The organism is Brachybacterium sp. JB7 (genome assembly GCF_003335205.1).
In the GTDB taxonomy this organism is placed as follows: Bacteria; Actinomycetota; Actinomycetes; order Actinomycetales; family Dermabacteraceae; genus Brachybacterium; species Brachybacterium alimentarium.
The window spans coordinates 1-113,555 of the sequence record NZ_QPGN01000004.1; the positions used below are offsets into that span (position 1 = coordinate 1).

98 protein-coding genes, 2 pseudogenes and 1 riboswitch (1 of these 101 running past the window's edge) are annotated in these 113,555 nt (G+C 70.2%); of the genes and pseudogenes, 41 read left to right on the top strand and 59 right to left on the bottom strand.

Features of this window, described 5'->3' with window-relative positions:
• Positions 1-2,113 (top strand): ATP-dependent DNA helicase (locus CIK81_RS06550; RefSeq protein ID WP_199586311.1); only part of this gene is annotated, 2,113 nt, incomplete at its 5' end.
• 52 nt (positions 2,114-2,165) lie between these two features.
• On the opposite strand, the gene CIK81_RS06555 is transcribed toward CIK81_RS06550, so the two are convergent.
• The gene (locus CIK81_RS06555) at positions 2,166-3,137 is read right to left on the bottom strand and encodes a phosphotransferase (protein WP_096164143.1); all 972 of its coding nucleotides are present in this window, start codon (positions 3,135-3,137) and stop codon (positions 2,166-2,168) included.
• Positions 3,138-3,186: 49 nt separating this feature from the next.
• On the opposite strand from CIK81_RS06555, the gene nudC reads away from it, so the two are divergent.
• The 3 genes from nudC to CIK81_RS06570 all read left to right on the top strand — a co-directional run bounded on the left by nudC (position 3,187) and on the right by CIK81_RS06570 (position 6,941).
• Positions 3,187-4,104 (top strand): NAD(+) diphosphatase, encoded by a 918-nt coding sequence (nudC, locus tag CIK81_RS06560; protein WP_114328334.1) that lies wholly within the window; start codon positions 3,187-3,189, stop codon positions 4,102-4,104.
• A 59-nt stretch (positions 4,105-4,163) separates the two neighbouring features.
• Positions 4,164-6,296, top strand: a complete 2,133-nt coding sequence (locus CIK81_RS06565) for an ATP-dependent DNA helicase UvrD2 (RefSeq protein WP_114311597.1) — start codon at positions 4,164-4,166, stop codon at positions 6,294-6,296.
• A 318-nt stretch (positions 6,297-6,614) separates the two neighbouring features.
• Positions 6,615-6,941, top strand: coding sequence for a WhiB family transcriptional regulator (locus tag CIK81_RS06570; protein WP_096164146.1), 327 nt, complete (start codon positions 6,615-6,617; stop codon positions 6,939-6,941).
• 85 nt (positions 6,942-7,026) lie between these two features.
• On the opposite strand, the gene CIK81_RS18330 is transcribed toward CIK81_RS06570, so the two are convergent.
• A complete protein-coding gene (locus CIK81_RS18330; protein ID WP_010551122.1) occupies positions 7,027-7,185 on the bottom strand; it encodes a DUF5679 domain-containing protein in 159 nt (52 codons plus the stop codon).
• A 522-nt stretch (positions 7,186-7,707) separates the two neighbouring features.
• Between CIK81_RS18330 and CIK81_RS06580 the strand changes: the two genes are divergently transcribed.
• Positions 7,708-8,355 carry a M48 family metallopeptidase gene (locus CIK81_RS06580; RefSeq protein ID WP_096164147.1) on the top strand — a complete coding sequence of 216 codons (648 nt, stop codon included), beginning with the start codon at positions 7,708-7,710 and terminating at the stop codon, positions 8,353-8,355.
• Here the strand turns inward: CIK81_RS06580 and CIK81_RS06585 are convergent.
• Together CIK81_RS06585 and CIK81_RS06590 are read right to left on the bottom strand one after the other, a co-directional pair.
• A complete protein-coding gene (locus CIK81_RS06585; protein WP_114305422.1) occupies positions 8,343-8,933 on the bottom strand; it encodes an NUDIX hydrolase in 591 nt (196 codons plus the stop codon). The genes CIK81_RS06580 and CIK81_RS06585 overlap by 13 nt on opposite strands.
• The gene (locus tag CIK81_RS06590) at positions 8,923-10,599 is read right to left on the bottom strand and encodes a zinc-dependent metalloprotease (RefSeq protein ID WP_114305420.1); all 1,677 of its coding nucleotides are present in this window, start codon (positions 10,597-10,599) and stop codon (positions 8,923-8,925) included. The genes CIK81_RS06585 and CIK81_RS06590 overlap by 11 nt, the downstream gene beginning before the upstream one ends.
• A gap of 88 nt (positions 10,600-10,687) precedes the next feature.
• On the opposite strand from CIK81_RS06590, the gene CIK81_RS06595 reads away from it, so the two are divergent.
• The 4 genes from CIK81_RS06595 (at position 10,688) to CIK81_RS06615 (ending at position 16,109) form a co-directional block, all read left to right on the top strand.
• Complete coding sequence (locus tag CIK81_RS06595) at positions 10,688-11,836, top strand: PDZ domain-containing protein (RefSeq protein WP_241964048.1); 1,149 nt, start codon at positions 10,688-10,690, stop codon at positions 11,834-11,836.
• Complete coding sequence (locus CIK81_RS06600; protein ID WP_096164151.1) at positions 11,836-12,528, top strand: HAD-IA family hydrolase; 693 nt, start codon at positions 11,836-11,838, stop codon at positions 12,526-12,528. The genes CIK81_RS06595 and CIK81_RS06600 overlap by 1 nt, the downstream gene beginning before the upstream one ends.
• A gap of 154 nt (positions 12,529-12,682) precedes the next feature.
• The gene (ettA, locus tag CIK81_RS06605) at positions 12,683-14,365 is read left to right on the top strand and encodes an energy-dependent translational throttle protein EttA (RefSeq protein ID WP_096164152.1); all 1,683 of its coding nucleotides are present in this window, start codon (positions 12,683-12,685) and stop codon (positions 14,363-14,365) included.
• A gap of 421 nt (positions 14,366-14,786) precedes the next feature.
• A complete protein-coding gene (locus CIK81_RS06615) occupies positions 14,787-16,109 on the top strand; it encodes an ABC transporter substrate-binding protein (RefSeq protein WP_158541952.1) in 1,323 nt (440 codons plus the stop codon).
• A gap of 55 nt (positions 16,110-16,164) precedes the next feature.
• On the opposite strand, the gene CIK81_RS06620 is transcribed toward CIK81_RS06615, so the two are convergent.
• A complete protein-coding gene (locus CIK81_RS06620; protein ID WP_096164154.1) occupies positions 16,165-17,100 on the bottom strand; it encodes an acyl-CoA thioesterase II in 936 nt (311 codons plus the stop codon).
• A 42-nt stretch (positions 17,101-17,142) separates the two neighbouring features.
• Between CIK81_RS06620 and CIK81_RS06625 the strand changes: the two genes are divergently transcribed.
• The gene (locus CIK81_RS06625; RefSeq protein ID WP_176485552.1) at positions 17,143-17,652 is read left to right on the top strand and encodes a thioesterase family protein; all 510 of its coding nucleotides are present in this window, start codon (positions 17,143-17,145) and stop codon (positions 17,650-17,652) included.
• Positions 17,653-17,680: 28 nt separating this feature from the next.
• On the opposite strand, the gene CIK81_RS06630 is transcribed toward CIK81_RS06625, so the two are convergent.
• The 4 genes from CIK81_RS06630 to CIK81_RS06645 are packed head-to-tail and all read right to left on the bottom strand — an operon-like array spanning position 17,681 to position 21,308.
• Positions 17,681-18,121: a globin gene (locus tag CIK81_RS06630; protein ID WP_096164156.1), complete on the bottom strand. Its 441-nt coding sequence runs from the start codon at positions 18,119-18,121 to the stop codon at positions 17,681-17,683.
• Positions 18,122-18,152: 31 nt separating this feature from the next.
• Positions 18,153-19,103: a mechanosensitive ion channel family protein gene (locus tag CIK81_RS06635; RefSeq protein ID WP_096164157.1), complete on the bottom strand. Its 951-nt coding sequence runs from the start codon at positions 19,101-19,103 to the stop codon at positions 18,153-18,155.
• On the bottom strand, positions 19,096-20,208 hold the full coding sequence (locus CIK81_RS06640) for an iron chelate uptake ABC transporter family permease subunit (protein ID WP_114305410.1): 1,113 nt from the start codon (positions 20,206-20,208) through the stop codon (positions 19,096-19,098). The genes CIK81_RS06635 and CIK81_RS06640 overlap by 8 nt, the downstream gene beginning before the upstream one ends.
• On the bottom strand, positions 20,205-21,308 hold the full coding sequence (locus CIK81_RS06645; protein WP_241964049.1) for an iron ABC transporter permease: 1,104 nt from the start codon (positions 21,306-21,308) through the stop codon (positions 20,205-20,207). The genes CIK81_RS06640 and CIK81_RS06645 overlap by 4 nt, the downstream gene beginning before the upstream one ends.
• 106 nt (positions 21,309-21,414) lie before the next feature.
• On the opposite strand from CIK81_RS06645, the gene CIK81_RS06650 reads away from it, so the two are divergent.
• Positions 21,415-22,416, top strand: coding sequence for an iron-siderophore ABC transporter substrate-binding protein (locus tag CIK81_RS06650; protein WP_096164160.1), 1,002 nt, complete (start codon positions 21,415-21,417; stop codon positions 22,414-22,416).
• A gap of 69 nt (positions 22,417-22,485) precedes the next feature.
• Here CIK81_RS06650 and pepN read toward each other — a convergent pair whose 3' ends face one another.
• Positions 22,486-25,035 carry an aminopeptidase N gene (gene pepN, locus CIK81_RS06655; protein WP_114305407.1) on the bottom strand — a complete coding sequence of 850 codons (2,550 nt, stop codon included), beginning with the start codon at positions 25,033-25,035 and terminating at the stop codon, positions 22,486-22,488.
• Positions 25,036-25,147: 112 nt separating this feature from the next.
• Between pepN and CIK81_RS06660 the strand changes: the two genes are divergently transcribed.
• Positions 25,148-26,911, top strand: coding sequence for an ABC transporter ATP-binding protein/permease (locus CIK81_RS06660; RefSeq protein WP_114305405.1), 1,764 nt, complete (start codon positions 25,148-25,150; stop codon positions 26,909-26,911).
• 37 nt (positions 26,912-26,948) lie between these two features.
• On the opposite strand, the gene CIK81_RS06665 is transcribed toward CIK81_RS06660, so the two are convergent.
• The 3 genes from CIK81_RS06665 to CIK81_RS06675 all read right to left on the bottom strand — a co-directional run bounded on the left by CIK81_RS06665 (position 26,949) and on the right by CIK81_RS06675 (position 30,785).
• Positions 26,949-27,602, bottom strand: a complete 654-nt coding sequence (locus CIK81_RS06665) for a DUF402 domain-containing protein (RefSeq protein ID WP_158541953.1) — start codon at positions 27,600-27,602, stop codon at positions 26,949-26,951.
• Between the two features lie 213 nt (positions 27,603-27,815).
• Positions 27,816-28,907, bottom strand: a complete 1,092-nt coding sequence (locus tag CIK81_RS06670) for an acyl-CoA desaturase (protein WP_114305523.1) — start codon at positions 28,905-28,907, stop codon at positions 27,816-27,818.
• Positions 28,908-28,970: 63 nt separating this feature from the next.
• A complete protein-coding gene (locus CIK81_RS06675) occupies positions 28,971-30,785 on the bottom strand; it encodes a histidine kinase (protein WP_114312379.1) in 1,815 nt (604 codons plus the stop codon).
• Between the two features lie 38 nt (positions 30,786-30,823).
• Between CIK81_RS06675 and CIK81_RS06680 the strand changes: the two genes are divergently transcribed.
• On the top strand, positions 30,824-31,504 hold the full coding sequence (locus tag CIK81_RS06680; protein ID WP_096164165.1) for a response regulator transcription factor: 681 nt from the start codon (positions 30,824-30,826) through the stop codon (positions 31,502-31,504).
• A 10-nt stretch (positions 31,505-31,514) separates the two neighbouring features.
• Here the strand turns inward: CIK81_RS06680 and CIK81_RS06685 are convergent, their stop codons facing one another.
• Complete coding sequence (locus tag CIK81_RS06685) at positions 31,515-33,359, bottom strand: ABC transporter ATP-binding protein (RefSeq protein ID WP_096164166.1); 1,845 nt, start codon at positions 33,357-33,359, stop codon at positions 31,515-31,517.
• On the bottom strand, positions 33,356-35,155 hold the full coding sequence (locus CIK81_RS06690) for an ABC transporter ATP-binding protein (RefSeq protein ID WP_241964050.1): 1,800 nt from the start codon (positions 35,153-35,155) through the stop codon (positions 33,356-33,358). The genes CIK81_RS06685 and CIK81_RS06690 overlap by 4 nt, the downstream gene beginning before the upstream one ends.
• A gap of 100 nt (positions 35,156-35,255) precedes the next feature.
• Here CIK81_RS06690 and CIK81_RS06695 point away from each other — a divergent pair, with 100 nt between their 5' ends.
• The 4 genes from CIK81_RS06695 (at position 35,256) to CIK81_RS06710 (ending at position 38,073) form a co-directional block, all read left to right on the top strand.
• Positions 35,256-35,885, top strand: coding sequence for a disulfide bond formation protein DsbA (locus CIK81_RS06695; RefSeq protein WP_114305402.1), 630 nt, complete (start codon positions 35,256-35,258; stop codon positions 35,883-35,885).
• Between the two features lie 52 nt (positions 35,886-35,937).
• A complete protein-coding gene (locus CIK81_RS06700; RefSeq protein WP_114305401.1) occupies positions 35,938-36,423 on the top strand; it encodes a ribose-5-phosphate isomerase in 486 nt (161 codons plus the stop codon).
• A complete protein-coding gene (locus CIK81_RS06705; RefSeq protein WP_114305399.1) occupies positions 36,423-37,466 on the top strand; it encodes an Fpg/Nei family DNA glycosylase in 1,044 nt (347 codons plus the stop codon). Before CIK81_RS06700 ends, CIK81_RS06705 begins: the two co-directional genes overlap by 1 nt.
• Before the next feature lie 121 nt (positions 37,467-37,587).
• Positions 37,588-38,073 carry a GNAT family N-acetyltransferase gene (locus tag CIK81_RS06710; protein WP_114305397.1) on the top strand — a complete coding sequence of 162 codons (486 nt, stop codon included), beginning with the start codon at positions 37,588-37,590 and terminating at the stop codon, positions 38,071-38,073.
• 33 nt (positions 38,074-38,106) lie between these two features.
• Here the strand turns inward: CIK81_RS06710 and CIK81_RS06715 are convergent, their stop codons facing one another.
• The 6 genes from CIK81_RS06715 to CIK81_RS06740 all read right to left on the bottom strand — a co-directional run bounded on the left by CIK81_RS06715 (position 38,107) and on the right by CIK81_RS06740 (position 44,851).
• Positions 38,107-38,541 carry an ankyrin repeat domain-containing protein gene (locus CIK81_RS06715; protein ID WP_096164266.1) on the bottom strand — a complete coding sequence of 145 codons (435 nt, stop codon included), beginning with the start codon at positions 38,539-38,541 and terminating at the stop codon, positions 38,107-38,109.
• A 44-nt stretch (positions 38,542-38,585) separates the two neighbouring features.
• Entirely contained in the window at positions 38,586-40,688 is a 2,103-nt protein-coding gene (locus CIK81_RS06720; RefSeq protein ID WP_114312377.1) for an ABC transporter ATP-binding protein, read from the bottom strand.
• Positions 40,666-41,247 carry an ECF transporter S component gene (locus CIK81_RS06725; protein WP_096164172.1) on the bottom strand — a complete coding sequence of 194 codons (582 nt, stop codon included), beginning with the start codon at positions 41,245-41,247 and terminating at the stop codon, positions 40,666-40,668. Before CIK81_RS06725 ends, CIK81_RS06720 begins: the two co-directional genes overlap by 23 nt.
• Before the next feature lie 47 nt (positions 41,248-41,294).
• A riboswitch (TPP riboswitch) is annotated at positions 41,295-41,402 on the bottom strand.
• A 30-nt stretch (positions 41,403-41,432) separates the two neighbouring features.
• The gene (locus tag CIK81_RS06730) at positions 41,433-41,987 is read right to left on the bottom strand and encodes a hypothetical protein (protein ID WP_114305394.1); all 555 of its coding nucleotides are present in this window, start codon (positions 41,985-41,987) and stop codon (positions 41,433-41,435) included.
• A gap of 5 nt (positions 41,988-41,992) precedes the next feature.
• On the bottom strand, positions 41,993-44,008 hold the full coding sequence (locus CIK81_RS06735; RefSeq protein WP_096164174.1) for a M13 family metallopeptidase: 2,016 nt from the start codon (positions 44,006-44,008) through the stop codon (positions 41,993-41,995).
• 39 nt (positions 44,009-44,047) lie between these two features.
• The gene (locus CIK81_RS06740; RefSeq protein WP_096164175.1) at positions 44,048-44,851 is read right to left on the bottom strand and encodes a hypothetical protein; all 804 of its coding nucleotides are present in this window, start codon (positions 44,849-44,851) and stop codon (positions 44,048-44,050) included.
• A gap of 75 nt (positions 44,852-44,926) precedes the next feature.
• Between CIK81_RS06740 and CIK81_RS06745 the strand changes: the two genes are divergently transcribed.
• Positions 44,927-45,982 (top strand): ADP-ribosylglycohydrolase family protein, encoded by a 1,056-nt coding sequence (locus CIK81_RS06745; protein WP_114305521.1) that lies wholly within the window; start codon positions 44,927-44,929, stop codon positions 45,980-45,982.
• 2 nt (positions 45,983-45,984) lie between these two features.
• On the top strand, positions 45,985-46,737 hold the full coding sequence (locus tag CIK81_RS06750) for an endonuclease/exonuclease/phosphatase family protein (protein WP_114305392.1): 753 nt from the start codon (positions 45,985-45,987) through the stop codon (positions 46,735-46,737).
• A 49-nt stretch (positions 46,738-46,786) separates the two neighbouring features.
• Here the strand turns inward: CIK81_RS06750 and CIK81_RS06755 are convergent, their stop codons facing one another.
• A complete protein-coding gene (locus CIK81_RS06755) occupies positions 46,787-47,617 on the bottom strand; it encodes a PIG-L family deacetylase (RefSeq protein WP_096164177.1) in 831 nt (276 codons plus the stop codon).
• Positions 47,614-48,843, bottom strand: coding sequence for a glycosyltransferase (locus CIK81_RS06760; protein WP_096164178.1), 1,230 nt, complete (start codon positions 48,841-48,843; stop codon positions 47,614-47,616). Before CIK81_RS06760 ends, CIK81_RS06755 begins: the two co-directional genes overlap by 4 nt.
• 139 nt (positions 48,844-48,982) lie before the next feature.
• Here CIK81_RS06760 and CIK81_RS06765 point away from each other — a divergent pair, with 139 nt between their 5' ends.
• On the top strand, positions 48,983-49,582 hold the full coding sequence (locus CIK81_RS06765; RefSeq protein WP_096164179.1) for a trans-aconitate 2-methyltransferase: 600 nt from the start codon (positions 48,983-48,985) through the stop codon (positions 49,580-49,582).
• A gap of 408 nt (positions 49,583-49,990) precedes the next feature.
• Here the strand turns inward: CIK81_RS06765 and CIK81_RS18710 are convergent.
• From CIK81_RS18710 to CIK81_RS06790, 5 genes and pseudogenes are all read right to left on the bottom strand, one after another.
• Positions 49,991-51,388, bottom strand: a pseudogene (locus tag CIK81_RS18710) (DUF222 domain-containing protein); the annotation flags it as partial.
• Between the two features lie 506 nt (positions 51,389-51,894).
• Positions 51,895-52,536: a response regulator transcription factor gene (locus tag CIK81_RS06775; RefSeq protein ID WP_096164180.1), complete on the bottom strand. Its 642-nt coding sequence runs from the start codon at positions 52,534-52,536 to the stop codon at positions 51,895-51,897.
• Positions 52,524-53,843, bottom strand: a complete 1,320-nt coding sequence (locus tag CIK81_RS06780) for a sensor histidine kinase (RefSeq protein WP_114355556.1) — start codon at positions 53,841-53,843, stop codon at positions 52,524-52,526. The genes CIK81_RS06775 and CIK81_RS06780 overlap by 13 nt, the downstream gene beginning before the upstream one ends.
• Before the next feature lie 74 nt (positions 53,844-53,917).
• Positions 53,918-54,346 carry an SRPBCC family protein gene (locus CIK81_RS06785; RefSeq protein ID WP_176485553.1) on the bottom strand — a complete coding sequence of 143 codons (429 nt, stop codon included), beginning with the start codon at positions 54,344-54,346 and terminating at the stop codon, positions 53,918-53,920.
• Between the two features lie 82 nt (positions 54,347-54,428).
• Positions 54,429-55,415, bottom strand: coding sequence for an NAD-dependent epimerase/dehydratase family protein (locus CIK81_RS06790; protein WP_096197393.1), 987 nt, complete (start codon positions 55,413-55,415; stop codon positions 54,429-54,431).
• A gap of 107 nt (positions 55,416-55,522) precedes the next feature.
• On the opposite strand from CIK81_RS06790, the gene CIK81_RS06795 reads away from it, so the two are divergent.
• Positions 55,523-56,284: a TetR/AcrR family transcriptional regulator gene (locus CIK81_RS06795; RefSeq protein WP_096197394.1), complete on the top strand. Its 762-nt coding sequence runs from the start codon at positions 55,523-55,525 to the stop codon at positions 56,282-56,284.
• Here the strand turns inward: CIK81_RS06795 and CIK81_RS06800 are convergent.
• Positions 56,271-56,624: a hypothetical protein gene (locus CIK81_RS06800; RefSeq protein WP_096164183.1), complete on the bottom strand. Its 354-nt coding sequence runs from the start codon at positions 56,622-56,624 to the stop codon at positions 56,271-56,273. The genes CIK81_RS06795 and CIK81_RS06800 overlap by 14 nt on opposite strands.
• 186 nt (positions 56,625-56,810) lie before the next feature.
• Here CIK81_RS06800 and CIK81_RS06805 point away from each other — a divergent pair, with 186 nt between their 5' ends.
• Together CIK81_RS06805 and fmdA are read left to right on the top strand one after the other, a co-directional pair.
• Positions 56,811-57,092: an FmdB family zinc ribbon protein gene (locus CIK81_RS06805; RefSeq protein ID WP_114355557.1), complete on the top strand. Its 282-nt coding sequence runs from the start codon at positions 56,811-56,813 to the stop codon at positions 57,090-57,092.
• Positions 57,093-57,150: 58 nt separating this feature from the next.
• Complete coding sequence (gene fmdA / locus CIK81_RS06810) at positions 57,151-58,407, top strand: formamidase (protein ID WP_096164185.1); 1,257 nt, start codon at positions 57,151-57,153, stop codon at positions 58,405-58,407.
• 57 nt (positions 58,408-58,464) lie between these two features.
• Here fmdA and CIK81_RS06815 read toward each other — a convergent pair whose 3' ends face one another.
• Positions 58,465-59,238: a phosphotransferase gene (locus tag CIK81_RS06815; RefSeq protein WP_096197396.1), complete on the bottom strand. Its 774-nt coding sequence runs from the start codon at positions 59,236-59,238 to the stop codon at positions 58,465-58,467.
• 103 nt (positions 59,239-59,341) lie between these two features.
• Between CIK81_RS06815 and CIK81_RS06820 the strand changes: the two genes are divergently transcribed.
• The gene (locus CIK81_RS06820; RefSeq protein ID WP_096197397.1) at positions 59,342-60,118 is read left to right on the top strand and encodes a class I SAM-dependent methyltransferase; all 777 of its coding nucleotides are present in this window, start codon (positions 59,342-59,344) and stop codon (positions 60,116-60,118) included.
• A 2-nt stretch (positions 60,119-60,120) separates the two neighbouring features.
• A complete protein-coding gene (locus CIK81_RS06825; RefSeq protein WP_096164188.1) occupies positions 60,121-60,684 on the top strand; it encodes an AAA family ATPase in 564 nt (187 codons plus the stop codon).
• A 68-nt stretch (positions 60,685-60,752) separates the two neighbouring features.
• On the opposite strand, the gene ilvD is transcribed toward CIK81_RS06825, so the two are convergent.
• Genes ilvD through CIK81_RS06840 form a run of 3 tightly spaced genes read right to left on the bottom strand, consistent with a single transcriptional unit; the run spans position 60,753 to position 65,565 of the window.
• On the bottom strand, positions 60,753-62,471 hold the full coding sequence (gene ilvD / locus CIK81_RS06830; protein WP_096164270.1) for a dihydroxy-acid dehydratase: 1,719 nt from the start codon (positions 62,469-62,471) through the stop codon (positions 60,753-60,755).
• A gap of 42 nt (positions 62,472-62,513) precedes the next feature.
• Positions 62,514-63,770 carry an alpha-hydroxy acid oxidase gene (locus CIK81_RS06835; protein WP_114355558.1) on the bottom strand — a complete coding sequence of 419 codons (1,257 nt, stop codon included), beginning with the start codon at positions 63,768-63,770 and terminating at the stop codon, positions 62,514-62,516.
• 58 nt (positions 63,771-63,828) lie between these two features.
• The gene (locus CIK81_RS06840; protein ID WP_114311819.1) at positions 63,829-65,565 is read right to left on the bottom strand and encodes an L-lactate permease; all 1,737 of its coding nucleotides are present in this window, start codon (positions 65,563-65,565) and stop codon (positions 63,829-63,831) included.
• A 301-nt stretch (positions 65,566-65,866) separates the two neighbouring features.
• On the opposite strand from CIK81_RS06840, the gene CIK81_RS06845 reads away from it, so the two are divergent.
• Entirely contained in the window at positions 65,867-66,574 is a 708-nt protein-coding gene (locus tag CIK81_RS06845) for a FadR/GntR family transcriptional regulator (RefSeq protein WP_241964051.1), read from the top strand.
• Between the two features lie 25 nt (positions 66,575-66,599).
• Here CIK81_RS06845 and CIK81_RS06850 read toward each other — a convergent pair whose 3' ends face one another.
• From CIK81_RS06850 to CIK81_RS06870, 5 genes are all read right to left on the bottom strand, one after another.
• A complete protein-coding gene (locus CIK81_RS06850; RefSeq protein WP_114355559.1) occupies positions 66,600-67,757 on the bottom strand; it encodes a bifunctional 2-methylcitrate synthase/citrate synthase in 1,158 nt (385 codons plus the stop codon).
• 58 nt (positions 67,758-67,815) lie between these two features.
• Positions 67,816-68,724: a methylisocitrate lyase gene (gene prpB / locus CIK81_RS06855; protein ID WP_096164193.1), complete on the bottom strand. Its 909-nt coding sequence runs from the start codon at positions 68,722-68,724 to the stop codon at positions 67,816-67,818.
• A complete protein-coding gene (locus CIK81_RS06860; protein ID WP_114355560.1) occupies positions 68,724-70,241 on the bottom strand; it encodes an MmgE/PrpD family protein in 1,518 nt (505 codons plus the stop codon). Before CIK81_RS06860 ends, prpB begins: the two co-directional genes overlap by 1 nt.
• Complete coding sequence (locus CIK81_RS06865) at positions 70,238-70,981, bottom strand: GntR family transcriptional regulator (RefSeq protein WP_114355561.1); 744 nt, start codon at positions 70,979-70,981, stop codon at positions 70,238-70,240. Before CIK81_RS06865 ends, CIK81_RS06860 begins: the two co-directional genes overlap by 4 nt.
• 162 nt (positions 70,982-71,143) lie before the next feature.
• On the bottom strand, positions 71,144-71,977 hold the full coding sequence (locus tag CIK81_RS06870; RefSeq protein WP_114355562.1) for a spermidine synthase: 834 nt from the start codon (positions 71,975-71,977) through the stop codon (positions 71,144-71,146).
• A gap of 58 nt (positions 71,978-72,035) precedes the next feature.
• On the opposite strand from CIK81_RS06870, the gene CIK81_RS06875 reads away from it, so the two are divergent.
• Positions 72,036-72,518 (top strand): GNAT family N-acetyltransferase, encoded by a 483-nt coding sequence (locus CIK81_RS06875; RefSeq protein WP_114355594.1) that lies wholly within the window; start codon positions 72,036-72,038, stop codon positions 72,516-72,518.
• Positions 72,519-72,569: 51 nt separating this feature from the next.
• On the opposite strand, the gene CIK81_RS06880 is transcribed toward CIK81_RS06875, so the two are convergent.
• Positions 72,570-72,926, bottom strand: a complete 357-nt coding sequence (locus CIK81_RS06880) for an HIT family protein (RefSeq protein WP_114355563.1) — start codon at positions 72,924-72,926, stop codon at positions 72,570-72,572.
• A gap of 37 nt (positions 72,927-72,963) precedes the next feature.
• Between CIK81_RS06880 and CIK81_RS06885 the strand changes: the two are divergent.
• Positions 72,964-73,149: pseudogene (locus CIK81_RS06885) on the top strand (DNA alkylation repair protein); the annotation flags it as partial.
• A 41-nt stretch (positions 73,150-73,190) separates the two neighbouring features.
• Here CIK81_RS06885 and CIK81_RS06890 read toward each other — a convergent pair.
• The 4 genes from CIK81_RS06890 to CIK81_RS06905 form a co-directional block, all read right to left on the bottom strand.
• Positions 73,191-74,600: a GNAT family N-acetyltransferase gene (locus tag CIK81_RS06890; RefSeq protein WP_114355564.1), complete on the bottom strand. Its 1,410-nt coding sequence runs from the start codon at positions 74,598-74,600 to the stop codon at positions 73,191-73,193.
• Between the two features lie 78 nt (positions 74,601-74,678).
• Positions 74,679-76,865, bottom strand: a complete 2,187-nt coding sequence (locus tag CIK81_RS06895) for a heavy metal translocating P-type ATPase (RefSeq protein ID WP_114355565.1) — start codon at positions 76,863-76,865, stop codon at positions 74,679-74,681.
• 298 nt (positions 76,866-77,163) lie between these two features.
• Positions 77,164-77,766 (bottom strand): DNA-binding response regulator, encoded by a 603-nt coding sequence (locus CIK81_RS06900; RefSeq protein WP_096166279.1) that lies wholly within the window; start codon positions 77,764-77,766, stop codon positions 77,164-77,166.
• Complete coding sequence (locus CIK81_RS06905) at positions 77,763-78,896, bottom strand: sensor histidine kinase (RefSeq protein WP_096166280.1); 1,134 nt, start codon at positions 78,894-78,896, stop codon at positions 77,763-77,765. The genes CIK81_RS06900 and CIK81_RS06905 overlap by 4 nt, the downstream gene beginning before the upstream one ends.
• 252 nt (positions 78,897-79,148) lie before the next feature.
• Here CIK81_RS06905 and CIK81_RS06910 point away from each other — a divergent pair, with 252 nt between their 5' ends.
• The 3 genes from CIK81_RS06910 to CIK81_RS06920 are packed head-to-tail and all read left to right on the top strand — an operon-like array spanning position 79,149 to position 81,093.
• Positions 79,149-79,457 (top strand): hypothetical protein, encoded by a 309-nt coding sequence (locus tag CIK81_RS06910; protein WP_143277967.1) that lies wholly within the window; start codon positions 79,149-79,151, stop codon positions 79,455-79,457.
• A 17-nt stretch (positions 79,458-79,474) separates the two neighbouring features.
• Positions 79,475-80,389 carry an ABC transporter ATP-binding protein gene (locus tag CIK81_RS06915; protein ID WP_096166282.1) on the top strand — a complete coding sequence of 305 codons (915 nt, stop codon included), beginning with the start codon at positions 79,475-79,477 and terminating at the stop codon, positions 80,387-80,389.
• Positions 80,386-81,093 carry an ABC transporter permease gene (locus tag CIK81_RS06920; RefSeq protein WP_096166283.1) on the top strand — a complete coding sequence of 236 codons (708 nt, stop codon included), beginning with the start codon at positions 80,386-80,388 and terminating at the stop codon, positions 81,091-81,093. The genes CIK81_RS06915 and CIK81_RS06920 overlap by 4 nt, the downstream gene beginning before the upstream one ends.
• Positions 81,094-81,686: 593 nt before the next feature.
• Here the strand turns inward: CIK81_RS06920 and CIK81_RS06930 are convergent.
• From CIK81_RS06930 to CIK81_RS06945, 4 genes are read right to left on the bottom strand one after another with little or no spacing between them, the layout of a single operon-like run.
• Positions 81,687-83,366 carry a TniQ family protein gene (locus CIK81_RS06930; RefSeq protein WP_158541954.1) on the bottom strand — a complete coding sequence of 560 codons (1,680 nt, stop codon included), beginning with the start codon at positions 83,364-83,366 and terminating at the stop codon, positions 81,687-81,689.
• A gap of 34 nt (positions 83,367-83,400) precedes the next feature.
• Positions 83,401-84,474, bottom strand: a complete 1,074-nt coding sequence (locus CIK81_RS06935) for a TniB family NTP-binding protein (RefSeq protein ID WP_096166286.1) — start codon at positions 84,472-84,474, stop codon at positions 83,401-83,403.
• The gene (locus tag CIK81_RS06940) at positions 84,471-86,525 is read right to left on the bottom strand and encodes a helix-turn-helix domain-containing protein (protein ID WP_096166287.1); all 2,055 of its coding nucleotides are present in this window, start codon (positions 86,523-86,525) and stop codon (positions 84,471-84,473) included. The genes CIK81_RS06935 and CIK81_RS06940 overlap by 4 nt, the downstream gene beginning before the upstream one ends.
• Positions 86,522-87,250, bottom strand: a complete 729-nt coding sequence (locus CIK81_RS06945; RefSeq protein WP_096166288.1) for a TnsA-like heteromeric transposase endonuclease subunit — start codon at positions 87,248-87,250, stop codon at positions 86,522-86,524. Before CIK81_RS06945 ends, CIK81_RS06940 begins: the two co-directional genes overlap by 4 nt.
• Before the next feature lie 306 nt (positions 87,251-87,556).
• Between CIK81_RS06945 and dnaK the strand changes: the two genes are divergently transcribed.
• From dnaK to CIK81_RS06965, 4 genes are all read left to right on the top strand, one after another.
• Complete coding sequence (gene dnaK / locus CIK81_RS06950) at positions 87,557-89,422, top strand: molecular chaperone DnaK (protein ID WP_096166289.1); 1,866 nt, start codon at positions 87,557-87,559, stop codon at positions 89,420-89,422.
• Complete coding sequence (locus CIK81_RS06955; RefSeq protein ID WP_096166290.1) at positions 89,422-90,096, top strand: nucleotide exchange factor GrpE; 675 nt, start codon at positions 89,422-89,424, stop codon at positions 90,094-90,096. Before dnaK ends, CIK81_RS06955 begins: the two co-directional genes overlap by 1 nt.
• 118 nt (positions 90,097-90,214) lie before the next feature.
• Positions 90,215-91,228, top strand: coding sequence for a DnaJ C-terminal domain-containing protein (locus CIK81_RS06960; RefSeq protein WP_096166291.1), 1,014 nt, complete (start codon positions 90,215-90,217; stop codon positions 91,226-91,228).
• A 142-nt stretch (positions 91,229-91,370) separates the two neighbouring features.
• Positions 91,371-91,808, top strand: a complete 438-nt coding sequence (locus tag CIK81_RS06965; RefSeq protein ID WP_096166292.1) for a heat shock protein transcriptional repressor HspR — start codon at positions 91,371-91,373, stop codon at positions 91,806-91,808.
• A 115-nt stretch (positions 91,809-91,923) separates the two neighbouring features.
• Here CIK81_RS06965 and CIK81_RS06970 read toward each other — a convergent pair whose 3' ends face one another.
• The 4 genes from CIK81_RS06970 to CIK81_RS06985 form a co-directional block, all read right to left on the bottom strand.
• On the bottom strand, positions 91,924-93,126 hold the full coding sequence (locus CIK81_RS06970; protein ID WP_158541955.1) for a glycosyltransferase: 1,203 nt from the start codon (positions 93,124-93,126) through the stop codon (positions 91,924-91,926).
• Between the two features lie 11 nt (positions 93,127-93,137).
• The gene (locus tag CIK81_RS06975) at positions 93,138-93,914 is read right to left on the bottom strand and encodes a TVP38/TMEM64 family protein (RefSeq protein ID WP_241964052.1); all 777 of its coding nucleotides are present in this window, start codon (positions 93,912-93,914) and stop codon (positions 93,138-93,140) included.
• Positions 93,911-95,197, bottom strand: a complete 1,287-nt coding sequence (locus tag CIK81_RS06980; RefSeq protein ID WP_241964053.1) for a glycosyltransferase family 4 protein — start codon at positions 95,195-95,197, stop codon at positions 93,911-93,913. Before CIK81_RS06980 ends, CIK81_RS06975 begins: the two co-directional genes overlap by 4 nt.
• Positions 95,198-95,389: 192 nt before the next feature.
• Positions 95,390-95,896: a YbhB/YbcL family Raf kinase inhibitor-like protein gene (locus CIK81_RS06985; protein WP_096166293.1), complete on the bottom strand. Its 507-nt coding sequence runs from the start codon at positions 95,894-95,896 to the stop codon at positions 95,390-95,392.
• Between the two features lie 72 nt (positions 95,897-95,968).
• On the opposite strand from CIK81_RS06985, the gene CIK81_RS06990 reads away from it, so the two are divergent.
• Both CIK81_RS06990 and CIK81_RS06995 read left to right on the top strand, forming a co-directional pair.
• The gene (locus CIK81_RS06990; protein WP_096166294.1) at positions 95,969-97,312 is read left to right on the top strand and encodes a hypothetical protein; all 1,344 of its coding nucleotides are present in this window, start codon (positions 95,969-95,971) and stop codon (positions 97,310-97,312) included.
• Positions 97,309-98,127: an aspartate/glutamate racemase family protein gene (locus tag CIK81_RS06995; RefSeq protein WP_241964054.1), complete on the top strand. Its 819-nt coding sequence runs from the start codon at positions 97,309-97,311 to the stop codon at positions 98,125-98,127. The genes CIK81_RS06990 and CIK81_RS06995 overlap by 4 nt, the downstream gene beginning before the upstream one ends.
• A 152-nt stretch (positions 98,128-98,279) precedes the next feature.
• Here CIK81_RS06995 and CIK81_RS07000 read toward each other — a convergent pair whose 3' ends face one another.
• The 6 genes from CIK81_RS07000 to CIK81_RS07025 form a co-directional block, all read right to left on the bottom strand.
• Positions 98,280-99,575: a carboxylate--amine ligase gene (locus CIK81_RS07000; RefSeq protein ID WP_241964055.1), complete on the bottom strand. Its 1,296-nt coding sequence runs from the start codon at positions 99,573-99,575 to the stop codon at positions 98,280-98,282.
• Positions 99,576-99,657: 82 nt separating this feature from the next.
• Complete coding sequence (locus CIK81_RS07005) at positions 99,658-101,352, bottom strand: glycoside hydrolase family 13 protein (RefSeq protein WP_114328469.1); 1,695 nt, start codon at positions 101,350-101,352, stop codon at positions 99,658-99,660.
• Between the two features lie 100 nt (positions 101,353-101,452).
• Positions 101,453-103,462 (bottom strand): alpha-amylase family glycosyl hydrolase, encoded by a 2,010-nt coding sequence (locus CIK81_RS07010; protein WP_096196921.1) that lies wholly within the window; start codon positions 103,460-103,462, stop codon positions 101,453-101,455.
• Between the two features lie 10 nt (positions 103,463-103,472).
• A complete protein-coding gene (locus CIK81_RS07015; protein WP_241964056.1) occupies positions 103,473-104,405 on the bottom strand; it encodes a sugar ABC transporter permease in 933 nt (310 codons plus the stop codon).
• 14 nt (positions 104,406-104,419) lie between these two features.
• Positions 104,420-106,000, bottom strand: a complete 1,581-nt coding sequence (locus CIK81_RS07020) for an ABC transporter permease subunit (protein ID WP_114355566.1) — start codon at positions 105,998-106,000, stop codon at positions 104,420-104,422.
• 216 nt (positions 106,001-106,216) lie between these two features.
• Positions 106,217-107,500: an extracellular solute-binding protein gene (locus CIK81_RS07025; RefSeq protein ID WP_096196923.1), complete on the bottom strand. Its 1,284-nt coding sequence runs from the start codon at positions 107,498-107,500 to the stop codon at positions 106,217-106,219.
• A gap of 158 nt (positions 107,501-107,658) precedes the next feature.
• Here CIK81_RS07025 and CIK81_RS07030 point away from each other — a divergent pair, with 158 nt between their 5' ends.
• Positions 107,659-108,669 carry a LacI family DNA-binding transcriptional regulator gene (locus CIK81_RS07030; protein ID WP_096166299.1) on the top strand — a complete coding sequence of 337 codons (1,011 nt, stop codon included), beginning with the start codon at positions 107,659-107,661 and terminating at the stop codon, positions 108,667-108,669.
• A gap of 28 nt (positions 108,670-108,697) precedes the next feature.
• Positions 108,698-109,774, top strand: a complete 1,077-nt coding sequence (gene trpS, locus CIK81_RS07035; RefSeq protein WP_096196925.1) for a tryptophan--tRNA ligase — start codon at positions 108,698-108,700, stop codon at positions 109,772-109,774.
• A 66-nt stretch (positions 109,775-109,840) separates the two neighbouring features.
• Here the strand turns inward: trpS and CIK81_RS07040 are convergent, their stop codons facing one another.
• The gene (locus CIK81_RS07040; protein ID WP_096196926.1) at positions 109,841-111,445 is read right to left on the bottom strand and encodes a DUF5129 domain-containing protein; all 1,605 of its coding nucleotides are present in this window, start codon (positions 111,443-111,445) and stop codon (positions 109,841-109,843) included.
• 203 nt (positions 111,446-111,648) lie between these two features.
• On the opposite strand from CIK81_RS07040, the gene cysK reads away from it, so the two are divergent.
• Positions 111,649-112,578: a cysteine synthase A gene (gene cysK / locus CIK81_RS07045; protein WP_096166302.1), complete on the top strand. Its 930-nt coding sequence runs from the start codon at positions 111,649-111,651 to the stop codon at positions 112,576-112,578.
• Between the two features lie 8 nt (positions 112,579-112,586).
• The gene (gene epsC / locus CIK81_RS07050) at positions 112,587-113,174 is read left to right on the top strand and encodes a serine O-acetyltransferase EpsC (protein WP_096166416.1); all 588 of its coding nucleotides are present in this window, start codon (positions 112,587-112,589) and stop codon (positions 113,172-113,174) included.
• Between the two features lie 59 nt (positions 113,175-113,233).
• Here the strand turns inward: epsC and CIK81_RS07055 are convergent, their stop codons facing one another.
• Positions 113,234-113,555, bottom strand: partial view of a Sir2 family NAD-dependent protein deacetylase gene (locus CIK81_RS07055; protein WP_241964057.1) — the end only. 455 nt of this gene lie beyond the right edge of the window; 322 of the gene's 777 nt are visible here — the last part of the coding sequence; the start codon falls outside the window, past its right edge; it ends in the stop codon at positions 113,234-113,236.

The following is a 113,555-nucleotide window of genomic DNA, read 5'->3' on the forward strand; positions in this document are numbered from 1 at the left end:
GGAGGGGGCCGCCGAGACGGTCGAGGCCTCCGACGAGCGCGCCGAGGCCCGGGCGATCGGCGACTGGATCCTCGCGCGGCGCGCCGAGGACGACCCCCAGGAGGTCCCGGCGTCGGCCGCCGTGCTGGTGCGCGCGCGCCGCCAGATCCCCGCGCTCGTCGAAGGACTTCAGGAGCGGGGCCTGGCCACCCACGTGGTGGGTCTGGGCGGCCTCCTCCACCGCCCCGAGGTCGCCGATGTGCGTGCCGTGCTGCAGTGCGCCCACGATCCCGGACGAGGGGACGCGCTCATGCGACTGCTCACCGGCCCCCGGTTCCGTCTCGGCGCTCGCGACCTCGCAGTGCTCGGACGCTGGCGGGACCGGATGGGATCACGACTGCGCCGAGCCACGAGCGCACCCGGCGGTGAGGACGAGGCGGAGACCGTCTCCCTGGTCGACGCGGTCGACGACCTGCCGCCGGCGGACTGGACCGACCCCTCCGGCCGCTCGCTGTCCCCGACCGGCCTCGATCGTCTCCGGCAGGTCCAGCAGCTGCTCCGCGAGATGCGGCGGCTGCTCCCGCTCCCGTTGCCCGATCTGGTCACCGCCGCCGTGCGCGTGCTGGACGTGGACCTCACGCTGCTCGCGGACGATCCGGGATCGCGGGTCCTCGCCGACCTCGAGGCGCTGCGCGATCACGCCGCCTCCTTCGAGCGCACCGCCCAGCGCGGGGGCCTGGGGGCCTACCTCGACCTGCTGGAGATCAGCGAGGACGAGGAAGCGGGGCTCGCCGTCTCCGCGGCCCCCGAGCAGAACGTCGAGGAGGGAGCCGATCCCGGTGTCGTGACGATCGTGACCATGCACTCCGCGAAGGGTCTCGAGTGGGATCTGGTGGCGGTCGCCGGGCTCACCGAGGGCACGGTGCCGTCCTACGACCTGCGCCGGGCGAAGACCGATGAGAGCGGTCGGGTGCGGGTGCCGGCCGGGGGCTGGCTCGGCAATCTGGCCTCCGCCTCGGTGCCCACGGCGCTGCGCGGCGACGCCGACACCCTGCCCGACCTCGCCTGGGCCGAGGCCGACACCCAGGTCGATGCCGAGGGCCTGATCCAGGAGTACCACTTCGACCAGGGCGAGGAGTCGCTGCGTGAGGACCGACGGCTGATGTACGTCGCCGTCACCCGCGCCCGCCGCCGGCTGCTGCTGACCTCCGCCGCCTGGCGCCTGGGCGTCACGAGGTCGCGCCCTCGCTCCCGCTATCTGGTCGAGGTCGGCGATCTCGTCCCCGAGCAGTTCCGCATCGTCCAGGAGGTCCCGGAGACGAACCCTCTGGAGAAGGAGCTGCCGCAGGCCCAGTGGCCGCCCGCGCCGGGAGAGGCCGAGCAGTCGCGCCGTCGTGCCGCCGACCTGCTCGCCGAGGCGGGGGAGACGCCCGGGCAGATCGAGGACCCGGTGCTCGCCGAGATCGTGCGCCGCGCGATCGACGATCTCGCGCAGCAGGCTGCACCGCCCCTCGTGCACTCCCCACCGCGCCTGTCGGCCTCCCAGGTCGTGCACCAGGCCCGTGACCCGCACGGGGCGGCGATCGATCTGCTGCGGCCGCTCCCGCGCCGTCCTTCCCCGGCGGCGGCGCGCGGCACCGCGTTCCACGCCTGGCTCGAATCCCGCTACGACAGCTCGACGCTGCTGGACCTCGAGGACCTCCTGGACCTCGGGGACGACGAAGGACCCGTGGCCGACGACCTCGCCCTGCGTGAGGCGTTCGCTGCGTCCGCATGGGCGGACCGCACCCCGATCGCCGTCGAGCACCCGGTGCAGACGCGCGTGGGGACCATCGCCGTGCGCGGTGTGATCGACGCCGTCTTCGTCGACCCGGACGCCCCCGCGGAGCCCGGCGATCCCGCCGGGGGAGGGGTGATCATCGTGGACTGGAAGACCGGTCGCGTCCCTCGGCCCGCGCAGCTGCGCGAACGTGCGCTGCAGCTGTCCCTGTACCGGCTGGCCTGGCATGAGCGCACCGGTCTGCCGCTGTCCCGCATCCGGACGGCCTTCCATTTCGTGGCCGACGGCGTCACCCACGAGGTCACCCGTCACCCCTCCCGGGAGCGGATCGCCGAGATGCTCACCGCGGAATGAGGCTCAGGGCGGAATGACGCACAGGGGAGCGTGATGCTGCGAGGAGGGGGCCTCAGGCCCTGTCCTCGTGCGCCTCGCGTGCGGCCATCTCGTCGTAGGCACGCTCGGCCTCGTCGCGGGCGAGCTGGGCCAGGTCGGCATCGAGGTCGGCGATCATCCCGCGCGCATCGGAGATGATCGTCTCGTCCTGGGTCTCCACGCCGTGGGCGAGCCATTCCGCGACGGCGAACTCGCCGAGCGCCTGCGCGCGCTCCACCAGGCGCGGGTGCGTTGAGGTGGGCAGCTCGTCGCGATAGGCGGAGTAGAGGTCGTCGAACCTCTCGGGGTCCAGCGAGGAGATCAGCCAGGCCAGATCGGACGCCGCATCGGCGACCTTGGAGGAGGACCAGTCGCGGACCGCGCTGATGCTCTCACCGGAGACGAACAGACTCTCCTCGGAGAGGTCGCCATGGATGAACTGGGGGGCGATGTCCCACAGCTCCTCGTCCTCCAGGAGCGTCTCCCAGCGTTGGGAGACGGCGGCCGGCAGGTAGCCGTCCGCCTTCGCGGCGAGGATCCGGGCACGATGCTCGGCATGGAGGACCTCCGGGGTGAAGGACTCCACCCCGGCGGACTCCGCCGCGTAGCGCGGAACGGTGTGGATCCGGGCGAGGACCTGGCCCAGCGAGCGGGCGAGCTCGGAGGAGCCCTGGAGGTCCTCGAGCATCAGCGGGCGCCCGACGGGAGCCTCGGTGACCGTGGCGCGACCGCCCTCGGAGAGCTTCACGAAGCCCAGAACCGGCGGGATCACGCCCTGCAACGGGGTCCCGGAGAGCGCATCGGCCACTTTCAGGTCACGTTCAAGGCGTACACCGGAGGCCGTCGTGGACGGGGACTGGACCAGGACCCGGCGGCCCTGCTCGCCGATGATCCCCGCGACGTCGAGATCCTCGTCGGGGGTCGCGATCGGCGTGGTGCGCGCCGGGACCAGCCCGGGGACCGCCGCCGCCGCGAGGGCAGCCAGGGAGTACGAGTTGCGATGCACCCGTCCACCGTACCCGGAGGTCCCCTCCGATCCGCGTAGGCTTTCGGGCATGGCGAACCTCCGTGGCCCCCACCTGCACACCCCGCTGACCCTCCTCAGCACCGACCGGGACGCGCTCAGCCGCGTCGATCCGGCGATGACCGCGCCGGGCGACGACGCCCGCTACCTGGTCACCCGAGCCGGTTCGGCGGCTCTGCGCGAGGACGACGAGGGCACCCTCCACGTCTCCCTGGAGCGCTCGGACCCCCGCGGGGGCGGCACCCAGCCGCTCGTCCTGCTCGGGGTGCACGAGGGCCTCCGGGTGCTCGCCGTGGAGATCCCCGAGCCGAGCCCGGAGCTCGATGATCCCGGGCGTGACCTGCGCGATCTGCGGCGCGTGGCCGAGCGGCTCACGCCCCGGGACGCCGACCTCGCGCTGACCGCGGTTGCGATGGGGTCCTGGCACCGTTCGATGCGTCACTGCCCGATGTGCGGAGCACTGCTGGAGCCCGAGGTGGGCGGCTGGGTGCTGCGCTGCCGCGAGGACGGCTCCGAGCACTTCCCGCGGACCGATGCCGCCGTGATCATGGCCGTGCGCGACAGCCGCGACCGCCTGCTGCTGGCCCGCAACGCGAACTTCCGCGGCCGGTTCCACTCCGTGCTCGCCGGCTTCGTGGAGCCGGGGGAGAGCCTTGAGAACGCCGTCGCCCGCGAGGTCGCCGAGGAGGTCGGTCTCGTGGTCGAGGAGGTCGAGTACGTGGGCAGCCAGCCCTGGCCCTTCCCGCGCTCGCTGATGGTCGGCTACCGCGCCTGGGTCCCCGGCGCCGTGGAGATGACGCTCCAGGAGGACGAGATCGCCGAAGCCACCTGGTTCTCCCGGGAGGAGCTCGCCGCCGCGCTCGCTGCCGAGGAGATCGAGCTGCCGGGCAACGCCTCCCTGGGCCGCGCGCTGATCGACGACTGGTACGGCGGTCCTGCCGAGGTGTGAGGCACGCGCCGTCCACAGCGGCCCGCGAGATGTCAGGGGCCGCTGGCAGGATGGGAGCGATGACGGATCCAGCCCTGCCCCTCGACTCTGCACCGCCGACCGATGCCGAGAGCATCCTCGCCGCTCTCGACCCCGAGCAGCGGGAGGTCGCGCACACCTTCGGGGCACCGGTCTGCGTGCTCGCGGGCGCCGGCACCGGCAAGACCCGCGCGATCACCCACCGCATCGCCTACGGCGTCGCCACGGGGCAGCTGAACCCGCGCCACGTGCTCGCCGTGACGTTCACCGCCAAGGCCGCCGCGGAGATGCGCTCGCGTCTGCGCGACCTCGGCGTGCCCGCGGTCCAGGCCCGCACCTTCCACTCCGCCGCGCTGCGGCAGCTGCGCCACTTCTGGCCGCGCGTGGTGGGCGGGGCGATGCCGGACATCATGCCCAACAAGTTCGCGGGCGTGGGCGAGGCCTGCCAGCGGCTGCACATGAGCGTGGACCGGGCCGCGCTGCGGGACATCGTCGCCGAGGTCGAATGGTCCCGGGTCTCGATGCTCACCCCCGAGTCCTATCCCGAGGCCGCGGAGTCGACGAAGCGCCCGGGCGTGGCCGGCTTCGACTCCCGCTCGATCTCCCGCATCCTCACCCAGTACGAGGAGGTCAAGAAGGAGCGCAACGTCATCGACTTCGAGGACGTGCTGCTGCACCTGGTCGGGTTCCTCACCGAACGGGCGGACGTCGCCCGGGAGGTCCGCGGCCAGTACAAGCACTTCGTGGTCGACGAGTACCAGGACGTCTCCACCCTCCAGCATTCCCTGTTGCGGCTGTGGCTGGGCACCTCCGACGACATCTGCGTGGTCGGTGACGCCGCGCAGACGATCTACACCTTCGCCGGCGCGCGCGCCTCCTACCTGCTGGACTTCCGCACGGAGTTCAAGCGCGCCCGCACCATCCGTCTGGAGCGCAACTACCGCTCGACGCCGCAGATCGTGCGGATGGCCAACACCGTGCTCGACGGTGCCCAGGGCCGCACCCGCGACAGCCGCCTCACCCTGGTCTCGCAGCGGCAGGACGGCCCGCCGCCGCTGGTGGAGTCCTTCCCGGACGACCCCGCCGAGGCCGACGGCGTCGCCGATCGCATCGCCGCCCTGATCTCCGAGGGGCGTTCCGCCTCGGAGATCGCCATCCTCTTCCGCACCAACAGCCAGTCCGAGGCCTTCGAGGAGGCGCTGACCGCCCGCGACATCGGCTACCTGGTGCGCGGCGGCGACCGCTTCTTCGAGCGTCAGGAGGTGCGGCGGGCGATGGTCTCGCTGCGGGCCGCCACCCGCGTCGAGCAGCTGGATCCGGCCCGCGCGGTGCGCGACATCCTCTCCCAGCAGGGATGGTCCGAGACGGCCCCGGAGACCACCGGCGCGGTGCGCGAACGTTGGGACTCCCTCAATGCGCTGGTGGGCCTCGCGGACACCGTCACCGCTCGCCCGGGCTCGACCATGATGGACCTCGTGCGCGAGCTCGAGGAGCGCGCCGAGGCGCAGTCCGCCCCCGTGGTCGAGGGCGTCACGCTCGCCTCGGTCCATGCCGCGAAGGGTCTGGAATGGCCCGTGGTCCACATGGTGGGAGCCAGCGACGGGCTGATGCCGATCTCGATGGCCTCCACGGCCGCCGAGGTGGAGGAGGAGCGACGCCTGTTCTACGTGGCCCTCACCCGCGCCCGGGATCTGCTCACGGTGAGCTGGTCCGCTGCGCGGTCCCCCGGCGCACGCGGGAGCCGGAAGGCGTCGAGGTTCCTGGACGGGGTGCTCGACCATCCCGATGCCGGCGGCTCCCGGCCCGGAGCCGATGCACGGCGCACCGGCCGCCGCAGTGCGACCGTCTACTCCGAGTGCCGGGTCTGCGCACAGGGACTGGTCTCTCCCCGCGAGCAGCGTCTGGGCCGCCACGAGGGCTGCCCGCCGCTGGCCGATGCCGCCCTGCTGACGGCCCTGAAGGAGTGGCGGGCGCAGCGGGCACGGGAGAGCGGGGCCCCGGCCTTCTCGGTGCTCACCGACGCGGCCCTCGAGGCGCTCGCCGAACGCGATCCGCGTGACGAGAGGCAGCTGCTGGCGGTGCCCGGCATCGGTCCGGGCAAGGCCGAGCGCTTCGGTCCGGGACTGCTCGAGATCCTCTCCCGGCACCGCGCCGAGAACCCCGCAGAGGGGTGAAACCGCAGGTCAAAAAATAGATGTGGGTTCTGCGCAAGGTGTGTAGACTCATCGTCGTCAATCGTCCACGTCGTGGTCCGGGACACCGGGACGCGCGCATTCGAAAGGGGGTGGCCTCAGTGATCATCATCAGGAATCTCGCAGGAGCAGGTCTGCGCCCCGTCGGCGCGCCCTCCCTTCTGCAGCGCGAACGGGGCTACGCCCCTGCGGTGCCCAGCCTGAGCTGACGAGGCCTCCCCTCGCTGCCGGTGCGGCACCGCCGCCGCACCCCCGCCCGTAAGGGCTCGTCCCCCCGACGATCTTCGAAGCAGCGAGACGATGACTTCTCTACTCACCACTTTCTTCAGCCCCGCAGACACTGCGGCACACATGCTGCCGTGCCATGACACCGACGCTGCGGACCTCTTCTTCTCCGAACGCCCTGCCGATCTCGAGCAGGCCAAGAGTCTGTGCACCGGCTGCCCGCTCCTCGAGGAGTGCCGTCAGGGCGCCCTCGACCGGGAGGAGCCCTGGGGCGTCTGGGGCGGTGCCATCTTCGACGCGGGCCGCATCATCGCCGTCAAGCGCGGCCGAGGACGCCCACGGAAGAACCCGCAGCAGGCTCCGGACCAGAACCCGCAGGAGAAGCCGGCGGACGCGGCATGAGCCGTGCGCCGGTCCGGCGGCAGACGCACGAGGGGCGAGGCACCGTCACGGTGCCTCGCCCCTCGTGCGTTCTGGGAAGGCCGGATCAGGCCTTGCCGAGGATGCGGTTCAGCTTGGTGCCGCACTCGGGGCACACGGCCTTGGCCATGCGACGACCGTTGGAGACGACGACGTTGCCCTCGGCCTCCCGCTTCTCGCGGCACTTGACGCAGTAGAACTCTCCGGCATAGGTCTCGTCAGCCATATCCGCTCCTTGGGATCGAAAGTGATGTTCGGTCATCCGGACATGCGGCATGCGCCGCGAGGCCGGGACCGACCCACTGTAACGGGGAGCGCCTGAGGCGCACGAATCGAGGAGTGTCCGAACGGGGCGGCCCATCGCACGCTTCGGGAGAGAAGAGCTCAGCGAGCGGAGGAAGTGCGTGCGACGGGCCGACATCGGAGGCCCCGTAGGCGACGAAGGCCTAAGGGCCGTGGGCCCCCGGGGGCGCTCAGCACCACGCGCACCTTCCCCGTGTGCGTCCTGCTAGTTATCCCGGGGTCCCACGTGCTGGGAAACTTAGCCCCTGCGCACCGGGCAGGTCAAAGGGCGGCGGGGGACCGACTGTGGACAAGTGGCCCCGGGGTGTGGACAACCTCGGGATGAGTTCCCGACACCTGTGGAGGAACGATCGTCCGCGCAGGTCAGGGGCCTGGGGTGAGGGTCTGTGGGGGAGGGGGTTGTGGAAGAACTTTTTTCGCCCCGAAACGTGCCAGGCTTCTCCTCATGACAGATCTCGTCCTCCACGAGCACGTGACCGGACCGCGCGGGGAGCGGGTCCTGGTGCGCCGCTCCTCCCGTCGGCGCCGCACCGTGTCGATCACTCGACGCGACGGCGATCTGGTGGTCGCGGTCCCGGCGACGTTCAGTGCGCGGCAGGAGCGGGACTGGGTCACGAAGATGGTCGACCAGCTGGTCCGGAAGGAGTCCCGCAAGACGCCGCGCCGACGCAGCGACGCCGGCCTGGAGAAGATGGCGAGAGAGGTCAGTGAGGCTTATCTCGGCGGTCGTGCACGGCCCAGTTCGGTGACCTGGTCCACACGGCAGAACCAGCGGTGGGGATCCTGCACCCCCACGGACGGCACGATCCGGCTCTCGCATCAGCTGCAGGACATGCCCGACTACGTGGTGCGCTCGGTGATGATGCACGAGCTGGTCCATCTGCTGGTCCTCGACCACGGCAAGGAGTTCCGCGAGCTGATGGCCCTCTATCCCCAGGCGCAGAAGGCGCAGGGGTTCCTGGACGGCGTCTCGTGGGCGAAGAATCTGCTCCCCGGCGAGCTCGAGGGGGATCTGGAGGGTCCTCCAGAGCAGGCTGCGCCCGACGGCCCCTCTCAGCCCACTCTGCCCTCTCAGTCCTCTCAGCCTGAGTAGCGCGCGAGATATGGGGCGAGCTGCTCGAGCTTGCCCGGCATGTCCTCGACGGTGCCCTCGGGCAGCGCGGCGCAGGAGCGCGCCGGACCGTCGGCCTCCAGCGGCCACGGCACCCAGCGCACTTCGGGGGACTCGTCGCTCGCGGTGAGGGGGAGCGAGGCCGCGTCCTCCGAGGCGCGCAGGAGGTACTGCACGTCCCAGTGCTCGCAGCAGGCCCCGAACGCCGCGTCGAGCTGATGGCGATGGAGCACAGCGGGGCCCGGCCCCACCCGCTCGAGAGCCGACAGCCCGATCTCCTCGGCGACCTCCCGGCGGGCGGCGCGCTCGAAGCTCGTCTCGCCCGGCTCGAGGTGGCCGCCGGGCTGCACCCAGAAGCGCCCCTTGCGATGCCACACGAGCGCCACGTGCTCCCCCGGCGCATCGATCACGACGGCGCTCGCGGTGAGGTGCCGCGGCCCGCCCTCACGGTGCAGAGCTGCGGGTGAGCCCTCCAGCAGGTGGAGGTACTGCCGGGCGAGACCCTGGTCCGGAGCGGAGGCGAGCTCCGCCCGGGCCTCATCGAGACGGTCAGCGGTCATCGGAAGGACCAGGACCGCCGCCCTCGTCCCCGCGCGAGCCGTCGCCGTCGGCACCGCCGGCGCTGTCGCCGTCGGTGCCGCCGCTGCCGCCGCTGCCGTCGTCGTTCCCGCTCTCGCTGCGGCTGTCGTCCGTGCTGCCGGTGGTGGTCCCGTCCTCGTGCGGACGCACCGCGCCCGCGCCGTCCTCGCGCGGGACGGAGGAGGAGACCTCGCCGCTGAGCAGACGCTCCAGCTCGGCGTCGAAGTCCGTGGGGATCTCCACGTCGGCCAGCCCGTCAGCAGCGTCCTCCGCGACGTCCTGCGGGGACTGCGGAGCCTGCGGGCGCCCGGAGAGGACCTCCGCCGTCGGCAGCAGGTCCGGGTGGTCCCACTTCGCTTCGCGGCCCTCCTCGCCCTCCGTGGCCAGCACGCTCTCCCACCAGGAGAGCGCCTCGCGCACGCGGCGGGGCCGCAGCTCGATGCCGATGGTCCGAGCCAGCATCTCCTCGGCAGGACCGCCCGAGGCGCGACGCCGGCGCAGCACCTCGCGCATCGCGTCGAGCTCGGGAAGCTTCCCCTCCAGCGCCTGGGTGGTCACATGGTCCACCCACGCCTCGATCAGGGCCAGCGTGGTCGCGAGCTCCTGGAGAGCCCGCTCCTGCGAAGCCCGCCGGGTGAAGACGAACATGTCCTCGGGACGGCGCGCCTGCATCGCCTGCGGATCGGAGAGGTCCAGATCCCGCACCATCTCGTCGAGGGCGTCGAGGTCCAGCGTGATGCCGCGCGCGTAGTCCTCGATCGCCGAGAACAGGGCCTTGCCGAGCCACGGCGCCGCGGAGAACAGAGCGGCATGGGCGATCTCGCGGGAGGCGAGGAAGATGCGGGCCGCGCCCGGATCCAGCGAGTGCGCGGAGATCAGGTCGTCGACGTTGGACGCGACCAGAGCGGGCTCGCCGTCGCGGCCCAGCGGCAGGGACAGGTCCGTGGTGCCGGCGACCTCGCGAGCGAGCGACCCGATCGCGTGGCCGAACTGGACGCCGAACATGGTGCCGCCGATGCGCTCCATCATCCCGGCCGGGTCCCCGGGCATGCCCGTGCCTGCGAGCCCCGCCATGTCCTCCATGCCTTCCATGCCGCCCAGCTGACCCATCTGAGAGGCGATGGCCTCGCCGATGGCGCCGGCCATGTAGCGGGCCACCGGCTCCACGATGCTCTTCCAATGAGGGAGCGTGCGGTGCAGCCAGGTGCCGCGGCTGAAGACGCCGAGCTCGGTGGACGGCACGTCGATCGAGAGCGCCGGGTCCAGCCACAGCCGGGCGACCTGCGCGGCCTGGCGCAGGTCGGAGATCTGCGCGGGGGTGGGGTCGGGGTCCCCGGGAGTTCCGGTGGGCTCCGGAGCGCCGGGGATGCCCGTCATCCCGGCGGCCGTGCGTCGAGCGATGTCCTCGGCCATCTGCCAGTTCACGGGATTGTCTCCCTGAGCGGCGAACATGCTCTGCATCTGCGCGGCGGCGGCTCGCAGCTGCGCCGGGTCCTGCGGAAGGTTCGCCTGCTCGGCCAGTGCCGAAAGGTCCAGTCCGTCCAGAGCGCCCTCGGGCAGGGCGTCCCCGAAGGTCTCCTTGAGGAAGCGCTTGAGCGCTTCCTCGTCCATATCGCCGGGTCCGCCCGGGATCGGATCAGTGTTCATGGCCACCTCCAGGAGTCTGTGGAGCGTACAGCGTACCGAGCGCGGCTGGGGGAAGGTCGAACACGTCGGTGTGGGGCACAATGTCGGGGTGATAGACGACCAGCCCCGGCCGACCCGTGCACGCCGGGCCCGTGCGGCGATCTCCCGTTCCGTCGGGGACACGCAGCTCGCGCACCCCTGGGTCGCCCTGCCCGCGATGGTGCTGCTGTGCCTGATGATCCTCGGCGCCTCGCTGATGCCCGTGCCCTATGTCATCGAGCGGCCCGGCCCCGCGATCGACGTGCTCGGCGAGTACGACGAGGAGCAGATCCTCACGATCGACGGCGCCGAGACCTACGCGACCGACGGATCGCTCATGATGACCACCGTCTCCGTGGACGGCGGGCCCGGATACCGGGTCACCCCGGTCGAGGTCGTCGCCTCCTGGTTCGACCGTTCCTCGTCCGTTCTGCCCCGTGAGGCGCTCTTCCCCGAGGGGCAGACCCGCGAGCAGACCGCCCTGACCAACACTGTCGCGATGACCACCTCCCAGCAGGGCGCGGTCGCCGTGGCGCTCGGCGAGCTGGGCATCGACTACGACCCGGTCATGATGATCGCGGGCGTCGAGCAGGGCGCCCCGGCCGAGGGCACCTTGGAGGCCGGGGACGTGGTCCTGTCCGTGGACGGCGAGACGGCCTCGGACGTCACGGGCTTCCAGGAGCTGGTGCGCGCCACGCCCGAGGGCGAGGGGATCCCGATGCGCGTGCGCCGCGGGGACGAGGAGCTGGACCTGGAGGTGCCCGCCGAGACCGTGGACGGCGCCCCGCGCATGGGCGTCGCGCTCGACATCGGCTACGACTTCCCGCTCGACGTGGACATCGCCGTGGGCGACATCGGCGGACCGAGCGCCGGGACGATGTTCTCGCTGTCGGTCTACGACGAGCTGACTCCCGGAGCGCTCACCGGCGGGCACCGCATCGCCGGCACCGGAACCCTCTCCGAGGACGGCACCGTCGGCGCGATCGGCGGGATCCGGCAGAAGATGGTCGGCGCCGACGAGCAGGACGCCGAGTTCTTCTTCGCCCCCTCCACCAACTGCGATGAGGTGGTCGGGTACGAGCCCGACGGCCTGGACGTGGTCGCCGTCTCGGACTTCGACGGCGCCCTGGAGGCGGTCGAGACGATCGCCGAGTCCGGCAGCACCGCCGGACTCCCCACCTGTGATGACGTCGTCGAGACGTCGGATGACGAGAACTGATGAGCAAGCGCAACCGCCGCCGTACACCGCCCAAGCCCACCGTCGTGCTCGATTTCGGGGGAGTGCTCAGCGCCGGGCACGATCCCGTGCCGAGCATCCACGAGCTGCTCGGCGGCGACATCGACGCCCTGCGGGATCAGCTGTGGGCCGAGCGCGCCGCCTACGACCAGGGCGCCAGCTCAAGAGAGGAATACTGGAGCGCGGTGGCCGCGGCCAGCGGCGTGGAGCAGCTCTCGGAGGCCGAGATCGACGAGCTGCAGGCGGCCGACAACCGCTACTTCCTGCGCCTGGATCCCGCCGCACGTGAACTGATCCACGACCTCGCCCGCAACGGCGTGCGCCTGGCTCTGCTGTCCAACGCCTCCGAGAGCTTCGGCGAGGCCGTGCGCCGCGCGGACTGGTTCGAGGCGTTCACGATCGCGGTGATCTCCGGGGAGGAGCGCGCGGTGAAACCCGACCGGGAGCTCTACGAGGTGCTGCTGGACGTGCTCTCGCACGAGACCGGGGGAGTGTCCATCCCGTCGGCCGTGATCTTCTTCGACGACCGCCAGGAGAACGTCGACGCGGCGCGCGCTCTCGGGATCGATGCGCACCTGTGGCCGCGCAACGGCGAGGAGCGCGCCGAGGGCGCCGAGCACGGCGCCCAGATCGCCCGTCGGGTGCTGGCCGAGCGGGGCGTCCCGCTGGACTGAGCGCCCAGCCGGCACGGAGAGCGGCGCCCCTCACCCTGCTGAGGGTGCGGGCGTGATCGGCGGGGTAGAGTCGGACACCGAGATACCGCCCGTGCGGCGCCGAGACGGCGCGCCGGTGAGAATCCCCAGACCCCTCTCCGAACAGGAACACGAGTTGGCTGAATTCATCTACTCCATGTACAAGGCCCGGAAGGCCGTGGGAGACAAGCTCATCCTCGATGACGTCTCCATGAGCTTCTACCCGGGTGCCAAGATCGGCATGGTCGGCCCCAACGGCGCCGGCAAGTCGACGATCCTGAAGATCATGGCCGGGCTCGATCAGCCCAGCAACGGCGAGGCACGCCTCTCGCCCGGATACAGCGTCGGGATCCTCCTGCAGGAGCCCCCGCTGGACGAGTCCAAGACCGTCCTGGAGAACGTCCAGGAGGGCATGGGCGAGCTGTTCAAGAAGGTCCAGCGCTTCAACGCCATCGGCGAGGAGATGGGCGAGCCCGACGCCGACTTCGACGCGCTGATGGCCGAGATGGGCACGCTCCAGACCGACATCGACGCCGCGAACGGCTGGGACCTCGACTCCCAGCTCGAGCAGGCGATGGATGCGCTGCGCTGCCCGCCCGGCGACGAGCCGGTCACCCACCTCTCCGGTGGTGAGCGTCGCCGCGTGGCGCTGTGCAAGCTGCTCCTGGAGAAGCCCGACCTGCTGCTGCTGGACGAGCCCACCAACCACCTCGACGCCGAGAGCGTGCTGTGGCTGGAGCAGCACCTCACGCAGTACGAGGGCGCCGTCATCGCCATCACCCACGACCGGTACTTCCTGGACCACGTGGCTCAGTGGATCGCCGAGGTCGACCGCGGCCACCTGTACCCCTACGAGGGCAACTACTCCACCTATCTCGAGAAGAAGGAGGAGCGCCTCAACGTCCAGGGCAAGAAGGACCAAAAGCTCGCCAAGCGCCTCAAGGAGGAGCTGGAGTGGGTGCGGTCCAACGCCAAGGGCCGCCAGGCGAAGTCCAAGTCGCGTCTGGCGCGCTACGAGGAGATGGCCGCGGAGGCCGAGCGCACCCGCAAGCTCGACTTCGAGGAGATCACCATCCCGCCGGGCCCGCGGCTGGGCAACCAGGTGATCGATGCCAAGGACCTCAAGAAGGGCTTCGGCGAGCGGGTGCTCATCGACGGGCTCTCCTTCACCCTGCCGCCCAACGGCATCGTCGGTGTGATCGGCCCCAACGGCGTCGGCAAGACGACGCTGTTCAAGACCATGGTGGGCCTGGAGCCGCTGGACGACGGCGAGCTGAAGATCGGCAAGTCCGTGCAGATCAGCTACGTCGACCAGAACCGGGAGAACATCGACCCGGACAAGAACCTCTGGGAGGTCGTCTCCGACGGACTGGACTTCATCCAGGTCGGCAAGGTCGAGATCCCCTCGCGCGCCTATGTCAGCCAGTTCGGGTTCAAGGGCCCGGACCAGCAGAAGAAGGCCGGGGTCCTCTCCGGTGGTGAGCGCAACCGCCTGAACCTGGCGCTGACCCTCAAGCAGGGCGGCAACGTGCTGCTGCTCGATGAGCCCACGAACGACCTGGACGTGCAGACCCTCGGCTCGCTGGAGAACGCCCTGCTGGAGTTCCCCGGCTGCGCCGTGGTCGTCTCGCACGACCGCTGGTTCCTGGACCGGGTCGCGACCCACATCCTGGCCTACGAGGGCACCGAGGAGAACCCCGCGAACTGGTACTGGTTCGAGGGCAACTTCGAGGCCTACCAGGAGAACAAGGTGGCCCGCCTGGGTGAGGACGCGGCGCGTCCGCACCGCGTCACCTACCGTCGCCTCACCCGCGACTGAGGTTCTCCCTGAGCACCCGAGCACCTGAGTGCTCGAGTGCCCCAGCACCCCGCGATCCGTCCGTGCAGGACGGGCCGCGGGGTGCTCCGCGTCCGGGTGATCAGCGTCCGGGTGGGCACGCGGCTGGACAGCGTCCCGGATCGCGCACCATCGGCCGTGGAGCCGCGCTCCACGGCCGCTATGAGCGCTGCTCGTGCCGGCACAGTGAGCGGGACGGGGAGAACGAGGTCCCCTCGCCGGTCCCGCTGCTGCGTGGGGATGGCGACCGCTGGGCTGCACGGTTCGCGCTCACGGGGTCCGGTGTGGTGGGGTGCTCGGTGCGGGTCACTCCGCAGCACGCGGTGCTCGCCCGCCGCGCAGAGCTCGGGCCGGTCGCCACCGCCTGAACCGCCAGACATCCCGATCGGAAGGTCCTGCCCTCGTGCCGACCCGTCGTCAGCTCCTCGTCTCCGCCGCCGCGCTCGGCCTGGCAGGCTCCGGCACCCTCGCCGCCTGTTCGAGGGGCGAGCCGGTCGAGATCGACGATGCCGAGGCGCTGCGCATGCGGGTGTGGGACGACGCTGCGGCCTCCGCCTACGAGGACTCCCTGGAGGCGTTCACCGAAGAGACCGGCATCGCGGTGCACGTCGAGGTGATGGTCTGGGACGACTACTGGAAGCAGCTGCCGCTGGACATCGCCGGCGAGTCCCTGCCGGACGTGCTGTGGATGAACACCGCCAACCTTGCGGAGGCGCAGGAGAGCGGCCAGCTGCTCGAGGTCGGGGAGCCGCTGGGGAGGCTGGTCTCCCAGTGGGAGGACGTCGCCACCGACCTCTACCGCCTCGAGGACGGGATCTGGGGCGTGCCCCAGTTCTGGGACCAGAGCATCCTGATCGCCCAGGACGAGCTGGTCGCCGACGCCGGCGGAGACCCTTCGGCGCTGGCCTTCGACCCCGGCGCCTCGAGCGATCCGCTGCGGGACCTCGCCCGCGAGATCACGACCGACGGCGAGGGCCTGCACCCGGGGGACGAGGACTTCGACGCCGCGTCCCGAACCGCCTTCGGCTTCGGGGCGCACGTGGACCGCTCGGCCGTGCTGGGCCCCTTCGTGGCCGGGCACGGCGGCACCTGGCAGGACGAGGACGGGAAGTTCGTCTTCGCTTCCGAGGAGGGCATCGGCGCCGTGCAGTACCTCGCGGATCTCGCGTCGGAGCATCTCGCCCCCGCGGGGAAGGAGACCGTCGAGGACGCGGGTCTGTGCCAGAGCCTGTTCCTCGAGGGGAAGCTCGGCCTGCTGCAGACGGGCACCTACGACCTGCATGCCCTCGCAGGCGGCATCGAGGACGCCTTCGAGTGGAGCGTCCACCCGGTGGTCGCCGGCCCCGATGGCTCCCGGCCTCTGGTGCACGCCGTCGCTGCCGTGGGCGTGGATCCGGACGACGACGACCGTCGGACGGCGATCGAGAAGCTGCTCACCTGGCTCGGCGGCATCGACGGCCAGCGGCCGCTGGTCGAGAACCGGGTCGGGATCCCGGCGCACCGCGAACTGCACGGAGCCTGGCAGGAGGCCTGGACCGACGAGGGCGTCGATGTCTCGGCGCTGGAGTCGGTGCCCGACGAGGTCGCGCTCCCGGAGCACGGCATCCGCTCCGCCGAGGGCACGGGGGCTGCTCTGCCGCTCATCGCGGAGATCTTCACCGGGTCCTCGAGCGCCGAGGACGCCCTTCCGAAGGCTCAGGACGAGGCACGCGCCGCGATGGGGTGAGCCGGTCAGCGCCGCTTCTCAGCACTGCCCCCGCGCAGGCACCCGCGCTGAGGGATCAGGTGCGGTCCTTCACCCGGATCATGCCCTCCTGGGTGACCGTCGCGACCAGATCCCCGGCGCGGTCGAACACCTGGCCGTGGGTGAGGCCGCGACCGCCGGCGGCCGACGGGGAACGCTGCACGTACAGCAGCCATTCGTTGGCGTCGACGTGGCGGTGCCACCAGATCGCGTGATCGATCGTGGCCATGCGCAGCCCCGGCGTCATCCAGCTCAGGCCCTGCCGGCGCAGGATCGGCTCGAACGGCGTGTAGTCGCTCGCGAAGGCGAGGATCGCGTCATGCAGCAGCGGATCGGCCTCGACCGGCGCGAGGGTGCGCATCCACACCATCTGGGTGTCCGCGGCGTCGGACGCGGGATCCGGGCGCAGGTAGATCGGATCGGTGACATGGCGGATGTCGATCGGGCGCTGCGTGGCCCAGTAGCGGGCCACGGGATGGTCGATGCCGTCGAGCACCTGCGCGGTGGTGGGGAGCCCTTCGGGATCGGGAGCGTCGGGAGCGCGCTCCTGGTGCTCGAGCCCGTCCTGCTGCTCCTGGAACGATGCGGTCATCGCGAGGATGGTCCGCTCAGCCTCCTCGGGCGTGCGCCCGGGCTGCGTCGCCAGCACCCGGCGCACGGAGAAGGAGTTGCCGTCGCGGAGCGCGTCGACCTGGAAACGGATCGGGTGCCCCGGGTCTCCGGGGGCGAGGAAGTAGGAGTACATCGAGTGGATGCGTCGGCCCTCGGGCACCGTGCGGCCCACCGCGGCCACCGCCTGCCCCATCACCTGCCCGCCGAACACGTGCCCGCCCGGCTGCGGCGAGGAGTCCGCTTCGTAGGCCGCGACCGTCGCGGGGGTCGCGAAGGCGGGGTCGACCACGATCTCGCGCACGTCCAGCAGATCGATCAGGCCCGCGGCGACGGCGGCGGGGTCACAGGGGGTTCCGGTCATGGCATCGATCGTACTGGGCCGGAACGCCCTACGATGCTGACCATGGCAGATACCGCTCACACCCCGCATGCCCGTCATCTCGACATCGACGTCCCCGTCCGCTGGACGGATCTGGACGCCTACGGGCACGTGAACAACGCCGCCATCGTGAGGCTGCTCGAGGAGGCCCGCATCGGCGCCTTCTGGCCCGCGCCCGAGGACCAGGTCGCGCTCGGCGCCCCGGCCCCCGCAGCGGCCCTTCCGGGAGGCGGCGCCGGGTCATCGATCAGCACGGTGATCGCCTCGCAGCGCATCGAGTACGTGCGTTCGCTGAGTCACCGTCGTGATGGCGCGGTGGTGCGGCTGTGGCTGTCCCGGCTGGGCGGAGCCAGTCTGAGCGTGGACTACCTGGTCCTCACGCGGGACGACCCGGAGGGGGAGCGACCCTACGCCCGTGCCCGCACCGTGGTCGTCATGGTCGACGCCGCCACAGGCGCCCCCGTGCGGCTGGACGGGCAGACCCGCAGCGAGCTGCAGCAGTTCCAGGGCGAGCCGCTGACCTTTCGGGACTGAGGTCGTCAGGCGTGCTCGGCGGGACAGCTCAGGTGAGGTGGTCCGGGATGGTCCGCCCGGATGCGGGGGCCTCGCCGCCGTCGACGGTGTTCACCAGCGAATGCGCGGCGCGCTCGAGGTAGTCCCACAACGTTTCCGCATGCAGCGGCGGCAGCTCGAGCGAGTCCATCGCCACGCGCATGTGGTGCAGCCAGGCGTCCCGCGCCGCGGGGGAGACGGGGAAGATCGCATGGCGCATCCGCAGACGGGGATGGCCGCGCGTCTCGCCGTACGTCTTGGGGCCGCCCCAGTACTGCTCGAGGAAGGTGCACAGGCGCACCCGGGCACCGTCGAGGTCGTCCTCGGGATACATCGGCTTCAGCAGCGGGTCCTCGGCGACGCCGTCGTAGAAGCGGTCCACCAGCGTCTCGAAGGTGGAGTGGCCGCCCACCGCCTCGTAGAAGCTGATCTGGTCGCGCGCTGTGGTCATCGAGGGCTCCTGGTGGGGCTCGGAGGTCGGATCAGGACTGGACGGCTTCGGTGAAGCGGGGCAGGGCGAAGCCGATGCCGGCGTCCGTGAAGGCCGCCCGAACCCGGCCGCGCAGCTCGCGCTCGACGCCCCACTGCTCACCGGGAGCGGTCTGGATGATCACTCGCCGCTGGTAGCGGTTGCCGTCCATATCGAGCATGCCACTGATCGACGCGGCGGACTGCAGCACATCGGTCCAGTCGGGATCCTTCGCGAGCTGCTCGGTGACCGTGGTGAGCACGTCGGTCACCGCACGATCGTCGGCGCCCGCGTCGATGTCCAGCACCACGACGGCATTGGAAAAGCCGCGGGAGTAGTTGCCGGTGCGGACGATCTCGCCGTTGCGGACCGTCCACAGCACTCCGTCGACCCCGCGCACCTGGGTGACACGCAGGTTGATGCCCACCACGGTGCCCTCGGCGTATTCGAGGTCCACGTAGTCGCCCACGGCGATGATGTCCTCGAAGAGCATGACGATGCCGGCGACGACGTCCTTGATGATCGTCTGGGCACCGATGCCGGCCGCCAGGCCGATCACGCCCAGCGAGGCGATCACCGGCGCGATGTTCACCCCGATCTTGTCCAGGATCATGACCAGTGCCACGGCCCAGATGATCAGGTGCGCCACGTTGCGGGCGACGCTCGAGAGGGTCTCGGCCCGCTGCTCCCGCCGCGCCTGCGCCGCCTTCTGGGCACGCGCATCACGCTTGACGACGCTCCCGGCGACGCTCGAGAGCTTCGTGCCGGAATCGGCCATGGTGCGGAAGAACCGTCGCAGCAGCCAGCTGGCGACCATGCTGGCGGCCGTGGCGGCGACGAGGATGACCACGATCAGCACTCCGCTGCTGGTCAGCCATCGCACCAGGGAATCCATCATGCTCAGTGCTTGGTCGGTGCCGGGATCGGCGAGAAATGGTCCGAGTTCGAAGGTCTCCTCAGGCATGGTCCCGACCATAACGCCCCCCGGTGCGCAGAGCCTGGAGAGCAGGGGCCAGCAGCAGTCCGACGAGATAGAGGCCACCGAGGACGATCGTGAGGACGCCGACCGGCAGATCCGTGGGCAGCACGTGCTGGGCCACGAGATCCGCACCGGACAGCAGCACCGCCCCCATCGCAGCACTCGCCGCGAGCGGGATGCCCGTCCCCGCGACGAGGCGCTTCGCGAGCTGCGGGGCGGACAGCGCGACGAAGGCGATCGGTCCGGACAGCGCCGTGACGGCCGCGACCAGCACGACCGCCAGCAGCAGGATCCGGCGCCGGGTGCGCTCCACGGAGACGCCGTGCACGGAGGCCATGTCGTCGCCGAGCTCGAGCTGCTGCATGACCGGGACGCAGAGCAACAGGCCCGGCACCGCGACCACCAGCAGGATCAGTACCGGCAGCATGCCGGCCCAGTCCACGAGCGCGAGCGATCCCGCGCCCCACATGCTCGCTGCCATCGCGACCTCGTCCTGCGCCTGGAGCAGGATCCACACGTTCAGGGCGTTGAGCATCGCCGAGGCGCCGATGCCCACCACGATCAGCCGGAACCCCTGCACGCCGTCGCGGCGGGCCAGCAGGTACACGATCACGGCGGTGCCGATCCCTCCCAGCAGGGCGCCGAGGGTGTTCGCGGCCCCGCCGAGGGTCCCGGCCAGCGCAGGCGGTGCGACCAGCGTCAGCAGCAGCACGCCGGTGTACGCACCGGTCGAGAAGCCCAGCACGTCGGGGGAGCCCAGGGGGTTGCGGGTGAGGGTCTGGAAGATCGCTCCGGACAGCGCCAGGGCCGCGCCGAACACGAGGGCCGCCAGGGCTCGTGGCATCCGCCACTCCAGCACGATCGTGCTCGCGAAGCCGCCGCGTCCCGCGAGCGCCTGCAGCAGCTCGGGCAGGGTCAGCGGGAAATCGCCGCGGGACAGCGCGAGCAGCGTGAGCGCCACGGCGATCACGCTCAGCGCCACGGTGACGAGACGCCGCCGAGCACGTCGGGCGGTGAGCACCGGGGCGGAGGCCGAGGCCACGGCGGTCCGCGCGGGCGCCGACTGCGGGGCAGGGTTCCGTGCGTTCACAGCCCGCTCGCCCGTCGGCGTCGGACCAGGAGGATCAGCACCGGCGCACCGATCAGTGCGCTCACCACGCCCACCGGCACCTCGCCGGGCCAGACCACCACGCGGGCGAGGACGTCGGCGAGCACCATGATCGCCGCGGAGAGCAGCGCGGCCAGCGGCAGCAGTCGGGTCTGGTCCGGTCCCACCACCCAGCGGGCGACGTGAGGTGCCATCAGCCCCAGGAACACGATCGGGCCGGCCAGGGCGGTCGCGGAACCGGCGAGCAGCGTGATCGTGAGGACCAGGAGGAGTCGGGTGCGGTGGACGTCAGCGCCCAGGGAGGCGGCCATGTCGTCCCCGAGGGAGAGCGCGTTCATCGGGCCGGCCAGGGCGAGCGCGAGCACGAGCCCGAGCGCGGCCACGGGGAGCGCGGGCAGGGCGGTCTCCCATCCGCGCTGCGAGAGATCGCCGCTCTCCCAGACCAGCAGGATCGAGTACTCCCGCGGGTTCGACAACCGGAAGGCGGAGGTGAGGCCCGCCAGCACCGCACCGAGCGCGACACCGGCGAGGGTGAGCCGCTCGGGCGTGATCACCCCGGCGCCCAGCGTGCCGATCATGAACACGCCGAGCGTGGCGATCAGGGCGCCGAGCAGGCTCGCGCCGACGAAGAGCACGGGGGAGGAGACGCCCAGCAGCACGATCACGAGGACGACCGCGAAGGCGGCGCCGGCGTTCACCCCGAGGATGCCGGGCTCGGCGAGCGGATTGCGGGTGAGCACCTGCATCAGGGCCCCGGCCAGCCCGAGCGCGGCGCCCGCGGCGAGGGCGATCACCGTGCGCGGCAGGCGCAGATCGACCACGGCCGAATAGTCCTGCACCGGCAGGTCGAGAGCGGCGGCGCGCTGCAGCGACGTCTGGTCGGAGCCGAGGTGGGTGAGGGCATCGACAAGGATCCCGCTCACCGCAGTCGGCGACACCAGGCGCGAGCCGACGTACAGGCTGGCTGCACTGAACAGGAGCAGGGCGCACAGCGCGAGCAGGGTCGCGGCGGCGAGCCGCGGCCGCAGCGCGGAGGCCCCGGTCCGCGAGCGCGGCGGGGCGAGGGGTGAGCGTCCGGTCACAATCTGCTTTCGGAGGGGAGGAGGGCTCTGTCGACCCCGTGTTCGGTAAGGGTAGCCTGACCTTTGGTCCAGTCGGGGCCGCCCTTCACCTCACGGAGCACCCATCATGATCCCTCGCCGTTCACTCCTGACCGTCCTCGTGGCCGGTTCCACCCTCGCACTGGCCGCGTGCAGCGACTCCGAGAACGCTCCCGACGCGGAGCGCACCGCGGCGGGCGACGCAGGGGGCGGCACCTTCCCGGCCACCGTCGAGACGGCCTTCGGCGCGATCACGGTCGACCAGGCGCCTCAGCGTGTCGTGGCGCTGGGCTGGGGCGACGCGGAGACCGCGCTCGCGCTCGGCGTCGAGCCGGTCGGCGCCTCGGACTGGCTCGCCTTCGGCGGCGAGGGCGTCGGCCCCTGGGCGGAGGGTCTGTACAGCGAGGCCCCCACGATCATCGAGACCCTCGAACCCTCCTACGAGGCGATCGCCGCGCTGAAGCCCGACCTGATCCTGGACGTGAAGAGCTCCGGGGAGCAGGACCGCTACGACCGCCTCAGCCAGATCGCCCCCACGATCGGCGTCCCCGAGGGCGGCGAGAACTACCTCACCACCCCCGAGCAGCAGCTGACGATGATCGCCCAGGCGCTCGGCGTCCCCGACGCCGCCCAGGCCCTGCAGGAAGAGGTCGACTCGCTATTCCGGGAGGCCGCGTCCGCGCACGAGGACTGGGCCGGGAAGACGGTCACCGCGGCCACGCGCAGCTCCGAGGGCTGGGGCGCCTACATCGACGGGACCGAGCGCGTGGAGTTCCTCGAGCGCCTCGGCTTCGTCCTCTCGCCGAAGATCGCGGAGCTGCCGGCTTCCGCCACCGGATTCTCCGTCGACATCTCGGCCGAGCAGCTGGACCTCTACGATGCCGATCTCATCGTGGCCTTCCCGATCTACCTCGACGCCACGGAGATCAGCGAGGACCCGCAGTGGCAGCAGATCCCTGCGGTCGCTGACGGCCGCGCGCTGGTCCTGGGCGGGGACCTGTCCTCGGCGTACTCGCTGGGCTCCGTGCTCTCGACGAAGTTCGCCGTGGAGAAGATGGTGCCGCTGCTCGAGGAGACGCTCGACGCCTGAGCCCTCGTGGACGCCGACGGGCGCCGCGCTCCCCAGGGGAGCACGGCGCCCGTCGGCGTCCGGTGGGTCCTAGCCGATGTCCGCGGCGCGCACGCGCTCCTGCCGGGCCACGGTGTCGCGACCCTCGATGATCAGGCGGCGCAGGCCGAAGGGCGCCTCCTCCGCATCGGCGAGCCAGGCATCGGCGTCGTCGAGCACGCCCTGGCCGCCGTAGGACGACGGGAAGTAGCCCGCCACCAGACGGTTGGCGATCTCGTTCGAGCGCTCCGCCCACACCCGGCCGATCATCGCGAAGTAGCGCTGGCGGTACGGGGCGAGGAGAGACTCGTCGACCACTCGGCGGAAGCCCAGGATCACCGCGGTGATGGACTCGTTGGCGAGCGTGTCCTTCTCGACCGTGCGGCGCCAGGCCTTCGCCTTGGAGACCTCGGTGGGCAGCGCGGCCTTCGCGGTCAGGGCGCTCTTGCGGCCGGACTGGGTGTCGTCCGAGGCGAGCTGCTCGTCGATGCCGGCGACGTCGATCCCGCCGAGCACGGCGAGGGAGATCACGAGCTTCCAGCGCAGGTCGGTGTCGATCGTGCGGCCGGGCAGCGTGATCGAACCGCCCAGCAGGCCCTCGAGGGTCTCGCGGTGCGCCTCGGTGCGGGCGAGGCGTGCGAACGTCTCGAGGAACTGCAGCTGTGCGTCCGACCCGGCTTCGGCGGCCTCCGCGAGCTCCCAGACAGCGCTCGCCGCGGTCGCCGTGCGCAGCACGCGCTGGTCGGGGCTGGCGTACGGCCCGGCCACCGACTCCAGCTGCTGCAGCAGCGTGCGGTTCACCGACGAGGACTGCTCCCCGGTGATGTGGGCGAGCACGAGCTGCTGGTAGCGACGGCTGGGCAGCTCTCCGTCGCGCACCATGTCCCACGCCGAGGACCACAGCAGGGTGCGCGCCAGCGGGTCGTCCAGATCGCGCAGGTGCTCCATCGTGACGGCGAGGGAGGCGTCGTCCAGGCGGATCTTCGCGTAGGCGAGATCGCCGTCGTTGACGAGCCACAGGTCCGCGCGCTCGCCGACCAGCTCGGGCACCTCGGTGCGCTCGCCGTCGACGTCGATCTCCACGGTGGTGGTGCGGGCGAGCCTGCCGTCCTGCAGCGTGAAGCCGCCCACCTGCAGACGGTGGGGGCGCAGCGTCGGGTGCTCCTCGGGGGCGGTCTGCTCGATCGTGAAACGGCGGACCGTGCCGTCCTCGTCGCGCTCGATCAGCGGTCGCAGGGTGTTGACCCCGGCGGTCTGCAGCCACAGTCGCGACCAGGAGGTCAGGTCACGACCGCTGGTCGCCTCGAGCTCGGACAGCAGGTCCGAGAGCTCGGTGGTGGACCAGGCGTGCTTCACGAAGTAGGCGCGCACGCCGGCGAAGAACTCGTCCCGGCCCACGTAGGCCACCAGCTGGCGCAGCACCGAGGCGCCCTTGGCGTAGGTGATGCCGTCGAAGTTGGTCTCCACCGCTTCGAGGTCCACCATGTCGGCGACGATCGGGTGGGTCGAGGGCAGCTGATCCTGCTGGTAGGCCCACACCTTCTCAGCGAGCGCGAAGGTGGTCCAGGCGTCGGTCCAGCGGGTGACCTCGGCGCTCGCGAGCGTCGAGGCGTACTCGGCGAAGGACTCGTTCAGCCACAGGTCGTCCCACCAGCGCATGGTGACCAGGTCGCCGAACCACATGTGGGCGAGCTCGTGGAGGATCGTGAGGTCGCGGCGCTCGCGCACGGCGTCGGAGACCTCGGAGCGGAACACGTAGGACTCCACGTACGTGATCGCCCCGGGATTCTCCATCGCGCCCATGTTGTATTCGGGTACGAACACCTGGTCGTACTTGCGGAACGGGAAGTCCTGGTCGAAGGCCTCCTCGTAGAAGTCGATGCCGGCTGCGGTTACGTCGATGACGTTCTGCGCGTCGACGTGCTCGGCGAGCGAGGCCCGGGCGAAGACTCCCATCGGCACGGTGCGCCCGTCACGGGTGGTGACCTCGCCGGTGCCGCCCTGGTAGTTGCCGGCGATCAGTGCGACGAGGTACGTGGAGATCCGCTCAGTGGGGTCGAAGACCCAGGTCGCTGAACCCGCACCGGCCGGGGTCGGTGCCGGCGTCGGGGCGTTGGAGATGACCCGCCAGTGGTCCGGCGCGGTCACGGTGAGCTGATAGGTGGCCTTGAGGTCGGGCTGCTCGAAGCAGGCGAACATGCGGCGTGCGTCGGAGACCTCGAACTGGGTGTAGAGATACACCTCGTCATCGACCGGGTCCACGAAGCGGTGCAGCCCCTCACCGGTGTTCATGTAGGTGCCCTCGGCGAGGATGCGCACGACGTTCTCGCCCTCGGCGAGGGCGGGAAGGCGAACGCGGGCACCGTCGAAGCGGGAGGCGGGCTCGGCCAGCAGCTCGCCGTTGAGCTCGATCTCGGTCACCGCCTTCGCGATGAGGTCCACGAAGGTCTCCTGCGCGGAGCTGGAGGAGAAGCGGAGGGTGGTCTCGGTGAGGAACGTCTCCGGACCGGTCGTGAGGTCCAGACGGATGTCGTAGGAATCGGTGCTGAGGAACGAGGCGCGGCTGCGGGCCTCGTCGCGAGTGAGGTTCTCGAATGCCATCGGGCCATCCTGCCACCCTCGACCGGACGATCCGTGACGAATCCGGGAGGATCTGCGGTCGCGGGCGAGAAAACTCCAGGACAGCGCCGTATCCCGTGGGTAGGGTTCCACCATGGCCCGCGACGAGGATCCTGCCCCTGCTCGACCGCTGGGGGTTCGCAGCATTCTCGTGGGCGCGGTCTGGAGCCTGCGCGAGGCCGCGCGAACCAGCCCCCGCTGGCTTCTGCTCACGATCACCACGTCCACCGTGCTGGCCCTCGTCCCCGCCGCCCAGGTGCGTGCGGTGGCGTGGCTCGTGGAATCAGTCGACGAGGGCATGAGGACGGCACTGGTGCCGTTGGTCCTCCTCACCCTTCTGGTGGGTGCCGGCGAGGTCCTCGGCAGCGCGGAGAACCTGGTGGGCCAGCGTGCCGGATTGCGCCTGATGTCGGCTCTGAACTCCCGCCTCGCCCGAATCGCCTCTACGCTCGGTCCTCGCCAGCTCGCCGCCTCGAGCATCCACGCACTGCTGGAGGGGACGCGCGAGAGCACTTTCGCCCTCTCCCGGGGGCCGCGATCCATCATCAGCGCTCTGTCGGCACTCCTGGCGGCGCTGGCCCTCGGTGCCGCGATCTGGCCTTTCTCGCCGCTCGCGGCCGGACTCGTCGTCCTCGCCCTGGTGCCCAACCTGATCATCTTTGCGTGGGCCGCGGGCATGCAGGATTCGCGCTTCGCCGAGTCGGCGACGCACGGCGCCCGTTTCCGCTACCTGCTCGACCAACTCGTCGACGCTCGCACCGGCGCCGACCTCGCAGCGCTCGGGACGGGCGGGAAGGTCGCCGCGGCAGCACACGCCGCGCACTCGCGCTTCGCCTCTATCAACGATCGGATCTACGCAGCCCTGTTGCGCGGTGACCTCCTGGGCGGTGTCGCGACCGCAGTACTGCTCGGAGGGGCGCTGCTCGCGGTGCTGCTCGACGGCGCGGGGGCGGCCGGCCTCAGCGCGGGTGTGCTCGGTGTGATCGCCGGGCTCCAGGCCACCCGGAGCGCGGGATTCGCCCTCGGCGACGTGATCACCGTGGCCCCGATGGTCCGGCGCTTCCGCGAGGTCGAGGAGCTCGGAGGGGCGTCGACGCCGCAGACTGTCGTCCGTGGGGTCTCCTCGCTCCAGGCGCGCGATGTCACGGTGACCTATCCCGGCGCGCCGGCCCCCGCTCTGCGGGCGGCGAGCTTCCGCGCCGACCGCGGCGAGATGGTCGCGCTGGTGGGAGTGAACGGCGCCGGCAAGACGACACTGGTCTCCGCGCTGATGGGCACGGTCCTGCCCGACTCCGGAGCGGTCGAGATCGATGGCGCCGACGCGAATGCACTCACCATGGCCGAGCGCCTGGGCCGCTTCGGTCTGGTCACGCAGGAGTTCGGCCGCTACGAGATGACGGTGCGCGATGCGGTGGCCCTGGGCTCTCCGCAGGAGGGCGTGGCCGACGACGATGTCTGGCGGGCCCTGGACGATGCACAGGCCGGAGATTTGGTGCGCTCTCTTCCCACCGGCCTCGACACGATGCTCGGGCCTCAGTTCGGAGGGGTGGGGCTCTCCGGCGGGCAGTGGCAGCGGATCGCCCTGGCCCGCATCCATCTGCGGGGCGCTGGCATCCGGGTGCTCGACGAGCCGACGTCCGCGATCGACGCCGAGGCCGAGCAGGAGGTGTTCGCCCAGCTGCGGGAGACCGCCGCCGAGCACATAACGATCGTCGTCTCCCACCGGGCCTGGACACTGCGCGGGACGGACCGCATCCACGTGCTGGAGCACGGTCGGATCGTGGAGACGGGCACCTACGAGGAGCTCCTGGCCTCGGAAACGCGCTTCGCGGAGATCTTCGCCGAGCAGCTCTCCTGAGTCCTCCTGCTGCGCCCGCGCTCTCGCCGGCGCCTGCTCACCGTCGGGTCAGGTCGAGATCCCAGGTGTAGTGCTCCGGCAGTGTGGGCAGCGGCCAGGAGGGGTCCGGGAAGAAGTACTCGTAGCCGGCGGAGAAGGGGTAGGTCCATTCGGCGATGTGCTGCTCCGCCTCACGGCCGGCGGCCCGGATCGAGGCGATCTCCTCGGCGCTGAAGTAGCCGGTGCGCTCGGCGCCCTCGAGCTCGTCCTCGTCCTTGTAGTGCCAGTCCCGGCGCGGCAGCACGACGAGGTCGAGCACCAGATCGCGAGTGCGCACGCCCTCCTCGGTCCGTTCGTAGGGGGTCTCGAGGTTGATGTAGTAGCAGCCCAGCGAGCCGTCGTCCTTGTAGAACAGCCAGATGGAGTAGGGCTTGTCCGGCAGGCCGATCATGAGGATCCCGTTGCCGGTCCACAGCTGCTTGGACTGCAGTCGGGGCGCGGTGAACATCCCCTCGTCGCCGGCGCGGCGCAGGGCGGCACCGGATTCGAGCACCGGCAGCAGCACTTCGGTGCCGGGCGCGATCCAGACGGCCACCCCGCGGTCGTCGTCCAGCACGACGGTGCCGGGGCGGACGGTGCGGGTGGGGTGCTGAGAGGTGTAGTAGGTCCAGGTCACCTGGTCGCCGGGCGACCAGCGCGGTGTGCAAGACATGGTGGTGATCCCGGCCGGGTCGGCCTCCACGGACGCCCCGTACCGTCCGGCCACCGGGCCGGGGCTGCTCTGCCCGTGAAGGGGTAGGCGTATGGGGCGACCATACCGCGTCGTTCCCGGGCGACCGGGCGACGCGCCGTTCCCCGCAGCCGAGGAAGGACCCGGCGCGCGCGCCGGAGGGATCACTGCGCCGGAGGACCGGCGCCGGCCGGATCAGCCGGGGAGCGGGGCGCCGCGCAGCTGAGCGGCGAGCGGGCAGTCCATGGGATCGGCCTGGCCGAGACCCACCCGGTTCAGATACCGGATGATGATCCCGTAGCTGCGGAGCAGGTTCGTCTCGGTATAGGTGATGCCGCGCTCGGCGCAGAACTCCTTGACGATCGGCTGCACCTTGCGCAGGTTCGCCGAGGGCATGCGGGGGAACAGGTGGTGCTCGATCTGCAGGTCGAGCCCGCCCATCGCCCAGTTCATCAGGCGCCCACCGGTGATGTTGCGGCTGGTGAGCACCTGGCGGCGCAGGAAGTCGACCTCGAGGCCCTTCGGGATCAGCGGCATCCCCTTGTGGTTCGGGGCGAACGAGCTGCCCATGTAGATGCCGAACACGGCCAGCTGCACGCCGAGGAAGGCGGCACCCATGCCCAGGCCGAGGGTCGCGAAGACGATCACCGGGAAGCCGATGAGGCGGGTCAGCACGAGGACCCCCTCGGCGGTGCGGTGCTTGACCCGCTCGGTGCGGAACACTGCGGAGATCGCCTCGTAGTGCATGACGAAGGCGAACAGGGACAGCACCGGGAAGAACGCCCATCCCTGACGCTTGGCGAGCCATCCCATGAAGCCGGTGCGCTCGCTGGCGTCTCCGGGGACGAAGACCAGGGCGCCGGCGGCGATGTCGCCGTCGCGGCCGATGGTGTTCGGGTTGGCGTGATGCTTGTTGTGCTTGCGGGTCCACCAGGCGATGCTCAGGCCCACCACGAAGTTGCCGATGATGCGGGAGAACCACTCGTTGCGCTTCCCGGAGGAGAAGACCTGTTGGTGCGCGGCGTCGTGGCCCAGGAAGGCGGCCTGGGTGAACAGGATCCCGAACAGGGCGGCGACGGCCAGCTGCCACCAGGTGCTCCCCAAGGTGAACAGCAGCGTGAAGGCCCCGCCGAGGGCCAGGGCGAGGAGGATGGTGCGCAGCACGTACGAGCGGACGTTGCGGCCCATCAGCCCCGCGTCCTTCACCCGTTGCGACAGCTCGAAGTAGTCCCTGGTCTGCGCGGCCGCTTGCGGCCGGACGGGGCGAGGTGCGGCTGTGGTCGTCATGCACATGACGCTAGGTGCCCACGGGGCAGGTGCGCGTCCCCCTGCGGAGCGCACATGCACCCCCTACCCAGGTAGGGGGTCGGCGATCGGGATCTCTGCCGAGACGATGAATCCACCGCCAGCGCTGGGTCCGGCCTCGACGGTGCCGCCGAGCGCCGTGACCCGTTCGCGGGCGCCCGCGAGCCCGAGCCCGGAGCCGGGGATCGGATCCTGACCGGTGTCCGGAGCGGTGTTGGCGATCTCGACCAGCAGCGTCCCCGCCGACGGGACGACGCGCACTCTGATCGCGGCTCCTCGAGAATGGCGCAGCGCATTGCTGAGCGCCTCTTGCACCACGCGATAGGCGGTCAGACCCACCGTGGGCGGTACGTCGGCCGGAGACAGATCAGCGCTGATCGAGGCGCCGGTGGCGCGGCTCGCCTCGAGCAGCTCGGGGACGTCGCCCAGCCCGGGCATCGGCATCTCGTCGAGGGAGTCGTCGGTGCGCAGGGTCGCCAGCAGCGAACGCATCTCCCCGAGCGCCTGCCGGGAGGAGGCGGCGATATCCTCGAACTCCTGCTCGGTCTGCGAGTCCATGCCCGGCAGACGGAACTTCGCGGTGCCGGCCTGCACGGTGATCACGGACATCGAATGGGCCACCACGTCATGCAGTTCACGGGCGATGCGGCTGCGCTCCTCGAGCTCGTGGCGCCGACGCACCTGATCGGCGCTGAGGGTCTGCGCCTGCTCGACCTGCCCGCTGACCAGCAGCCACTGGCGCACGGTGAGACCCAGCAGCACCACGCCCCCGCTGATCGCCACGAGCACCACACCGTTGGTGGTGACGTCTCGCAACGCCTCCTCCGCGCGCATCCGCGGCTCGGTGATCAGCAGGGAGACCAGGGTGAGGAGGGCGCCGCCGGACCAGGCGGACACCGACCAGTACCAGCGGTGCAGGGTCGCGAGCACCGTGAGCGTCAGACAGTGCGCGAGCAGGGAGGTCACCGGCCAGGGCCAGGGGAGCGAGGCCTGCACCGGGGCGGTCACGAGCATCATGGACAGCGCTGCGAGCACGCTCAGGGCCAGACCCGCCCAGGGCCAGCGCACCGCGAGCAGCCCGGCCAGCGCCGCCGCGATCGAGACCAGCATGGCCGCCGCCGGGTGCACGTCGTAGAGGGCGGCCGTGACCGGCCAGCTGACCACCACCAGCACGAAGCTCACGAACGCGACCGTCATCCAGGTCCACGCCCCCTCGCGGACCCGAGTGTCCACGGCGCCGCCCGCGATCGACGGGAAGGGCGTGCGGCGAGGCGACCCGGGGACGGCGCCGCCCAGCAGCGGCGCGCTGACCACGATGTCCAACAGGGCGAGCGCATGGACCATCGCCGGGAACGAGAGCGCGAGGGCCAGACCGAGCACGAGCGCGAGAGCCCACTGGCCGGGGACCGGCATGCCGGAGTCCGGGAGGAAGCGCCCCCAGAACCAGAAGGTCAGCCCGCCCAGGGCGAGTGCGGCCCAGGCCACGGTCGCACCGACGGTGAGCACGCGCACCGGGAGCGCGATGAGAGCCTCGAAGGCGAGGTCGAGCCATCGCCGTGGATCGGTGACCAGGCGCAGCAGCCCGGTCGCGCCGCGCCCTCGCGCCTGGTACCTGGGTTCCCGCATCTCGAGCCCCCAGCGCCGCAGACGGCTGCGGTCGAGTCTCGCGAAGACGGAGGCCAGGGAAAGGGTCAGCGGGAACAGGAGCAGGCCGATCCAGACGATCGCGAGCGCCGCCGAGACCGCGGCGAGCGGGAGCAGCAGCACGATCGAGAGCAGGGTGAGCGCGAGCCCGGGGAGCACGAGCGCGAGGTCATGGCCCAGGCGGCGCAGACTGTGGCGGTCAGGGACGAGGAACACTCAGGACTCCTCCCGGTGAGCGCGGATACTGTGTCCCCATGGTTCCTTCGAAGCAGTCCGCGACCCGTGTGCTGATCGTCGACGACCAGTCGATGATCCGCGGGGGCTTCGAAGCGCTGCTGAACGCGCAGGAGGGGCTGGAGGTGGTCGGGACCGCGGCGGACGGTGCCGGGATCACCGAGGTGGTGCGTCGGACCAGGCCCGACGTGGTGCTGATGGACATCCGCATGCCCCATGTGGGCGGGCTCGATGCCACGCGCACGGTGCTCGCGATGCCGGGTACGCCACCGAAGATCATCATGCTGACCACCTTCGACGCCGATGAGTACGTGTTCGCCGCCCTGCGAGCCGGGGCGAGCGGGTTCCTGCTCAAGGATTCCACACCCGAGGAGCTGGTCCAGGCGGTGCGGGTCGTCGCGGGCGGCGACTCGCTGCTGGCCCCGCGCGTGACCCGTGCCCTGATCGCCGATTTCGTCGCACGGCCCGCACGGGACCGGCGCGCCTCGACCAGCCTCAACGCCCTCACCGAGCGCGAGCTCGACGTGCTGCTGCTCGTGGCACGGGGGCTCGCGAACCGCGAGATCGCCGACGAGCTCGTGATGGCCGAGCAGACGGTGAAGTCGCATGTCTCGCGCATGCTCTCCAAACTGGCCCTGCGCGACCGCACGCAGCTCGTCGTCGCGGCCTACGAGTCCGGTCTGGTGCGCGCCGGCTCCTGAACGCCCCGGCTCACCCCGCCCAGGCCTCCCACAGGGTGGCGTAGTCGCCACCGCGCGCCACCAGGTCGTCGTGCGTGCCCTGCTCCACGACCCGGCCATCGGCCATCATCAGGATCCGATCCGCCACCATCGCCTGCGAGAGACGGTGGGCGACGATGATCGTGGTGCGACCGTGCGCGACCTCGAGCGCGGCGCGTTCGAGCACCCGCGCGCCGGAGGAGCCCTCGTCGGCCGTGGCCTCGTCGAGCACCAGCACCGCCGGGTCCTGCAGGGCGACGCGCGCGAGCGCGAGCTGCTGGGACTGCTCGGCCGTGAGCCGCTCGCCCTTCTCACCCACCTCGGTGTCCAGACCTCGGGGGAGGCGCTCGGCCCACCCCGAGGCGTCCACCTGCTGCAGCGCCTCCCACAGCTCCTCGTCGGTCGCGGTGGGGCGTGCCAGCCGCAGATCCTCCTTCAGCGTGCCGCGGAAGACGTGGACGTCCTGGCTGACGATCGAGGAATGCGCTCGGGCGGCCTCGATATCGGCGCGCGTGAGGTCCGCCCCGCCGTGCAGCACCCGGCCGTGGCGCGGTTCGAGGGTGCCCGCGATGATCGAGGCGAGGGTCGACTTTCCGGCACCGGAGGCTCCCACCAGGGAGACCACCTCGCCGGGGGCGATCTCGAGATCGATGGGCCGCAGCACGACCCGCTCCTCGCCGTCGTCATCGGTGCCATAGGCGTGGGAGACGCCCTCGAGACTGATCGAGGCATCCAGCGGTCGCTCGTCGCCCGGGGAGGAGGCCGGATCGATCGCCTCGATGACGCCCACCATGCGGGTCAGGCTCGCCGCCGCCGACTGGACGTCGTCGAGGGAGAAGATGAGGTTCATCATCGGCCAGAGCAGGCTGATCAGGTACAGCGCCGCCGCGGTGACCAGACCGATCGGGGCGCCGCCCACGTGCACCATGGCGTAGCCCAGCACGAGCACCAGGGCGATCGAGAGGTTCTCGGGCCACACCACGATCTTCACCAGCTTGGTCACCAGCGTCATCACCCGCATGCCGAGCACGACCGCCGTCTCCGAGAGCACGGCGACGTGCCGGGTCTCGCGGCGCTCGATGCCGTAGGCGTGCACGGTGGGGATGCCGTGGATGGCCGAGAGCAGCCCTTGGGCACGGGCCCCCATCGCCACCCGTTCGCGCCGGTAGATGGGGGCGGTCTGCCGGAGGTACCAGACGGCGCTGAGCAGATACATCGGGACGACGATCGCCACCAGGATCAGCAGCCAGGGGGAGAGCGTCACCATGCCGATCAGGGTGACGACGACGTAGAAGCCCATCTGGATCAGGTTCGGCACCACGTTGTTGACGGCGCGCGCGGTCACGTCCACGTCGTCGGCGACGCGGGAGAGGGCGTCGCCGATGCCGGTGACCTCCATGCTCTGGGCGGGGAGGTCCAGCGCACGGTCGATCACGTCCTCGCGCATCCCGGCCAGCACCCGCTGCCCGAGCCCGCTGACCAGCGCCCAGCCCAGCGCGGAGAACACCGCCTGCAGGACACCGGCGAGCATGATCAGCCCGCCCTGGCGCCACAGCGCATCGGAGCCCGCACCCTGCTGGACGAGATCGACGGCGTCACCGATCAGGCGGGGCATCCAGGCCGCGGCGGCCGCGCCGCACGTGACCACGAGCAGGGTCAGCACCGTCATGCCCAGGAACTGGCGCAGCCGCCCGCCCAGATGGGCGAACGCCGCACCGATGGTCGCGATCGGCAGGATCTGGGCGTGCTCGTCGAGCTGCCGCCGCGCGGTGGCGTCGGCCTCGAGCAGCTCCTCGGGATCGGCGTCCCAGTCGACGACGCTGAGGTCCGCGTTCATCGCTGCACCATCTTCCGGTAGTCGTCGTGGTCCATCAGGTCCTCGTGGTCGCCGTGGCCGGCCAGGGAGCCGTTCCGTACGAAGGCGACCTGGTCGGCGGCCCGCAGCAGCGCGGGGGAGCGCGTGATCAGCAGGGTCGCGCGGTCGGGACGCTGTCGCGCGGCCACCAGCGCCTCGGCGATGCTCTGCTCGGTGACGGCGTCGACCGCGGTGGTGGGATCGTGCAGCACGAGCACCGGGGCGTCGGCCGCCACGGCGCGGGCCAGCGCGATCCGCTGGCGCTGACCGCCGGAGAGGTTCGCGCCGCGGTCCAGGATGCGGGTGTCGTAGCCCTCGGGCAGGATCCGCAGGAGGTCGTCCGCGCCGGCGGCGTGCAGTGCCGCATCGGCCCAGGCATCGGGCGCGGAGCCGTCCTGGGGCGGCGCGAGCACCGAGTCCGGCGCGCGCGTGGCGAGCTGCTCACGCAGGGTGCCGTCGAACAGATCCACCACATGCGGCTCGACCAGCAGATCCGCCCGATTGGTGAAGCGGTTCTCCCGCGTGACCTCGTCCCCGCCCAGGAGCACCTCGGCCAGCTCGGTGCGTCCGGAGATCGCTTCGATGAGCGCCTCGGCATCGCGCATGTCCGCGCAGGCGACCGCGACGACCCGGCCGTCGGGGACCAGGAGCTCGATCCCGCGCAGACGGCCGGTGCCGGATCCGCGCAGTCGCAGGCCGCCGGTGCCGGGCCGGCGCTCGCCGGGGCTCCGCTCGCCGCGTTCATCGCGGGCCAGGGCCAGGCGCTCCACGGCGAGCTCGGGATCATCGACCTCCCGGCCGAGATCGGCCAGCAGGTTCCGCACGCGCCGTGCGGACGTGGACATGCTCGCCCACCACACGGGCAGCCCCGACAGTCCCTGCAGCATGCCCATGTTGGAGCGGGCCACGCCGACGACCGCGATGAGCGTGCCGATGGTCATGTCGCCGGCGACGGTGCGCTGGGACGCGATGATCACGACGGCCGCCATCATCGCGGCGGTGACCAGGGTGGTCAGGCCGCTGGAGACCCCCGAGAAACGGGCGTTGACCAGGGCGGCGTCGAGCGCGGTGCGGGAGCGGCGGCGGTACTGGGCGCGTGCCCGGCTCTGCACGCCGAGACCCTGGAGCACTCGCAGTCCGTGGACCAGGTCGGTCGCGGTGGCCGCGGCGTCGGCGGCCTTGGACTGCTGGGCGTCGTACCGGGCCGACAGCACCGGGCTGATCACGCGCACCACGATCACCATCACGGCGATGCCGAGCATCGTGGCCAGGCCCAGCCATAGATCGAGGATCGCGAGCCAGACGCTGGCGGCGAGCACCACGGTGGTGGCCGGGAACGCCCAGGGCAGCATGTCCATGACGTCCGAGGCCTTGTCGGCGTCGGAGGTCGCGATGGACAGCACCTCACCGGCGGGGCGCTCGATGGGCTTCGAGCGCGGATCCAGGACGGCAGCGGTCACGGCGACGCGCAGCCGGTGCCGCTCGAACATGCGGGCGCGCTGGCTGGCCGCGAACATGATCGTCCACGCCCAGGTGCTCAGCAGGCGCAGCACGAAGATCCCGATCGCGCCGCCGACGGTCACCAGCAGGCTGCCCTGCACGATCCCGGCGTCGATGATCAGGCCCATCAGGACGGGCACCAGCATGTCTACCCCTTCGACGACGAAGGAGAGGGCCATGATCCAGGGGATCGAGCGACGGTGGTTGCGCACGATCGAGCGCATCACCCCGCGCGACGGAGCGGGGGAGGAGGGGGACGCGGACGAAGCGAGGAGCACCTGATGAATCCAACAGGCACCCGGCGATGGGCGCAACAGCATTTCCGAAGCGGCGGTGAGAGAATGGTCCCGACCATGTCCCGAGGGAAGGAAACCTGTCGTGAGCGCACGTCCTGTGGAGCTGTTCGTGGATCCTGTCTGCCCGTACGCGTGGATGACGAGCAGGTGGCTGCTGCACGCGGCGGAGGTTCGTGCGGTGGAGCCCACCTTCTCGGTGATGTCGCTGTCGGTGCTGAACGAGGGCCGCGACCTCGAGGAGGGGTATCGCCGGATGCTCGACGACTCCTGGGGCCCGGCCCGGCTGGCGATCGAGATCTCCCGCACCGAGGGCGCCGCGGCCTTCGCCCGCTGGTACACGGCCTGGGGCGAGCGCTATCACGTCGGCGGTCAGCACGATGATCGCCGTGCGGTCGCGGTCGCGGCACTCGACGCCGCCGGACTGCCCGCTGAGCTGATCGACGCCTACGCTCCGGTTCCCGGGGACGCGGTCGAGGAGGCCCTGCGCGCCTCGCACGAGGGCGCGATCTCCCGCGTCGGCGAGGACGTCGGCACCCCGGTGATCTCCTTCGGGAACGGCGAGGACTCCGTGGCCTACTTCGGCCCGGTCGTGTCCCCCGCACCGAAGGGCGAGGACGCCGGCCGGCTGCTCGACGCCCTGGAGACCATGTCCTCCCTCCCCGGCTTCTACGAGCTCAAGCGCTCGCGCACCGTCGGCCCCGATTTCCGCTGAATCCAGCCGGCCCACTGCTCCCCGACTCGTCCCAGAGAAAGAGAACCCCTTCATGCACGTGCACATCGGCACCGACCACGCCGGCTTCGAGCTCAAGAACCGCCTGGTCGCGGCATTGCAGGCCAAGGGTCACGAGGTCACCGACCACGGCGCCCACGCGTACGACGCCCTGGATGACTACCCTCCCTTCTGCACCTCAGTGGGCGAGGCCGTGGTGGCGGATCCGAGCTCGCTCGGCGTCGTCATCGGCGGCTCCGGCAACGGGGAGCAGATCGCCGCGAACAAGGTCACGGGTGTGCGCGCCGCGCTGGTGTGGAACGAGGACACCGCGAAGCTCGCCCGCCAGCACAACGATGCCAACGTGATCTCGGTGGGAGCGCGCCAGCACAGCGAGGAGGAGCTCGAGTCCCTCATCGACGTGTTCCTGGCCGAGCCCTTCAGCGGCGAGGAGCGCCACCAGCGTCGTATCGACCTGATGGCCCGCTACGAGGAGACCGGCGGCTACGGCACGGACGGCGCCGACGCCACCTCTGCGTGATGCCCGAGGGGCACACCGTCCACCGGCTCGCAGCGGCGCTGCGGGCCGGTTTCGGCGAGCAGAGGGTCCGCACGTCCAGCCCTCAGGGCAGGTTCTCGGAGGCCGCGGACCTCGACGGCTGGGTCCTGGCTGACGCGGAAGCCGTGGGCAAGCATCTCTTCCTCGCCTTCGTGCCGGATGCTTCGGTGGATGCCGGGGCGCCCGTGACCCGCTACGTCCGCGTGCACCTGGGCCTGTACGGCTCGTGGACCTTCGCGGGCGAACCGGGGTTCGCGACCGTGCACGCGATCGGCGCTCCGCGGGTGCGGATCGGGGAGCGCGAGGAGGGTCTGGACGACGGCGACGTCGACTGGCGACGGATCGTCCCGCGGCCGACGGCGCGGCTGCGGATCGCGGGTCCCCATGGTCTTGCCGACCTCACCGGGCCCACCGCCTGCGAGGTGCTCGACGCCGCCGGCCGGCAGGCGGTGATCGACCGGCTGGGACCGGACCCGCTGCGCGCCGATGCGAACCGACGGCGTTTCGTGGACCGGGTCCTCGCCTCCCGCACCGCGATCGGGGTGCTGCTGATGAACCAGGACGTCATCGCCGGGATCGGCAACATCTATCGCGCCGAGGTGCTGTTCCGGGCGCGTCTGGATCCGACCGTGCCGGGCCGGGATCTCACTCGCGGGATGGTCGAGGGGATCTGGGAGGACCTGGTGCCGCTCATGGAGTACGGGGCGCGCACCGGCCGCATCGTCACCACCCAGCCGGAGCACCGCGACATCGAGGCCCGCATCGTCGAGCGCTCCCGCGGCACCCGCCAGAACGGCGACGAGGACCCGGACGTCGTCCCGCGCGAGAAGTCGTTCTACGTCTACCACCGTCAGACCCTCCCGTGCCGGGTGTGCGCGACGGAGATCCGCAGCGCCGACATGGCCGCGCGCACCGTGTTCTGGTGCCCCCGCTGCCAGACGGTCCGATCGCGCCGGGCGACCTGGACCCGCGAGCATCCCGCAGCGCCCTGGGCCCTGGCTCCCGAGAGGTCCGAGCGTCCGTAGACTCGCGCGGATGAGCTCCTCCTCCGCGCAGGTGTCCTGTGACGTTCTCGGTGCTCCCCGTCACGCTTCGTCGACGGTCCCCGAGACCGCCTCGTGACCGCAGGTGTCATACCGTGTCGCCATGAACGCAGCGAGCACCGCATCCGACACCCGCACCCAGGTCCACCGCGCAGCGGTGGCCGACATCGCTTCGCGGACCCTCTATCTGCTCGCCAAGCTGCGCCAGGACGTCTTCAGCATCGAACAGGGCGCCACGGATCCGGACCTCGACGGCCGAGACCTCGAGGAGACGACGACGCTGCTGTGGATCGAGGCGGACGGCGAGCCGGCGGCCCACGTCCGCGTGCTCACGGAGCCCGACAGCTCGATGCGCATCGGCCGCCTCGCCGTGCGCGCGCAGAACCGGCGCGACGGCTTCGGCGGGCGCATCATGCGCGCCGCTCTGGATCTCACCGAGCAGCTCGCCCCGGAGCAGGTGGTGCGGATCGACGCACAGGCGTACCTCGAGGGGTGGTACAACGCCATGGGCTACAGGACCGTCGGTCCCGTCTTCCTCGAGGCCGGCATCGAGCACGTGCCGATGGAGTACCACCACCCGCGCAGCTGACCGCTCGGCCCGCCCGCGCCGGGGCCGTCCGGGTCAGCGTGCCGCGGTGATCAGCGCGACGATCTCCGTGCGCTCGAAGTACTTCGCGGTCTCCAGCGCGCTCGGCGTGCCGAGGTCGGCGTCGGCACCCGCGGCCAGGAGGACGTCGGCCACGTCGGTGTACCCCTTGAAGGCGACTCCGGCCAGCGGGGTCTGACCGCGGTCGTTGGGCAGATCCACGTCGGCCCCGCGGGCGGCGAGCTCGCGCACCAGCTCCGCATGCCCGTGATAGGCGGCGAGCATGAGCGGGGTGTTGCCGGCGCTGTCGCGCAGATCCACCGGAGCTCCCTGGTCGATCAGGGGCAGCAGCTGCGAGGAGTCTCCGGAACGGGCGGCGTCGAGCATCGAGCTCGCGAGCGCGATCACGGCCTCGTCCTGGCTCGCGCCCTGGGCCGGGCTCCGGTCGGCGTGCGGGAAGTCGTCGTTCATGACCTCAGGGTACGTCGCAGCGCTGACGCTCATCGCACGCGCGCTCATCGCACGATCAGCTCGGCGGCGAGGGGCCACACCAGCAGTCCCACGGCGAGCGCGGTCCCGACGAGGTCCGCGCGGCTCAGGCGGCTGGGCTCGGCCCAGGTGCGCTGTGTCGCGGTCGCGAAGCCGCGGGAGTCCATCGCGAGCGCCTGCTGCTCGGCACCGCGCAGGGTGTCCACGAGCAGCGCGAGCGTGGAGCTGGCGAGCAGCCGCGGGGAGGCGGGGGAACCGAGGCCACGCTGGACGCGTGTGCGGGTGATGATCTCCCACTGGCGGCCCAGATGCCCCACACGCACCAGCGCGACGACGGCTGCCGCGACCGGGCGGGCGGGGAGCCGCAGCCGGCCGCCGAGCGCATCACCGAGCGCGGTGACCTCCACACTGCCCAGCGCCAGCACGCCGGGGGCGACGAACACCATGATCCGTGCCGCTTCCTTGAGCCCCAGCAGCCACGCATCGCCCGACAGCGCCGGCGCCTCGCCCAGCAGCGCCGTGGTCCAGGCGAGCCCGGCGGCTGAGAGCAGGATCGGCACCAGACGCAGCAGACCTCCCCGCAGGGTGCGCACCGCGAGCGGAGCGAGCAGCGCCAGCGGCAGCAGGGCGAGGAGCCCGCCCTGCCAGGTCTGGACGGCGAACGAGCCCAGTGCAGCCAGGATCCCGATCAGGCACAGCGTGAGCGGATTGAGCGCGTCGGCCGGGATCCGGCGGGCGCGGGCCGACGGCGCCGCGGGTTCCGCGGAGGCCGGGAGCACCAGGGTCTCGTGCGCGTGGTCGATCAGCTCCGGATCGTGGGAGGCGACCAGCACCGCGCAGCCCTGGGCCGCGGCCTCGGTGAGCAGGTCCCGCACCTCGCGTCGCCGACGGGCATCGAGGCCCACGGTCGGCTCGTCGAGCGCGAGCAGGGACGGCCGCTGGGCCAGGGCGGCGACGATCGCGACGCGTCGCTGCTCGCCTCCGGACAGGCGGGAGGGATGGGCACCGGCGAGATGGGCGAGTCCGGAGCGGTCCAGCAGCTGGGCGGCGAACTGCTCGTCGCCCGCCCACGGGGAGGCGAGCACCTCCTCCCGCACGGTGCGTGCGACGAAGGAGTGCTCGGGGTTCTGGGGGACGCTCGCGATGCGCTCCCGCTCGGGCCGCTTGACGCTGCCGGTCGCCGGGGCCGTCGCCCCCAGCATCACCCGCAGCGCCGTCGTCTTGCCCGCGCCGCTCGGACCGGTCAGCACGGTGATCCGCCCCGAGGGCACCTCGAGATCGATCGTGTCCCGGAGGCCGCGTGCGGGCACGGTCACCCCGCGCAGAGCCGCCACGACCGGGCCGTCGTGAGCAGCCCCGGCAGCCCCGTCGGCGGACGTCGACCGGTCGCCGTTCTCCTCGACCACCCCGGCCTCGACGAGCAGCGCCCGCCGCTCGCGCAGGAGCGCGAGGGGCTCCCCATCGGCGAGCACCTCCGCCTGCGGGCCCAGGACCACCAGACGATCCACGTGAGGGAGCCACGGCTCGATGCGGTGCTCGGCCAGCACCAGGGTGCGGTCCCGGGCCGCCTCGAGGATCGCCGTGCGCACCTGCTGGGAGGTTGCTGCATCGAGCATGCTGGTCGGTTCGTCCAGCAGCAGGAGGTCGGGGCCCAGCGCGAGCGCCCCGGCCAGGGCCACGCGCTGCTGCTGACCGCCGCTCGCCTCCAACGGCGCACGAGACGGATCCAGGTCCACCCGGGCCGCGGCGAGCGCATCATCGGCACGCGCACGGATCTCCGAGCGGGGGAGCGCCGCGTTCTCGGGTCCGAAGGCGGCATCGCGGCCGACGCTCGCGGCGACCAGGGCATGGGCAGGGTTCTGCAGCAGCAGGCCCCGCTCTCCCGGACGGGCCGGCGCCGGAGCGAGCCCGCTGCCCTCCCCGGTCTCCGGATCCAGGAGTCCGGCGAGGGCCCGCAGAACGGTGGACTTCCCGCTGCCGCTCGCTCCCGCCAGCAGTACGCGCTGACCGGCGGGGATCTCGAGGTCCAGCCCTGCGATGGTGGGTTCGCGCCGCGTCAGCGGCCGCCAGGTCAGTCCCTGCAGGCGGAGCGCGGCGGGAGCGGTCTCAGGCCTCGACGGTGCGCGCATGCTCACGCCCTGAGGCGAGGGAGTCCACGGCGCCGGTCGCCGCGAGCGCCCGCGAGGCCGCCCAGCCCAGCGCGCCACCGAGGACAGCGCCGGAGAGCAGGAAGGCTGCGAGCAGCATGACCGCGAACGTCCAGCTCATCTCGGGGTAGTAGGCGAAACGCTCCCAGACCCACTCGAGCATGCCCGCGCACGCTCCGCCGAGCATCGCGACGGGCAGGGTGAAGCGGCGGTAGCGCAGCAGCGCGAAGGCGAGCTCGACGCCGCCTCCCTGCAGGAGTCCCGAGACCGCGGTGCCCCAGCCCCACTGGCCGCCCAGCAGCATCTCGAGCACGGCCGCGATCATCTCGGCGAGCAGGGCCGCGCCCGGCTTGCGCACGATCAGGGCGGCGAGCACGGCCGGCAGGAACCAGATTCCGGCGAGCAGCCCCTCTGCCGGTTTGAAGACGGCCGTGAGCGGCCCGATCAGCGTGTACAGCTGGCCGTATCCCAGGAACGCGACGCCGAAGGCGGCCCCGATGAGCACGGTGACCAGCAGGTCGACAGTACGGAAACGAGTCATCACTTCTCCTTCCACAACACGGAAGGGGCGCATGGCACCGAGGGTGCCCTGCGGAAATCCCGACTCCCTACGCCGGTGCGAGCCGGATCAGGTTCGAGGGTCTGCGCTGAATCGCGCACTCTCAGCACCACGGCGGTGCTCCCCTGTCAGTGGATGACGACGCCGAGTCTAGCCGGTTCCCGCGCTCAGCGGTGCGCGCGGATCGCCTGGCCGAGCGCCTCGGCCGTCCCGTCGAGGTCGTCCGGGCTGAGCAGATAGTTCGTGCCGGAGCGTCCGATGATCTCGATCAGGGTGCCGGGCCGGGTCACCATCATCCGGTACGGCTGGCGCACCTCCCCGGTGGTGAAGATCTTGCGATCGCCGAGGGGCGTGATCTCCTCCGGGGTGGAGGACGTCGCCGTGCCGCGACGCCAGCCGTAGCCGCCCAGCGTGACCCCGGCCGAGGAAGCCGGCACCGTGCGGTACTGGACGGTGCGGAAGTCCTCGAGCGGCCAGGGCCTGCGCGGCAGGAACCCGCCGAGGCTCACGGTGACCCCGCGCTCGTCGACGACGAACCGGGTGTGCTGGCCCATCCAGGTCCACAGGGTCAGCAGGGCGAAGACCATGGCGACCAGCAGCCCGGCGGCCACGCTGCTGCGCGAGGCCATCAGCAGCGTGGCGATCAGCCCGGCCACGACCGTCAGCCCGATGCGGGTCCAGCCGATCCTGGAGGGTCGCGTGGTGCCGACGTAGAACGGCATCCGGCTCACCAGATCGTCACGCGGTCCTCGGGGGCGCGGTACATCCCATCGCCCTCGCGCACGTCGAAGGCGTCATGGAATTCCTGGAGGTTCCCGACCACCGTGTTGCAGCGGAACTCCATGGGCGCGTGCGGGTCCACGGCGAGGCGACGGATCGCCTCCTGGATGCGGTTCTTGCCGCGCCACACCGTCGCCCAGGACAGGAACACGCGCTGCAGGCCGGTGAAGCCGTCGAGCTCCGCCGCGGCCTGCTCCGGGGTGCGGCTGCCGCGGTAGGCCTTGACCGCGATCGACAGGCCGCCGAGGTCGCCGATGTTCTCGCCGATCGTGAGGGCGCCGTTGACGCGGTGGGTGTCCTCGAGCTCGCGCGGGGAGAGCTGGGAGTACTGGGTGATCAGGCGGGCGGCCCGCTCGTCGAAGGCCTCGCGGTCCTCGATCGTCCACCAGGAGGCGAGGTTGCCGTCACCGTCGTACTTGGAGCCCTGGTCATCGAAGCCGTGGCCGACCTCGTGGCCGATCACCGCGCCGATGCCGCCGAAGTTCACCGCATCCTCGGCCTCGGCATCGAAGAACGGCGGCTGCAGGATCGCGGCGGGGAACACGATCTCGTTGCGGCCGGGGTTGTAGTAGGCGTTGACCGTCTGCGGGGACATGTGCCATTCGTGCTCGTCGATCGGACCGCCCACCTTGGCGTACTCGAAGTCCGCGTCGAAGCGACGAGCCGAGCGCACCGTGGCGACCAGGTCGCCCGGCACCACGTCGAGTCCCTCGTAGTCGCGCCACTCGTCGGGGTAGCCGATCTTCGGGGTGAACTTCTCGAGCTTCGCCAGGGCCTTGTCCCGCGTGGCCGGCGTCATCCACTCGAGCGACTGGATGGAGCTGCGGTAGGCGTCCATGAGCGCATCCACCAGCACGGTCATGCGCTCCTTGTGCGCGGGCGGGAAGTGACGGGAGACGTACTCGCGGCCGACGGCGAAGCCCGCGACCCCCTCGACGAAGCCGACGCCCCGCTTCCAGCGCTCGCGCAGCTCTTCCGCGCCGGACAGCACGCGCCCGGAGAACGCGAAGTCCTCGTCGACCAGAGCCGCAGGCAGGTACGGCGCGTAGGAGCCGACGGTGTGCAGCGCGAGCCAGCTGCGCAGCACGTCGAGGTCCTCGGCGGCCAGCAGCTCCGCCGCGGCGGAGACGAACTCGGGCTGGCCCACGGAGACGACCTCGAAGGCTTTCGCGGGGGCGCCGGTGCCCTCGATGTACGCGTCCCAAGGGAACTGCGGGGCCAGCTCGCGCCGCTGCGCGGCGTCCATCGGGTTGTACGACTTCTCGCGGTCCCGCAGACGCACGACGTCGGCGTGGCAGGCGGCCAGGCGGGTCTCGAAGTCCATCACCGCGGCGGCGAGGCCCTCGGCGTCCTCGCCGCGCAGGCCGGGGCGGCCGGGCAGATCGGCGAGCCGGGCCATGTTCGCGAGGTGGGTGACATAGGCCGAGCGGATCTCGGCGTAGTCCTCCTCGCGGTAGTAGGACTCGTCCGGCAGGCCGAGGCCGCCCTGGTGGATCTTGACCTGGTAGCTGGTCGAGTCGTGGTCGTCGGTCCAGACGTAGGCGAGCAGCGCGCTCGCGCCGGAGTCCGGGGCGGCCATCGTGCGCACCAGCGCGTCGAGGTCCGCGCTCTCGCTGATCGGGGCGAGGAGGTCCTCGAGCGGGGCCAGGCCAGAGGCCTCGATCGCCTCGGTGTCCATGAACATCCGGTACAGCATGCCCACCCGGGCATGATCGGTGGTGGGCACGGCGCTCGGGTCGGTGATATCGGCCGCAGCTTCCTCGATGATCTCGCGCACCCGCTCCTCGGAGAGGTCCCGCAGTCGGTGGAAGGCCCCGTCGCTGGAGCGGTCCGCAGGGATCTCGTGCGTGTCGAGCCAGCGGCCGTTGACGTGGCCGAAGAGGTCGTCCTGGAGGCGGATGTCGGGATCGACCTCGGTGAGGCGGAGGCCCGAGCGGGCGGTATCGGTCGGGGCAGCGGTCATCATCGGCTCCTGCGAGGTCGAGGGTGGGTCAGAACGGGATCAGAGGGAGACGAAGCTCAGGGAGGCGAGTGCGAGCGTGAGCAGGCCGATCGCGACAGGGGCGTACGCCCAGGGGGTGCGGGAGCGCTCCGCGGGAGCGCGGCGCTGCAGCACCAGCGTGGACAGCCCCGAGCCGATCGACAGCACGACGGTGCCGATCACGAGCACGGGGGACATGACCACCAGCACGGTCGCGCCGATCTGGAAGGCTGCGGTCCCGATCACATCGAGCAGACGCATCACCACGGTGGAGCGGGCTCCGACACGCTCGGAAAGCAGCGTCGAGATGGCGTCCTTGGACCAGTTCGACGGGCGGGCGATCCGGCGACGCGTCGAGACGGTCTGCGCGGTCGCGAGGGCGAGCCACACCAGAGCGGCGCCCGCACCGACCCACACGCCGAGCTCGGCGCGGATGTCGGCGGGCCACAGCAGCAGCGCGATCAGCACGGCGGCGACGCGCAGCAGCTCCTCCACGGCGCTGCGCACCGCGAGCAGACCCGGGTTCACCGCCAGCTGCTTGCGCGTGCGGGATACGAAGAAGCTGGTCACCACCAGGGAGACGAGATGCGCGGCACCGAGAGCGATGCCCAGCAGCAGCACGACGGGGCTGGTGGGAGCGGCCGGCAGGATCGCCAGGAGCATCACCACGGCGAGCACCGGGATCAGCAGCGCGAGGATCGACAGGCCCTTGACGAGGTCCTGCACCAGATCGGCACCCGTGGGCGGGTGGTCGTGGCCGGTGTGGTCATGCGGATCGGTGCAGTGCGGATCGGTGGATCCGGGGGCGCCCGTGGTGTCGGTCATGGAGCTCCTTCGAAGTCCTCACCAGGGTACTGGCCTCAGGGAGCACTGTGCCCGATGTGGAACGATGAGGAGGTGATGACCAACGCTGCACCGACCCTGGCTCAGGGCCTGGATCCCGCCCAGCGCCGCCGCGCCGCCGGGTCCGTGATCGCTGCGGCCACCGGTGACGCCCTCGGCGCCCCCTACGAATTCCAGTCCCCGGTCGTCGACTCCGAGGACATCGACATGATCGGCGGCGGCGTCCTGGGATGGCAGCCGGGGGAGTGGACCGACGACACGTCCATGGCGATCGTGGTCCTCGAGGCGGCTCTGTCCACGTCGAACCGCCATGACCTGCGGGTCGAGTCGGCACAGGACCAGATCGCCCGCGAGTGGTACTCGTGGTCGCTGGGCACGCCGGACATCGGCACGCTCACCTCACAGGTGATCCGTCGGGCCACGGACGGCGCCCGCGCCGCGGGGCACTACATCCCGCGAGCCGCCGATTTCCGGGCCGCGGCGATCTCCGCGCACGACGATCTCCCGGCGACGGCGGGCAACGGCTCGCTCATGCGCACCCACGCCGCCGTGCTCCCGTACCTGCTGGCGTCGGACGACGACGCCGCTGAGGGCATCGACGCCGTGTGCCGACTGACACACGTGCATCAGGACACCACCGAGGCCTGCATGCTGTGGGGCTTCGCGGTGCGGCACGCGATCCTCACCGGCGAGGTCGACGTGCGCCGCGGCCTGCCGCGACTGAGCGAGGACCGCCGCCAGCTGTGGATCGAGCGGATCGAGGAGGCCGAGCAGGCGACTCCGGCCCTGTTCCGCCGCAACGGCTGGGTGGTGGGCGCCTTCCAGGCCGCATGGTCCGCGATCACCCGCGTCGGACCGATTCCGGAGGGGAAGTTCGCTCAGCGCGACACCCTCGTCGCCGCCCTCGAAGCTGCGGCTCGGGCCGGCTACGACACCGACACCGTGGCCTGCATCACCGGGGCCCTGATCGGTGCCGCGCTCGGACCGAAGTCGGTGCCCCCGGAGTGGCGGCGCATGCTGTTCGGATGGCCGGGCTATGAGGTGGACGAGCTGATGGGACTGGTGGAGCGACTGCTGGAGCCCTGGGTGGCGTCCGGCACCAAGGAGAGCTGACCGTGACGGACAGGAACGCGACCCACGGCAGGGGCACGGATGCCGGCGACGGCTGGGACCTGCGCATCCTCAGCTGGAATCTGTGGGAGCTGCGCGGTGACCTGCGGGCCGTCGTCGAGGCGGTGCACGATCTGGACCCCGATGTGCTCCTGCTCCAGGAAGCGCCCCGTCTCGTGCTGCCCACCACGCGGCTGGCCTGGTTCGCCCGACAGATCGACCGCCGCAACCTGGTCGGCGGATTCGGCGGCCGCGGGCTGGCGATCCTCGCGAAGGACCACGTGGCGGCGCAGGTGATCCGTCGCGGCATGCATCCCGTCGCCCAGACGCTCTCCGACCTGAACTCGACCTACCCGCGCGGCGTCGCCGCTGTGCGGCTGTCGGTCCCCGGCGGCGGCGCGGTCGTGGTCTCCTCGATCCACCTCGCCCTCCAGGAGGAGAATCGCCTCACGCACGCGCGGCACCTGGCGGGCCTGGTCGAGAGGACCGGAGCGCCCGTGATCGTCGGCGGCGACCTCAACGAGACCGCCGACGGTCCTGCCCGCAGCCTGCTCGCCCCGCTGCTGTCCGATCCGGCGGCGCAGTCCGAGCACACCTTCCCCGCGAAGGCTCCTGTGCGCCGCATCGACGCGGTGCTCGCCACGGCAGACGTCACGGTGCGTGGAGCCCGCGCCGTCACCTCCACCGACAGCGTGGACGCCGCGCGTCTCGCCGGCGCCTCCGACCACCTGCCCACCCTGCTCGACGTCACCCTCTGACGCACGAGAGCACCTGCCGCGATCACGGGACCGCCGGACCGCGAGAGCGTCAGCGGCGCAGCCTGAGGCCGGTGCGCAGGGGCACCACGTCGGCCTGGCCGCCCACGTGTCGGATCGCGATGCCGTCTCTCCGCTCCGGCCCCGCCCATCCGATGACGCGGAGCTGCGTGCGGTAGGACTCAGCTGCCCGCCGCACGGTCTCCCCGGTCCCGGGATGATCGCGCCACAGGAACGCGTCCGCTGCGCTTCGGCCGTCGGCCCCGTCGGCCCCGTCGGCCCCGTCCGCCCCTTCGGGGGCTTCACCGCTCGCGACCTCGAGCAACGGGGCCCCGGTCCGGGTGCATGCGGCCGCGGCCACATGGTGCGCCTGCACATGATCGGGGTGACCGTAGGTTCCGCCGTCGTCATAGCCGACGACCACATCGGGGCGCACGTGCTCGATCAGCGCGACCAGGTCGGCGACGGCGTCCTCGAGCGGCCGCCGGGTGAAGCTGTCGGGCCCGGTGGTGTCCGACGGGCCGGCGAGCCCCTCCCGGATCCACTGCATCCCCGAGTCGCGATAGACGCGCGGGTCCGCGCCTGCGGCGAGGGCGGGCGCCGTGCCGAGCATGTGGCGCGCGGCGATTCCGAGGGTCGCGGTGGCCTCGTCGATCTCGGCCTCGCGGATGAGTTCGAGCGGTCGGGTGTCCCCGGGCTCGACCGCGCCGGGCACGACCTCGCCTTCCTCGCCCCGGGTCGCGGTGACCAGCTCGACGCGGGTCCCGGAGGCGGTGAGGGCTGCGATCAGGGCGCCGGTGGAGAGGGATTCGTCGTCCGGATGAGCATGCACGGCGAGCACCGTGGAGGCCTCGTCCAGCAGCTGCCAGGGGTCGATGGTCATGCTTGCGTCCCTCCTGCGGTGCGGTCGGTCTCGAGAACGCCCGCGTAGAGATCGGCGAGAGTCGCGGCGGAAGCCGTCCACGTGCGGGTGGTGGCGAACTCGCGGGCGGAGCGGACGGCGCTGGCGTAGCGATCAGGATCGGCCAGCAGGGTCTGCGCGGCCTCGGCCCACACATCGGGGTCTCGGCTGGTGAGCACGACGCCCTCGGGCCCCACCGCCTCCTTCACCCCGCCCGCGCAGCGCCAGGCGATCACCGGGGTGCCGCTGGCCTGCGATTCGAGCGCCACCAGCCCGAAGGTCTCCGACCAGCTGGTCAGCAGCAGGACCCCGGCGCAGCGCATCGCCTCGGCGAGCTCGTCGCGGTCCAGGGAGCCGACGAATTCGATGCGGTCGGCGACACCGAGGTCACGAGCGCGGTCGCGCAGCTCCTCGAGGTAGTCCTGGAAGTCCTCGGAGACACCGCCGGCGAGCACGAGCCGCGCCCCGAGATCCGGGTCGAGGTGGGCGAGCACCTCGAGCGCCAGGTCCGGGGCCTTCAGGGGCTGGAGCCGGGCGGTGAACAGGAGGGTCGGCCGGACCCGACGTTCGTCGATGTCGTCGCACGGACGGAACGTGTCCACGTCCACGCCGGGGCGGACGACGGCCAAGCGCTCGGTGGGCACGCCGTAGCGCTCGGCGATGGTGCTCGCCTCAGCATCGGAGACCGCGATGACGAGGTCGGAGCCGGTGGCCACGAACTGCTCGCCAGGGATGCGCCCACCGGACTCGGCGGGCTCGCCGGCATCGAGGGATTCCGCACCGTCGGGCGCTGCCACCGAGTGGAAGGACTGCAGGTGGGGGAGCCCGAGCTCGCGGGTGACGGGGAGTGCGGCCACTCCGCTAAACCAGTGGTGGGAGTGCACCAGGTCGTAGTCACCGTCGATGAGGACCTTCTGCAGGGACTCGCGGAACGGGGTGATCGCCTGCTCCATCGCGCTCTTGGCGAGCGGACGTGCGGGGCCGGCGTCGAGATGGTGCAACCGGATCCCGTCGGCGACTTCGACGACGGCGGGGGCCTCGGGGTCGCGGCGGCGCGTGAACAGGTCCACGTGGTGCCCGAGACGGGCGAGGGCCCGGGCCAGTTCCAGGACCACGACGTTCATGCCTCCGGCATCAGCACCTCCCGGCTCCTCGAGGGGCGAGGTGTGCAGAGAGATCGCTGCGATACGCAAAGGGGCGACAGACATGAACGCATCTTAGGCGTGACGGCGCGATCGCCGGCCGGGATGAGGTCGCGTACCGCAGATGTTCGCCCGTGACGAAAATAGAGGCGTCCTGTGTCACGGGAAGTTGAAACCCATCATTAACTCGTAGAGCCTGATTTCCATGGATACGGCGGAGAAGGTGGACTGGGCGGCCCTGAACGTCCATGCTGCGGGCCGTCCTGCCCGTCGGCTCGTAGCAAAGGCGATCGCAGCGGCCGGCGGTGATCGTCAACCGGGCGTGGTGCTGGATCTCGGCGCAGGTGCCGGGGCCGATTCGCTGCAGTTCGCACGACGCGGCTGGACCGTGCACGCCTACGACACCGACGACACCCTCGCCGCCCGGCTCGTGGAGAACGAACGGATGACCGGCTCGGTGGAGTTCCATCACACCGACATCGCCGCAGTGGATGCGTTCCCTGCCGCGCAGATCGTCTACTCGACCTACACGCTGGGACTTCTGGGGCCGACGGCCCTCGAGGAGACCTGGGCCAAGCTGGTGGCGGCGCTTCCTCGCGGGGGAGTGATGGCGGTGGACATGTTCGGGGTCAACGACACCTGGGCGGACCGTCCCGACATCGCGACCCTGCCTCTTGAGCAGATCGACGCGATGTTCCGCGGATTCCACATCATCGATCGCACCGTGCGGGACGAGGACGGCCGCTTCCTGGCCGACAAGAAGCACTGGCACGTCATCACCACCCTGGCGCGCAAGCTCGGCTGACGCTGCGGGCTCTATGGCCTGAGTGATCACGACCGTCGACGATGCGGACTGCGTGAGTAGGAACGGACAGGTGGAGGATCCTCCACTGGTCGGATCGGGCTCTCCGGGATCGGCTGATTCAGCTGATTCGGCTGGTTCAGTCGGTTCAGTCGGTTCGGGGGACGCCGTGATGAGCGGACTGCGGGGATCCACCAGGCGCGGAGTGCGTGAGATCCCCTGCGCTCCATGAGGGCTCGACCAGGACCAGCCGGAGACGGGCCCCGAGCCCAGCCCCTCCTTGCCGTCCGTGATGTCCGTGCCCTCCGCGATGTCCGTACCGTTGCGGGCTGTCGTGTCGGAAGCCTGAGCGCCGCGGCCGGAGGTGTCCGTGACCCGGGTGAGCACCCAGTCCCCGGCCTCCTTGAGCAGGTTGCAGCGCACACACAGACCCTGACCGTTGTCGTAGCTGGTGGGGCCACCACGGCGATACGGTTCGGCGTGGTCGATCTGGCGCACGACAGCATTGCACCACGGCGTACGGCAGGTGACATCGCGCCAGCGGATCATGCGTGCCAGCCCGTCGGGGAAGGCCCGCGCCCGAGACTCCATGGCGATCAGCTCTCCGGTGCGGGGGCTCGTGTACAGGCGCCGGTAGAAGGCCGAGAGCTCTGCATCGGGATGCGCCGGCTCCGAGCCGCGCTGGCGCCCCGGGGGCGAACCCCTCAGGGTGTCGGTGACGATGTGCGCCGGAATCGCCCCATACCCCTCGAGCTGAGCGCATTCGGTGTCGTCGCCGCGGCCGAGCAGAGCGGTGTCGGTGATGATGATCCCGACGTCCAGTCGCGAGGAGCGGCGGGACCCTTTCCGGCGGCGGGCGGTGGACCGGCCGTCCACCTCCGCGGGGGACGAAGTCGGCGGGGTGGCGCGCAGAACGGCGTCCACCAGGAGATCCGCCTCGAGCGCCCGGACCGCGTCGCGGGCACCGGCGGCCCGCCGCGATTCCGCCCCGCGCTGGAGAGCCTTCATCACCCCGGCGGCGTCGATGCCACGCAGCACCGCGCTCACCCGCGCCATGCCGTCATCCAGAGGCGTCATGGTCACGTGGCGGGCTCGTGCGGCACGCTCGGCCCGATCCCGTGATGCATCGGGTTCGAGCCGTTGCACGGTCCGCGCGAGCTCGGCACGGAGCCTGCGCTCACCGATCCCGTGCAGCGAGTCGGGGTCGGCGACGATCTCCCGGTCGATCACCGCGCAGGTGGCAGCGTTCGTGTGGGCGAGGGCGCTGGCCAATGCGGTTGCCTTCGGCTCCGTGATCCGGCCTTCGCGGAGCAGCTCGAGCGCTCCGGGAAGCTTCGTCACCAGCCTTCGCGCGGCGGCGAGGGAGAACGCGCCGGACGCAGGGGCGCGCCGACGAGCCAGCGCGATCTCATGTGCAGCGCGCCGACCCTGCTCGGCGGTGGGGACGTCGCGCTGCTCGTCGTCCTCGCGGATCCGGCGCTCGGCAATGACCTGCCAGGTCGCCTCGACCGCAGCGAGGGAGGAACGCAGGTGATCGAGGCCCGCGAGCACGGCGAGCGACTCCTCCGCGGAACGCGGAGAGGTGTCAGGGAGCGGGTCGCGCACCGAAGCGGTCTGCGTGAAGGCGTGCAGGGTCGCTGTGACGATCTCGGCGAGCACCAGTCGCGCTTCGGGACCGCCCGCGACCGCCACGAGCCTCCTTGTGGCCTCCTCCAGGATGTCGGCGCCGACGCTCGCGGACCCGCTCGACGGTTCTCCCGGCACGGGAGCCGTCTTCGCGGGTCGGTCCCCGGACGTCGCTGCACTCATGCTCTAAGCGTATGCCTGTTCGAAATCCACCGGTAGATCGCGGCACCCCTCTGTGGATAACCCCGAGGATGCGGATGATCATGTGGATGAAAATGTGCAAAGGCGGCCACTGTGGAGGAACCGTCATGCGCTGCGATGGCTGCGGAGTCTCCGACCGGTCCGGGGTCTTCAGCACCGCACGCAGGTGACGGAGGTCTTCTGGTCCGGTGGTGCACGAGTTCGCGACCGAGGAGTGCCCAGTCGCCGTGCGGGGCGGGGGTAAGTATCCGTCGCGTGAATGTACTGAGGGGCGCCGTCAATACCGCCGAGAGAAGTGTGGAAAAGTCGCGATGGGGAGGAAAGAATACTTCTCGCGAGATGAATCAATGTGCTGACCCCCATCGGGCCATGGAGGGAAAATGCTCGACGCCTCGACGCCTCGACGCCTCGACGCCTCGACGCCTCGACGCCTCGACGTCTCGACGTCTCGACGTCTCAATGCCTCAGCAGTTCAACGACCCAGCCGCTCAACGACCCAGCAGTGTCAGCACGGCGGTCACCCGGCGGTGCACGCTCGAGCCCTCGCTCAGGCCGAGCTTCGCGAACAGGCGCTGGGTGTGCTTCTCCACCGCCCCACCGCTGATGAACAGTCGCTCCGAGATCCCGGCGTTGGTGAGCCCCTCGCCCATCAGCTCGAGCACCTCACGCTCTCGCGGGGTGAGGTCATCGAGCGGAGTGCGCCGACGTGAGGCGATCACCTGACCCACCACATCGGGGTCGATGGCCACGCCTCCTGCCGCCACGCGTTCGATCGATTCCAGGAACGCACGGATGTCGAACACACGGTCCTTCAGCAGGTACCCCGTGGCGCTCTCGCCGGATTCGATCAGCTCGGTCGCATAGCTGACCACCACGTACTGGCTGAGCAGCACGATCGGCGCATCGGGCCAGGAGCGTCGGATCTCCTGTGCTGCCCGCAGCCCCTCATCGCTGTGGCTCGGCGGCATGCGGATATCGGAGATCACCAGCTCAGGGCGGAGCTCCAGGGCGCGGGCCACGAGCTCGGTGCCGGTCGCGGCCGTGCCCACCACCTCGTGTCCGGCATCTTCGAGCAGCAGGCGCAGACCCTCGCGCAGCAGCGCGGAATCATCGGCGATCAGGATGCGCACGGGATCACCGCCTCCACCTGAGTGCCGCGGCCGACGGGGGAGGTCACGGTGAACGTGCCCTCGAGGGAGGCCACGCGTCCGGCCAGGCCGGCGAGCCCGCCTCCGGTCCGCATCTCGGCGCCGCCGCGCCCGTCGTCCTGGATCCTCACCTGAGCATCATCGCCGATCCGAGCCACGTCCACGTGGACCTGCTGGGCACCGGAGTGCTTCGCAGCGTTGGTGAGCGACTCCGAGACCACGTAGTAGATCCCGATCTCGACATGCTCGGGCAGCTCGACATCACGGCACTGGACCGTGGCGGGCAGAGGGGAGATGGCCGCGAGCTCGGTGAGCGCCGCGGCCAGGCCGCGGTCCACGAGGATCGGCGGGGCGATGCCGCGGGAGAGCCGACGCAGGTCATCGAGCGTGAGCCCCAGCTGTTCACGGGTCTGGCGCATCACCTCGCCGGCCTTCTCCGGGTTCTCGGCGGCCAGGGACTCCGCGCGGGCGAGGTCCATCGTGGCGCGGACCAGGCGCTGCTGGGGCCCGTCGTGCAGATCGCGCTCGAGGCGCCGCAGCGCGGTGGACTCGGCGGCGCGACCTGCGGCGCGGGACTCCTGGGTGCGCAGCAGCCGCTGCTGGGTCTCGTACCGTGAGCTGAGCAGGCCGTGGGCGAGGCCGCGGTGCGCGGCCCTGAGTCCTCGCACCAGCAGACCCACGGTGAGCAGGAAGAACAGGCCCATGGCGACCTGCAGGACGATGTCGAGCGCGAGTTGGTACTGCTCGGGCGCACCGAGCAGCGCGCCGAGACCGTTCACATCGTCCTCCGGCAGGACCCGGTCCAGGACGAGGGTGGAGACCGGTCCGCCGATGATCGCCAGGGAGCCGACGGCCCAGGTGAGCGCGAGAGGGAACGTGATGAGGACCAGGAGGAAGTTGGCGAGGATCCACAGGGCATCCAGCCATGACTGCGGATCGGTCAGCGGCGTGACGAGGCGCCGCGCCCGGCCCGCGCCCTCCGGCGCCTGTTTGGGAGCGGGACGGGGAAGGTCGGCGCCGAGCAGCGAGGAGCCCAGTGCCCGCCCGACGGTGGCGAACCCGTGCGCCGTGAGCACTCCGCCCACGAGGATCGGCAGGCCGATCCAGATCACCACGGTGCCAGCGCCGGCGGCCAGCAGGGTCAGCACGATGCTGAATCCGAGGGCGCCGAGCACGAGGGAGACGAAGGCATAGGCCAGGAAGAGGCCGATCCTCGTCGCCCACCGGCGGGCGGACCAGCGCTGCACGGGTGGGGTCTCGGCCGGTGGGGACATGGTCATGGTGTTCATGTCTCAACTCTGTCGCCGGATGGTCGTCAGCCCCATCCTGTCACCAGGTCAACCGATGTCGGGCTGGCCCGACGTCAGCTCGCCTCGAGGAGGCCCTTCAGCGTGTCCAGGTCCTCCGCGACGGCTGCGGCATCCTCCGCGAACTCCGACTCGGACATGGTGCCTCGACGCAGCGTGAACACGACTTCGCTGCGCTGCTCGTCCAGTGGCAGCACGCGCACGGGGTTGAGGACGGACTCGCCGGTGGCGAGGGTGACGGTGTGGTCGAGGACCCCGTACTCGTTCTCCGGCACGAAGCTCACCAGCACCCGACCCATCGGGGAGTTCATCGACCACTGGGAGACCTCGCGCTGCACCTCGCTGCCGGCGAGCCCCGCTGCCCAGCGGGGGAGGTTCTGCGGATCGCTCGCGTACTCGTACACGGCGCGCCAGGGACGATCGATGACGATGTGCAGATGGCGGGAGACGCTGCCTCCCGAGGACGGCTCGGTGTTCTCGCTCATGCCCGCGAATTTAGCAGGCCGCGCCGACGGAGTACCCACCCCTGCTGCTCCGGATGCTCGGGCTGTCCTGGGGGAGGAGTCCTCACGACGACAGGGGAGAGCTCGTGGAGACCGGTGCGGCGTCGGCCCCCGCGCGGATCGACGCGGCTTTGTCGGCGGAGGCTCGCACGGCGTCGGGCCAGGAGGTCGGCTCGAGGCCGTCGACGGTGGTGAGGATCCCGGGGCGCAGCACGCAGGGCGCGTACCAGAGCCTCGAGATGCCGGACAGCTCCCGGGCGAAGGTGTTCACGCCGGACAGTGCACGCAGCGCCACGAGGGGCACGCGCACCGGCCGTCGGGCCGGCCGACCGAGCAGGGACGAGGCGTGGGCGATGAGCTCTCGCTGGGAACGAGCCGGGGCCGACGGGGCGTTCAGCACGGCATCCCCGTTCGGGGCGAGACGCGCGGCGTGCCGGGCCCCATGGAGCATCGCGCGGGCGAGATCGGGGATGTGGGTGAGCGTATGCGCTGCGGCGGGGTCGCCCACCACGATCGGACGCTGCCCGGCGGCGATGCGCTCGATGATCATCGCGCTGGCCACTGACGCTCCGGTGCCCACGGCCGTCGGCCCGACGAGATCCGAGGCGATGAGGCTGAGGGTGCGCGCCGGATGGCGACGACGCTGCTCGAGCAGGAGGAGGCGCACCTCGCCCTTGGCGTCCAGCGGAGCAGGCTCCGCGCCTTCGGCGAGGTCGGCGGCCCGGCCCTGGAAGGCGTACATGGACTCCGGGAAGACGACGGGGACGTCGTGAGCAGCCGCCGCCTCGAGCACCGCGAGTTCGCGCGGGGGCAGGTCACGCCGCCAGATGCGTGCGTCGTAGGCGGCATGGAAGCAGGCGTGGATCGCGTCCGCCCCGGTGACGGCCGACTCGATCGCGGCAGGGTCCAGGACGTCCCCGGCGACGCGGTGGATGCCGGGGCTGGACGCGATCTCGCTGCGCCTCAGCACGGTGACGGTGTCGCCGTCCCCCAGGGCGCGATCGATGATCGCGCGGCCGATCTGTCCTTCTCCGATGACGAGATGATGCATGGGAACTCCTAAAGGGTGAGCACTGCTCTCTATGTGACAGGTTCAGTGAACACCGCTCTCCGGGAGACGTCAAGAGCAGTGCTCTCGGAATGTGGCAGGATGGCGTCATGGATGACGAGACGACGGCGACCGGGCAACCGACGACCCCGCGAACTGCGACCCCGCGACCTGTGACGCCGCGCGCGCAGGCCCGGGAGCGCACGATGCGACGGATCGTCGAGCTGGGGAACGCGCAGCTCGTCGAGTGCGGGGCGGGCGGGCTGAGCGTGCGTGAGATCGCGCGCGGACTCGGCATGGTCTCCTCGGCGGTGTATCGCTATGTGCGCAGCCGCGATGAGCTGCTCACCCTGCTGATCATCGACGCCTACGGGGATCTCGCCGATGCGGTGGACGGTGCGCTCGACGAGGCGTCCGAAGCGCCCCGGGAGAGGTTCACGGCGCTCGCGGAGTCGATGGTGCAGTGGGCGATCGCGCACCCGGAGCGCTGGACGCTGCTGTACGGCACGCCAGTGAGCGGCTACGACGCCCCGGCCGAGAGCACCAATGCCGACGGCACCCGGGTGATGGCCCGCATGCTCGCGATCGCTGCCGATGCCGATGCCGCTGCCGACGCCGGTGCGAGTGCCGGGCGGGGGGAGGGTGTGCACGTCACCCCGGATGTGCGGGCGCTGCTGGACGCCCATCTCGAGGAGTTCGGGGTCGAGTCCGACGCGATGGCCGCCATGCGCGCCGTGACCGCCTGGAGCAGTCTCGTCGGGATCATCAGTGCTCACGTGTTCAGGCAGCTGGGCGCCGATGCCGCGGCCATCGGCGAACAGATCCTGGGGAGTCAGACCGAGCTGCTGGCCGATCTCGTCATCGGACGCTGACTCGACTCACGCCCGTTCGGGTGCTCGCCGACTGCGACTGCTCCCACGCCGTCACGGCGATGTGCGCGGCGGACCGGACCGACGAGGGCTCCCGCAGGCGCGCTCCGTCGGCCTCCGGCACGGCGACCACCCAGCGGGCCCGCCCGCGTCGGCGCATCCGGCCGATCTCGATGCCGCGACCGTCGGCCACCGGGATGAGCAGGGCGCCGCTCGGGCCCACCTGCAGGTGCTGCGCGAGATCGGGCCGCCTCTCGAGCAGGAGGGCTCGGATCTGCTCCCGCTCGTCCTGAGCGGTGCCGCCCGTCGAGGGGTGTGCGAGGACCGGTCCTGTCGTGGTCATGCCCCGAACCTAGGGACGGGGTCCGACAGGCGAGCGCCGACGGACGAGCGCCGACAGGCGTCATCGCGTTCTCCCGGCCTCCTCCGGGGCGGTCGATCCTGCTGCTCCCGTGCGAACCGCTCCCTACTCTCCGCTCGACGGGCTACGGTGAGCAGTGATCGTGAGCCGTGTCACTCGGAGGTCGATGTGCCCCTGTACGAATTCCGCTGCGAGAACTCCCATCTGCATGAGCTGATGCTGTCGATGTCGGCCGCCGATCGCCATGCCGCCTGCCCCGAGTGCGGGAGCGACGCGACGCGGCTGATCAGCTCGCCGGCGCTCGGGCACCTCCGCACGGCGCGCGCCGATCTCATCGGCGAGACGGGCGAGCGCGCACCCCCGGCCGTCGTCGACCGCGTGCCCGGTGCCCGGCCCGATCGACCCGCGCCATCACGACGCCGCCGCGCGCGCGCGCTGCCGCGCCCCTGAGCCGGCCCTGGACCTGACGGCGCCGGTCCGCGGCGTCGCCGCTGTGGAAGGAGAGATCATGCCCGAGAACGTTTTCCCGCTGGATTCCACCAGGCCCTTCACCGACCAGAAGATCCTGGGACACAACCGCTGGCACCCCGACATCCCGCCCGCGGTCAGCGTGCGTCCGGGGGACACCTTCCGCGCCGACTGCCGCGAGTGGTTCGACGGCTACATCAAGAACGACGACTCCGCCGAGGACATCGCGACCGCGCCGCTGCACACGGTGCACACCCTCTCCGGGCCGTTCCGCATCGAGGGAGCGAAGCCGGGCGATCTGCTGGTCGTGGACATCCTCGACGTCGGACCGATCCCGCAGGAGGACTCCGGGCCGCTGGCGGGCCAGGGCTGGGGCTATACCGGCATCTTCGCGAAGCGCAACGGCGGCAGCTTCCTCACCGACGAGTTCCCGGACGCCTACAAGGCGGTCTGGGACTTCCGCGGTGATCGCACGACGTCCCGCCATGTGCCGGGAGTCGAGTTCACCGGCATGATCCATCCCGGTCTCATGGGCACCGCACCGTCACCGGAGCTGCTGAAGACCTGGAACTCCCGAGAGGCCGCGCTGATCGCGACCGATCCGGACCGTGTTCCCGCGCTCGCCCTGCCGCCCGAGCCGGACGGTGCGGTCCTCGGAGGCGTCCCCGAGGAAGACCGGGAGCGCGTCGCCGGCGAAGGCGCCCGCACCGCTCCGCCGCGCGAGAACGGGGGCAACCAGGACATCAAGAACCTCACCAAGGGGACCCGGATCTTCTACCCCGTGTTCGTGGACGGTGCGAACTTCTCCGTCGGCGACCTGCACTTCAGCCAGGGCGACGGGGAGATCACGTTCTGCGGCGGCATCGAGATGGGCGGCTTCCTCGACCTCCATGTCGACGTCATCCCGGGCGGCATGGAGAAGTACAACGTCACCGAGAACGCGATCTTCATGCCCGGGAACACGGCGCCCCAGCACAGCCAGTGGCTCTCCTTCTCGGGCACCTCGGTCACCCTCGACGGCGAACAGCGGTATCTCGATTCGCACCTCGCCTACCAGCGGGCCTGCTTGCACGCGATCGACTATCTGTCGACGTTCGGCTGGTCGAAGGAGCAGGCCTACCTGCTGCTCGGTGCAGCACCGATCGAAGGCAGGTTCTCCGGGGTCGTGGACATCCCCAATGCCTGCGCGACCGTGTATCTTCCGCTAGACATCTTCGACATCGACATCCGGCCCGGAGCCGGTGAGGTGCCGCAGATCGATCCGGGGATCGGGGCGCCGCGCGCGAGCGTGAGCTGAGCGATCCAGAGGGCGGGCCCTGCGGTGCTGTGCAGCGTGGGGCCCGCTGCGCGCCGTCTAGGCGCTGGCGGCGTCCGTGAGGGTCCGGGCCCACAGCGGCTCGTGCACGGCGACATAGGCCGCCGCGGTGCGCCAATGCTCGCCGTGGCCCTCGGCGAACATCGACCCCCAGGGCTCGCGGCCGACGGCGTGCGCCTCGCGCAGCATCTCGTGCATCGCCTCGGTGCGCTCCGCCATCGCGCGGGGCAGGCAGACGCGCAGGTCGGCGTCCGCCCCGTAACCGTCGACGAGGGCCGCCAGGCGCGCGGCGGAGTCCGCGGGGTCGGCCGACGCATCGTTCAGCGTGAAGGCCTGCGCCGAGTAGGCGAGGTCCCACAGCCGGGTGCTCGGCGCGGCCCCGTCCCAGTCGATGAACACCCAGCGCTCGCCGAGGAGCAGGTTCCACGGGGTCAGGTCGCCATGGCAGATCAGATCGGTCGCACCGCCCGGCACCGGGAGCAGGGGCTCCCACGGGGCGTCGGCCGACGGAGAGAAGCCCTCGGAAGCGTCATGGATCGCGCGGATCAGCGCGCCGACGCGGGAGAGCCCGCGGAACGAGAGCTGTGGCGAGTGCAGGGCGAGCGTGCCGGGCACGAATTCGAGAATCTGCCGACCGTGCTGGTCGCGGCCCCGCGCCTCGGGCACATCAATGCCCGCTGCGGCGAGTGTGCGCATCAGCTCGTGCACCGCGGCGGTGGTGGGCCCCCACGGCTTGCGCACCGTGTCGCCCACGTGCACCACGCCCTCGGTGGCGTTGCCGCCGTCGAGCGGGACCTCGTCCTCGATGGTCATCCGGCAAGAGTAGTCGCGCCGTCAGGTTCTTCACGAGACCGTCACCGATGCCTACGCCGCTCGGCTCGAGCGAGGGGAGCGAGGGGATGGCTACGCTGTGCGGATGGTGCAGCGCACATCAGAGGGCAGTGCAGGCGATGCGGACTACGGGGACATCGGGTCCTCCTACTCCCGGTACCGTCGCCCCGACCCGCGGATCGCCGCGGTGATCACCGCGGCGCTCGGGGACGCGCGCACGGTGCTGAACGTCGGGGCGGGCGCCGGATCCTATGAGCCGGCAGACCGTGAGGTGACTGCGGTGGAGCCGTCGGCGGCGATGCGAGCGCAGCGTCCCGCGGCCCTGCCGCCCGCCCTCGACGCCACCGCCGAGCAGCTTCCCTTCGCGGACGACTCCTTCGATGCCTCGATGGCCACCTTCAGCGTCCACCAATGGCGGGACCCCGCTGCCGGACTGCGGGAGCTGCGACGGGTGACCCGCGGGCCGGTCGTGATCCTCACCTGTGACCCGAGCCGGGTCGAGCAGTTCTGGCTGCGTGAGTACGCGCCCGAGGTGCTCGCCGTCGAGGCGCAGCGCTATCCCTCGCTCGACGCGCTGGCCGACGGGCTCGGAGGGACGGTCACGAGCCGCGCGGTGGCGATCCCGCAGGCCTGCACCGACGGGTTCACCGAGGCCTACTACGGCCGTCCCGAGCGTCTGCTCGACGCGGAGGCGCAGCTGGCCTGCTCGGCGTGGAGCCTCGTGGACCCAGCCGTCATCGCACGCTTCACCCAGCAGCTCACCGTCGACCTCCTCGAGGGCTCCTGGGATGCACGGCACGGCGAGCTGCGCACCCTGCCCCAGTACGAGGGCTCGCTCGTCCTCGTGGTCTCGGAGCCCTGAGAATGACACGTCCCCACTCCGTGCGACGCCCGCTGCTGGTGCTGCTCAACGGCGCTCCCGGCAGCGGCAAGTCCACGCTCGCAGAGCTCGTGGCCGCCGAGCGACCACTCGCCCTCGCGCTCGACATCGACCAGATCAAGCACTCCTTGAGCGGCTGGGATCGTGACCTGCACACCTCCGGGCTGCAGGCCCGTCGGCTCGCCGTCGCGCTGATCCGACAGCACCTCGCCGACGGGCACGACGTCATGCTCGGCCAGTACCTCGCGCGCACGCCGTTCCTCGAGGAGCTCGAACAGCTCGCCGCGGACTGCGGGGCACGCTTCGTCGAGATCGCGCTGATCCTGGACGAGGCGACGCTCGCACAGCGGCTGAGCGCGCGTCGAGAGCGACCTGACCGCCCCGAGCAGGCGGCGAACGACCGCTTCGTGGGCCCGGAGGATGCGAGTGAGCTGGTCGCGTCGATCGAGGAGGTGCTGTTCCAGCGTCCGGGCGCACACCGCCTCGACGCGAGGGAGAGCCAGGAGAGCGTGCGGGCACGGATCTCCGCACTGCTCAGCGCAGACTGAGCTCCCGCGCGTCGGCCGCCCCGTGGACCAGCACGAACGTCGACGGCGATGCGCTCACGACGGGCCCGTCAGTCCCCGAGGATCGCGCCGGTCGAGGCGGACTGCACGAGCCTCACGTACTTGCCCAGCACGCCCTTGGTGAACTTCGGCGGCAGCGGCTCCCAGCCCTCGCGGCGACTCTCGAGCTCCGCCTCGTCGACCAGCAGGTCCAGGGCGCCCGTGCCCACGTCCAGCCGGATCCGGTCCCCGTCGCGCACGAAGGCGATGGGACCGCCGTCGACCGCTTCGGGCGCGATGTGGCCGACGCACAGTCCGGTGGTGCCGCCGGAGAAGCGACCGTCGGTCATCAGCAGCACGTCCTTGCCGAGGTCGGCACCCTTGATCGCGCCGGTGATCGCGAGCATCTCTCGCATGCCCGGCCCGCCCTTGGGGCCCTCGTAGCGGATCACGACCACGTCGCCGTGGGTGATGGTGCCGTCGTTCAGCGCGTCCAGCGCGTGCTGCTCCCGCTCGAAGACGCGGGCCGTGCCCTCGAAGACGTCCTCCTCGAAGCCCGCGGACTTCACCACGGCGCCCTCGGGGGCGAGCGAGCCGCGCAGGATGGTGATGCCGCCGGTCGGGGCGATCGGTGCGGTGGCCGGGCGCAGCACGGTCCCGTCGGCCGGGCGCGGAGCGAGCACCTCGAGGTTCTCGGCGATCGTGCGGCCGGTGACGGTCAGGCAGTCGCCGTCCAGCAGCCCTTCGTCCAGCAGGGTCTTCATGACCACCTGGATGCCGCCGACATGATCGACGTCGTTCATCACGTAGCGGCCGTAGGGCTTGAGATCCGCGAGGTGGGGGACCTTCGCGCCGATGCGGGCGAAGTCGTCGAGGGTCAGGTCGACGTCCGCCTCATGGGCGATCGCGAGCAGGTGCAGCACGGCATTGGTGGAGCCGCCGAACGCCTGGACCACCGCGATCGCGTTCTCGAAGGCGGCCTTGGTCATGATGTCGTGGGAAGTGATGCCCTGGCGGAGCATGCCGACCACGGCCTCGCCCGCACGGCGGGCATCGGCGTCACGGCGACGATCGGCCGACGGTGGGGTGGCCGACCCCGGGATGGACATCCCGATCGCCTCGGCGACGGTCGACATGGTGTTGGCGGTGTAGTACCCGCCGCAGGCCCCCTCGCCGGGGCAGATCGAGCGCTCGATCCGGCCCACGTCCTCCCTGCTCATGAGCCCGCGGGCGCAGGCGCCGACGGCCTCGAACCCGTCGATGATCGTCACGTCCTTCTCGCTGCCGTCGGTGAGGGTGACGCGACCGGGCATGATCGTGCCGGCGTAGACGAACACGCTGGCCAGGTCGAGACGGGCAGCGGCCATCAGCATGCCCGGCAGGGACTTGTCGCAGCCCGCCAGGAGCACCGAGCCGTCCAGCCGCTCGGCCTGCATGACCGTCTCGACGCTGTCGGCGATCAGGTCCCGGGAGACCAGCGAGTAGTGCATGCCGTCATGGCCCATCGAGATGCCGTCGGAGACGGAGATGGTGCCGAACTGGAGGGGATACCCGCCGCCGGAATGCACGCCCTCCTTCGCCGCCTGCGCGAGCCGGTCCAGCGACAGGTTGCACGGGGTGATCTCGTTCCACGAGCTCGCGATGCCGATCTGGGGCTTGACCCAGTCCTCGTCGCCCATCCCGACCGCACGGAGCATGCCGCGAGAGGTCGTGGCTCCGAGGCCGTCGGTGACCTGACGGCTGCGAGGCTTGATGTCCGGAGAGGTGTCGGAGGTGTCGTCGGTGCTCATGCCTCGAGCGTAGGTCTCCGCGCGACGGATGTACACGTGCCCTCAGGGCAGCCGCGGCGAACCCTCCTGATCCAGGCGGGAGTAGCGGCTGAGCTGGGTGACGTGCTCCGGGGTGAGATCGGCGAGAGTGGGCACCTGCAGCAGCTTCATCGTGCGCTCGACCTGGTCGGAGAGGATCTCGATGGTCCGGTCCACCCCCTCGCGCCCGCCGGCCATCAGGCCGTAGAGGTAGGCGCGGCCGATGAGCGTGAAGTCCGCGCCCAGGGCGATCGAGGCGACGATATCAGCCCCGCTGCGGATCCCGGTGTCCAGGATGATCTCCACGTCCTGGCCGATCTCGCGGGCCACCTGGGGGAGCAGCTTGAAGGGCACGGGCGCCCGGTCGAGCTGGCGGCCGCCGTGGTTGGACAGCACGATCGAGTCGACGCCCAGATCGGCGAGCTTCTTCGCGTCCTCGAGGGTCTGGACCCCCTTGACCGCGAACTTGCCCGGCCACATCGCGCGGATCTCCGCGAGGTCCTCGAAGTCGATCGAGGGGTCCATCGCCGAGTTCAGCAGCTCGCCGACGGTGCCCCCGGTCGCGGAGAGCGAGGCGAACTCGAGCTTCGCGGTGGTCAGGAAGTCCCACCACCACCAGGGCCGAGGGATCGCGTTCAGCACGGTGCCGAGGCTCAGCTGCGGCGGGATCGAGAATCCGTTGCGGGTATCGCGCAGCCGCGCCCCGGCGACGGGCGTGTCGACGGTGAAGAACAGGGTGTCGAAGCCGGCCTGCGCCGCCCGCTCGACGAGACCGTAGGAGGTCTCGCGCTCGTTCATGACGTAGAGCTGGAACCAGTTGCGTCCGTGGGGGTTCGCCGCCCGCACGTCCTCGATCGAGGTGGTGCCGAGGGTGGACAGGGTGAACGGGATCCCGGCGGCGCCGGCGGCCGAGGCGCCGGCGACCTCGCCCTCGGTCTGCATCAGCCGCGTGAAGCCGGTGGGGGCGATGCCGAAGGGCTGGGCCGAGCTGCCGCCGAGGATCTGCGTGGAGGTGTTCACCTCGGAGACGTCGTGGAGGATCGAGGGATGGAACTCGATGTCCTCGAAGGCCTGCAGCGAGCGCGCCATCGAGATCTCGTCCTCGGCGGCGCCGTCGGTGTAGTCGAAGGCCGCGGCGGGGGTGCGCCGCGCCGCGATCCGGCGCAGGTCCTCGACGGTCAGCGCCGCGGCGAGGCGGCGATGCTTCGGGTCGAGATCGAGCTTCTTGAACGACATGAGATCGAGGATCTCTGCAGGGCGGGGGATCTGGCGCTTGACCATGGGGTTCTCCTTCAGTGTGTGAGAGGTCGGTATCGGTGTTGCTGTGCAGTCGGTCAGCTCACTGGACGGGGATCATCCAGGAGAGCACCGTGGTGGACTGGAGGCCGACGAGGAGGCACAGGGCCACCAGCATGCCGAGGCTCCACCAGATGACCTTGCGGAAGATGGCGGACTCCTGGCCCACCAGGCCCACGGCGGTCGCGGCGATGGTGAGGTTCTGCGGGCTGATCATCTTGCCGACCACACCGCCGGAGGTGTTCGCGGCGACCAGCAGGGCCGGATCCAGCCCGGCGTTCTCCGCCGCGGTCTGCTGCAGCGTGGCGAACAGTGCGTTCGCACTGGTGTCGGAGCCGGTGACCGCAGTGCCCAACCAGCCGAGGATCGGGGAGAAGAAGGCGAAGGCGGCGCCGGTGCCGGCGATCCAGGTGCCGATGGTGATCGTCTGACCGGACTGGTTCATGACGTAGGCGAGGGCGAGCACCGCGGCGACGGTGAGGATCGAGTAGCGCAGCTTCACGACGTTCGTGAGGTAGACGTCCACGGCGTCCCGCACGGACAGCCGGTACACGAGCGCGACGATCACGCCGGTGATCAGCAGCAGCGTGCCGGGGGAGGAGAGCCACTGCAGCGCGTAGACCGTGCTCGTGGTGACCTCGCCGTCCGCGGTGAGCACGTTCCCGTTCAGCCCCGGCCAGGGGATGGTGATGTCGGTGGCCTCGAGCCAGGTGCTCAACGGCCCCGCCAGCTTCGACGCCGAGAAGATCACGATGACCAGCAGATAGGGGAACAGGGCCAGGAACACCCGGCCAGGGGTCAGGGCGGCGCCGGTGCGCGGGGGCGACTGCACGTCGACCTGCGAGGAGCCGACCTCGGAGCCGGACCCCGGGCCCGTCCCCGAGGTGGCGTCGGCACCTGCATCGCTCGGCGAGGTGGCGTCGGCGTCCCGCTCCTCGGCCATCTTCGCGAGCGCGTCCTGGCCGCCGACGGGCTTCCACACCCGCAGCATGAGCACGGCGGCGGCGAGGCCCGCGAGCGAGGCGATGATGTCGGTGAGCTCGACGGAGAGGTAGTTCGAGGAGACGAACTGGCTGATCCCGAAGACCACGCCGACCACGAGGGCCAGGGGCCAGAGCTGCCGCAGACCGCGTTTCCCGTCGACCAGGAAGACCAGGAACAGGGGTACGAGCGCGGCGAGGAAGGGGGTCTGGTGACCGATGATCGCGCCGATGTGCTCGTAGTCGATGCCGGTGAGGTTGCCGGCGGTGATGATCGGGATCGCGATCGCGCCGAAGGCCACCGGGGCCGTGTTCGCGATCAGCACCACGGTCGCCGCTCGCATCGCGGTGAAGCCGATCGCCATCAGCATGACGCCGGTGATCGCGACGGGCGCCCCGAAGCCGGCGAGCGCCTCGAGCAGGCCGCCGAAGCAGAACGCGATGATGATGGCCTGGACCCGGGGATCGTCGGAGATCGCGTTGATGACCAGTCGGAGGTCCTCGAACCGTCCGCTGCGGACCGTCAGCTCGTAGAGCCAGATCGCGTTGAGGACGATCCACATGATCGGGAAGATGCCGAAGGCGAACCCCTGGGTGGCGGACAGCGCCACCAGGTGCGCCGGCATGCCGTACACGACCACGGCGACCAGGATCGCGACGGCGAGCGCGGCCAGCCCCGCCCAGTGCGCCTTCCAGCGCAGCACGCCCAGGGTGAGGAAGATCGTCAGTAGCGGCAGGATCGCGATCATCGAGGACCACAGCAGGCTGTCCGCCAACGGTGCGAGTTCTGGGGTGTACATCGGGACCTCCGACACTCCTCAGCGGCGTTGCTGCACTGCATCGCCGTCGATGTCGTGTCTCGTGAGTCGGGAGGAGCGATCCTGGGGGATCGCTCTGTGGTCAGACCACAAAGGAACACAGTGAGCGTAGGCCCTCCGGGGGAGGAGAGCAAGCACCCGGGAGAGGCGCGCGACCACGGCTGTGCGAGAACGCTGTACGAGGACGCTATGCTAGAACAGGGCAATGGTCGAGCGCAGAGATGGTGATGAGGTCGGACCGCAGGAGGGACGGGCCTCCGGTGCGGGCGCGACGTGGCGCCCGGTGACACGGAGCAGCACGCATGAGCTGGTCATCGAGGCGATCGAGGATCAGATCATGTCGGGTGCGCTCGTCGTCGGCGACCTGCTTCCCCCCGAGCGTGAGCTCGCCGCGCAGCTGAAGGTCAGCCGCGCCGGCGTGCGGGAAGCCATCCGGGTGCTCGAAGGGCACGGCGTGCTGCGGTCCGACGTCGGCTCCGGGCGTGGCGCGGGCACCTTCGTCGCCTCGCTGCCGAGCGCGGCCCTGGCCCGGTTCCTGCGCCTCCACGTCGCCCTGTCGAACTTCCGCATCCAGGAGGTCGTCGAGGCCCGCGTGATCCTCGAGCAGGCCAGCGCCTCGCTCGCGGCCGAGCGCGCCGAGGAGTCCGCCGTCGAGGAGCTGCGACATCTGGTCGCGGTGATGGACGAGCCCGGCGTGGACCGCGAGGCCTTCAACGACGCTGACACCGCCTTCCACCTCGCGATCGCCCAGGCCGGCGGCAACTCCCTGTTCTCCGACATGACCGGGGCGATCCGCGGCTCGCTGCGCGCCCCGATCCTCGAGGCGTTCACCAAGGTGGACGACTGGGACGGGATGGTCTCGATGCTGCGCGACCAGCACCACGGGATCCTCGAGGCGATCGCGCAGGGGGAGGTCCAGCGGGCAGGGGAGCTGACCGCGGCGCACATCCGCGCTGCGACCGCCGCCCTGCCCGACCTCGACGGAGCCTGAGCGGGACCGGTCCTTAGGCGCGGGATCAGGCTCCCGGCACGTGCCGCTCGTCCGGACCGTCGTACTCCGACAGCGGCCGGATCAGGGAGTTCGCCGCCCGCTGCTCCATGATGTGGGCGGTCCATCCGGTGATCCGGGCAGCGATGAACAGCGGCGTGAACATCTCCGTGTCGAAGCCCATCAGGTGGTACGTGGGACCGGCCGGATAGTCGAGGTTCGGCTTGATCCCCTTGGCCTCGTCCATCGACTGCTCGAGCCCGTCGTACAGGCCCAGCACCTCTGGACGCCCGACGTGCTCGATCATCGTGTCCATGGCGGTCTTCATCGTCGGCACCCGGGAGTCGCCGTGCTTGTAGACGCGGTGCCCGAAGCCCATGACCTTCTTCTTCTGGGCGAGGGCGTCGTCCATCCAGGCCTTGGCCCGGGCGCGGGCCTCGTCCTGGGACTCCTCCGGGCGGATCCCGATCTCGTCGAAGGTGTGCATCACGGCTTCGTTCGCACCGCCGTGCAGCGAGCCCTTGAGCGCACCGATCGCGCCGGTCACGGCCGAGTGCAGATCGGACAGGGTCGACGTGATCACCCGGGCGGTGAAGGTCGAGGCGTTGAAGGAGTGCTCGGCGTACAGCACCATCGAGACGCGGAACGCCTCGACGATCTCGTCGGCCTGCTCCTCGCCGAACGTCATCCACAGGAAGTTCCGGGAGTAGTCCAGATCCTCGCGCGGGGGCACCGGGTCGGTCGGGCCGCCTGCCCGGCGTCGGCGCTGCTCATAGGCGATCACCGCCGGCAGCTGGGCGAACAGGCGCCTCGCCTTCTCCCGCTCCGCCTCCGGCGAGGAGTCCTCGGCGTCGGGGTCCAGGCCGCCGAGCAGCGAGACGGCGGTGCGCACCGAGTCCATCGGATGGCAGCTCGTGGGCAGGGAGTCCATCACCGTCTTCACCTCGGGGGCCAGAGCGCGATGGGAGCGCTCGTGGCGCAGTGCCGCCTCCAGCTCGACCGTGGTGGGCAGCTCTCCTGTCCACAGCAGGTGCGCCACGGCCTCGAAGGGCTGGGAGGCGGCCAGCTCGGGCACGGGATAGCCGCGGTAGAGCAGGGAGTTGGTCTCCGGATTGACCTTGGAGATGGCGGTGACGTCGGCGACGACCCCGTTCAGCCCCTTGCGGATCTCGGTGGTCTCGTTCATGTCTCGCTCCTGTGGTCGACGGCGATGTCGGGATGCATGCTGAGGTGCGGGTCGGTGATCAGCGGTCGGCGGTGGGCACCTCGAAATCGAAGACCGAGGTGTCGAATCGGTTGTAGGCCTCGTAGTCCACCAGTTCGTAGAGGCGGGCGCGAGTGAGCATCTCATCCACCCGGGAGGCCTGGGTGCCCTCCGCCAGAATCGTCTCCAGCACGCGTTCGGCCGCACCCATCGCGGCGCGCAGCAGCGTGACCGGGTAGATCACCATCGCCACACCGGCCTCGGCGAGCTGGGTGCGGGTGAAGAGCTCGGACTTCCCGAACTCGGTCATGTTCGCCAGCACCGGCACGTCCACCGCGGCGCACACCTGCTCGAACTCCGAGAGGTCCGCGAGCGCTTCGGGGAAGATCGCGTCGGCCCCGGCATCGACCAGGGCCTTCATCCGGTCGATCGCGGAGTCCAGCCCGGAGGTGGCGCGCAGATCGGTGCGGGCCATCACCAGGAAGTCGTCGTCGCGGCGCCCGTCGGCCGCGGCGCGGATGCGCTTCGTCGCGGTCTCCAGGTCCACCATCGACTTGCCGTCGAGGTGTCCGCAGCGCTTGGGGTTGACCTGGTCCTCGATGTGGCAGCCGGCCAGGCCGGCGTCCTCGAGCTCCTGCACGGTGCGCGCCACGTTCATCGGTTCGCCGAAGCCGGTGTCGGCGTCGATCAGGCACGGCAGGTCGGTGGCCGCGGCGATCTGCCGGCCGCGAGCGGCGACCTCGCTGAGCGTGGTGAGCCCGATGTCGGGCAGGGCGAGCTCGTTCGAGATCACGGCGCCGGAGATGTAGGCGCCGGGGAAGCCCTTCTCCTGGATCAGCCGGGCGGAGAGCGGGGTGAACGCCCCGGGGAACGGCTGGGCGGCTCCGGGCTCGAGCAGAGCACGCAGGTCCTGCCGCTTCTGGGTGGCGGTCCGGGTGGAGTTCAGCATCAGAGCAGTCCCTTCGGCCCGGCGGCGGGATCGACGACCCCGGTCGCGGTGCGGATGTTCAGCCGTCCCAGCTCTCCGGCGGTGAGCTCCGGCAGGTTCGCGGCGGTCTCCAGGAAGCGCTCGATCTCGGCATCGTCCACGAGCCCGTCGGCCAGGGAGCGGAACTTCTGGATGTACTGCGCGCGGGCGAACGGACGGGCGCCGAGGGGATGCGCGTCGGCCACGGCGATGCTGTCCTCGATGACGGTGCCATCGGTGAGCGTGATGCGCACGTCGCCGCCGAAGGCCTTCTCCTCCAGGTCCAGGGAGTGGTAGCGGCGCGTCCACTCGGGATCCTCCTGCGTGGTCACCTTCTGCCACAGCGCCACGGTGTCCGCCCGTCCGGCCCGTTCCGGGGCGTAGGAGCGCTCGTGGTGCCAGGTGCCGTCCTGCAGGGCGACGGCGAAGATGTACGGGATCGAGTGGTCCAGGGTCTCGCGGGAGGCCGACGGATCGTACTTCTGGGGATCGTTGGCCCCGGAGCCGATCACGAAATGCGTGTGGTGCGAGGTGCGGATCAGCACCGAGTCCACCTGCGCAGGATCGGTCGCCTCGGGATGCTCGGTGTGCAGTCGGCGGGCCAGGTCGATCCAGGCCTGCGCCTGGTACTCCGCCGAGTGCTCCTTGGTGTAGGTCTCCAGGATCGCGCGCTTGGCCTCGCCCGGCGCCGGCAGCGGCACGGTGTAGCGGGCCTCGGGGCCGTCCAGCAGCCACGCGATCACGCCGTCCTCGCCCTCGTAGATCGGCACCGGCGAGGTCTGCCCGCGCATCGCGCGGTCCACGGCCTCGATCGCCATCTTCCCGGCGAAGGCGGGGGCGTGGGCCTTCCAGGTGGAGATCTCGCCCTTGCGGGACTGCCGGGTGGCGGTGGTGGTGTGCAGGGCCTGCCCGATCGCCTGGAACACCGTCTCGGTGTCCAGCCCCAGCAGGGTGCCGATCCCGGCCGCGGCCGACGGGCCCAGGTGCGCCACGTGGTCGATCTTGTGGGCGTGCAGGCTGATGGCGCGCACGAGGTCCACCTGCAGCTCGTAGCCCGTGGCGACCGCCCGGATCAGGTCGTGGCCGGAGCATCCCGCATGCTCGCCGACGGCGAGGATCGGCGGGATGTTGTCCCCGGGATGGGAGTACTCCGCCGCCAGGAAGGTGTCGTGGAAGTCGAGCTCGCGCACTGCTACGCCGTTGGCCCAGGCGGCCCATTCGGGGGACGTCTTCTGGTCGATCCCCATGATGCTCGCGCCGCTGCCGCCGGTGGAGACCGGATGGCTGAGGGCCTGGGCACGGGCGGAGACGATCGGGGCGCGGCCGACGGAGGCGACCGCCACGGAGGCGTTGTCGATGATCCGGTTGATGATCATCTCCTGCACGTCGGCCTCGACCGCGACCGGATCGGTCGCGACCTCGGCCATGGCCCAGGCGAGCTGCCCCGAGCGGGGAAGGTTCTCCTCGGATCGGTGGACGCGGACGTCGTGGTCTCTCATGCGGTCGTCTCCTTCAGTCGGGCCTCGGGGCCGAGGGTGGTGCTGGCGGTACTGGGCTGCGCGGGGCCGCCCGGCGGTGGGGGATCGGGCGCGGGGAGCGACGCCGTCCGCAGATGGGACAGTGCGTGCTGCAGATGCAAGACGGTGGCGGCTGCGGCGAGCTCCGGATTGGTGCCGGCCACCGCGCGGGCGATGGCGGCGTGCTCGCGGGCGGACTCGGCCAGGCGCTCGGGCGAATGGCGAGAGAGCCGGCGCAGCCGGACGAGGTGGATCCGCACGGTGCGCAGCGAGTCGGTGAGATAGGCGTTCCCGCTCGTGGAGTCGATGGCGCGGTCGAGCTCCTCGGTCAGCGCGTAGTACTCGCTGGGCTCGGCGCCCTCCCTGAGGGGCGCGACGGCGTCCTCGAAGCGGACGGCGAGACCGGAGAACAGCTCTCGGGCCGCGGGGTCGTGCTGCGCGTTCTCGGCCGAGCGCCGCACCGCGAGCACCTCCAGAGCGATTCGCAGGTCGAACAGCGGGGCCGCTTCGTCGAGGGAGACCGCAGTGACCACGACGCCGCGCCCTGCGGAGGGCGCCGCCAGCCCGTCGGCGACCAGGCGGCCGAGCGCCTCACGCAGCGGGGTCCGGGAGATCCCGAGCCGGGCGGACTGCTCGACCTCGGCCAGCACGGACCCGGGGGCGAGGTCCCCCGCGATGATCTCCTCGCGGAGGGTGAGGTGAGCCCGATCGCTGGCACGCATACCCGCAGTGTATACACACTCGGGCATCAAATGAGATCGGTCCCATGGATGCCGACGTGGATCGAAGTGATGGTCGATCACTGTATACAAAACGGGCGAGTGTCGACGGACATGCCGCCCGCGGGCATGTCGTCGGCGGGGACGTGGTCAGCGATCCGCTGGTCAGCGGCGTCGGCCGATCTCGCGGAAGGCCTCGACCGTCTCGTCGGGGTCCAGAACCGCAGCAGGATGCGGGCCGGCTCTCTTCCACGCGGTACGCCACTGCTCGACATCGGGGGAGGAGAGCGCACCGCCCGCGAGCAGCACCATGTTCCCGTCGGCCGGGCGGGTCAGCAGCGAGGCGTGAGTCAACGTCCACACCCCCGAGAGGCCTCGATCCTCGGCGGCGTCCTCGAGGTCGCGGACCTGCTGGGCGAGGAACCGCTGACCGGCGTCGTCACCGACGTTGACCAGCAGCAGGCCGTTCTCCTCGAGGTGGTCGAGGGCCTCGAGATAGAAGTCCTTCGAGGCGAGGTGGGCGGGGGAGGACTCACCGGAGAACACGTCGATCACGAGAGCATCGAAGCGTCGACCATCCATCGCGGCGAGCTCCTCGCAGGCGTCACCGATCACGATCTCCAGGTCTGTTCCGACGGGCAGCGGCAGGGCTGTCGTGACGAGGGTGGGCAGCTCGCGTTCGATCTCGATCGTGAGCTGGGCCGAGCCGGGCCGAGTGGTCTGCACGTAGCGGACGAGGGTCAGCGCGCCCGCCCCGAGATGCGCGATCCGGATGGGCTCGCGGGCCGGACGGAAAGCATCCAGGACGTGGGTCATGCGCAGCAGGTACTCGTGCACGATGTGCGTCGGGTCCGCGAGATCCACATGGGACTGCTCGGCGCCGCCGATCTGCAGCACCCAGCCGCCGTCCACCTCGTCCTTCACGATCCACGCGGGCTGGTCGGAGAACGCCAGCTGCACGCTGCGCTGAGAGGCCGGAGGGAGGGCGGAGGGGGTCATGGCCTCATTGTGCGCGATCCGCAGGTCGGGGCGGACTGGGCAGGGGAGAATGTCGATCATGGACATTCTGGAACTCGACGGTATGCACGTCACGGTGGCCCGCGCCCAGGTCGACGATCTTCCCGCGATCATCTCGCTCCTGGCGGACGACGTGCTGGGCCGTGACCGCGAGAGCACCGATGCGGAGCCGTACGAGACGGCGTTCCGGCAGATCGAGCAGGATCCGAACCAGCTCGTGATCGTGGTGCGGGAGGCGGACGCGGCCGACGGGCCGATGCTGGCGACGATGCAGCTCACCCTCATGCCGAGCCTGTCCCGCGGTGGTGCCGTCCGGCTGCAGATCGAGGCGGTCCGGGTGGCGGCGTCGGCCCGGGGGACCGGGCTCGGGACGGCGCTGTTCCAGTGGGCGCACGAGTGGGGCCGTGAGCACGGAGCACGCCTCGCGCAGCTGACCACCGATTCCTCGCGCACCGACGCGCATCGCTTCTACGAGCGGCTCGGCTACGAGGCGAGCCACGTGGGATTCAAGCTGCCCCTGTGACCCTGCCGAGTCTGGTGCCCGGCGTCCGGCGTCCGGCGTCGGGCGTCGGGTTCAGCGTCGCGGGCCGGAGTGCACGTGGACGTGCAGGTGCTTGGAGTCCTGATAGGCGCCGAGGTTCGTGAGCACCGCCGCCGCCCCGTGCTCCTCCTCCACTGCGCGGGCGACCTGCTGCACGGCGGACAGCACGGCCCGCACGTCGGCCTCGTCCTCGGGGCCCGCTGTGGTGAGGGACGCGATGTGCCTCTTCGGCACGACGACGATGTGCACGCTCCAGAACGGCCGGGTGTGGTGGAAGGCGAGCACCCGTTCGTCCTCGTGGACGACGTCCAGCGCTCCCGGATCCGGGAGCGCCACATCGCAGTAGAAGTCCGAGCCGGAGTACGAGCGGGCCGAGGGAGGAGTGGTCATGCCTCCAGTATCCAGGCCGTCGCGCCCCACGTATTCCCGGTCGCGAGCGATGAACGCCTGCCTTGCCCAGATCGGGATCACGCACCCCGAGCTGCGTGAGCGGGCCAAGGACAACGGCGAGCGGCTCGGCGTGCTGAGGGACCATCCGACCCCGCCGAACTGCACCTCACCCTGCGCGCCGATCTGGATCGAGGAGATGGTCCGGCGAGGCAGCGCCGGCTGAGACGCCGCTCGCCCCGCCGCGGTGGGGCAGCTCCTGAGCCGTCAGTACCCGATGCTCAGCTGCAACGGGGCTGCCGGTGCGAACGCGACGTCGAGCCACGCCGTCGCCGTGGCGTCGGCCGTGACGCGATTCGCTGCGGCGAGGGTGCCCCATCGGGCCTCGCCGTGCAGCAGCGAGCTCAGCTCCGAGATGCCCACCTGCACCACCGCGGCATCGGGCGCTGCGTCCGCGGAAAGCTGCTGGACGCTGCCGGTTCCTTCGCCGTCGACGGTGAGGAGGAAGCGTCCGCCGGTGATGGCCAGCGGGTCCTCCACCTCGAGCACGACGGACCCGGCCGCGCGGTAGCGGCGGGCTCCGAGGGCGGCGGCGACGTCGAGGATGCGCACCCAGTGGTGGTCGTGCTCCGTGGACGTCAGGGCCCGCTGGTCCTCGAGCATCCAGCGCACCGGCTCGTCGAGCGAGCGCAGGTTCGCCGTGACCGTGCCGATCAGGTCGTGCGTGAGCGCGAAGCGCCACAGCGCCGCGTACGCGTCGGTGGACGCGGCCAGCAGACTCTGGATCCGCAGGGCCGCTTTCCCGTCGGCCTCCTTGATGCTGTAGACGACCACGCCGCGCACGCGCCCGTCGTCGTCCGTGTACTGGACCGCGCGGAAGCCCTTCTCCTCCTCCTCGGGGTGCAGTCCGGCGGCGTCGCGCAACAGACCGGGCCAGCCGGTGACCTCCCCGGGTCGCTCCGCCACCGTCTCCGCATGAAGGCTCGCGAGCGCTCGCATCGCCTCCTCGCGCTCGATCGGGTCGATACGTCCGCGGCCCTCTTCGACGGGCCGCGGCCCCACCCAGCCGGCGCGTCGGTTCTCGATCGTGAACTGCCGTGCGCCGACGGACGGGCCGAACCCGTAGCGTCCGTAGATCGTCGCCTCGGACACGGTCAGGCCCGCAACCGCATAGCCCGCGCCTGCCGCCGCCCGCAGCTCACCCTCGAGCATGGCGCGGGCGATGCCGCGCCGCCGATGTGTGGACGATACCGTGACCACGCTGATCGCCCACATCGGCACGATGCATCCGGGATCGAGCACCAGGCCGGTGCCCCAGGTCCCGATCGTCGCCACCGGCGTCTCGGCATGCGGGGCGGCGGGATCGAACACCCCGACCAGCCTCCCGTCGAGCTGCAGCAGCGTGCTGCGCCAGCCCACCAGGTGCTCGGCGCGATCCTCCAGGAAGCCGCGACTGATCGCCTGCACGAAACGCTCATAGGCGGCGTCGTCCCGCGCATCGATCGTGCGGTACTCCAGGCCGCGGGACTGCAGGGCCTCGCCCGAGGCCCGATCCAGCGACACCTCGGCGGCCGGTGTCCAGGCCGGCAGTCCGTGCGGGGCGGGCAGGGCGTCGAGCGCGGCGATGGCGTCCTCGAGCGTGGGGGCAGGGGCAGTCGATGAGGCAGGGTTCGTCATGAGGATCAGAGTAGTTTCTCCCAGGTAGGGGCACTGTGCGTTCTCCGGGATGCGGCCGCGGGTCCCGGTGCGGGCGGGTCAGCGACGAGTCCGCATGGCGGTGACCGACGCCTCCGGGCGCAGATCCAGGCGTCGCAGGAGCTGGGCGTTCAGGGCGACGACGACGGTGGACAGGGACATCAGGACCGCTCCGACGGACATCGGCAGGACGAATCCGACGGGAGCGAGGACCCCGGCTGCCAGCGGCACGGACAGCAGGTTGTACCCCGCAGCCCACCAGAGGTTCTGTCTCATCTTGCGATAGGCCGCTCGGGAGAGCTCGATGACCGAGAGCACCGATCGCGGATCGGAGCCGGCGAGCACGACCCCCGCGGAGGCGATCGCGACGTCCGTGCCGGCACCGATGGCGATACCGACATCCGCCCGAGCGAGGGCAGGGGCATCGTTGACGCCGTCGCCGACCATCGCGACCTTCTTGCCCTCCGTCTGGAGCTGGGCGACCGTGGAGGACTTGTCCTCGGGCCGTACCCCGGCGAAGACACGGTCGATACCGAGCTCGCGACCGACGCTGTGCGCGACCGCCTCGGCGTCACCGGTGATCATGACGACCTCGACACCCACGCTGTGCAGGGCATCGATGGCCTCGCGGGACTCGGGACGCACCTCGTCGGTGAGCTTGAGCCCCCCGATCACGTCGCCATCACGGAGGACGTGGAGGATGATCGCTCCCTCCTGACGCCAGGCCTCGGCCTCTGCGATCTCGCGGGCTCCGGTCTCCTCGAGCAGTCGGGGGCCGCCGACGCGGATCTCCTGTCCGTCGACCCGGGCGCTGACTCCCAGAGCGGGGGTGGACGTGATGTCGGAGCCCGGAGGGATGTGGATCCCGTCGGCCTGGGCCCTCGCGACGATGGCGCGCGCCAGCGGGTGCTCGCTCTCCCCTTCGGCGGCGGCAGCGTGAGCCAGCACCTCGGCCTCCTGCGCGCCGCGAGCGATGACCTCGGCGAGGACGGGCTCGCCCTTGGTGAGGGTGCCGGTCTTGTCGAACAGGACGGTGTCCACGGTGCGCATCGCTTCCAGCGCCAGCCGGTCCTTCACCAGGACTCCGCCGCGGGCGGCCCGTTCCGTCGCGATCGACACGACCAGGGGTATCGCGAGTCCCAGGGCGTGGGGGCAGGCGATCACCAGGACGGTGACCGTGCGGATGACAGCGTCATCAGGCATGCCGAGCAGCGACCAGGTGATCGCGGTGATCACGGCGGCGCCGAGTGCGAACCAGAACAGCCACGCCGCAGCGGTGTCTGCGATGCGCTGCGCCCGGGAGGAGGAGTTCTGCGCTTCGGTCACCAGGCGCTGGATGCCGGCGAGGGCGGTGTCATCCCCGGTGGCGGTGACCTCGATGCGGAGGCTGGAGTCGGTGGCGACGGTGCCCGCCACGACGGACTCTCCGGTGGAACGCGTCACGGGCCGGGACTCACCGGTGACCATGGATTCGTCCACGTCGGCGCGGCCTTCACGGATCGTTCCGTCGGCCGGGATGTTCGCTCCGGGGCGCACGAGGACCAGGTCCCCGTGTCGCAGCTCGGTGGGCGAGACGCTCACGAGGTCGTCGCCCTCGATGCGTTCTGCCGTGTCCGGCAGCAGCGCGGCCAAGGAATCGAGGGCGGACGTCGTCTGGGCGAGGGAGCGCATCTCGACCCAGTGCCCCAGCAGCATGATCACGACCAGCAGGGCGAGCTCCCACCAGAACTCCAGCTGGTGGTCGAGGATCCCGAGGGTCGCTCCCCAGGAGGCGATGAACGCGACGGTGATCGCGAGGCCGATCAGCAGCATCATCCCGGGCTGTCGGGAGCGGATCTCGGAGACCGCGCCGGTGAGGAACGGGCGACCGCCCCAGACGTACATGACGGTGCCGAGGAGCGGAGCGATCCACAGCACACCGGAGAAGTCGGGAACGCTGTATCCCAGCAGCATCGCGAACATCGGCGAGAACACGACCACCGGCACCGCGAGGATCAGGTTGATCCAGAACAGCCGTCGGAACTGTGCGACGTGGTCCCCATGGTCGGAGTGGCCCTCATGTCCCGAATGGCCTTCATGTCCCGAGTGACCTTCGTGGTCACCATGCGATCCGTGGCCTTGCTGCGCAGCGGGGGCGTCGTGCTCCGCGAGGCCGGTGCGGCCGTCGGGAGGCGTCGAGGAGAGGTGGGAATGCTGCGAGCCGAGGTCGCCGGGGGAGTGGCGGTGAGCATGGTTGTCAGCGTTCATACCTCTGACCATATACCCCTAGGGGGTATACGTCGAGGGCGTGGGGCTGGTCTGGCGGGTGGGTCGTGCGCCCTTCCGTCGGCAATGTTGAGCGGGAGTCTTGCTGTGTGTAGGTTCTCGCGCGATCTGTCAGAGGTGCAGTGAGGTGACCTGCGGTGCATCTTGTGGGCAAGATGCTCAGATTCTCGCCTAGTTGTCAGAATCCTCAGGCGTGCAGTGGGATGAGGCGACCGCAGGCGTCTCGTTGTTGTTGTGTTTCCTTCGAAGAAGGGGTCCGTAACGAGCCCTTTCCGGCGGGTCAAATCCAGCCGTGGGCTTTAGCGTGTTTCGCGGCGGCGTGGCGGGTGGAGACGCCGAGTTTGGTGATGGCGTCGGAGAGGTAGTTGCGGACGGTCCCCTGAGCGAGGTGCAGGTGTGTTGCGATCTCGGGGACGCTTCTACCGTCCTCTGTGAGGCGGAGGGCATCGAGTTCTCGTTCGGTGAGAGGGCAGTCGACGCTGATCGCATCAAGAGCGAGGTCAGGGTCGACATACCGTTCACCCTGGTCGATGCGTCCGACGATGGTGGAGAGCTGTTCCGCGGGAGTGTACTTCGGGACGAATCCACGGACGCCCGCAGCAAGGGCTGACCGAAGAATGCCGGGGCGGGCGTGCCGGGTGACGATCACGATCCGGCGCTGTGGATTCTCGGCGAGGAGTGCTTTGGCAGTGTCGAGCCCTCCGAGGCCGGGCATCTCCAGGTCGAGGAGGAACACGTCGGCCTCGGTGCGGGCAGGGTCCGCGAGTACGGTGTCACCGCTGGGAGCTTGGGCAATGACGGTGATGTCACCGTCGAGGTTCAGGAGTGAGGCAAGTGCTGTGCGAAGCAGCTCTTCGTCGTCGGCGAGGTAGACCCGGATCATCGTGCTTCTCCTCTCGCGGCGTAGCGGGCGGTAACGGTGAAGGTATCGCCGTGATGCCTCCAGTCGAGAGAGCCTCCGTGTTCGGCGAATCGGGTTTGCAGGCTCACGAGCCCGTTACCGCCATCCGCGGCCGTGCTGCGCTTGGCGCGGACCCCGTCGTTGGAGATCGTGACCGTGTCGGGGGCGAAGCGGATGCTGACAGTGCTGGCTGCTGAGTGGCGGAGGATGTTGCTGACACCTTCTCGAACAGCGGTCGCGACCAGCGGTTCCCAGTCACCCAGCATCGTGGGGACGGGATCGATTGTAGTGACGATGCCGGTGGTGGTGAGGAGCTGTTTGACGTTGGCGAGTTCCGTGGCGAGCGTGACCGTGCGGTAGACGTTCGCGATCTGTCGGGTCTGCGCGGAGACGTCCGCCACCAGTGCTTCGATGTCTGCGAGCTCGTGCCGGGTGGTATTGGGCGCACGATCCAGGCTGCGGCGGGCGAGTTCGGCTTTCAACTTGATGGCGACCAGCGTGTGACCTTGTACGTCGTGTAGATCATTTGCGAAGCGAAGCCGCTCCCGAGTGACGGCGAGCTCGTTCTCGTTTGCGCGGTGGGCGTCCATGCGGGCGAAGACCACCCAGCCGAGTTCGAGGGAGAGGAACACGATGACCTCGGCGCAGAGGAAGAGCACGGCTGCGACCTGATCGGTCAGCCATCGCTCGCCATCCAGGCGTCCGCTCACTCCGGCGATGACCGGGGCGAGAACGATGGCGGCCGTGGCGAGCGTTGCCCAGGGCCACCATGGCCTGCGGGTAGCGATCGCGTACGCGAGAGGGAGGAACAGGGCGAAGCCCACAGCGGGAGATGCTCCAATCCACACAGCAACGCCCCATCCGAGCACGCCGATGACCGCGGTGATCTTGAGGAGCCCGAACCGCAGGTGCCGTGGCCAACGGGCACCGTTCACACAGGTGAGTAGCCCCGCAGCTGTCGCCGTGGCAAGCGCCCCCAGGTGGAGTCCTGAGGTGAGGGCGGTGGCCGCGGTGCCGATGACTCCGAACAGAGCCGCCGTGACCACATAGGCCCAGCGGGTGAGACGTCGATAGGCGTCCAGTGAGACGTTCACGTCGAGCTTGTCTGCCACCTCGCCTCACTTTCCCTTCGATCTTTTCGAGCCCGGATCCGGCCTCACCGGAACCCGGTTCCCGCCCTGCCATCAACACTCCCACAGCTGGACGAGAGGGCTGTAGTGGGCACGATCATTTCTGGACCTGACAACTGTCATATGCCCATCGGGACCAGCGTCAGATCAGGTGGTGACCGGATGCCCTGACGTACTTTCGACAGTTTCTCGACGATGGTAAGTGACCTCGAAAAGAGAACGCAGACCTGTTCGATGAAAGGAACACGAGCTATGAGTAAAGCCCTTAGCGGGATCCTGATCACGATTCTGACCCTGGTGCCCGCGGGCATCGCGATCGTCGTCACGATCGAGGCGGTCCGCACCGGACGCGTCGCGCTCGGCGGTGACAGCGTCGCCGACAACATCCCCGTTGACTTCTATGGCACGTCCTCGTTCCTTCCCGCTGGCGTGCTCGACAACGCCGGATGGGTGATCGCGGCGTGCATTGTCTGGATCATCGCCGCCGCCCTTCTGGCGGGCCTGACTGTGCTGCGCCGTACGGATGCGCGGCGCACCCGATGACCCGAGAGGAACACAGGATGCCCACCACATCGAATACCGTCGAGGTGCAGAACCTCACCAGCAGATACGGATCCTTCACCGCCGTCGAAGACCTCACCTTCCACGTCCGCGCCGGCGAGCTCTACGCACTGCTGGGCACCAACGGGGCGGGCAAGACCACCACCCTCGAAACCATCGAGGGACATCGCAGCCCGACCGAAGGAGCAATCACAGTGCTCGGCGGCGCACCTACGGATCGCACTGCCGTGCGTCCGCGAGTGGGGATGATGCTCCAGGAATCCGGGTTCGCCGGAGATCTCACCGTAGAGGAGACGGTGAACCTCATCGGCCGGCTCTCCGGTCGCACCGACGACACCGCGCGTCTACTGGAACGGGTCGACCTCGTCCGGAAACGCGACGTCCACGTCGCACAGCTCTCCGGCGGGGAGAGACGGCGGCTCGACTTCGCCACCGCCGTGTACGGGGGGCCAGAGCTGGTGTTCCTCGACGAGCCCACCAACGCGCTCGACCCGACCGCGCGTGACGCGCTCTGGGAGGTCGTGAATGAACTCCGAGCGGGTGGGACGACGATTCTGCTCACCACGCACTACCTCGAAGAAGCAGAAGCCCACGCCGACCGCATCGGCCTCATGCATCAAGGTCGACTCGCGCACGAGGGCAGCCTCAGCGACCTCGTCGCCGCATTCCCCGCACACATCACCTTCGAGACCTCCCTGATCAACGACGACATGCCCATCGCTCCCACCCGCATCCGGGGCGAACAGGTCGTGATCGAAACCAGCGCGCTGCAACATGACCTCTACCGGCTGCTGTCCTGGGCCGACGCCAGCGCAGTCGAACTGCGGAACCTGCGTGCGAACACATCCAGCCTCGCCGACGTGTTCCGCACCCTCTCGACCGAAACCGCCGTCACCTCGAAGGAGCCTGCATGATCGCCATCGCCCGCGCGGAGACCCGGATGCTGATCCGCAACCGGCTCGTCGCTGCCTGCGCCATCCTTGTCCCCGTTGTCTTCGCCATCATCCTCATCGCCACGCAGAACAACTTCGGCGGCAGCAGCATCGTCGCCGCCCTCCAGGTGATCGTGATCGCCGCCCTCGGCGTTTACATCACCGCCACGACAACTCTCGCGGCCCGCAGGCAGAACCTGTTCCTCAAACGCCTCCGCAGCACCACCGTCACCGATACGAGCATCCTCACCGGGCTCCTGCTCCCGATCGTGGTCATCAACATCATCCAGCTCGCTGTCATCCTCGCCGTGCTCGGCATCACCGGCACCGCACCGCAGAACATCCCCATGCTCGTCCTCGGTGTCCTCGCCGTCGAAGCCCTGTTCCTCGGGTTCGCGCTCACCACCTCCGGGCTCACCAACTCGCCCGAGCACGCCCAGGTCACAACCCTCCCGGTATTCTTCCTCACCTTCGCGGCCGCGTTCTGGATCGCGATCACCGGCACCGAAGATCTCGCCCTCATCAAGCGGCTCATCCCCGGAGGAGCCGCCGCCGAACTCATCATCGAATCCTGGAACGGCATCGACACCGGTGCGGCCGTCTCGCTGCTGCTGCCAACCCTCGCCTGGGTAGTAGTCGCCTGCGTCCTCGCCACCCAGCTCTTCAAATGGGAACCCAGACGCTGAACTCATGAACGGGAGTGATGCGCGATCAGGTGTCAGCTGGGGTTAGGCCGCCAGGCTGACGGTCGGATGGGACTGGTGCACGCGCAGGTGACGGTAAGAGCTTGGCCGTCACGTCGAAGCTCGGATTCCAGACTCTCCCGTTCTCGATGGGGCGATTTGCTCCGGTCAGCTCGTCGGCTTCAGTGGGCGTGCGACAGGTCGATCATCGAATCGAGGCATTGAGGTGGTGTCGGGACGTTGTCGGGACCCGCGAGGTGCCAGCGTTCCAGGGTCTGCGCGAAATCGTGGTGGAGGAAAGAATGGCGAGCTCCCGAGGACAAACGTGCATCGCTTCTGAACGTCAAACGTTTGCCACGTGGAGTGGGCCGCAGGAGCAGAGTCTCGGCTTGAACGTCTTGGAGCCACTGCTCTCCATCGATCTCGCGGTACGGGTAGCCGTGCTCCGCAACACGTTCGCTCACCCAGCCCAGGTTCGGGAGGATCCCGAGGTCGGCCGATTGAAGTGCGATTCGTCGGAGGACCTCCAACTCCGACTGTTGCCGGGGCATGGACTGCTCCGGGAGCTTCAGGGAGTGGGATCCCGTGCCTGGTAGTCATGGGGGTCGCCACTCCAATGGTCCTTGATCGGGCTGCGCGGTCAGGTGGTGTAGTTCTTTGGCTGCGCGTTCGATCAGGCTGTCGACCAGTGCGTCATGCGTCCTTGAGGTGGTCCGGGCCTCGAGGGTCGCGTTGGTGCCGTAGTCGGGGTGGTAGCGGGCGTCGCCTCCCGTGTAGGACTGCCAGAGCAGAACCGCCAGTTGATTACGGTCGACCGTGATCCCGGGCGTCGCGTCGATTTCGATGCTCTGCACGGCCTGCTCGATGAGTGTCGGCTCGGCGGCCCAGCGGCGTGCGGAGTAGTCGATCGGTGGAGGGGAGTCGGCGAGTCTGGTCGCGAGGTTCTCGAGTGCTTTCAGGAGTGCCTGCCAGGTGCCGTTGCGGCGCATCCGGGTGACCAGTGCGCTGGGCGTAGTGGCGAACGCGGCGGGTAGTCCCAGGTCGAGGGCGATCAAGGACCAGGCACGTGTGCTTCCGATCTTGGCGAGCAGCATCGCGGCCGCGGCGCGGGCCGGGATGTCGTGGTCCTGGATCCAGGGTGTGAGGGTGCCTGGCCAGAGGACCTGCGGAATCACAGCCAGTGGCACCTGCTCGAGCCAATATTGGACCTGATCGGGCCACCAGGGGATCGGTTCGGGGTAGCGGGGCATGGAGGAAGCGAGGCGGAAGGTCAGTTGCGCCGTCGGTGACAACACGTCCTCCAGAGACCGCAGGCGAATGGCTGCCAGCAGAGGATTGTGCGGCCGGCGCCGGGCTCTCGCGTCGGTCACGATAGGCGTGTGCCGGCCATTGGGATCGAGCAGTCCATGACGGTCCGCGATGTCCGCTGCGGCGTGGGCCGTCGGCTGATCGAGGACCTCGAAGGCCAGCCGCGCCGACGACAATAGGCGATCGCGCCCCGTGGCATCAGGCGCAAGGACCTGCGTGAGGTCCGAGTCCTCGTCGATCAGCTCGAAGATCGCATCCAGATGATCGCGAGCAGTCACGCCGAACCCCGCCACGTCCACAGGTTCCAGAGAATGTGCAGCGGCAGCCTCAGCGGAAGTGTGCAGCCTGTCCAACGTGTCAGCCTCCGGAGCGCCCAGCGGGGAGGTAGGCGTCTGACGAAGGTCGTAGCCGCAGCGGTTCCGGCGTCGTCGGGACGGCGGTTGCTGGCCGGTCAGTTGCGGGCAGATCCAGGGCGGAGTCGCTGCGGTCATCCAGATCGATCTGCTGAACGGCACGGCGCCGCACTCAGGACATCGCACGAGCAGCTGTACTCCATGGGTGGGGCAGGCCGCGGGCGCGCGCCGGCGCCATGACTGGAGCCAAGTTCCTCTGCTCTCGGCCAGGCACTGCGGACAGAACCTGATGGTCGCCGCTGGTAGGCGGCCGATCCGATAGTCCATCGCATACCGCTCGAGCTCGACCTCGAGTGCCTCATGGGGTGAAAGCGCTTCATCGGCGGCGTAGGGCTGGGTGCCGAGAGCTGCTGCGAGGGCGTCGGCATGCCAGCGGAGGTAGGTCTCCAGCCGGGGGACGGATGCGTTGACCTGGGGCAGGCCGAGCGCCGCCAGCGTGACGGCGGATGTCATGCCGTAGCGGTGAGCCACCCGCCACAGCCACGAGACCGGAAGCTCATCCGGCAATGGAGCGACCGTGATCGGCCAGCGGCTGATGTCGTAACCACCGGCCACACCCCGCAGGGGCGGGGTCGCGGACCGGCGCCGGTCAGGCCGGGAGCTCGGCGAGGCGTTGGGCCGCATTGTCCGTCAACGCCGCAGTGATCACCGCGGGGGTGATGGCCTCGACTCCGGTGGTGATCGCGAGAAAGGCGGCGCGGTCGATCAGGTTCATCAACGACGCGATCCGCCCCTGGGTGCGCCGATGCAGCTCCCGCGCCTGGCTGGTCAACATGCCCGGCCCCGCGTCAGCCAGGATCAGGTGCCGCTCCAATGTCACCAGCAGATCCGTCCATGCGCGGGCGCTGTGACCGTCGCCGAAACTGAACGGTGCGACAGGGCACCGCGTGGTGCGCCGACTCGTCTGCGCATAGACCGCAGCCTCACCCAGCAGGCCCTCGTCGAAGAACCGCTTCGCCTCCAAGTTCACACCCACGAACAGGAACGTTGCTGGCAGCACGTTGGCGAGGCCCTTGAGATGGTTGGAGACCTCAAGCCCGTTCCGATGCCGGAAGTCCACGAAGTGCAGATCATCGATGATGATCAGCTTCGTCTCGCACGTGGTCACGCAATCCATGGCCAATGACGTCAGCTGAGTACGAGTTGACCGTGACGCCCCGGGATGACCGTAGAACTCCAGCAGCTGTTGGTTCAGACCCTTCAGCGTCACCCCCGCGTTCAGGGGCACGAACGCCACCGGTAGCCTCTGGCTGCCGTCCGGGGTCTCGGGGGAGTGGCGACGGTACTCGCGGCGGTGGACCTCCCGCGCGAACCGCGTCGCGATCGTGGTCTTGCCCAGACCCGGCTCGGCATCGATCACCGCCGCCCCGCGCAGCTTGTCCCCATCACGACGATTCGAGGCCATCACCTGCTCCAGCACATCGAACGCCCGCGCCAACTGCTGCGTCTTGATCGTCGCCGGATTCGCATTCCACACGCACCGCGCCTCGTTGTAGTCCGCCAGCACGTCCGCGTTCAACGCGCGCATCTCCGCTCGGGTGAGCACCTCGAACCGCGGCCGTGAACCGGCGTTGACGAACGCATCCCAGCCCTGTTTCCGCGAGAGCTGGTACGGCACCGTGTCATACCGGTCCAGCCACTGCGCCCACGGATTTCCGCTCACTCGTCGAACACCTCCAGCCCGTCCGCATCCGGGTGCTGTGCGTAATACCGCGCGAACACGTCGTCGAGGTCGTCGGCCAGCTCCGGTGCGCGGGTCTTGCGGTCGCGGGCGGCCAGTAGATCGATGACTCCAGGCGCTGAGGCTGCCTCGCGCGGCTCGTGCTCGTCACGGAAGGTAGAGACGTCGTGGGCGCGGGTGGCGCTCAGTCGCCGTGCCAACGATTTCTCGCGCCGGGTGGTGACGGCGTCGTGGCTCCAGGCGTCCAGGAGGTCTTGGACGGCCTGTTTCGGGTCCACGTGGCGCTGGGATCGTAGCGCCAGGCGCTTGGTGTACTCCGCTGCTTCTCGAGAAAACGGCTGGTCCAGCGCGGGGGCGTGCTCCCACTCCAGCGGCTCGAACTGCTTCGTGTCGGGGTCCTGGAACCAGACCCGGCGCACATCATGGTGATCGACGAAGATCGGCCACTTGCCTGCATGGGCACCTTGATGCGGCGACTTGTGGTTTCGGTGCAGGTTCAGTGCGGGACCGTCGTAGCGGCGACCGTTGATCTCGACGCCGTAGTGCTGGACCGTGCGCCAGGCGACGTCGAGGAAGGAGAAGGCCAGATCCGCAGAGCTGGGCAGCAGTAGGCCGCCGGACTTGGCCAGGCCGATCTCGAACATCTCCGCGGGCGAGAATTCCGCGCCCGGCACCTCCGGAACACACAGTCCCTGGTGCGTGCTCTGGTGGTGGACCTGGCCGACCCATTCGCGGATAATCTGTTCGAGTTCCGTGACGTAGTAGAACGCCTGGTCCTCGATGTCCTGGCCGCGGTTGTAGACATCGGGGCCCTTGTAGCCGGGCAGATGTTGCAGCAGTCCCTCCCGCAGCGACTTGAAGAACCGCTCGATGGTGGGCTTATCGGTGGGTTTGTACGGGATCGCCGGCTGGATCGTGATGCCCAGCCGGGCACAGGCCGAGGTCACGTGGGAGGAGAGGTAGACCTTCCCGTGGTCGACCACGATCGCCTCGGGTAGGCATGCCGGCAAGCCGCCCACTCGCTCCTGTGAGACCCCGTCAGGTTCCTCCGTGCCGACCAGTACGTTGCGCGGGACCCCATGGAAGGGCCACGCGCCGTCATCGTCGCCGTCCGGCTGCGGAGTCACGCACTGGTAGAGCACGTTCGCCACGTCGGCAGCTGTGGTCGAGACCGGGGTCAGGCGTAGGCCGAGGATGCAACGGGTGAACAGGTCCTGGGCCACGGTGAGCTCGACCGGTACCCACCTCAGCGTCACCGGCTCCATCGCGAATACATCCAGCGGCGTCGTATCCAGCACCACGTATTCGCCCGGCCGCGTTGCCCGCAGCCGCCCGTACGGACCGTGAGGACGAGCAGCGACCGAGCGGCGCTGCTTCGCGCTGCCGAACGCGTGCCGCCCCTTTGAGAGCGCCTTCAGGCGCCGATACGCCGTCGTGTGAGGTGGGCAGACCACCGCGTCTGAGCCGTGCTCATCCTCGACGCGGTGACGGATCCGGTCGAGCACGACGTTCATCGTCGGCGTGGAAGCCCCGGTGTATTCATCGAGCACCGCGAGACAGGCCGCGTCCCATCGCGAATCTACTCCCGCGGAGCGCAGCCCCAGCAGCCGACTGTCGGCCAGGCCCGCGATACCGGCCTCCCGGTAGCTCGTGAGCCAGCGCTGGACGGTGCGTTTGGACACGCCCAGCTCTGTTGCGGCCGCAGCGACCCGGTCAGCGCGGTCCGTGGCCAGCCGGGCGTCCGGGTTCTCGATCGCTTGAAGCGCCGCGGCGCGGCGTTCGAGCTGTGCACGTTGCTGCTGGGTGAGGCTTGAGAGCACGACATTACCGAGCTCCAGGCCGGCATCCTGGTCCGGCTGGACGGTGGATTCTTCGGTGACGACCCGAGCGGAAGCGGCCAGGTGATTGAGCAGGACTCGCCGCCTCGTCGAGCCACTGCTCAAAGTCGCGGTGCGCGCGCTGAGATCAACGATCTGCCACAGCTCGCCCTCGAACCACACCTGGCTCCCCACGTTCATCTCGATCACGCTCATGACGACTCCCGGATCGAGGTGATCGGGGCCCCGAGGCCGAGGGGCACGCTGAGGTCGACGGTCCAATGCCCCATCCACAGCAAGGTCATCACCGCAGCTATCTGCGCCGGGCGGGGACCTTGCCCCAGAGCCGCGCCCAGTGTCACCCCGACCTTGCCCGCTGCCCGGAGTCGGGCAAGGTCGTCAGGGTCGACGTGCCCCGGGCGTCGGCCGATCGCAAGCGTCCGGATGTTCGCCAAGCGGACCGGATCGGCGCCCGACCACACTTGATAGCGCCAGCCGCGCGTCTCGCATACTCGCGCGGTCCAGTCGAAGACGCTGGCCACCTTCGGGCGTCGGGCAAGATCGCCGGGCTTGACGTCGACTACCTCGAGGCTGCGGTCGGCCCGCGTAAGCAAGAGATCCGGGGCATGCCGCCGGATGACTGTCCCATCGCGGCCCCGCAGCCACATGGGCTGTGCCGCGATCCAGGTCACCGTGGGGTCGAAGTCGGCCAGCCACAGCCGATCCAGTTCCAGGTGGCTCTCGTAGGGAACGTGCCCACCGGTGGTCGCCGACCAGAACAATCCGGAGTAGTGCCGCTGCCCCGCGTATGAGCCAACGCGCCGCACCGGCTGGGCGGTACTCAAAGCCGCCGCCACCGCATCGCGGACAGACGTCGTCACCTCGCGACGGTCGTCGGCGACGTAGCGAAGTTCGGTGTCCAGCAAGGTGGACCGCGCCATGGATCCAGAGTGCACCGAGCGACACGTAAGTGGAACGCGCGACACGCGAGTGCCAAATAAGTGGAACAGCGACAGATCAAACGGGAACCTACACTGTGTCCTCGCTCACGACTGGCGGGAGAGGGAATGAACCGAGCCGAACCGAAGTTGAGTCGGGTGTACTCAAGTTCAGTGCTTCTCGGATTGACAACGATCGCGATGGGTTCTCTACTTGAGTCCGTACAGCTCAAGTCTTGCCGTCGGCCGCCAGAGGTCGGCAGTGCATGAACTCGTTGCGGCGCAACCGTCGCAGAAAGGCAGGCACCCATGTCCCGTGTCGTCGGAATCGACCTCGGTACCACCAACTCCGCCGTCGCCGTCCTCGAAGGCGGCCAGCCCACGGTCATCGCCAACGCCGAGGGCTCCCGCACCACCCCGTCGGTCGTGGCCTTCTCCAAGCAGGGCGAGGTCCTCGTCGGCGAGGTCGCCAAGCGCCAGGCCGTCACCAACGTCGACCGCACCATCGCCTCCGTGAAGCGCCACATGGGCACTGAGTGGAGCCAGGAGATCGACGAGAAGAAGTACACCGCGCAGGAGATCTCCGCCCGCACCCTCGGCAAGCTCAAGAAGGACGCCGAGTCCTACCTGGGCGAGGCCGTGACGGACGCGGTCATCACCGTTCCCGCCTACTTCTCGGACTCCGAGCGTCAGGCCACGAAGGACGCCGGCACCATCGCGGGCCTCAACGTCCTGCGCATCATCAACGAGCCCACCGCGGCGGCCCTGGCCTACGGCCTCGAGAAGGGCAAGGACGACGAGCAGATCCTCGTCTTCGACCTCGGCGGCGGCACCTTCGACGTCTCCCTGCTCGAGGTGAGCAAGGACGACGAGGGCTCCACGATCCAGGTCCAGTCCACCGCGGGCGACAACCGCCTCGGCGGCGACGACTGGGACCAGAAGATCGTCGACTGGCTGATCTCCCAGGTGAAGAACAAGGAGGGCGTGGACCTGTCCAAGGACCGCATCGCTCTCCAGCGCCTCAAGGAGGCCGCTGAGCAGGCGAAGAAGGAGCTGAGCTCCTCGACCTCCACCTCGATCTCGCTGCAGTACCTGTCGATGACCGAGAACGGCCCCCTGCACCTGGACGAGAAGCTCACCCGTGCCCAGTTCGAGGACATGACCTCGGATCTGCTCGAGCGCACCAAGGCTCCGTTCCACCAGGTCATCAAGGATGCGGGCGTCTCCGTCTCCGACATCGACCATGTGATCCTCGTGGGCGGCTCGACTCGCATGCCCGCGGTCACCGAGGTCGTGAAGTCGCTGACCGGTGGCAAGGAGCCCAACAAGAGCGTCAACCCCGATGAGGTCGTCGCCGTGGGTGCTGCGCTGCAGGCCGCCGTCATCAAGGGGGAGCGCAAGGACGTCCTGCTCATGGACGTCACCCCGCTCTCCCTCGGCATCGAGACCAAGGGCGGCGTGATGACCAAGCTTATCGAGCGCAACGCGGCCATCCCGACCAAGACCTCCGAGGTGTTCTCCACCGCTGAGGACAACCAGCCCTCCGTGGCGATCCAGGTGTTCCAGGGCGAGCGTCAGTTCACCCGGGACAACAAGATGCTCGGCACCTTCGAGCTGACCGGCATCGCCCCGGCTCCCCGCGGCATCCCGCAGGTCGAGGTCACCTTCGACATCGACTCCAACGGCATCGTGCACGTGACCGCGAAGGACCGCGGCACCGGCAACGAGCAGTCCATCCAGATCACCGGCGGCTCCGCCCTGTCTGACGAGGACATCGACCGCATGGTGAAGGACGCCGAGGCCCACGCCGCCGAGGACGAGGAGCGTCGCAAGAACGCCGACGCCCGCAACACCCTCGAGCAGCTCGTCTACCAGGGCGAGAAGCTGCTCAAGGACAACGCGGAGAAGGTCTCGGACGCGGACAAGACCAAGGCCGAGGACGCCATCAAGGAGTCCAAGGACGAGCTGGCCAAGGAGGATGCCTCGACCGAGGACCTCGAGGCCAAGCGCGACACCCTGAACGAGGCCCTGCAGGCCGTGGGCACCGCGATCTACTCGCAGGCCGAGGAGGGTGCCGAGGGCGCCTCCGAGGGCGAGACGGGCGAGGGCTCGTCGTCGGACGATGACGACGTGGTCGACGCCGAGATCGTGGACGAGGACGAGGAGACCAAGTGATGACCGAGGACCAGAGCACTCCTGACGACGCACAGCGCCCCGATGGCGAGCCGAGGTTCTCCTTCACCGACAAGCGCAAGGTGAACCCGGAGGACGGCAGCGTCCGTCCCTCCGGGGGCACCCCGGCTCCTGAGGGTCAGGGCTCCTCCGAGCCCGTCGACCCGATCGACGCCGAGGCCGCGAAGCTCTATGAGCAGGCGGAGCAGGGCGAGGCCGGGTCCGCACCGGCCGACGCCGGTCGCGTCGCCGAGCTGGAGGGCAAGGTCACCGAGCTCTCCGAGCAGCTCAAGCGCGAGCAGGCGGAGTACGTCAACTCGCGTCGGCGCATCGAGGCTGCGGCCGAGGTGAGCAAGGAGGCGGCCGTGGGCCGCGTCCTGAGCGCACTGATCCCGGTCCTGGACGACGTGGAGCTGGGCCGCCAGCACGGCGACATCGCCGAGGGCACCCCGTTCCACTCGATCTCCCAGAAGCTCGAGGAGATCCTCGGCTCGCACGGGCTGCAGCGCTTCGGCGCCGTCGGCGAGGAGTTCGATCCGAACCTCCACGAGGCCCTCATGCACGAGGACGCCGAGGATGTCGACACGGCGACGATCTCGCTGGTCATCCAGCCTGGATACACGATGAACGACCGGGTGCTGCGCCCGGCCCGGGTGGGAACCCGCGGCCCGGCCTGACCCGATCGGGCTCACCCCTGACGGCGGGGCCTGCCAGCCGGAGACCGGCCGGCAGGCCCCGCCCGTCCCCTAGACACTCAGAAGAAGAAGACCCTGCCGCTCCCGGAAGGAGACGCACATGTCCCAGCAGGACTGGCTCGACAAGGACTTCTACGCGGTCCTCGGCGTCTCGAAGGACGCGAGCGCGCAGGAGATCAAGAAGGCCTACCGCACGAAGGCCCGCAAGTACCATCCCGACCACCACCCCGACGATGCCCAGGCCGAGGAGCGGTTCAAGGAGATCGGCGAGGCGTACTCGGTGCTCAACGACGACGAGCAGCGCCAGCAGTACGACGCGATCCGTGCGATGGGCTCCGGCGGGGCGCGCTTCTCCGCGGGCCAGGGCGGCGGCGCCGGCGGCGCGGGCTTCGAGGACATCTTCTCCTCGATGTTCGGCGGCCAGGGCGGCGGCTTCCCCGGCGGCGGTCGTGCGGCCCCCGGCGGCGGCGCGAACCCCGACCTCGATGACATCATGCGGATGTTCGGCGGCCAGGGCGGCGGCTTCGGCGGCGGGCCGGCCGGCTTCCAGGGCGGCGGCGCCCCCGCGAAGGGGCAGGACGTCTCCGCCCGTACCCGCATCAGCTTCCGCGACGCGGCCCTCGGCACCGAGGTGCGCCTGAACGTGGACGGCAAGAACGTGACCACCCGCATCCCCGCCGGCGTGCACGACGGGCAGAAGATTCGTCTGCGCGGCAAGGGACGCCCCGGGCCGGGCTCCGCCCCCGCCGGCGACCTGCTGCTGAGCCTCGACGTCGAGGAGCACCCCGTGTGGAGCAGCGACGGCGCGAACCTGCGCCTGACCGTCCCGGTCTCCTTCGACGAAGCGGTGCTGGGCACCACGCTCACCGTGCCGCTGCTCGACGGCGGCACCGTCGGCGTGAAGGTGGCTCCCGGAACGCCCGGCGGCCGCACCCTGCGGGTGCGCGGCAAGGGCATCGCGACGAAGAAGAAGACCGGGGACCTCCTGGTCACTGTGCAGATCGCCGTCCCCACGCATGTCGAGGGCGCCGCCCGCAAGGCGGTCGAGGACCTCCGTGAGGCGCTGACCGACGAGGACCCGCGCGCCGGCCTCCGCGAGGCTGCCGCGCGCTGAGCAACCGGTGACCGTCCCTCTCCTCGGGACGGTCACCACCGCACCCGTCCCACCCCACGGCCGGGGGCCACCTGGCACAGTGGGAGCAGCAGGAGAAGCGCCACCGATCGTGCTTCTCCGCCGTCCCGGAAGGGGCATTCCCTTGGCAGCCCGGCACCGCATCGACGAGCGCGCGCCCGTCTACGTGATCTCCGTCGCCGCGGAGCTGTCCGGGATGCACCCGCAGACCCTGCGCCAGTACGACCGCATCGGGCTGGTCACTCCTCGCCGCACGCGCGGGCGGGGCAGGCGCTACAGCGTCGTGGACGTCGCCAGGCTCCGGGAGATCCAGCAGCTCTCGCAGGAGGAGGGCATCAATCTCGCCGGCATCAAGCGCATCCTCGAGCTGCAGGACGAGGTCAGGGCCTTGAACGGGCAGCTCGACGGGGTTCGGGAGACCCTCGATTCGCTCAGCCCCGCCCAGCGCCGCGTGTTCTCCGCCGACCGTGACGGGCAGATCAGCGCGCTGCGTCGTGGCGAGCGCCCTCAGCGTCGGGGCGGGGGAGCGCTCGTGCTGTGGGATCCGCAGCGCAGGCGCTGATCTGAACTGCCTCCTCTGCTCGGTCGTCCCAGCCCGTCCGACGGGCCTCCGACGGGCTCGGTCCATATGACGCCTGTCCGACGGGCGCCCGGCGGGCGCGGACCGTCCGGTCGCCTCAGTCCGCCTGCGGTGCCGGAGCGAGGACGCCGGTGGCCCGGTAGATCTCCTGCAGCTGCTGGGCGACCTGCGACAGATCCACGCCCTCGGCCGCGCGGCGCCCGGCCGCGGTGAGATCCTCGAGCTCGCCGTCCAGCAGGGCGCTCAGCCGAGCGGCGGCGTCTGCGGCGAAACCGGGCCCGTCCCCGGCGACCTGATGGGTGAGCACCCCGTCCGGCATCCGGTCGCGGTACAGCGGGATCGCCCGCACCAGGGCAGGGGTGCCGCATGCCAGAGCCTCCCACAGCACGATGCCCTCGGTCTCCTCCTTGGTGAGGAAGCAGAAGGCGTCGGCCCCGCAGTAGGCCTCCCGCAGCTGCACGGGTGTGATGTACCCGGGGAAGAGGGCGTTCGGGGGCGCCGAGCCGAGGGCGCGCCGCACGTCGGCGGTCAGCAGGCGCTCATCGGTGCGCCCGTACCAGACGAAGGTCACCTCGGGCAGGGCACGCGCCACCTCCACCCAGTCCAGGATCCCCTTGCGGACCAGCTGCATGCCCACGCTGAGCACGACCTTCGCGCCCGGTTCCAGCCCGAGGGATGTGCGCAGCCGGGCCCGTGCTCCCGGGTCGGGCTGGAAGAACGTGGTGTCCACACCGTTGGAGAGCACATGGATCGGCGCGGTGATCCCGTACTTCGGCGCCGAGACCAGGTCGCGGGAGTACTCGCTGGGCGTGACCACCGCGTCGCCGCGCCGGTACAGGAAGGCGATCCAACGGCGGAACGTCGGGGCGAGCGTGTTCGATCCGGGGAACGAATCCCGGAAGTCGTCCTCGGTGGAATGCGCCCATACCAGCACCGGCCGTCGCCGCAGTCGCGCCCAGGCGGCGAACAGCGGAGTGTCGGGGAAGGGGGTGTTCAGGTGCACGATGTCGAAGCGTCGCAGGGGATTGGTGACTACTTCGTGGCCGAGCGAGCGCACCACCTCCTCCTGATGGCGGATGGCGGCGCCGATGCCCGACTGCGTGGCGAGGCGGGCGAGGCCGCGGGGCAGGAGCACCCGCAGCTGCTGCTCCGCGTGATCACTGTCCTCTGCGATTCCCGCGGTCTTCTGGCCGGAGGCCCGATGGCCCGTGCGCACACGGCGAGCGAGCTGCTCGATCCGGCGCTGCAGCCGGGCACCGGGACCGTGCGGGCGGGCCACGGCGCGATTCTTCATGAGCATGGGGTCTCCGTTCACCAGGGCAGGTAGCGCAGGACGAGGGCACTGATGCCGAGTCCGTACGCGATCAGCGCCCACGGCTTGCACAGCAGGATGATCAGGACATAGGTGCGCCAGCGCATGCGCGTGGTGCCGGCGATGTAGCAGAGCAGATCGTCCGGAGCGACGGGCAGGGTGATCGCGAGGGCGAAGGCTCTCGTGAAGTGGGCGCTGCGGGTCCAGCCCAGGAATTTCTCGACCGTTCGCTCGGAGAAGATCCGCTCGATGAGTGAAAGCCCCACGTGCCGGGCGATGAGGAAGTTCAGCAGTGACCCGGCGCACACGGCGACGTAGTTGTAGACGGTGCCCTCCAGGGCGCCGAACAGCACCGGCCCGGCGATCACCAGGAGACCTGCGGGGACGATCGGGAACACGACCGAGGCGGTCGAGGCGAGCAGGAAGACCACCGGCCCCCACGCTCCGAGCGAGCCGATGAACGCCTGCAGGTTCTCCAGCGACTGCAGCACTCCCGTCTGCAGCCCCCACACCACGAGGGTCGCGCTGATCGCGAGGCCCAGCAACGGGGAGAGCCGGGCGGCCAGCCGCACCGGATCCCGGCGGGAGGGCACGCCGTCGGCCGGAGCAGCCGCGCTCGTCGCGGGGGCGCTGCCGACTGACAGAACGGGATCGGCCGACGACGGCGCGGTGTGCGCTCCAGCTGGTCCGTGAGCGAGGGCAGCGCCGCGCGTGAGACGTGGAGCGCGCTCGAGGGGCCGCGCGATCACCGGCACGGAGCCGGTGGCGGTGCTCATGCCGCCACGGCCTGGCGGGTGATGATCTGCGGACCGCTGCGCTGCAGGGTCGACCCGTAGACGTCGAGCACGGCGCGCCCGAACTCGCTGGCACCGCAGGTCGCCACCGCGTGGGAGACGGCCGCGGCGGACATCTCCGCCTGCAGCGACGGATCCTCCAGCAGCGTCTCCAGACGGGCGGCGAACTCCTCGGCGCCCTCGATCTGCCAGCCGGTGCGCCCCTCGAGCACGACGCTCGCGATGGACGGGTCCCGGTAGCACAGCAGCGGCAGGCCGCAGGCAAGGGCCTCGATGAAGGTGAGCCCCTGGGTCTCGCTGCGCGAGGCGCTGACGAACACGTCGCCCATGCGATACCAGCGCTGCACCTCGGCGGGATCGACCACGCCTGTGAAGAGGACCCTGTCGGTGATGCCGAGAGAGGCGGCGCGCTTCTCGAGCTCTTCCCGGTACGGACCGTCTCCGACGAGCACGAGCACGGTGTCCTCGCGTCCGGCGGCGGCGACCATGTCGAGCACCTCGTCGAGGTTCTTCTCCTTGGCCAGGCGGCACACGGAGATCAGCACCTTCTGCTCAGCAGTGATGCCGAGCCCGTCGCGGAGCGCGACGGCGTCCTGCCGCTCGGCCTCGGTACGGGCGGGGCGGAACCGCTGCAGATCGAGCCCGGTGGGCACGACGTGGACGGGCTCGGTCACGCCGTAGCCGTCCAGCAGGGTCGCGACCTTCGCGGTCGGTGCGATGACGGCGTCAGCTCCCGAGAGCACCCGGCGGCTGAAGGTGGAGACCATCTTGCGGCCGACGGTGCGGCTGGGGGAGTAGTAGTGCGTGTAGTCCTCGTAGATGGTGTGGTACGTGTGCACCAGCGGGACTCCGAGGGTGCGGGCGATGCGCCTGGCCCACACGTGGGTGGAGAACTCGCACTGCGAATGGACGACGTCGGGCTGCCAGCGCACGATGTCGCGCAGGACCCGGCGGCTGCCCGGCATGCCGATCCGGGCCCGGTCGTAGAACAGGGCAGCGGAGACGGAACCCATGCGGTACACGCCGGGTTCGCTGCGGGAGCGGATGCCCTGGGACAGGGTGAGCACGCGGACGTCGCAGCCCAGGGCGATCAGCTCCCGGCGCAGGGTCGCGACCGAGGCGACCACTCCGTTGACGACCGGCTCCCACCAATCGGTGGTCAGCAGCACGCGGAGCGGGCGGTGACCACGAGGGGACGAGCCGGAGGTCGCGGGCGGCCATTGGGCGGCGGTCCGTGGGGAAGGGAGCATGCTGAGCGCGTTCACCCCTGAAGGCTCGCAGCTGCGAAGATCGACGGCGTCCTCCGAGCGGATGAACGACGTCAGACTCAGGTCTGATTCTTGCGCCGACCGCTCGTCGTGGATTTTCGTGGATCGCATGTTCCGAGCCTACGACCGGCTCTGTGTAGGCACGACGGGGCGCGCCCGAGTCGTCGAGGAGTCTTTCCCCCTTGTGCGTCAGCCGTCCACCTGATAATGGCCTGTGAAGGACGCCGAGGCCAGCTGCTGGGAGAAGATCGCGAACCGGGTTCCTACGTGCGGCGCCTCGGGGTCCGCGTCGAGCGACTCGACCGGGAGGGCGTGCACGGTGAACACATAGCGGTGGGACGGACCGGCCGGCGGCTCGGGGCCGTCATACCCGGGGTTGCCGAAATCGTTGACGGCCTGGCGCAGCGACGTGTCGTCGCGGGCGACCCCGAGGGGGAGCGACGTCGTGCCGGCGGGGATGTCCCAGGCGATCCAGTGCCAGAAGCCGGAGCCGGTGGGGGCGTCCGGATCGAACAGGGTGACCGCGAAGGAGCGGGTGCCTTCCGGGGCTCCGGACCAGGTGAGATCGGGGGAGAGGTTCTGCCCGCCGAGGTTCTCCACCACCTGCTGGGGAGCCACGACGGTGCCGTCGGGCGTGGCCTGCGACGACAGTGTCAGGGGGCTGGAATCGCTCGAATCCTTCGTGTGGTGATCCATCCCTCCAGCCTAGGTGGTGCCCGGCGACGAGTCGAGCCGGTCACCGGGTGCCGCGCCGCTACACTGGCGGCCATGCCTGAGAACGCACTGACCACGCAGGGCGTGGACTTCCTGCCCGTCGTCGTCGGCGGCGACATCGGCGCCTACTCCCTCGCCCGAGCGTTCCACGAGGCGTACGGCCTGCGGACCGTGGTGGTCTCGCGGCTCGCCGGATGGGTGGTCGGCACCTCGGCCCTCATCGACAACGTGCGCTGCGAGGACCCCTTCGACGCCGAGAAGCTCGCACCCGTGCTGCAGAGCATCGCCGAGGAGCATCCTGGGCTCCCCCTGATCCTGCTCGGCTCCGCGGACTCGACGGTGAAGGCCATCATCGAGGTGCGGGACGAGATCGGGCTGGACGAGCGCTACATCGCGCCCTACGTCTCCCACGACACCTTCGTGGCCGCCACCGAGAAGCAGAACTTCACCCGGCTGTGCCAGGGACTGGGCGTCGACCATCCCGGGACGGTCGTGGTCGACCTGGCCCAGGAGGTCCCCGACGACCTCGAGATCCCCTTCGAGTTCCCGGTCATCGCCAAGCCCGCCGAGGTCTCGGACTGGAAGCGGGTCCAGTTCCCCGGTCAGAGCAAGGTCCACACCGTCCCCTCCCGCGAGGAGCTGCTGGAGCTGCTGCGCACGATCCGCGAGTCCGGCTACCGCAGCTCGATCATCGTCCAGGACCGGATCCCGGGCGATGACCAGTACATGCGCATCCTCACCGTCTACTGCGACGCGGACTCCCGCGTGCGCTTCGGCTCCTGGGGCCGCACCCTGCTGGAGGAGCACGCCCCCGGGGCGATCGGCAACCCGGCCGCGATCATCACCGGCGTGGACCGCGAGATGGTCGACCAGGCCCAGCGCCTGTGCGCAGAGCTCGGGTGGACCGGCTACGCGAACTTCGACCTCAAGTACGACCGTCGTGACGGCCGCACCAAGTTCTTCGAGCTCAACCCGCGCCTGGGCCGTTCGAACTACTACATCACCGCAGGCGGGCACAACCCGGTGACCTGGTACGTCGACGAGCACCTCCGGAACGCCCTGCCCACCGAGGGCCCCGGCTCCGGCATCGGCGAGGACGGCATCATCCAGGACCAGCCCGAGGTGCTCTACACGGTCGTGCCCACCGCGCTGGTGCGCCGCTACACGACCCAGCCCGAGGCGAGGGCCCAGCTGCGCCGGGTGCTGAAGGCCCGTCGGGTGCGCAATCCCCTGCACTACCCGGAGGCGGAGACCCAGCCCAAGCGCCGCGGCTACGCCCTCGCCGCCGCCGCCAATTTCGTGCTGAAGTTCCAGCGCCACTACCGGCCCGAGGGCGGTGACCGCCTCTCGCGGCTCGTGCCCCGACGCGCGAGCCGCACGGAGCAGGACCCCTCGTGAGCGACCCCGACGGAGCCCCGCCCCAGCGATCACCCCGCGAAGGAACGAGCCTCGAGGCAGGCCGTCTCGAGGGAGGTCGGCTGGACGGCGATGACTGGTCGAGCCCCGTGGTGGGCGTGCTGGGCGGTCTGGGACCGGCGGCCACCGCCGTGTTCCTCGACGTGCTCATCCGGGCCACCTCCGCCGGGAGCGACCAGGAGCATCTCGATCTGCTGGTCTCCCAGCACTCCACCACCCCTGATCGCACCGCCGGGATCCTCGACCCCGACGCCGCCGATCCCGGGCCGGTGATCGCACGGGACGCCCGCATGCTCGAGCGCGCCGGCGCGAGCCTGCTGGTGCTGCCCTGCAACACCGCCCACCACTACGCGCTGCAGGTCGAGTCCGCGGTGACGATCCCGCTGCTGAGCATCGTCAAGACCACTGCCGAGGTGGCCGTGGCGACGGCCGGCGACGCTCCCGTGGCCGTCTTCGCGACCGAGGGCAACATCCACGCCCGGGTCTACCAGGACGAGATCGAGCGCGCCGGAGGCACCCCCTGGACGCCCGATCAGGCGCTGCAGGACGATGTCAGCCGGCTCATCTACGAGCAGGTCAAGGCCGGTAAGCCGGTCGACCTGACGCTGTTCGAGTCCTGCCTCGACCGGGCTCTCGCACAGGGCGCGGGCACTGTGGTGCTGGGCTGCACCGAGCTGTCGGTCGCCTACGACCAGCACGACTACCGTGGGGACCCACGCCTGGTCGACTCGCTCACCGAGCTCGCACGGATCACCGTGCGCGAGGGCGGCAAGGAGCTCACCCCAGCCTTCCGGTGAGCAGTCTTCCGGTGAGCAGACATCTGAGCAGCCTGCTCGTGGCCGCGAGCCGCTGAGCCCCGATCCTCCTGACGGGCCCCGGCGAACAGGCCTCCCTCAGTGGATCCCGTGCAGAGGGTCTCGCTCAGAGGGTCTCCTCCGGACGGTCTGGCTCAGAAGCCGGAGTCCGTGGGCTTGGGGTAGTAGCGCAGGAACTTGCGCACATGATTCAGGCCGACGATCCGTGCATACCGAAGCGCCCAACCGCCGTCGGGCCCGTAGGTCCAGGGGTTGCGGACCCCACGGCGCGCGACGGTGCGCACCCAGCGCCGCATCTCGGGGTCCCGCACGTAGCGCATCAGCAGCGGCATCGGCACCAGTGAATAGAGGATCTCGTCGACGCGCGTGACCGGCTCGATCTCGCGATGCTCGATCGCGTCGGCGACCACGAAGCGCGACACGTTCGCGCCGGCGGAGGTGACGTAGAAGTTGTTGCGCCCGATGCGGGGGTTCACCTCGAAGAACTTCCAGATCCCGTCCCGCGGATCCCGCTTGACGTCGAAGTTCGCGAAACCGCGGTAACCGGTGGCCTCGAGCAGGGCGCGAGCCTGGGGGAGCGCATCGCCGAACTCGGTCGTGATCATCGCAGCGGGGCGCCCCAGCGCGTCCGGGGTGTGCTCACCCAGCAGCACACGCGCCGAGCACAGCAGCGTCACCCGTCCCGCGGCGTCGGTATAGGCGGTGAGGGAGCCCTCGGCGGTGTCATCGCCCGGGATCAGTTCCTGGACGATCAGTCGGCCGGTGTATCCGGCGTCGGCGATCGCGCGCACCAGCTCCTCCAGCTCCGCGGGCTCGGAGAGGAACCAGACCTTCTTCTTGCCCGCGAAACGCACGCCGGCCATGTCCGCGGTGCGGGCGGCCTTCATCACCAGAGGGAACGGGATCTCGGTGCGGGGCGGCTCCCAGCCCTCGCCCCGGGGAGCGCTGAGGTCGATGACCTCGGTGCGCGGCGTGGCCACACCGTGCTCGGTGCACAGGCGCGCGAACTCGGCCTTGTCCGACAACTGCTCGAGCGTGTCGGCCTCCAGGATCGGCATCACGAAGTGAGGGGCCAGCCGCTCGCGGTGATCGCTCATCAGCTGGATCAGCGAATCGGCATTGGCCAGCAGCAGCTGCGGGCGACCGCCCTGGCGCTCACCGGCCAGGTCCACCAGTGCGGTGATCAGGTCCTCGTCGCTCGCGTCCCCGCCCAGCTCACGCATGTCGCAGGTGACCGAGCGGCGCATCGGCTCGACGCCCACTTTGGTGACCACGGTCGCCACGACGCCGTACTCCTCATGGAAGGCACGGGCGAGGGTGTACACGCCGAGCCCGGTGCCCAGCAGCACCAGGTCGAACTCCGCCGGAGCGGCGGGAGCGCCGTCGAGGGGACGGCCGGAGCGGGGTGAGAGCGAATCGGGTCGAGGCATGGCGCCGATCCTATCCGCGACAGGACGGTCGGCCGCAGCGCACAGCGCGCGCCGCGACCGACCGTGATCCGTCCGACTCGGGTCAGCCGACCCGTACCCAGGCAGCGCTGTCCGCGGGCAGGGTGCCCGGCGTCGTCTCCGCGGAGGCGACGAGCACCTCGGCGTCCACCAGACGGTGCCCGGCCGGGAGGAAGACCGCCGCCGAGGTCGTGTTCACCAGCACGGTCAGCGCGCCGCGGGTCACCCCGAGCACCCCGTCGGGCAGATCTTCCTCGAAGACCACCGGCTGCTCGGGCCTGCCCAGGGTCAGCTCACGCCGCAGGCCGAGCGCGGTGCGGTACATCTCCAGGGTCGAGCCCTCCACGCCCTGCTGGGCGTCGGCCGCGAGCGGACCGAACTCCGCCGGCTGGGGGAGCCAGCTCTCCCCGGTCGAGGAGAAGCCGAACGCCGGGGCGTCCTGCTCCCAGGGCAGCGGCACACGGCAGCCGTCGCGGCCGGGCACCCCGGCGCGCAGGTGCGAGGGATCCTCGCGCAGCTCGTCGGGGATGTCGCTGACCTCAGGAAGCCCGAGCTCCTCGCCCTGATACAGATAGGCGGATCCGGGCAGCGAGAGCATCAGCAGCGTCGCGGCGCGGGCACGCCGCAGACCCAGCTCCGCATCGGGCACCTCGTCGCGGCGCAGGCCCTCGCCGAAGCGGTAGTCCGGGGCGAACCCGTACCGGGAGGCATGGCGGATCACGTCGTGGTTCGACAGCACCCAGGTGGTGGGGGAGCCGACGGCGTCGGCCAGGGCGAGCGGCTTCTCGATCGCCGCGCGCATCGTCTCCACGCCCCAGCGGGCCTGGAGGAAGCCGAAATTGAAGGACTGATGTGCCTTCTCGGCGCCGATGTACAGCGGCAGGCGGTGCTCGGGGATCCACGCCTCGAGCACCATCATGCGCTCACCCTCGTAGGAGTCGAGGATCGGCCGCCACTCGCGATAGATGTCCAGCACCCCGTCGTTGTCGAAGTAGACCGGCACCTCGCCCTCGGGGATGTCGATCAGCCCCTCGGCGTTCACGGTGGCGTCCGGAAGCCCCTCGGGTTTGATCATGCCGTGGGCGACGTCCACCCGGAAGCCGTCGGCCCCGCGGTCGAGCCAGAACCGCAGCACGTCCTGGAACAGCTCGTGGACGCGCGGGTTCTCCCAGTTCCAGTCCGGCTGGGAGGTGTCGAAGATGTGCAGGTACCACTGGCCGGGGGTGCCGTCCGCCTCGGTGACGCGGGTCCAGGCCGGGCCGTGGAAGATCGAGGTCCAGTTGTTCGGCGGCAGCTCGCCGTCCGTCCCCGTCCCCTCGGCGAACATGTACATGTCGCGCTCGGGGGAGCCGGGAGCTGCGGCCAGCGCCTGCTGGAACAGCACGTGGTCGCAGGAGGAGTGGTTGGGGACGATGTCGACGATGACCTTCAGGCCCAGCTCATGGGCGCGGGTGATCATCTCGTCGGCGTCGGCCAGGGAACCGAACCGGGGGTCGACATCGGTGTAGTCGGCGACGTCGTAGCCGCCGTCATGCTGGGGCGAGGTGTAGAAGGGCGAGAGCCAGATGGCGTCCACCCCGAGGTCCCGCAGGTAAGGCAGGCGGGCCGTGACGCCGGGCAGATCACCCATGCCGTCGCCGTCCGAATCCGCGAAGGAGCGCGGATACACCTGGTACACGACGGCGTCGCGCCACCACTGCTGGGCTTCACGGGTCTCATGCTCCGCGGCCTGGGGCGTCGCGGGGGTGTGGAGGGTCATGCGGGTCCTTCCGAGAGTGCGGATCTCATGCTGTACGTCGAGCTGGGTGCTGCCGCGCGGGCGGGAGCCACGTATGGGCCGCCGGGGAGGAGCGACGGAGTCACGCTCCGGAGTCGAGGCGGATGAGGCTGGCTCCGGCATCGGACGCGTCCAGGCGGAGGACTCCACGGTCGTGGCGGGCGTTCGCTCCGCCGACCTCGGTGTGCACCGTGGCGCAGGGGGCGCCGGGCAGGCTATCGGTTCCGATCACGATCTCGTCATGGGCGCCACGGGCGAGATGCACGAGGACGTCCCCGTCCGGATGGGTCCGGGCGTAGACCAGGGCGTCAGTACCGGCGTGCAGCCAGCGCAGCCCCCCGCGGCGCAGCGCGACCAGCTCACGGCGCAGGCCCAGCAGCAGACGGGTCGCCTCGAGGATGCCGAGATCGATGCGCTCGCCGTCGCCCCGGTCGATCGCCTCCCACGGCATCGGGGCGCGCGAATGCTCCCCGTTCTCGCCCTGCGCGCCCAGCTCGTCGCCGGCGAACACGGTGGGCACGCCGGGCAGGGTGGCCAGCGCTGCCACGGCGGCGAGCTGGCGCTCCCGGCTTCCGACGACGGTCCGGGTGCGGGGTGTGTCATGGCTGGACAGCTGGTTCTGCGAGTGGGCGCGTGATGGCCAGGGCATCTGGGCGTTGTAGTCGCGCAGGGTGCGCCAGATGGAGGTGCCGGGCAGACGCGGCAGGGTCATCGGCAGCCCCAGCCAGTTCAGGTCGCTCTCGGGATCCGCGAGCCATGCCCACAGCGGACGGGTGAAGCCCGCGTAGTTCATAGTGCCGTGCCAGCCGTCACCGGCGAGGTCCGCTGTGGCGTCGTGCCCGTGCTCTGCGACGAGCCAGGCGCTGTGCGCACGGCTCTGTCCTCGGGAGTCCGCGACCTCGCGCATCGTGGCGCGGATCTCGCGAGCCACCTCGTGCGTGAGGTCCACCGTGCCGTGGCGGCCGGTCATGTTGGCCACGTCGATCCGCCAGCCGTCGGCTGCGAAAGGAGCGGAGAGATATCGGCCGACGACGCTGCCTGCCCCGCGGGTCAGCCGCGATCGCAGCTCCGCGTTGCGCTGGTCGAGCTTGGGCAGGGTGGGCACGTCCAGCCAGCTGGCGTACTGGTGGGGATGCTCCTCGAAGAGGTAGAAGCCCGCTTCGGTGGACTCAGGATCGGCCTGGGCGGCGCGGAACCATTCATGGGTGTCGCCGGTGTGGTGTGTCGTGAGATCCAGCAGCAGGCGCATCCCCCGTTCGTGGAGAGCCGTGGAGAGGCGCACGAGGGCGTCGTCGCCGCCGAGCAGAGGATCGACATGGTCGAAGGCCGAGGCGTCGTAGCGGTGCACCGAGCCCGCCGGGAACACCGGCGTGAGATAGAGGGTGTTCGCGCCGAGTAACGCGATGTGGTCCAGACGCTCCAGGATCCCGTCGAGATCACCGCCGAAGAACTGCCGGCCGGTGAGCTCGCCGTGCATCGCGGGCTCGTCCTCCCAAGCCATCGGGACCGCCCAGCAGGGCAAGTCCGCAGGCGCCGGGCGACCGTCCGCGTCCAGAGGCATCCGGGTGCTGCGGGAGAAGCGGTCGGGGAAGATCTGGTACACGATCGCGTCGTCCACCCAGTCCGGAGCCGGCTCGTGGGCGAGCAGACGGAAGTCCGTGGCGTCAGAGACATCCCAGGGCACGAGGCCTGCGGCGGTGAGCCAGGCGTAGGAGGGGACCGCGGCACCCGAGGGGCTCACGGATCCCTGCGGGGCGAGCACGCAGAATCGGTAGGGCATGACCGGGTTCGTGAGGCTCAGCTCCGCCTCCCACCAGGTGCCTGTGGAGTCCTGGGCGGCGACGTGGAGCTCGGAGGTGCGGATCTCCCCGTCGCTCACCGTGCGCAGGGCGAGCGCGGAAGCCGGGTAGGCGATGGGAACCCACACGCGCAGCGTCGATCGTGCGTCGAGGGCGGGGGCGTCGCCGGCCACGAAGCACGGACCCGAGTCGTGATGGGGCTGCTCGATCAGCGGGACACCGGTGGCGTCGACTCCGAGGGCATCGAAGGAGGTGGAGGGCGGCTCCGCCGACGGCGCGGGGACCTGATTCATCGGGATCACCTCAACCCTTTACGGCGCCCGCGGTGGCGCCGCCTACGATGTAGCGCTGGAGGAACTGGTACAGGATGATCACCGGGATCATGATCATCACCGACCCAGCCGCGAAGACGCCCAGATTGTTCGAGCGGTCTCCCTGGAGCAGGCCGTACAGACCCACCGCGAGGGTCTTCTTGTCGTCGGCCGTGAGGAAGATCGAGCCCAGCAGGAATTCGCTCAGCACGCCCACCAGGGCCAGCAGCACCGTGGTGGCGAGGATCGCGGTGAGCGTGGGCAGCAGTATTTTCGTGAACACCTGCCAGTGGGTGCAGCCGTCGATGATGGCCGCCTCGTCCAGCTCCTTGGGCACGGTGTCGAAGAAGCCCTTGATCAGCCAGACCTGACCGAGCGAGCCTCCCAGGAGCACCACGATGTAGCCGGGCAGGGAGTTCAGCCCCAGGAAGGGGACGACCTGGCCCAGTCCGGAGAGCATCGTGTAGACGGCGATCATCGCCAGGATCGCGGGGAACATCATGACCAGCAGCAGCGAGAGCAGCCCGATCCGGCGCCCGGTGAACCGGAAACGACTGAAGGCGTAGGCGGCCAGGGTGGACAGGAATACCTGGACAAGGGCGACGACGCCGCAGACGATGACGGTGTTGAGGTACCACTGCAGGAAGGGCCCGCGGGCACCGCGGAGCAGCTCCTGATAGTGGGTCAGGCTGAACGCCGTCGGCAGCAGGCCCGAGGAGGACACGGTGCCCAGCGGGTTCAGTGACGCCGAGACGACGAACAGGATCGGGAAGATCGCGAAGGCCATGGCCGCGACCGCGACGACGTGACGCCAGCCGATCTCCGACATCCAGCGGGCGAACGGCATCCGGTGCGGAGCGCTCGACGGCTCCTGTGAGGCCCCGGGCGACAGGGAATGGACGGGGGTGGGGGTGGAGATGCTCATCGTGGGGACCCCTCTCAGTTGACGTCTTCGAGGACAGTGGTGAACCGGAACTGGATCGCTGCGAGCACACCGGTGAGGGCGAACAGCGCGACGGAGACCGCCGAGGCGAAGCCGAAGTCGGCGCCCGAGCCTCCGAAGGCGATGCGGTAGATCATGGAGATCAGGATGTCGGTGCCTCCGCGGGTGTACTCACCGGGCAGGAACGGTCCGCCTTCGGTGAGCAGCTGGATCGCGTTGAAGTTGTTGAAGTTGAAGGCGAAGGATGCCACCAGAAGGGGAGCGACGGCGACCAGCAGCAGAGGGGTGACCACCTTGATCGTGGTCTGCAGACGGCTCGCGCCGTCCATGCGGGCGGCTTCCATGACGTCGCTCGGGATCGACTGCAGCGCGCCGGTGGAGACGATGAACATGTACGGGAAACCCATCCACAGGTTCGTCAGCAGCACCGCGGCCTTGGCCAGCGTGGGATCGCCCATCCAGTTCAGATGCAGCCCGAGGGTCTCGTTGATCAGGCCGAAGTCGCGGTTGTAGAAGTTCGACCACACCAGCAGCGAGATGAACCCGGGCACCGCATAGGGCATGAGCAGCACCGAGCGGTAGAGACGTCGACCCTTGACCCGCTCGTCGTTCAGCACCAGTGCGAGCGCGAAGCCGACCACGAAGGTGAGCAGCACGGAGCCGAGAGAGAATACCAGGGTCCAGACGAAGGCGGCCCCAAACTGCTTGGCGATGCCGGCGTTGGTGAACAGGCGCTCGTAGTTGCTGAGTCCCACGCCCTGGAGCCAGGACTGGCTGAAGGCGCGCTCGCCGTCGGCGTTCACGAAGTACTCGGTGTCGCCGACGGTGCCCACCGAATAGACCTCGCCGCTGCGGGAGTCGGTCAGGGTGTCGCTGGCCTCGTCGTAGCTGAGCACGGTGCTGCCCTCGAAGGCCTGGTTCGCACCCTGGATACGGACGGCCTCGGAATCGGTGATCGGGACCGCGAGCTGCTGGATCGTGTCGTACGCGGTGTTGACCTCGCGGGCGTCGAGAATCGTGTATCCGTCCGCGTCGGTCACGAAGCCCGAGGTCACCTCGACGTCTCCGGACGGGACCTCCTGGACCGGTGCAGTCTCGTCCCCCTGGTAGACGGTGCCGGTCCCCGGATCCACGAGGAACAGAGTGAACGGTCCCTCGACCGGGTCGCCCTGGGTCGCGACGGAGAGGTTGTACCAGGTGGAATCGTCGGACTGCTGCACGGAGTTGGCCACGATCGAGTCGATCGCCTGCTCCTTGGTGCCGCGCGTGCCGTCGCCGAAGTTCGTGAAGGAATAGCCGATCGTGAGGATGATCGGGGTGATCAGGAAGACCACTAGGAACAAGGTGCCGGGGAAGAGGTACTTGCCCGGCACGAAGCGCTTCGTGGAGTACAGCGCGAAGATCGCGATCGTCGCGAGGACCACGATGCTCAGCCACATCCACTGCTGCAGCTGGATCATGACCGGGACGGAGAACGCGGCCACGGCGAGCACGGCGCCGAGGAACAGCACGCGCGCCAGGATCGTCGGGATCGTGGTGGTGCGTTCACGGTGCGCGGGCGCATGGGTGGAGGGCATGGCGACGCTGCCTTTCGGTGAAGCAGGGATGCAGGGATGCAGGGATGCAGGGATGAGGGATACCGGGGCGCGAGACGGCAGATCGGGCCGAGCGGCGTCCTGGAACCGGGGCCGACGGGGCGCTGACGGCGGGGGTGCACAGAGGACGCCGAGCTCGGCAGGGAGCGGGCGGGATGCAGCGTGCCTGCGCTGCGCCCCGCCCGCGACGGCGAGGGATCAGCCGATCTGGCTGGTGATCTCCTCACCGGCGGAGGTCATCGTGGACTCCGGATCGGCGCCGCCGACGATGTTCGCCTGGGCCTGGCCGAGCGGCTCCCAGATCGTGGCCATCTCCGGGAGTGCGGGCATCGGGTCCGCGCCCTCGGCGAGCTCGGCGATCTTCACGATCTCGGGGAAGTCCGCCGCGAGCTTCTCCTGCAGCGTGAGGTTCACCGGGGGCAGCTCGTTGCGGGGGAACATCTGCTCGACGATGTCGGGAGAGGACGCCACCGCAGTCGCGAACTGCTGGGCGATTGCGGGGTTTTTGCCGCCGGCGGCGACGTAGAACGCGTTGACGCCCGCGAACGGCACGGCCGCTTCGAGGCCCTCGAAGCCGGGGACCGGACCCATGGCGAAGTCGATCTCGGCAGTGCGGATGTCCTCGAGCGCCCACGGGCCGGAGACCAGGTAGGCGGCCTTCCCGTCGGTGAACAGCGAGATCGCGTTGTCGCCGGTGATCGACGTGGACAGCACGCCCTGGTCGCCGAGCTCCTTGATCTTCTCGCCCGCGGAGATCGAGCCCTCCTGGCCCACGCCCACGTCGGACGGATCGAAGTCCCCCTCGGTGTCCGTGCCGAAGAGGTACCCGCCGGCGGAGGTGTAGAAACCCTCCATATGGTAAGCGTCGCCCTGCTCGCCGACCGGCAGGGACAGTACGTTGTCCGCGCCACCGGCCTCGCCGGCGGCGACCATCTCCTCGACGGTCTTGGGTTCGGGGACGTCGGTGAGCTCCTTGTTCGCGAACATCACCAGAGTCTCCACCGCGTAGGGCACACCGTACGTCTGACTGTCATAGGTGACGGCCTCCAGCCCGATCGGTGCGATGTCCTCCGTGGCGTCGCCGGGCAGCTGCACGGGGGAGATCGAGCCGTTCTGAACCAGGTTCCCGATCCAGTCGTGGGCGGCGACGATCATGTCCGGGCCGTTGCCGGCCTGGTTGGCGGTGATGAAGTTGCCTTGAAGATCATCGGCGACGATTTGCACCGCGACGGAAAGGCCGTTGGCCTCGCCCCAGGTCGCGACGGGCTCCTCGAGCGAGGCGGCCTTCTCCTCATCGGTCCAGATCACGAGATCGGCGTCGGCGCGGGCGGGCGCCGCACCCTCTTCGGCGCCACCGGCATCGGAGGCCCCGCCCGCGTCGCTCGAACCAGCTGCGGTCTCGTCCCCGCCGCACGCGGCGAGCAGCGCGGAACCGGCTGCGGCGCCGCTGAGGGCGAGGAAACTCTTTCGACGAATCTGCACGTCTTCTCCTTCGAATCGTGGAGCGACCGGCTTCCATTGGCGGTGCTCGATGAGGGAGACACTAGATCGAGTGAGCCTGGTTGTGCAAGAATGGGCAAGAACTTGCAGGTATCGATCCGGTGACGGGCGGGGATGCGCGCGTCTGGAAGGATGAGGGGATGGCACGACTGATAGACATCGCCCACGCCGCCGGGGTCAGTGAGGCCACGGTCTCCCGGGTGCTCAACGGCAAAACCGGGGTCAACGACGCCACGCGCGATACGGTCATCCGGGTGGCCAGGGAGTTGGGACGCGATGTCGCGCCGGAGGTGACGGGGTCGGGACCGCTGGTCGGTGTGCTCGTGCCGGATCTCGACAACCAGGTGTTCGCGGCGTGGACCGAGCGGATCGAAGCGGAGCTATTCGAGCGTGGGGCGTCCGCGCTGGTGGGCATGCGCGCCCGCACCGTGGAGCGAGAGCGCGAAATCTTGCATCGCTTCTTGCATGCTGGGGCAACGGCGATCATCGTCGTCTCCGGTCATCACGCCCAGCAGCGCGGGCCGGTCGACCACTACCGCGAGGTGGTCGGCGCCGGCGTCCCGCTCGTGCTTGTCAACGGTGTGCGGGACGACCTCGACGCCGCCTTCCTCTCCACCGACGACGAGCACGCCATGCGGCTGACGCTCACCCACCTCCAGGACCTCGGCCACCGCCGGATCGGCCTCGCCGTGGGTGATGAGCACACGTGGCCGGTACGCGAGAAGCTCGCCGTCTTCGAGGAGGTGGCGCGGTCGTTCCCTGAGGATGCCTGGCCGGCAGCGTTCACCGACTTCTCCTACGCCGGGGGCTACGAGGCCGCTCGTGATCTCCTTTCCCGGGGGGCGACAGCGATCGTCTGCGGGTCCGACGTGATGGCGGCCGGTGCGCTCGAGGGCATCCGCTCCCAAGGGCTGCGCGTCCCGGAGGACGTCTCTGTGGTGGGCTATGACGACGTCTTCTGGGCGGGCTTGACCGACCCGCCCCTGACCACGGTGCGCCAGGCGGTGGCGTCGATCGCCCGCGCTGCCGTGCGCGCAGCGCTCGGCGGAGGCGAGGATTCGCGGCGCCCGGCGCGCACGGAGGTCGTGGTGCGGCCCCAGCTGATCGTGCGCGGCTCGACCGCGGTGGCCCCGGGCGGCACGGCGGGCTGAACCCCGCCCGGCCCGCTAGCATGGATGGGTGAGCGAACCGACCAGCACCCGCACCAGCTATGACACCTCCCAGCGACGCAGCGACGAACTGTGGGAGAAGATCCAGAAGGACCCGTCGGGGCTGCGCATGCTCACCGGCGATCGCCCCACCGGGGCCCTGCACATCGGCCACTACTTCGGCTCGTTGCGCAACCGGGTGCGCCTGCAGGACGTGGGCATCGAGACCTGGGTCCTGGTCGCCGACTACCAGGTGATCACGGACCGTGAGGTCATCGGCGATATCAGGGGGTCGGTGCGTGAGCTCCTGACCGACTATCTCGCAGTGGGTCTGGACCCCGAGCGCTCCACGTTCTTCGCACATTCGGCGGTGCCCGCGCTGAACCAGCTCATGCTGCCGTTCCTGTCGCTGGTCACCCAGCCCGAGCTCGAGCGCAATCCCACCGTCAAGGCGGAACTCGCCGCGGCCGGGAAGTCCGCCATGGGCGGGCTCCTGCTCACCTACCCGGTTCACCAGGCCGCGGACATCCTGTTCTGCGGCGGCAACGTGGTGCCCGTGGGGCGCGATCAGCTGCCCCACATCGAGCAGACCCGCGTCATCGCCCGGCGCTTCAACGAGCGCTATGCGGACGGGGATCAGGTCTTCATCGAGCCCGACGCGCTGCTCTCGGAGGCGCCGACCATCCTGGGCCTGGACGGCGAGCACAAGATGAGCAAGTCGCGCGGGAACACCGTGATGCTGCGCATGGACGAGACCGAGACGGCCAAGAAGATCAAGAAGGCCAAGACGGACTCCGAGCGCGTGATCACCTACGACCCGGAGAACCGCCCTGAGGTCGCGAACCTGCTGACCATCGCCGCGCAGTGCCTGGACCGCACCCCCGAGTCGATCGCCGAGGAGATCGGGGACAAGGGCTCCGGCACGCTCAAGGTCATGACCGCCGAGGTCCTCAACGAGCACCTCGCCCCGATCCGTGCCCGTCGCCACGAGCTCGAGCAGGACCCCGAGTACCTGTTCTCCGTGCTCCGCGCCGGGAACGAGCGGGCGAACGAGGTCGCCGACGCCACGCTCGCCCGGGTGCGCGAGGTCATGGGAATGGTCTACTGACCGTCTGAGGGCCGCCGGGGCCGAGGAGTCCTCGGCGCGGCCGCGTCCCGAGTCGATCGGGTGCGCTCAGAACCTGCTCGAGCTGCCGGCGCCCGAGAAGCCTCCCGAGGCCGCCGAATAGCCCGAGGTGCTCCCGCTCGAGCTCGACGGGTTGCGGTGCGACTCCAGATCGCTGTTCGACTCGTGCTGCCAGGCGGAGTACCAGACCAGCGGGCTGAGGTGCCAGATGTCGGTCGGGTTCCCGGAGATCGCGGCATCCATCGCGTGGCGGCGTCCCCGCACGGAGCGGTACCCACGCTCCTCGTGCTCCAGATCGGCGTCCCACGAGGCGTCGCGCATCACCTCCGCCTCGTCGTCGTCCTCGGCGAGCCGCGAGATCCGCAGGCTCTGCAGCGAGGCGACGCTCGCGGACAGCTCAGTGGTGAGAGTGTCCAAGCGCTCCAGAGCGCTGTCCGGATCGATCTCGTCAGCCTCGAGCTTCGTCGTCAGCTCGCCCATCTCCGCGGAGATGTCGCTGCTCAGCTCGAGCAGATCAGCGACGGCGGCCGTCTCTTCCGCCGAGATGTCCTCGCCGTCGTCCAGCGCACTGTCGAGGGCGTCGATCGAGTCCTGCAGAGGCTGCAGCTCCCGGTCCCAGGCCGCGCGCCAGCCGCCGAGGCGATGCAGCAGATCGTTCGTGGCGATGATGTCGTCATCGGTGTCGTCGAGGTACGTCACGGTGCTCTCGAACTCGCGTGCCTGCTCCCGCTGCCGACCCTTCAGGCCCCACCCCCACGGGCGATCATTCCCGGCCGGGATCCGGGCGCGCAGCTGCGTCGCCTCGTCGATCTTCTCGAGATAGGTCCGGTAGTCGCTGAGCGCTGCCTCCGCGTAGGGGGACTCGACGGGCAGGGTGCTCGCCGCCGCGGCGGTCAGGCGGTGCTTCGCCAGCACGCCCTCGAAGCGGGGCAGCGCGTCGTCGACACGTCGTCGAGCCGCCCGACGCAGCCCGAGGGCAGAAAGCGCGCCCACAGCGAGGCCTCCCACGACCACGAGTCCGGCGATCAGCACTCCGGGATGCTGCCACCACGGACGGTCCAGCAGATCTGCGTACTTCTCGGCGCCGTCCTCGAGGGACTCCTCCCATTCCCCGTCGTCCGCCTTGTCGCGCATCGCATCCTGCACGCTCTCGAAACCGCTGTCGTCGAGCTTGACGTCCTCCCCGGCGTAGGTGCCCAGGAAGCGGTTCTCCGGATCCAGGGCGAGGATCACGGTGCCGTCGGCCCAGTGGTCGTCGTCCGCGGCCAGCAGCTCGGGCGCGGCGTCCCGGGAGTAGGCGACCGCGGCGTCGTTCAGCGCCGTGTCCTGAGACTGCTCGAAGCCGTAGTCCGTCACGTCCAGGACCAGCACCACCAGGTCCACATCGCGCCGGAAGTCGACGTCGACGAGCCTGCTCTCGAGGATCTCCGGGTCGACCTCCCCGGTGGTGTCGGTGACGTTCACGGAGTGCGGGGCCTCGGCCCGGGCGGGAGCACTCGCGAGGGTCATCTGCCCGAGCAGGACCATCAGCGCCAGCAGGCCGGTGACGACGGCAGCGGCACGACCTCCCGAGCGCTGCTCCCGCTCTCGGGTGACCGAGGGTGCGACGGAGGGCAGGGTGCGGAGCTCGGGGGAGACACGAGAGGAAGGCATGGGGAGACACTATGGGGGGACGGCCGGGAAGGGTCCCGACGATGGTCGGTGCGTGCGTGTCGGAACGGAGGACGGGGCATGGTCGTCGGCCGACGGGTCCCAGGATGAACGCCCTCTGGACGACTGTCGCGCCGTCGACGTTATGATCGGTCCAAGCAATCGTTGTGGGTCTTCTCAGAGGGGCCCGCCAACCAGGAGGAACCATGCCTGTCTACGAGAATGTCTCCGCGCTGATCGGTCGCACCCCGCTGGTCAAGCTCAACCACCTCGGTGACGACGTCAAGGCCACCGTGCTCGCCAAGCTCGAGTTCTACAACCCCGCCAACTCCGTCAAGGACCGCATCGGCGCCGCCATGATCGATGCGGCCGAGAACTCCGGCCAGCTGCAGCCCGGCGGCACGATCGTCGAGGCGACGAGCGGCAACACCGGCATCGCGCTCGCGATGGTCGGCGGCTCCCGCGGGTACAAGGTCATCCTCACGATGCCCGAGTCGATGTCCAAGGAACGGCGAATGCTGCTGCGCGCCTTCGGTGCCGAGCTGATCCTCACGGAGCCCGCCAAGGGCATGCAGGGCGCGGTCGACAGGGCCGAGGAGATCGCCGCCGAGACCGGCGCGGTCCAGGTCAAGCAGTTCGACAATCCGGCCAACCTTGAGGTGCACCGCCGCACCACCGCTGAGGAGATCTGGACCGACACCGACGGCGACGTGGACGCCGTGGTCTCCGGCATCGGAACCGGCGGCACCATCTCCGGCGTGGGACAGGTGCTCAAGGAGCGCAAGGGCGACGTGAAGGTCTTCGCGGTCGAGCCCGAGGAATCCGCGATCCTCAACGGCGGCGCCGCCGGTCCCCACAAGATCCAGGGCCTCGGCGCGAACTTCGTGCCCAGCATCCTGGACCGCGAGGTCTATGACGAGGTCGTGGACATCGACGCCGAGAGGTCGATGGACCGTGCCCGCACCGTGGCCCGCACGGAGGGCCTGCTGGTGGGCATCTCCTCCGGCGCCGCGATCGAGGCGGCCGCACGCATCGGCGCTCGCGAGGAGTTCGCGGGCAAGACCATTGTGGTCATCGTGCCGGACTTCGGAGAGCGCTACCTCTCGACCCCGCTGTTCGCCGAGTACGCGGACTGACCGTGCCGATGGTCACCGGCCTGACCGACCGGGTCATGAACGCCGTCGCGACGGTCCGGGAGGACCTCGCGGCGGCGCGCCGCCGCGACCCTGCCGCGACCGATGACCTCACGGTCCTGCTCACCTCCCCGGGGCTGCACGCCATCTGGACCCATCGGGTGGCCCACCGACTGTGGGCACGCGGGGCGAAGCTCCCGGCCATGGTGGTCGCGCAGGGCGCCCGGTCGCTCACCGGGGTGGAGATCCACCCCGGTGCCGCCATCGGCCGCCGCTTCTTCATCGACCACGGCATGGGCGTGGTGATCGGGGAGACGGCGGAAGTGGGCGATGACGTGATGCTCTACCACGGGGTGACGCTCGGCGGCCGCTCGATGGAGCGCACCAAGCGCCACCCGACGGTCGAGGACAGCGCCACCATCGGGGCCGGGGCGCGGGTGATCGGCCCGGTGGTCGTCGGTCGAGGAGCGCAGGTCGGCGCGAACGCCGTGGTCGTCAAGGACGTCCCTGAGCTCGCCACCGCCGTCGGCGTCCCGGCCCAGGTGCGCACGGGAGCCGCACATCCCGAGGTGCAGATAGACCCGGCGATCTGGATCTGACGCAGCAGTACGGAGCCGCGCTGAGCCGTTCCGAGCCGTGCCGAGCAGTATCGGGCGGTTCAGAACGGATCGAGGAACGAGGTGCCGCCCACCTGGTTGAGCGTGCGCTCCCAGTCGGGCAGCACCTCGTGCGCGTCCTCCGCGATGATGTGGTCGAAGACCGCGCGCAGCGAGGTCTCCGGCGGAGGGGCGATGTCGATCAGCACCGTGGTGGCGCCGTGCGCCCTCGCCGTCGGGGCGAGCTGTGCCGCAGGGAACACCGTGCTGCTGGTGCCGACGACCACGAACAGCTCCGCCTGCTGAGCCAGGCGCACCGCCTGCGCGAGCGGAGCCTCGGGCAGCGTCTCGTCGAAGAGGACGACGTCCGGCCGAGTGGGCGCG

Excerpts from the sequence above, each read along its gene's own strand:
- CIK81_RS06940 (WP_096166287.1), bottom strand. The coding sequence starts at position 86,525 with ATGAGCGTGATCGAGATGAACGTGGGGAGCCAGGTGTGGTTCGAGGGC.
- CIK81_RS06715 (WP_096164266.1), bottom strand. The coding sequence starts at position 38,541 with ATGAACGACGACTTCCCGCACGCCGACCGGAGCCCGGCCCAGGGCGCG.
- CIK81_RS06745 (WP_114305521.1), top strand. The coding sequence starts at position 44,927 with ATGACCAACGCTGCACCGACCCTGGCTCAGGGCCTGGATCCCGCCCAG.
- CIK81_RS06590 (WP_114305420.1), bottom strand. The coding sequence starts at position 10,599 with ATGAACACTGATCCGATCCCGGGCGGACCCGGCGATATGGACGAGGAA.
- CIK81_RS06890 (WP_114355564.1), bottom strand. The coding sequence starts at position 74,600 with ATGACGAACCCTGCCTCATCGACTGCCCCTGCCCCCACGCTCGAGGAC.
- CIK81_RS18330 (WP_010551122.1), bottom strand. The coding sequence starts at position 7,185 with ATGGCTGACGAGACCTATGCCGGAGAGTTCTACTGCGTCAAGTGCCGC.
- CIK81_RS07000 (WP_241964055.1), bottom strand. The coding sequence starts at position 99,575 with ATGCCTCGACCCGATTCGCTCTCACCCCGCTCCGGCCGTCCCCTCGAC.
- CIK81_RS06710 (WP_114305397.1), top strand. The coding sequence starts at position 37,588 with ATGAACGCAGCGAGCACCGCATCCGACACCCGCACCCAGGTCCACCGC.
- CIK81_RS06570 (WP_096164146.1), top strand. The coding sequence starts at position 6,615 with ATGACTTCTCTACTCACCACTTTCTTCAGCCCCGCAGACACTGCGGCA.
- dnaK (WP_096166289.1), top strand. The coding sequence starts at position 87,557 with ATGTCCCGTGTCGTCGGAATCGACCTCGGTACCACCAACTCCGCCGTC.
- CIK81_RS06670 (WP_114305523.1), bottom strand. The coding sequence starts at position 28,907 with ATGACGACCACAGCCGCACCTCGCCCCGTCCGGCCGCAAGCGGCCGCG.
- CIK81_RS06720 (WP_114312377.1), bottom strand. The coding sequence starts at position 40,688 with ATGCGCGCACCGTCGAGGCCTGAGACCGCTCCCGCCGCGCTCCGCCTG.
- CIK81_RS06970 (WP_158541955.1), bottom strand. The coding sequence starts at position 93,126 with ATGCTCATGAAGAATCGCGCCGTGGCCCGCCCGCACGGTCCCGGTGCC.
- CIK81_RS06665 (WP_158541953.1), bottom strand. The coding sequence starts at position 27,602 with ATGTCTTGCACACCGCGCTGGTCGCCCGGCGACCAGGTGACCTGGACC.
- CIK81_RS06635 (WP_096164157.1), bottom strand. The coding sequence starts at position 19,103 with ATGCCTGAGGAGACCTTCGAACTCGGACCATTTCTCGCCGATCCCGGC.
- CIK81_RS06860 (WP_114355560.1), bottom strand. The coding sequence starts at position 70,241 with ATGAGAGACCACGACGTCCGCGTCCACCGATCCGAGGAGAACCTTCCC.
- CIK81_RS06755 (WP_096164177.1), bottom strand. The coding sequence starts at position 47,617 with ATGACCATCGACCCCTGGCAGCTGCTGGACGAGGCCTCCACGGTGCTC.
- CIK81_RS06945 (WP_096166288.1), bottom strand. The coding sequence starts at position 87,250 with ATGGCGCGGTCCACCTTGCTGGACACCGAACTTCGCTACGTCGCCGAC.
- CIK81_RS06765 (WP_096164179.1), top strand. The coding sequence starts at position 48,983 with ATGGATACGGCGGAGAAGGTGGACTGGGCGGCCCTGAACGTCCATGCT.
- CIK81_RS06915 (WP_096166282.1), top strand. The coding sequence starts at position 79,475 with ATGCCCACCACATCGAATACCGTCGAGGTGCAGAACCTCACCAGCAGA.
- CIK81_RS06785 (WP_176485553.1), bottom strand. The coding sequence starts at position 54,346 with ATGAGCGAGAACACCGAGCCGTCCTCGGGAGGCAGCGTCTCCCGCCAT.
- CIK81_RS06580 (WP_096164147.1), top strand. The coding sequence starts at position 7,708 with ATGACAGATCTCGTCCTCCACGAGCACGTGACCGGACCGCGCGGGGAG.
- CIK81_RS06585 (WP_114305422.1), bottom strand. The coding sequence starts at position 8,933 with ATGACCGCTGACCGTCTCGATGAGGCCCGGGCGGAGCTCGCCTCCGCT.
- CIK81_RS06730 (WP_114305394.1), bottom strand. The coding sequence starts at position 41,987 with ATGCCGTTCTACGTCGGCACCACGCGACCCTCCAGGATCGGCTGGACC.
- CIK81_RS06840 (WP_114311819.1), bottom strand. The coding sequence starts at position 65,565 with ATGTACACCCCAGAACTCGCACCGTTGGCGGACAGCCTGCTGTGGTCC.
- CIK81_RS06900 (WP_096166279.1), bottom strand. The coding sequence starts at position 77,766 with ATGATCCGGGTCTACCTCGCCGACGACGAAGAGCTGCTTCGCACAGCA.
- CIK81_RS07030 (WP_096166299.1), top strand. The coding sequence starts at position 107,659 with ATGGCACGACTGATAGACATCGCCCACGCCGCCGGGGTCAGTGAGGCC.
- CIK81_RS06725 (WP_096164172.1), bottom strand. The coding sequence starts at position 41,247 with ATGACTCGTTTCCGTACTGTCGACCTGCTGGTCACCGTGCTCATCGGG.
- CIK81_RS06600 (WP_096164151.1), top strand. The coding sequence starts at position 11,836 with ATGAGCAAGCGCAACCGCCGCCGTACACCGCCCAAGCCCACCGTCGTG.
- CIK81_RS06815 (WP_096197396.1), bottom strand. The coding sequence starts at position 59,238 with ATGACCATCGAGGACGAGGTCCCGCTCGACGGCGGCAACGCCACCGAG.
- CIK81_RS06700 (WP_114305401.1), top strand. The coding sequence starts at position 35,938 with ATGCACGTGCACATCGGCACCGACCACGCCGGCTTCGAGCTCAAGAAC.
- CIK81_RS06880 (WP_114355563.1), bottom strand. The coding sequence starts at position 72,926 with ATGACCACTCCTCCCTCGGCCCGCTCGTACTCCGGCTCGGACTTCTAC.
- CIK81_RS06790 (WP_096197393.1), bottom strand. The coding sequence starts at position 55,415 with ATGCATCATCTCGTCATCGGAGAAGGACAGATCGGCCGCGCGATCATC.
- CIK81_RS06630 (WP_096164156.1), bottom strand. The coding sequence starts at position 18,121 with ATGACCACAGCGCGCGACCAGATCAGCTTCTACGAGGCGGTGGGCGGC.
- CIK81_RS06650 (WP_096164160.1), top strand. The coding sequence starts at position 21,415 with ATGATCCCTCGCCGTTCACTCCTGACCGTCCTCGTGGCCGGTTCCACC.
- CIK81_RS06990 (WP_096166294.1), top strand. The coding sequence starts at position 95,969 with ATGCCTGAGAACGCACTGACCACGCAGGGCGTGGACTTCCTGCCCGTC.
- pepN (WP_114305407.1), bottom strand. The coding sequence starts at position 25,035 with ATGGCATTCGAGAACCTCACTCGCGACGAGGCCCGCAGCCGCGCCTCG.
- CIK81_RS06870 (WP_114355562.1), bottom strand. The coding sequence starts at position 71,977 with ATGACCCCCTCCGCCCTCCCTCCGGCCTCTCAGCGCAGCGTGCAGCTG.
- CIK81_RS06740 (WP_096164175.1), bottom strand. The coding sequence starts at position 44,851 with ATGACCGACACCACGGGCGCCCCCGGATCCACCGATCCGCACTGCACC.
- CIK81_RS06620 (WP_096164154.1), bottom strand. The coding sequence starts at position 17,100 with ATGACCGGAACCCCCTGTGACCCCGCCGCCGTCGCCGCGGGCCTGATC.
- epsC (WP_096166416.1), top strand. The coding sequence starts at position 112,587 with ATGGTCACCGGCCTGACCGACCGGGTCATGAACGCCGTCGCGACGGTC.
- CIK81_RS06895 (WP_114355565.1), bottom strand. The coding sequence starts at position 76,865 with ATGAACGCTGACAACCATGCTCACCGCCACTCCCCCGGCGACCTCGGC.
- CIK81_RS07040 (WP_096196926.1), bottom strand. The coding sequence starts at position 111,445 with ATGCCTTCCTCTCGTGTCTCCCCCGAGCTCCGCACCCTGCCCTCCGTC.
- CIK81_RS06985 (WP_096166293.1), bottom strand. The coding sequence starts at position 95,896 with ATGGATCACCACACGAAGGATTCGAGCGATTCCAGCCCCCTGACACTG.
- CIK81_RS06920 (WP_096166283.1), top strand. The coding sequence starts at position 80,386 with ATGATCGCCATCGCCCGCGCGGAGACCCGGATGCTGATCCGCAACCGG.
- CIK81_RS06975 (WP_241964052.1), bottom strand. The coding sequence starts at position 93,914 with ATGAGCACCGCCACCGGCTCCGTGCCGGTGATCGCGCGGCCCCTCGAG.
- CIK81_RS06625 (WP_176485552.1), top strand. The coding sequence starts at position 17,143 with ATGGCAGATACCGCTCACACCCCGCATGCCCGTCATCTCGACATCGAC.
- CIK81_RS06680 (WP_096164165.1), top strand. The coding sequence starts at position 30,824 with ATGGTTCCTTCGAAGCAGTCCGCGACCCGTGTGCTGATCGTCGACGAC.
- CIK81_RS06685 (WP_096164166.1), bottom strand. The coding sequence starts at position 33,359 with ATGAACGCGGACCTCAGCGTCGTCGACTGGGACGCCGATCCCGAGGAG.
- CIK81_RS06955 (WP_096166290.1), top strand. The coding sequence starts at position 89,422 with ATGACCGAGGACCAGAGCACTCCTGACGACGCACAGCGCCCCGATGGC.
- CIK81_RS06705 (WP_114305399.1), top strand. The coding sequence starts at position 36,423 with ATGCCCGAGGGGCACACCGTCCACCGGCTCGCAGCGGCGCTGCGGGCC.
- CIK81_RS06780 (WP_114355556.1), bottom strand. The coding sequence starts at position 53,843 with ATGAACACCATGACCATGTCCCCACCGGCCGAGACCCCACCCGTGCAG.
- CIK81_RS07020 (WP_114355566.1), bottom strand. The coding sequence starts at position 106,000 with ATGCCCTCCACCCATGCGCCCGCGCACCGTGAACGCACCACCACGATC.
- CIK81_RS06565 (WP_114311597.1), top strand. The coding sequence starts at position 4,164 with ATGACGGATCCAGCCCTGCCCCTCGACTCTGCACCGCCGACCGATGCC.
- CIK81_RS06875 (WP_114355594.1), top strand. The coding sequence starts at position 72,036 with ATGGACATTCTGGAACTCGACGGTATGCACGTCACGGTGGCCCGCGCC.
- CIK81_RS06820 (WP_096197397.1), top strand. The coding sequence starts at position 59,342 with ATGGTGCAGCGCACATCAGAGGGCAGTGCAGGCGATGCGGACTACGGG.
- ilvD (WP_096164270.1), bottom strand. The coding sequence starts at position 62,471 with ATGAGCACCGACGACACCTCCGACACCTCTCCGGACATCAAGCCTCGC.
- fmdA (WP_096164185.1), top strand. The coding sequence starts at position 57,151 with ATGCCCGAGAACGTTTTCCCGCTGGATTCCACCAGGCCCTTCACCGAC.
- CIK81_RS06850 (WP_114355559.1), bottom strand. The coding sequence starts at position 67,757 with ATGAACGAGACCACCGAGATCCGCAAGGGGCTGAACGGGGTCGTCGCC.
- CIK81_RS06835 (WP_114355558.1), bottom strand. The coding sequence starts at position 63,770 with ATGGTCAAGCGCCAGATCCCCCGCCCTGCAGAGATCCTCGATCTCATG.
- CIK81_RS07015 (WP_241964056.1), bottom strand. The coding sequence starts at position 104,405 with ATGAGCATCTCCACCCCCACCCCCGTCCATTCCCTGTCGCCCGGGGCC.
- CIK81_RS06760 (WP_096164178.1), bottom strand. The coding sequence starts at position 48,843 with ATGTCTGTCGCCCCTTTGCGTATCGCAGCGATCTCTCTGCACACCTCG.
- CIK81_RS06865 (WP_114355561.1), bottom strand. The coding sequence starts at position 70,981 with ATGCGTGCCAGCGATCGGGCTCACCTCACCCTCCGCGAGGAGATCATC.
- CIK81_RS06825 (WP_096164188.1), top strand. The coding sequence starts at position 60,121 with ATGACACGTCCCCACTCCGTGCGACGCCCGCTGCTGGTGCTGCTCAAC.
- CIK81_RS06800 (WP_096164183.1), bottom strand. The coding sequence starts at position 56,624 with ATGACCACGACAGGACCGGTCCTCGCACACCCCTCGACGGGCGGCACC.
- CIK81_RS06910 (WP_143277967.1), top strand. The coding sequence starts at position 79,149 with ATGAAAGGAACACGAGCTATGAGTAAAGCCCTTAGCGGGATCCTGATC.
- CIK81_RS07005 (WP_114328469.1), bottom strand. The coding sequence starts at position 101,352 with ATGACCCTCCACACCCCCGCGACGCCCCAGGCCGCGGAGCATGAGACC.
- nudC (WP_114328334.1), top strand. The coding sequence starts at position 3,187 with ATGGCGAACCTCCGTGGCCCCCACCTGCACACCCCGCTGACCCTCCTC.
- CIK81_RS06735 (WP_096164174.1), bottom strand. The coding sequence starts at position 44,008 with ATGACCGCTGCCCCGACCGATACCGCCCGCTCGGGCCTCCGCCTCACC.
- CIK81_RS06795 (WP_096197394.1), top strand. The coding sequence starts at position 55,523 with ATGGATGACGAGACGACGGCGACCGGGCAACCGACGACCCCGCGAACT.
- CIK81_RS07010 (WP_096196921.1), bottom strand. The coding sequence starts at position 103,462 with ATGAATCAGGTCCCCGCGCCGTCGGCGGAGCCGCCCTCCACCTCCTTC.
- CIK81_RS06660 (WP_114305405.1), top strand. The coding sequence starts at position 25,148 with ATGGCCCGCGACGAGGATCCTGCCCCTGCTCGACCGCTGGGGGTTCGC.
- CIK81_RS06960 (WP_096166291.1), top strand. The coding sequence starts at position 90,215 with ATGTCCCAGCAGGACTGGCTCGACAAGGACTTCTACGCGGTCCTCGGC.
- cysK (WP_096166302.1), top strand. The coding sequence starts at position 111,649 with ATGCCTGTCTACGAGAATGTCTCCGCGCTGATCGGTCGCACCCCGCTG.
- prpB (WP_096164193.1), bottom strand. The coding sequence starts at position 68,724 with ATGCTGAACTCCACCCGGACCGCCACCCAGAAGCGGCAGGACCTGCGT.